The following is a 115343-nucleotide window of genomic DNA, read 5'->3' on the forward strand; positions in this document are numbered from 1 at the left end:
AGATGACCGCAATCATCCAGGCGTGAAAAAATTATTTGAACGCGGCGATACTTACATTGGCGGGAAAATTACACTGACGAAACGCAGTGAAAAACCATTCCCTCAATTTACGTATGAGCCAGAAGAAACAAGACGTCATTTTAAAGAAAACGGCTGGAAAACCATTGTTGGTTTCCAAACGAGAAACCCGGTTCACCGTGCTCATGAATATATTCAAAAAACAGCACTGGAAACAGTCGATGGTTTATTTTTAAATCCTCTTGTCGGTGAAACAAAATCTGACGACATCCCGGCAGATGTAAGAATGAAAAGCTATCAAGTGTTATTGGACGGTTATTATCCAAAAGACCGCGTCTTTTTAGGTGTTTTTCCTGCTGCAATGCGTTATGCTGGACCAAAGGAAGCCATTTTTCATGCGCTAGTACGGAAAAATTATGGCTGCACTCACTTTATTGTCGGAAGAGATCATGCAGGTGTTGGTGACTATTACGGCACATACGAGGCGCAGGAACTATTTGATCAATTTACAAGCGAAGAAATCGGCATTACTCCATTAAAATTTGAACACAGCTTCTACTGTAATACATGTGAAGCGATGGCCACTCCAAAAACGTGTCCTCACGACAAAAGCGAGCATGTCATTCTTTCAGGTACAAAGGTTCGAACAATGCTGAGAAACGGTGAATTACCACCAAGCACGTTCAGCCGAAAAGAAGTCATTGAAACATTAATCGAAGGATTAAAAACGACGGTATCTTAACGGGAGGGTATGACATGAGCAACGAACATATCGTGTGGCATGATTCATCTATTACAAAAAAAGAATATCAACAAAAAAACAATCATACGAGCGGCATTATCTGGCTTACAGGTCTAAGCGGTTCAGGTAAATCAACGATCGCGAATGCAGCTGCAAGAGAGCTGTTTGAACAAGGCTACCAAGTCACAGTTCTTGACGGCGATAACGTGCGGCACGGACTCAATAAAGATCTAGGGTTTTCAGATGATGACAGAAAAGAAAACATCCGCCGGATCGGAGAAGTGGCGAAATTATTTGTGGAGCAAGGAACGATTGTCATCACTGCTTTTATTTCTCCATTTCAGGAAGACCGCCACACTGTCAGACAGTTGGTCGAAGAGGGAGAATTTCACGAAGTGTTTGTCAAATGTGATCTGAACGTGTGTGAAGAGCGTGATCCAAAAGGGTTATATAAAAAGGCGAGAAACGGTGAAATTCCATTTTTCACTGGAATCGATTCACCGTATGAAGAGCCTGCTGCGCCTGAGCTCGTATTAGATACAGGAGAATTATCCCGTGAGGAATCTAAACAGCGTCTTGTTGATTATGTAAAAGGAACAACGAAATAATCGCCTGATGGCAGGGGGAGAAAAGCAAGATGGGGAAAGTATACATTGTGGGTGCTGGACCCGGTGACCCAGATTTAATCACATTAAAGGCCCATAAGGCGATACAGCAGGCAGATGTCATCTTATATGATCGTCTTGTCAATCAAGAAATTCTCGCCCATGCCAAACCGGAGGCGGAATTGATTTATTGCGGCAAGCTGCCAAATCATCATACAATGAGGCAGGAAGCCATCAATGAAGCGCTTGTGGCTCATGCAAAGGAAGGGAACGTTGTCGTTCGGCTGAAAGGCGGCGACCCCTTTGTCTTTGGCCGCGGCGGTGAAGAAATCGAATGCTTAGCTGAGCACGGAATTCCGTATGAGGTCGTCCCAGGAATTACTTCTGGGATTGCAGCGGCTGCTTATGCGGGCATCCCTGTGACACATCGTGAATTCAGCTCAAATGTTGCTTTTGTCACGGGCCACTATCAAAAGGATGAACATTTTGAAGAAAAGTGGGAGGCGCTGGCTACAGGGATTGATACTCTTGTGATTTACATGGGTGTCAAAAACGTGGAAAGAGTGCAGCGCCTGCTTTTAAAAAATGGACGGGACCCAGAAACACCCGCTGCATTTATACACTGGGGAACCACAACAAGGCAAAAGACAACTTGCTGTACGGTTGCGACACTGTCTGAAACTGTTGAAAAAGAAGGGATCGAGCATCCAAGTTTAATTGTTGTTGGAGATGTCGTTCATTTTCATCAAAAGCTGAACTGGTTTGAACCCGCATTAATCGAGAAATGAGAATGGTAGAGAAAAGACACGTGCATACATCGTGTCTTTTCGTCTGATGAAAACAAGTGAGAGGGAGGAGCCGCATGAAACAAGCTGTCCTTTATGTTGGGCATGGAAGCAGGGTGAAAGAAGCACAAGATAAGGCCATTTCTTTTATGAAAAGCTGTATGCCGTTAGTGAAAGCAGATATACAAGAAATTTGTTTTTTAGAGCTGACGGACCCTTCTATAGAAGAAGGATTTGAGGCCTGTGTGAAAAAAGGAGCGACACACATTGCAATCGTCCCGCTCCTCCTTTTGACTGCCATGCATGCCAAATCGGATATCCCGGTCGAAATTGAGAAAGTGCGTGCGCGTTTCCCGCAAGTGAAGGTCACATATGGAAAGCCGATCGGGGTGAATCAAGAAGTAACAAAAGCGGTTGCCGCAAGAATTAAAGAAGCAGGATATCAAGGCGAGCGCGCGCGGATTCTTTTAATTGGCCGCGGGAGTTCTGATCCGGATGTGAAGCGAGATGTGTTTGGCATTGCAGACGATGTCCGAAGCCTGCTTCCGCATGCAGAGGTTCTTCCGTGTTTTATTACAGCATGCGAGCCAAATTATCGAGATGTTCTCGCGCAGTTATCAGAAGATGACGATGGGCCTGCTTATATCGTTCCTTACTTACTGTTTACGGGGATTTTAATGAAAGAAATTGAAAGTGAAGCCGCTCAGGCGAGAAAGCGGCTGAATGATGTCCGGGTATGCCGGTATATTGGCTTTCATCCGCATGTCAAAGCGGCTTATATTGAACGAGTGCTAGAAACCATTTTAAACAAAGACGATGCGTTTCGTTTCCGAGGAGAAAGCCATGCTTCCAGTCCATCTTGATTTAACCAATAAACAAGTGGTCATCGCCGGCGGCGGATCTGTTGCATTAAGAAGAGCAAAGACATTGTGTACGGAGCCTTGCCATCTAACTGTTGTGAGTCCTGATCTTTCTGAAGAGATGGCGTGCCTCATTGATACATACGCATTGAATTGGAAGGAAAAGAAGGTGGGCGCTGAAGATTTGAAGGATGCGTTTTTCATTGTAGCTGCTACAAACGACCCTTCGGTAAATGAATGGATTGCACAAACAGCACAGCCTCACCAGCTCGTGAATTGTGTGAGCCAATCTGAGCTCGGCAATGTGATGGTGCCGAAGGTTGTCAAAGCAGGAAAAGTGACGATTTCAGTCTCTACAAGCGGTGCTAGCCCCGCCCGGACAAAACAGCTGGCTGCGGCAATTGAATCCTTGCTTGAAGAAGAGGATATTGACGCACTTGATGCCCTTTACATCGAAAGAAAAAAACGACAAAGAAAAAGCCGATAAAATCCTTACAGGAGATTTTATCGGCTTCTTTTATTTATTTTCTCAGCTTGAGCACAAGATCTTCGTCAGGTGTGACAAATAATGTTTGCTGCTGATCATACGTAACAAAGCCTGGCTTTGCTCCGTTTGGTTTTTTCACATGCCGGATTTTTGCATAGTCGACAGGTACGGAGCTGGACTCTTTTGCCTTTGAAAAATAGGCGGCAATTTGAGCCGCTTCAAGCAGCGTTTGTTCATCAGGTGCTTGGTGACGGATGACGACATGTGACCCAGGAATATCCTTTGTATGCAGCCAAATATCATCACGAGCAGCTGCCTTTGTAGTCAAATACTCGTTTTGTTTGTTGTTTTTTCCGACTAAAATTGGTATGCCTTGGGATGATTCATACGTTTCGAGCTGAATAGCAGCCGGTTTTTTCTTTTTGGCGAGACGCTTTTGTTTGGCGCGCAAATATTTTCCTTCAACAAGCTCTTCTCTCATTTCCTCTAAATCCTTCGGTGAAGCAGAGGACAGCTGCTGAATCAGCTCTTCAAAATAAGCAATTTCTTCATGTGTCCGCTTAATTTGTTCATTTACAGCTTCTACAGCATTTTTTGCCTTTTGATATTTTGTAAAATATGCCTGGGCATTTTCAGAAGGGGTTTTGTTTGTTTTGAGCGGAATCGTGATTTCTCCGCCGTCTTCATCGTAATAATTGATGACAGTCGCTTCTTTATCCCCTTTTTTAATCGCATATAAATTGGCTGTTAACAGCTCACCATAGAGCTGATATTTGTGTGCATCTTGAGATTCTTCAAGGGTTCTTTTTAGCTTTTTCAGCTTGTTTTCATTTTTCTTTTTTTCATTGACGACAAACCGTTCAAGGTCCGCTGCCTGCTGTTTGACTCTATCTCTCTCAGCTTTTCCAAAATAAAAGCGGTCAAGCAGCTGGCTGAGTGAGTCGAATGTCTTCATCTCGCCATGGACATGCTGAAGCTCTAATAAATAGAAATACTCTTTTCCGTCTTTTCTTGTGAGCTGCGGAGTAAAAGAATGCATGCGAATGAGCTGGAACATGTCGAGCAGTGTATTTGGAATCGTTTCTTGATTGGCAAGACCGGCCCGGTGTACAACTTCCTTTGCAAACAGCGGGGAAACCCCAGAGAAGGTATCGACAATTTGATTTGCGATCTTTCCTTCTTGAAAGCGTAAATGCTTCAAAATATCATCCTTTGTCACGTCAAAAGGATTCAATTTTTGCTGCGCAGGCGGCAGAAGGTATTCGTGACCAGGAAGCACCGTTCGATAGCTGTTCACAGATGGAGAAAGGTGTTTCAAACCATCAATGATCTGCTGCGTTCCATCCTCTACCAGAATGAAATTACTATGACGTCCCATGATTTCAATGTAAAGCTTACGCGTCTGCTCATCACCAATTTCATTTCGGCTTCTTACATGAAGCACGATCACCCGGTCAAATCCAATCTGTTCAAAACGTTCAATGAAGCCGCCCTCAAGATGCTTTCTGAGGAGCATACAAAACATTGGCGGCTCGCTTGGATTGTCGTATTGATGCTCAGTGAGCTGCACTCTCGCATAGCTCGGATGAGCCGATAAAAGGAGCTTATGATTTTTTCCGTTTGCCCGAATATGAAAAATCAGCTCGTGCTTATATGGCTGATGGATTTTAGAAATCCTCCCGCCAGTTAATGTCTCTTGCAATTCATTTGTCATACCATATGTAAAAATGCCGTCAAATGACATGTTGGATACACCCTCTTCTTTCACACAAATCTACTGAAAGAACTTCCGTTTTCTCGTTCTTTAGGCAGTCTTATTATTATAGCATGATTTAGGACGAGTCTGAATAAACTGGCTTATAGAACACTGCATATGAGAGAGAACAAAAGAGGAGTGGACGAGGTCAAATGAATTGGCATGAACTGAACCAAACCGATTTATTAAAAACAATGAATACATCGATAGGTGACGGACTGTCAGAAAAAGATGTACAAAAGCGGCTTGAAAAACACGGGCCAAATGAATTGCAGGAAGGAAAAAAGGCGTCGGCTCTGATCATTTTTTTAGCACAGTTTAAAGATTTCATGGTGTTAATCTTGCTTGCAGCAACAATCATTTCTGCCTTTTTAGGAGAATACATTGATGCTGTTGCGATTGTAGCCATTGTTTTGATTAATGGTGTACTCGGCTTTTATCAAGAGCGCCGGGCGGAAAAATCCCTTCAAGCGTTAAAAGAATTATCAACTCCGCATGTATATGCAAGGAGAAATAATGAATGGGTCAAGATCCCGTCTAAACATCTCGTGCCAGGGGATATTGTGAAATTTTCAAGCGGAGACCGGATTGGGGCAGATATTAGATTACTAGAAACAAAGAGCTTAGAAATTGAGGAGTCCGCTCTCACTGGCGAGTCTATCCCAGCGGTCAAACACGCAAGTCCTCTTTCAAGCAGCCATGTCTCACTTGGAGATTTGACGAACATGGCCTTTATGGGGACGCTTGTTACTAGAGGAAGCGGCGTAGGGGTTGTCATTGGTACAGGAATGAATACGGCAATGGGACAAATTGCCGGTATGCTGGATGCAGCAGGTAATATGGAAACGCCGCTGCAAAGGCGTCTCGAGCAGCTCGGGAAAATTCTGATTGTGGCTGCTTTATTTTTAACGGTGCTCGTTGTTGTTCTCGGTGTTGTGCAAGGACATGAATTGTATCATATGTTCCTAGCGGGAGTATCTCTTGCTGTTGCGGCAATTCCGGAAGGACTGCCGGCGATTGTCACTGTCGCACTTTCCCTAGGGGTGCAGCGGATGATCAAACAGAAATCGATCGTCAGAAAGCTCCCGGCTGTGGAAACACTCGGCTGCGCGTCAATCATTTGCTCAGATAAAACAGGAACGATGACGCAAAATAAAATGACCGTGACTCATGTATGGGCAGAGGGGAAAACGTGGAATATTTCTGGCACAGGCTACGAGCCATCCGGTGACTTTACCTTAAACGGAGAAATCGTCCATGCCGACAAGCACCCAAGCCTGCAAAAGGTGTTATTATACGGGGCGCTTTGTAATACATCGACCATTGTTGAAAAAGACGGGGAGATGAGGCTTGATGGCGATCCGACAGAGGGGGCGCTTCTTACCGCAGCACGTAAAGCGGGTTTTACAGAGCAATTCATTGAAGCTGGATTTCATGTCATTGAGGAGTTTCCTTTTGACTCAGAAAGAAAGATGATGTCAGTCGTCGTTGAAACGAATCAAAAAGAGCGGTATGTCATTGCAAAAGGTGCGCCGGATGTACTAATGAACCGTTCAAGTCATATCATGCACGGCGGACGCACAGCTTCTTTTTCAGCAACTCATAGGCAAGAAGCAGAAGCTGCGATTCAAGGGTTAGCAAGACAGGCGCTTAGAACCATTGCCATTGCGTATAAAAAAGTCGGTCTGACAGAAAAAATCACCTCTGTAAAGCAGGCTGAAACCGATTTAACATTTATCGGGTTAGAGGGCATGATCGATCCACCGCGTCCTGAAGTCAGACGAGCGATTAAAGAGTGCCGGGATGCCGGGATTAAAACGGTCATGATTACAGGCGACCACGTAGAAACGGCCAAAGCGATCGCCAAAGACTTGAGCCTTTTACCGAAGCAAGGACAGGTGCTCGACGGGAAAGCGCTTGATCAGATGAGCGACAAAGAGCTTGAGCAAACGGCTGAAAATGTATACGTCTTTGCCCGGGTTTCCCCTGAGCATAAACTGAGAATTGTCAAAGCCTATCAAAAAAATGGGCATGTTGTGGCGATGACAGGTGATGGGGTCAATGATGCACCTGCCATTAAACAAGCAGATATCGGCATCTCCATGGGCATCACTGGAACAGACGTAGCCAAAGAAGCATCTTCTCTTATTTTACTTGACGACAACTTTGCGACCATAAAATCCGCCATTAAAGAGGGCCGGAATATTTATGAAAACATTCGTAAGTTTGTCCGTTATTTGCTGGCATCAAATGTCGGAGAAATTTTGGTCATGCTGTTTGCGATGCTGCTCGCGCTGCCGCTGCCGCTCGTTCCTATACAAATCTTATGGGTAAACCTTGTCACAGATGGTCTGCCGGCTATGGCACTTGGCATGGATAAGCCAGAAGGCGATGTCATGAAGAGAAAGCCGCGGAATGTGAAAGAGGGCATTTTTGCTAGAGGGCTTGGCTGGAAGGTCATTTCAAGAGGCTTCCTCATCGGACTTGCGACCCTTTTGGCATTTATCTTTGTGTATCACCGCGATCCAAACAACCTGCAATATGCGCAGACTGTCGCATTTAGTACGCTTGTTTTGGCGCAGCTCATTCATGTATTTGACTGCCGCAGTGAACGGTCCATTTTTGAACGTAACCCATTTGGGAACCTTTATTTGATCGGTGCGGTTTTGTCATCACTTTTGCTCATGCTTGTGGTCATTTATTACCCGCCGCTTCAGCCGATTTTCAAAACGGTCGCGGTTGCACCAATTGATTGGCTGCTAATCATCGGGATGTCTGCACTGCCAACTTTTTTACTGGCAGGATCACTTTTGACAAGAAAAAAATAATTGATTATGGTATAATTTTGAGGTAATAGTGTCTGCTATTACCTTTTTCATTTTATTAATATGAAAGAATTGGGTGTTTTGACATGATACGCAGTATGACGGGATTCGGCCAAGCGAGTAAAACGGATGGAGAACTGACAGTGTCAGTTGAGCTAAAATCGGTCAATCACCGTTTTAAAGAGGTTCATGCCCGTTTGCCGAGGCCGCTTTTATATTTCGAAGATACATTAAAAAAGATCATTCTTCGTCACGTGCAGCGCGGTAGAATTGAGCTGTTTGTCACGATTGAAGGCGGTAAACTAGCAAGCCGGTCCTTACAGATCGACTGGCCGCTGCTTGATGAATACATGAAAGCCGCAAAAGACCTCGAGGAACGCTATCACATTTCAGGCATTCAGCATGCACATGACTTACTGGGGCTGGAGCTTGCCGTTCAGGTGGAAGAGTCAGCCAGCCGAAATGAACAGTTAGAGCAGCTGCTGATGGAAGCTTGCGAGGCTGCTGTCAAGGAGCTTTGCTTCATGAGAGAGCAAGAGGGGGCATCCCTTCAAAAAGACTGTGAACTGAGGCTTTCTGAACTAGAGGCCTATACAGAAGAAATCAAAGTCTTTGCACCAGAGGTTGTGAGTCAGTACAAAGAACGATTGAATCAGCGATTGCAAGAATGGATCGGAGAGGCGCTTGACGAGAGCAGACTAACAACTGAAGCTGCCATCTTTGCTGACCGGTGTGACATTACAGAAGAGATTACGAGATTAAAAAGTCATTTTCAGCAGTTTCAGCAAATCTTGCTGCAAGGCGGTGCTGCCGGCCGAAAACTTGACTTCCTTGTACAGGAGCTCAACCGTGAAGTGAACACCATTGGATCAAAAGCGAACCATCACCATTTAACAAAGCTGGTGGTTGAAATGAAAAGTGCTATTGAAAAAATAAAAGAACAAGTGCAAAATATAGAATAGTCATTGTGTATGCTGTTTACAGTGCGTCTCTTTCGGCGAGACTAGAGACGTTTATATTACAGGGGGACGAAAGAAGATGACCATAAAGTTGATCAATATCGGATTTGGAAACATCATTTCAGCGAATCGGATGATTTCGATCGTCAGTCCGGAATCAGCACCGATTAAACGAATGATACAAGACGCAAGAGATCGAGGCATGCTCATAGATGCTACATACGGAAGAAGAACCCGTGCTGTTGTCATTATGGACAGTGACCATGTCATCTTATCTGCCGTTCAGCCTGAGACTGTCGCGCAAAGACTTTCTGTAAAAGAAGAAATCATAGATGAAGGGCAGGGGTAATACGCCATTATGAAAGAAAGAGGACTTTTAATCGTTCTCTCTGGACCTTCGGGAGTTGGAAAAGGAACGGTCAGACAAGCCATTTTCTCCCAGGAAGATACGAAATTTGAATACTCTATTTCTGTGACGACACGCAAACCGCGTGAAGGTGAAAGAAATGGTGTCGATTATTTCTTTAAAACCAGGGAAGAATTTGAACATATGATTGAAAACAAAAAGCTGTTAGAATGGGCAGAGTACGTCGGGAATTACTACGGCACGCCTGTTGACTATGTAGAACAGACATTAAGCGAAGGAAAAGATGTTTTCCTTGAAATTGAAGTGCAAGGTGCACTTCAAGTAAGAGAAGCATTCCCGGAAGGTCTTTTTATTTTCCTTGCACCGCCTAGTCTTTCAGAACTTCAAAACCGCATCATTACACGCGGTACAGAGTCTGAGGAGCTCATTCGAAACCGAATGGCCGCTGCGAAAGAAGAAATTGAAATGATGGATGCTTACGACTATGTCGTTGAAAACGATGATGTCGAGCTTGCTTGTGAAAGAATCAAAGCGATCGTCCTTGCAGAACACCTGCGCAGAGACAGAGTCGCACCAAGATATAAAAAAATGCTGGGGGTAGAATAAACCATGTTAGATCCTTCAATTGACTCATTGATGAACAAACTTGATTCAAAATATACACTTGTAACAGTGTCGGCACGCCGTGCACGTGAAATGCAGATCCATCAAGATCAGCAGATTGAAAACACAAAGTCTTACAAATTCGTAGGCAAAGCACTAGAAGAAATCGACGCTGGTCTTTTGACATTTGAAAAAGAGGATCAAGAATAACACATCGCTTCTGCAATGCAGATACGATACGTTCAAAAAAGTCAAAACTATGATTGGTTTTGACTTTTTTGAATTGTAGACGAATTTGTGAAAAAGGCCGTTAAGGGGGACAAACAAATGTTACAGTCAAAAAATATTTTGCTCGGTGTCAGCGGAGGAATCGCCGTATATAAAGCAGCAGCACTTACTAGTAAACTCGTACAAGCAGGCGCAAATGTCAGAGTGATTATGACGGAATCTGCTCGTGAGTTTGTGTCTCCGCTAACCTTCCAAGCTCTGTCTAGGCATGAGGTATATGTAGATACATTCAAAGAAAACAATCCAAGAGTCATTGCGCATATTGACGTAGCTGACTGGGCCGATCTCATTCTTGTTGCCCCTGCAACAGCACATACGATTGGTAAAATGGCCGCTGGACTTGCAGATGATATGCTGACGACGACTTTGCTTGCTTCAACAGCGCCTGTATGGATCGCTCCAGCGATGAATGTGCATATGTACGATCACCCGGCTGTGAAACGGAACATTCGCACATTATATGAAGACGGCTACCGGTTTATTGAGCCAAGTGAAGGTTATTTAGCCTGCGGATACATTGGAAAAGGGCGATTAGAAGAGCCTGAAAAAATTGTGGAACACATCCGTGCTTTTTTTGATGAGCCAAAAAGCTTACCGCTCTCAGGAAAAAAAGTCGTGGTGACAGCTGGTCCTACACGTGAAGTCATCGATCCTGTCCGATTCTTTACAAATCGTTCTAGTGGAAAAATGGGCTATGCGATCGCAGAGGCTGCTCAGCAAATGGGGGCAGATGTTACGCTGATTTCTGGACCTGTTTCTTTAACTGAACCTGACCATGTACATGTAGTGCACGTTGAATCAGCTGAAGATATGTATCAAGCTGCGCTAGATGTATACGGAGAAGCAGATCTTGTCATTAAATCAGCAGCTGTCGCCGATTACACCCCTGTCACGACATATGCTCATAAAATGAAAAAACAGGACGGCGCTCTGGACATTGAATTCACCCGGACAAAAGATATTTTAAAAGAGCTGGGGAAAAGAAAAGAGCATCAAGTGCTGGTCGGTTTTGCAGCTGAAACGCAGGATGTAGAATATTATGCGAAAAAGAAAATTGAATCCAAGCATCTAGATATGATTGTCGCCAATAACGTTACAAAAGAAGGTGCAGGCTTTGGCACAGATACCAATGTGGCAGCGATCATCAAAGCAGATGGAACGAAAAAAGAGCTGCCGATGATGAGCAAAAAAGACCTCGCTTTTGAAATTTTAAAGGAGGCAATACAGCTGCTTCCAGAAGAGCGTGATCGCGCATGATTGCTGAAGTCATTGTAGATGTCACAACGAAAGCCATTGACCGGCCATTTGATTACCGTGTACCAGATCGATTCAAAGATCTCGTCAAAGCGGGAATGAGGGTGGTCGTTCCCTTTGGCCCGCGGAAGATTCAAGGGTTTGTGACAAAAGTCAAAGAGGAAACAGACATCAAGACAGGAAGCATCAAAGAGATAGTTGATTTATTTGATTTATCACCTGTTCTGACAGATGAGCTGCTGGAGCTTTCCCACTGGCTGACGGAAAAAACATTGTCCTATCATATTACGGCACTTCAATCGATGCTGCCCGCAGCCATGAAGGCAAAGTATGAAAAAGAAATACAGGTGCTATCAGAGGAAGAACTTCCGCAGTCATTGAAAGAGCTTTTCGGTCAGCGTGAGAGCATTCTTTATGCTGACATCCCGGCTGAACAATTAAAACAGATTCAAAAGCATGTCCAAAAAGGTCATCTAGAGGTGAGATATCATGTCTCGCAAAAATCTGGAAAGAAAAAGGTCCGCATGCTCCAGTTGGCTGTATCGAAAGAAAAACTTGAAGAAAAGCAGCAGCAGCTAAAAAAAAATGCGGTAAAACAAAAGGCACTGATCTCTTACTTGCTTCAAGCGGGAGAGACAACCTTTTTAGCGAAAGACTTGCAGCAGCAAACAGGCGCGAGTTCTCAAACGCTTAAAACCTTTATTCAAGAAGGGCTGTTAACAGAAAGCTATGAAGAGGTCTACCGGGATCCTTACCGTGACCGGGAGTTTACACCATCTGCATCACTTGATCTCACGCCTGAGCAAACAGAGGCGGCAAAACATATTCATCAAGCGGTCAGTGAGGATCAGCACGAAACCTTTTTGCTGCACGGAGTGACAGGAAGCGGCAAAACGGAGATTTACTTGCAGACAATTGATCATGTTCTTCAAAAAGGGAAAGAAGCGATCGTTTTAGTTCCTGAAATTTCATTAACCCCTCAAATGGTGCAGCGATTTAAAGAACGATTTGGCTCAAATGTGGCTGTTCTTCACAGCGGCTTATCGACAGGAGAAAAATATGATGAATGGCGGAAGATTCATCGCAAGGAAGTCAAGCTTGTCGTTGGCGCAAGATCTGCTGTTTTCGCTCCATTTGAAAATTTAGGCATGATTATTATAGATGAAGAGCACGAATCCTCTTATAAACAAGAAGAAATGCCTCGTTACCATGCCAAGGATGTCGCCATTGAACGAGCAGTGCGGCATCAATGTCCAGTCGTATTAGGCAGTGCAACACCTTCACTTGAAACCTATGCACGTGCGAAAAAAGGCGTTTATACATTGCTGTCGCTCAAGCACCGCGTCAACCAGCAGCAGCTGCCGCACGTTTCGTTAATTGATATGAGAGAAGAATTAAGAAATGGCAACCGCTCCATGTTCTCAGAAGAATTAATGATCAGGTTAAAGGAAGTGCTTGAAAGAAAAGAACAAGCCGTTTTATTTCTGAACAAAAGAGGCTATTCATCTTTTGTGATGTGCCGTGATTGCGGATATGTGGAGCAATGTCCTCATTGCGAAATTTCTCTCACCTATCACCGCTATCAAAAACGGCTGAAGTGCCATTATTGTGGTCACGAAGCTCCAGTACCTTCTGAATGTCCAGAATGTCACAGTGAGCATATTCGCTACTTTGGGACTGGCACGCAGCGAGTAGAAGAGGAACTGACAAAGGTGTTGCCTGAGGCGCGTGTGATCCGAATGGATGTGGATACAACGTCTCGTAAAGGTGCTCACGAAAAGCTTCTTACGTCTTTTGGCAATAAAGAAGCGGACATTTTGCTCGGGACGCAGATGATTGCAAAGGGGCTGGATTTCCCAGATGTCACACTTGTTGGTGTTCTCAGTGCGGATACATCCCTTCACATCCCTGATTTTCGTTCAAGTGAAAAAACATTTCAGCTTCTCACGCAGGTCAGCGGCAGGGCAGGGCGCCATGAAAAAGCGGGCTCGGTTATTATTCAATCGTATACACCTTCTCACTATAGTATTGAATTAACGAAGCAGCATGACTACGAAGCCTTTTATGAACAGGAGATGCTGCATCGCCGCCACCAGTCCTATCCGCCTTATTACTTTTTGGCGATGGTGACAGTGTCACACGAAGAAGTGACGAAGGCAGCGCATGTTACTGACCAAATTGTCCAGTTCCTAAAAATGAACTGTGCACCGAATACTCGAATCCTTGGTCCAGCGGCATCGCCAATCGCTAAGATCAAAGATAGATATCGGTATCAATGCGTGATAAAATACAAAAGGGAAAATGAACTGGCAAGTTTACTACGGAAAATACAAGACCATTATCAAAAGGAAATGGAACAAAAACAATTGATGATTTCAATAGATATGAATCCATATATGATGATGTAAAACGGAGGGCTGTAAGTGGCAGTAAAACCAATAGTCATACATCCGGCAGAAGTGCTTGAACAAAAGACAAAGCGCGTCGAGACGTTCGATAAAAAGCTTAAAAAACTGCTGGATGATATGTATGATACAATGCTTGAGCTGGATGGAGTTGGACTAGCAGCACCACAAATCGGTATTTCAAAAAGAATCGCTGTTGTAGATATCGGAGAAGAATCTGGCAGAATTGACTTAGTGAACCCCGAGGTGCTTGAAGTAGAAGGAAGCCAGACAGATATTGAAGGCTGCCTGAGCTTTCCATCTTTATACGGCACTGTAGAGAGACCGAACTATGTGAAGGTAAAAGCCTTTGATAAGAAAGGCAAACCATTTACAATAGAAGCAGACGGATTTTTAGCAAGAGCTTTATTGCACGAAATTGATCATTTAGACGGCATTTTATTTACGTCAAAAATCATTGAAACGTATACAGAAAAAGAACTTGCGGAAATGGAAGGGTGAAGAAAATGGCACGTATCGTATTTATGGGAACCCCTGATTTCTCAGTACCTGTGCTGCAAACACTGATAACAGAAGGATACGAAGTGGTAGGGGTTGTCACGCAGCCAGACCGCCCAAAAGGAAGAAAACGAGTGCTCACACCGCCTCCTGTAAAAGTGGAAGCCTTAAAGCACGGCATTCCTGTGTTGCAGCCTGAAAAGGTGCGCCTTGATGAAGAAATTGATAAGGTGCTTGCATTACAGCCGGATTTAATCGTCACAGCGGCATTTGGACAAATCTTACCAAAGCGATTACTCGATGAACCTAAGTTTGGCTGTATCAATGTTCATGCCTCGCTCCTGCCAGAACTAAGAGGCGGCGCGCCGATCCATTATGCGATCCTTCAAGGCAAAAAGAAAACAGGCGTTACCATCATGTACATGGTGGAAAGGCTTGATGCAGGTGACATGATCAGTAAAGTAGAAGTAGAAATCGATGAATTAGACAATGTCGGAACATTGCATGATAAATTAAGTGCAGCTGGTGCCACGCTGCTAAAAGATACGGTGCCAAATGTTCTAAGCGGGTCTATTTCTCCAATTCCGCAAAATGAAGAAGCGGCCACATACGCGCCAAATATTAAGCGGGAGCAAGAAAGATTAGACTGGACAAAAACCGGTGAAGAGCTTTACAACCAAGTTCGCGGGCTAAATCCTTGGCCAGTTGCCTATACTGAATGGAACGGCGCTCATCTAAAAGTATGGGAAGCGAAAAAGGTTCCGCTTCAAGCGCAAGAAGAACCCGGGAAAGTGATTGAGCTTCAAAAAGAAGGTCCGGTCATTGCAACTGGGAATGAGCAAGGCCTTTTATTAACAGGTGTGCAGCCAGCTGGTAAGAAGAAAATGAGCGGCGAAGACTTCTTAAGAGGCGCAAATATCGAAATTGGACAGAAATTAGGGCTAATGAATGAAGAAAAGTAATGTGAGAGAAGTAGCGCTGGACGCTTTAATCAAACTCGAACAAAATCAAGCTTACAGTAATTTGCTGTTGCAGTCAGTCATGAAAGATAAAGACTTAGCTGATCAGGACAAACCGCTGTTAACAGAGCTTGTATATGGTACACTGCAAAATAAGCTGGCATTAGATTATATGCTGATGCCCTTTGTGAAAAAACCGCAAAAGGTCGCTCCATGGGTGATGCAGCTTTTGCGGATGTCTCTTTATCAAATGGTGTATCTTGAAAAAATACCAGATCGTGCAGCCATTCATGAAGCTGTCGAGCTAACGAAAAAGCGCGGGCATAAAGGCATTTCTTCACTTGTGAACGGTGTTCTTCGTTCCGTGCAAAGAGAAGGCGTTCCGTCATTTGATGCGATCAAAGATCCCGTAAAGCGGCTGTCCATTGAGACAAGCCACCCATTATGGCTTGTGCAGGAGTGGGTTCAGGCGTACGGGTTTGAAGCGGCAGAAAGCATGTGCCGCATTCATTTAGTTCCGCCAAAGCAAACCCTTCGTGTCAATCGAATGAAAACTGACCGCATGGCACTGCAGCAAAAACTAATGGAAGCAGGCATTGAAACGGAGCTTGGCGACTTATCTGAAGATGCACTTAAGCTCATGAAAGGGTCCATCGTCTCAACCCCTTCTTTTCAAGAAGGCTATGTGACGATACAAGATGAAAGCTCGATGCTTGTCGCAAGAGCGCTCGACCCTCAGCCGGGAGAAACGGTGCTTGACGCCTGTGCGGCTCCTGGCGGAAAATCAACACATATTGCAGAACGTATGAACGATGAGGGCAAAATTGTTTCTCTTGATTTACATGAACACAAAGTGAAACTCATCAAACAAGCAGCAAAACGTCTGAACCTTACTCACATTGAGGCAAAAGCACTTGATGCAAGGAAAGCGGCAGACTATTACAGCGAAGCTTCGTTTGACCGTATTCTCATTGATGCACCGTGTTCCGGTTTTGGCGTCATTAGACGCAAACCAGATATGAAATATACAAAGTCACAAGAAGACTCAGCAAGGCTTGCAGCTATCCAGCAGGCCATTTTAAAGGAAGCGGCCCCGCTTTTAAAACCGGGCGGAACCCTTGTATACAGTACGTGTACAATGGACCCAACAGAAAATCAACAAGTGATTCATGCGTTTTTACAAGAACACCAAGACTTCGAACCCGATCTATCTCTTAATGAACGGCTGCCTGAGCAGGTTGCTCCGTTTGTTCAAAACGGAAGTGTACAAATCCTTCCTCATTATTTCGGAACAGATGGTTTCTTTATTTGCAGCATGAGAAAGAAGGGATAAAAAATGACAGAACAAAAAGTAAGAAAAGAACTGAAGACAGAAATGCCGTCGATCTACTCATTTGAGCTTCACGAAATGAAAGAATGGTTAAAAGAACAAGGCGAAAAGCCTTTCCGCGCAGCCCAAATTTTCGAGTGGCTTTATGAGAAACGTGTGACATCCTTTGACGATATGTCTAACCTTTCAAAGGATTTAAGAGAAAAATTAAAAAATCAATTTGCGATCACCACATTAAAAACTGTGATCAAACAAACGTCTCAAGACGGAACGATCAAGTTTTTATTTGAATTACATGATGGCTATACGATTGAAACAGTACTGATGCGCCACGAATACGGCAACTCTGTCTGTGTCACAACTCAGGTTGGCTGCCGAATCGGCTGTACATTCTGTGCATCTACACTTGGCGGGTTAAAACGAAACCTTGAAGCAGGAGAAATCGTTGCTCAAGTATTGAAAGTGCAGCAGGCACTTGACGAAACAGATGAGAGAGTCAGCTCGGTTGTCATCATGGGAATTGGCGAACCGTTTGATAACTTTGACGAAATGCTTGCCTTCCTTAAAATCATCAACCATGACAACGGCTTAAATATTGGCGCGCGTCATATTACAGTGTCGACAAGCGGAATCATTCCAAAGATCTATCAATTCGCTGATGAGCAAATGCAAATCAATTTTGCTGTCTCTCTGCATGCACCGAACACAGAGATCAGAAGCCGTCTGATGCCGATCAATAAAGCATATAAGCTGCCAAAATTAATGGAAGCCATTGAATACTACATTCAAAAAACGGGTAGACGTGTCAGCTTTGAATACGGCCTGTTTGGCGGAGTAAATGATCAAGTTCATCATGCAGAAGAGCTTGCAGACTTATTAAAAGGAATCAAATGCCACGTGAACCTCATTCCGGTGAACTATGTACCGGAAAGGGATTATGTAAGAACACCGAGAGAACAAATCTTCCTATTTGAAAAAACGCTGAAAGAACGCGGCGTAAACGTAACGATTAGACGAGAGCAAGGCCATGATATTGATGCTGCTTGCGGTCAGCTAAGAGCGAAGGAGCGTCAGGAAGAGACGAGGTGACGAATGTTGATAAGGGCAGCCTTTCAAACCGATACAGGAAAAGTCCGTCAGCATAATGAAGATGATGCAGGTATTTTTGAAGCAAAAGAAGATACCCTTCTAGCTGTTGTAGCAGATGGAATGGGAGGTCATCTTGCTGGTGATGTCGCCAGCAGGATGGCCGTCTCTTCTTTAAAAGAATACTGGGAAGAAACATCTTCAATCCCAGCAAAACCAGCAGAGCAAGAAAGCTGGTTAATCTCAAAAATTAGTGACATTAATGATCAAGTATATGAACATGCGAAAAACAATGAGGAGTGCCAAGGAATGGGGACAACCATTGTTTGTGCGCTCGTTCATTTGCAAACGGTCACAATTGCCCATATTGGCGACAGCCGCTGCTACTTGCTAAGAGAAGGAGCACTGACCCAGCTAACAGATGACCATTCACTTGTAAATGAGCTTGTGAAAACAGGTGAAATTTCTAAAGAGGATGCAGAATATCATCCAAGAAAAAATGTGCTTACGAAAGCATTAGGAACAGATAAACACGTTCAAATCGATGCACATACCTTTGAAGTGGACCCTGGAGATCAAATCCTGCTTTGCTCAGATGGTTTATCAAATAAAGTAGAAGAAGAGAATTTGATTCATATTTTAAACCAAACGACCGCACCAGATGAAAAAGTAACAGCATTAATCCAAACAGCGAATGACAACGGCGGTGAAGATAACATTACAGCAGTATTGTTAGAAATCTCCTCCCAGCCAGAGGAGGGTGACAGCAAGTGTTGATCGGAAAACGGATCAGCGGCCGTTATCAGATTCTTCGCGTCATAGGCGGAGGCGGAATGGCAAACGTTTATTTGGCGGAGGATATGATTTTAGATCGCGAAGTCGCGATTAAAATTTTGCGCTTTGACTTTGCAAGCGATGATGATTTTATTAGACGTTTCCGGCGCGAGGCGCAATCAGCCGCAAGTTTAGATCATTCAAATATTGTCAGCATCTACGATGTAGGGGAAGAAGATGACATTTATTATATTGTCATGGAATATGTCGAGGGGATGACGCTGAAAGAATACATACATGCCAATGGCCCGCTTCATCCGAAAGAAGCCGTTCGCATTATGGAGCAAGTGGTTGCGGCAATGGAAGAAGCCCATGCAAAGCAGCTCGTCCACCGGGACATTAAGCCTCACAATATATTAATAGACAACATGGGGAATATTAAAGTCACTGATTTTGGGATTGCCATTGCACTCAGCTCAGCGACCATCACCCACACAAATTCGGTTCTAGGATCCGTGCACTATTTGTCTCCAGAGCAAGCCCGCGGAGGTCTTGCGACGAAAAAGTCAGACATCTATTCACTTGGAATTGTGCTCTATGAACTCATTTCTGGACGCATGCCATTTGAAGGGGAATCAGCTGTCAGTGTTGCGCTGAAGCATTTGCAATCAGAGCCGCCATCTGTAAGAAGATGGAATCCTTCTGTTCCACAAAGCGTGGAAAACATCATTTTAAAGGCAATGGCCAAAGATCCATTTTATCGATATGAAGATGCATCTGAAATGCAAAAAGATCTGCAAACTGCTTTCGACCCTTCAAGACTAAAAGAAAAACGCTTTGTCATTGAAGAGGATCATGAAGCAACGAAAGCGATCCCAATCATTCAAGATCATCAAGTCGATCAAGACAATGAAAAAACAGCTGTCCATCCGGTGCAAAAACCGAAGAAAAAAGAGAAACAAAAGCCGAAAAAGAAACGAAAAAAATGGCCTTGGGTTGTGGCATCCATCCTGTTTATTCTAACTGCTGCGACCATTTTAGCCATCACTGTGTTTCCCGGACTGCTCTTTCCAAAAGATGTTGAGGTCTCTGATGTATCTGGCATGACGATTGAAAAAGCAGAGGACACCTTGAAGAAAGCCGGCTTTACCGTTGCCTCTGAACCAATTGAGATCGCTGATGAAAAAATTGAAAAAGGGCTTGTCGTCAAAACAGACCCGAAAATCGGCACAAAGGTAAAAGAAGGAACCGAGATTCAGCTTTACCAAAGTACTGGCAAAGAAAAGACCGAATTACCTGATGTAACAGGTGAAAAGGTCGATAAAGCAAAAGAATTATTAGAGAAAAAAGGGTTTAAGCAAGTTGTTGTGGAGGAAGTAAATGATAATGACACCGAATCTGGAATTGTCATGGAACAGAAACCTTCAGCGAGTACTGAGCTTGTGGCAGCAGATGAAGAAGTGACGTTGACGGTCAGCATAGGTCCTGCCGATATTACTTTGCGGGATTTAACGACATATAGTAAACAGGCTGCATCGAATTATTTAGAGGATAACGGATTAAAGCTTGATGAAAAAGAAGCGTATTCTGATGATGTACCAAAAGGTGAGGTCATGAAGCAGGAGCCAGGAGCAGGTACTGCTGTGAAACCAGGGGATACGGTTAAGATCACCTTCTCACTCGGACCGAAGAAAAAACCGGCTAAAACGGTAACTGAGAAGATTGCCATCCCGTATGAGCCAGTCACTGAAGGGCAAGAGATGACCGTTCAGATTTCCATTGACGATGCTGAGCATAGCATTTCTGATTCATATGAAACCTTTAACATCACTGCACCAACTGAACGGACCATTAAATTTAAGATTGAACCGGGTCAAAAAGGATACTATCAAGTGACGGTTGATGATAAAGTCGTAAGCTCTAAAACAATCGAATACCCTGACGATGAATAAAGGAGGGACTTTATGCCTGAGGGCAAAATTATTAAAGCATTAAGCGGATTTTATTATGTGCTCGATGAGTCTCTAGAAAGTGGAAAAGTGATTCAGTGCAGAGCGAGAGGCATTTTTCGAAAAAACAAAATCACACCTCTAGTTGGAGATTATGTCGTATATCAAGCGGATAACGATAAAGAAGGCTATTTATTAGAAGTAAAAGAGCGGACAAACGAACTTGTTCGTCCGCCTATTAGTAACGTCGATCAAGCGGTGCTCGTTTTCTCCGCGACAGAACCGACCTTTAGCACATCGCTTTTAGACAGATTTCTAGTGCTGGTGGAAGCAAATGATATTAAGCCGATTATCTGTATCACAAAAATGGACTTATTGAAAACAGATGAAGAGCGTGAAAGTATTCAAGGCTATGCAGAGGACTATCGGCAAATTGGATATGATGTTCATGTAACATCCACGATCGAGGGAGACGGAATTGAAAAGCTGACCCCGCATTTTCATAATAAAATCACTGTATTTGCCGGTCAGTCTGGTGTAGGTAAGTCCTCTCTTTTAAATGCGATGAGTCCTGATTTGGCGCTGAAAACCAATGATATTTCCTCTCATCTTGGAAGGGGAAAGCATACGACAAGACATGTCGAACTTATTCGTACAGCAGAAGGGCTCATTGCAGATACACCTGGCTTTAGCTCGCTCGAATTTACCGGCATTGAAACGGAAGATTTAGGCCTTTACTTTTTAGAAATCAAAGAGCGGAGTGCAGATTGTAAGTTTAGAGGCTGTCTGCACGTGAAAGAGCCTGGCTGTGCAGTAAAAGGCGCGGTCGAACAAGAGCAAATCAGAGCGTATCGCTATCAGCATTATTTAGAGTTTTTAACTGAAATCAAAGACAGAAAGCCGAGGTACTAACTCATGGTTTATATTGCCCCTTCCATTTTATCAGCAGATTTCGCCAATTTGGAGAAAGATATCCGTGATGTGGAACAAGGCGGAGCGGATTACATTCATATCGATGTGATGGACGGCCATTTTGTACCGAATATCACATTTGGACCGAATGTTGTGGAAGCGATCAGACCGCATACAAAGCTGCCGCTCGATGTTCACTTAATGATTGAGCAGCCAGACCGGTATATTCCTGCATTCGCAAAAGCAGGTGCTGACATTATATCTGTCCATGTAGAGGCTTGTCCGCACTTGCACCGCACGATACAGCACATAAAAGAACAAGGCGTAAAAGCAGGTGTCGTCTTGAACCCGCACACACCTGTTTCCCAGATTGAGCATGTATTAGAGGATGTAGACCTTGTCTTATTCATGACGGTGAATCCTGGTTTTGGCGGACAGGCGTTCATTCCATCTGTCCTCGAGAAGGTAAAAGAAGTGAAGACCCTTAGCGAACAAAAGGGCTTATCAGACTTACTCATAGAAATAGACGGCGGTGTCAATGTAGAGACTGCAAAGAGCTGTAAAGAGGCGGGCGCTAACTTACTTGTGGCCGGCTCAGCGGTATACGGTAAAAACAACCGTGCAGCCGCCATTCAGGCCATTCGAGAAGCGTAAAAAAAGGAACCAAAGTCACTCTGATCTTTGGTTCTTTTTACATGGAGAGGAGCGTATATCATGCACATACATATCGTAGCCGGCGGTCCTTTTGAATACATCCCGCCCCTTGAACAGGAAGCATCACAGGACGATATTCTCTGGGTCGGTGTAGACCGGGGGACGCTTTTTTTACTAGAACACGGCATCATGCCTGCCAAGGCTTTTGGTGATTTTGACAGTGTGACAGAAGAAGAGCTTTGTGAGCTGAAAAAGAAATTGCCTGCCTTGAATGTATTTCAGGCTGAAAAGGATGAAACCGATTTAGAGCTTGCGCTGAACTGGGCCATGCGCCAGCACCCAGCGCATATTCACATCTACGGCATTACAGGAGGAAGAGCTGATCACTTTCTAGGAAATATTCACCTTCTATATCAAGGCATTCAGCACAAGCAGAACATCACTCTTGTAGATAAGCAAAATATCATTCAAATGTTTGGACCTGGTACATACGATATAAAAGAAGACCCGGATAAAAAATATGTGTCGTTTCTGCCCTTTGGTACATCGATTGAAAAGCTGACATTAAAAGGTTTCAAATATCCTCTGAAAAATTGTCATATTGAGCCTGGTTCCACACTATGTATTAGTAACGAACTCATCCACTCAAATGGTACTTTTTCTTTTCATGAAGGCATATTAATAATGGTAAGAAGCAAAGATTGACCAACCTATCAATGTGGATGGCTGATTAAGCTCAATTGTGCTGCAAGCGGTACTTTTAGGAGGGGGACAAAATGAAATTTTATACAATCAAACTGCCTAGATTTCTTGGCGGCATTGTCCGTGCGATGCTTGGTTCATTTAAAAAAGATTAATGAGTAATCTCCTTTATTTCCACATAAAAACGCCTGCTACAGTTTATTGTAGCAGGCGTTTACTCTTGCTTATACACGCTCAACTTTACCAGATTTCAAAGCTCGAGCTGATACATATACTCTTTTAGGCTTACCGTCCACTAGAATACGAACTTTTTGAAGGTTCGCGCCCCATGTACGTTTTGTAGAGTTCATTGCGTGAGAACGGTTGTTCCCAGCTTTTGTTTTTCTGCCTGTAATAACGCATTTACGTGCCATTTGTTTCCCTCCTAACTGCGAAAACATCATCATATTCTTCATATACGTACTTAGAGATGCCTCAAGATACTTTAATAATTTACCACAGCTTCAAGGGGTTTGCAAGGATTGTTTACTCCTCTTTCAAGAAAAATACCTTGACATCTTGATAAAAAATCAAGGCTATAGTATAAGTAGGATTGGGTCGGATTGAATGATTTCTTTAAAAAAGAAGGGTCTTATAGTAAAATAGTGATAACTCAGGGCAATTTCTCAAAAAGGGGGAACCAATGTGTCCATTGAACTTAGAACGAAATACGGACAAATTGATATATCAAATGAAGTCATTGCAATGGTGGCAGGAGGCGCTGCGATCGATTGCTATGGTATTGTTGGCATGGCGTCCAAAAATCAAATCAAGGACGGCTTGACGGATATTCTCCGCAAAGAGAACTTCAGCCGGGGTGTTCTTGTGCGTCAAAAAGAAGACCGCATTCATATTGATATGTACATCATCGTCAGCTACGGTACAAAAATATCAGAAGTCGCACATAATGTTCAAACGAAAGTCAAATACACGATTCATCACACAATTGGACTTTCTGTTGACTCGGTCAACATTTATGTACAAGGAGTAAAAGTTACGAACCCGTAGTAAGGAGGAAATATATTGTCTATTAGAAATCTTGATGGCCGCTCATTTGCAAAAATGATTCTTGCAGGTGCTCACCATCTTTCTCAAAACGCACAAATTGTTGATGCGTTAAATGTTTTTCCAGTGCCAGATGGAGACACGGGGACAAATATGAATTTGTCGATGACTTCAGGGGCAAAAGCAGTTGAAGAAACAAATACCGATCATATTGGGAAGGTCGGCGTGGCCCTCTCGAAAGGCTTATTGATGGGCGCAAGAGGAAACTCTGGCGTGATCCTGTCACAGCTCTTTAGAGGTTTCAGTAAACATATTGAACAAAAAGAAACGATTGATGCAAAAGAATTTGCTCTTGCCTTACAGGCGGGTGTTGATACAGCATATAAAGCCGTGATGAAACCGATTGAAGGAACGATCTTAACAGTTGCAAAGGATGCAGCAAAGAAAGCGGTTGCTGTTTCGGCAGCAGAGGATCAAATTGACCGCGTTCTAGAGTTAACGATTGAGGAAGCAAGAGCATCACTTGATCGAACGCCAGATCTGCTTCCTGTCTTAAAAGAAGTGGGTGTTGTCGATAGTGGAGGTAAAGGACTTCTATGCGTATATGAAGGTTTCCTTGCTTCATTAAGAGGAGAAGAGCTTCCTCCTAAAGCGGCTTCTTTACCTACTCTAAAAGAACTCGTTAGTGCAGAGCATCATAAAAGTGCGCAAAGCCATATGAACACAGAAGATATCGAATTTGGCTACTGTACTGAATTTATGGTGAAATTTGAAGAAGACAAACAGTCCTTTGATGAGAATGCCTTCAGACAAGACTTAAGTGAATTCGGAGATTCACTTCTTGTGGTGTCTGACGATACACTGGCGAAAGTTCATATTCATGCAGAGCAGCCAGGAGATGTCTTATCCTATGCACAGCGCTACGGCAGCTTAATTAATATGAAAATAGAAAACATGAGAGAGCAGCATAGCTCAATCGTGAACGAAGAAAGAGAACACGCACCTGCTGCACCAAAAGCACCTGCTGCTGAAAAACAGCGCTTTGGCGTCGTCAGTGTCGCAATGGGAGAAGGAATTGCTGACTTGTTCAAAAGTATCGGAGCTTCCGTCGTCATTGAAGGCGGACAGACGATGAATCCGAGCACAGAAGACATTGTCACAGCAATAGAAAGCGTACATGCCGAAACCGTCTTTATCTTACCTAATAATTCTAATATTGTCATGGCAGCTAAACAGGCGGCAACTGTCTCAAACCGTGAGGTCGTTGTCATTCCGACGAAGACCGTTCCTCAAGGAATGTCGGCACTTCTTTCTCTCAATGAAGCAGCTTCAAATGAAGACAACGAAAGAGCGATGCTAGAAGCGATTGACCATGTGAAAAGCGGGCAAATTACCTTTGCAGTAAGAGATACTCAAATTGATGGAATCGACATTGCGAAAGGTGATTATATGGGTCTGTTCAACGGGAAAATTACGTTAACAGCGAAAAATCAATTAGATGCAGCAAAAGAACTTCTTACCAAAATGGTGACAGAAGATGATGAGATTGTCACCATCATTAAAGGGGAAGATGCATCATCTGATGAGCTGGATGCACTGCAAGCCTTTATTGAAGAAACATTTGAAGATGTAGAAGTTGAAGTCCACGATGGAAAACAGCCGCTTTATTCATATATTTTGGCGGTTGAATAACGAAAGAAGGGCAAATAAAGCCCTTCTTCTTCTTTTGCAATTTTTTACTAGCCATTCCACGGTGAAATGAGTTGCGGGAAACGAATGAATCCATTAGTCTAAAGAAAGAACCAAACCATACGCGAGTGGTGATGAGAGGGGAAGACCTATGAAATTTAGAAGTGTGTTTGATATTATTGGACCTGTCATGATTGGGCCATCAAGTTCGCACACAGCGGGTGCGGCTCGTATAGGGAGAGTAGCTCGCAGCTTATTTGGAAGAGAACCGAAACGAATTGTCGTTTCATTTTATGGTTCTTTTAAAGATACGTATAAAGGACACGGTACAGATGTCGCCATTATTGGCGGTGTTCTTGACTTTGATACATTTGATGAACGAATCAAAACAGCGATCGATATTGCAAAAAGCAAAGAGATCGACATTGAATTTAAAGAAGAAGAGGCGGTGCCGGCGCATCCGAATACAGCAAAAGTAGAGATTTCAGATGTGAACGGAAGCCTTGAACTAATCGGGATTTCCATCGGCGGAGGGAAAATTGAAATCACAGAATTAAATGGCTTTGAGCTCAGGCTTTCAGGGAATCATCCTGCCATTCTTGTGGTTCATAACGATCGCTACGGGACGATTGCGGCAGTTGCCAATGTCTTAGCGAAATTCGCCATCAACATCGGTCATATGGAAGTGGCGCGTAAAGATGTCGGGCAAGAGGCACTGATGACGATTGAAGTGGATCAAAATATTGACCCAGCTGTCCTATCAGAGCTTGAAACGCTGCCAAACATTATTCAAGTCACACAAATTGCAGAGTAACAACAAGGAGGTTATGAATGATGTTTAAAAACGTCAAAGAACTCGTGCAGCTAACAGAAGAACGGAATACCTCCATTTCAGAAATTATGATTGTGCAAGAAATGGAAGTGACAGGGAAGTCACGTGAAGAAATTTTCTCCCAGATGTACCGCAACCTAGAAGTGATGGAGCAGGCCGTTGAAAACGGGCTGAAGGGTGTGAAATCATTATCAGGTTTAACAGGCGGAGATGCAGTCAAACTTCAAGCCTATATCGCATCAGGCAAAACACTGTCTGGTCATACGATATTAGATGCTGTCAGTAAAGCAGTTGCAACAAATGAAGTCAATGCCGCAATGGGAACCATTTGTGCAACGCCTACAGCAGGCTCAGCAGGTGTTGTACCAGGTACGTTATTTGCAGTAAAAGAAACATTAAAGCCAACAAAGGAACAAATGGTCAGATTCCTATTTACTTCTGGCGCATTTGGTTTTGTTGTGGCGAATAACGCGAGCATTTCCGGTGCAGCAGGCGGCTGTCAGGCAGAGGTAGGTTCTGCATCAGGTATGGCGGCAGCAGCGATTGTCGAGATGGCAGGAGGTACACCGCAGCAATCTGCAGAAGCGATGGCGATTACACTGAAAAATATGCTTGGACTTGTTTGCGATCCAGTAGCGGGACTTGTCGAGGTACCTTGCGTGAAACGAAACGCAATGGGTGCATCTAACGCCATGATCGCAGCAGACATGGCTCTTGCTGGCATCACAAGCCGCATTCCTTGTGATGAAGTCATTGATGCGATGTACAAAATCGGTCAAACGATGCCAACAGCTCTTCGCGAAACTGCACAAGGCGGTCTCGCTGCGACACCGACAGCAAGAGAGCTTGAAAAGAAGATTTTCGGAGGTGTGACCTCATCTCGTGATACAGAAACTGCAAGATAATGTCTCTGTCCTGAAGGGGATTGGAGAGGAAACCGAAAAAACACTCAATGAACTTGGAATCTACACAGTAGCCGATTTACTCGGCTACTTTCCTTATCGATATGACGACTATGAGCTTCGTAACTTAGAAGAAGTCAAACATGACGAACGTGTCACAGTTGAAGGAAAAGTACATAGTGAGCCCGTTCTCACCTATTATGGAAAAAAACGAAGCAGGCTGACATTCAGGCTGCTTGTCGGGCGTTTTCTCATTACAGCGATTTGTTTCAATCGCCCATATTTAAAACGAAGCCTTGTGTTAGGTGATACAGTTTCCGTTACAGGAAAATGGGATAAAAACCGTCAATCTATCATGGTGCAGGAATTTAAAAAAGGGACGCACGAGCAAGATGGCAGTATAGAGCCCGTTTATTCAGTAAAAGAAAATGTGACCGTGAAAATGATGAGGCGCTTTGTAAAGCAGGCCTTGTCACTTTATGCAGACAAAGCGGAAGATCCATTGCCAAAGCAGCTTGTTTCTGCCTATAAACTCATGTCCTATCAGGAAGCATTAAAAGCCATTCATCTTCCAGAAACAAGAGACTCGCTCAAGCAAGCAAGACGCCGTTTTGTGTACGAGGAATTTCTCATTTTTCAGCTGAAGATGCAGGCGATTAGAAAAAAAGAACGAGAGAGAACATCAGGCATCCAGCATCCGTTTTCCAAAGAGGCTGTTTTTGAGTTTGTTAACAGCCTGCCATTTCCGCTGACGAAGGCACAATCAAGAGTACTTGATGAAATCATGTCGGACATGGCGTCTCCATATCGAATGAACCGGCTGCTTCAAGGAGATGTAGGTTCAGGGAAAACAGCTGTTGCAGCCATTGCGCTTTATGCCGCTCATTTATCAGGTTTTCAAGGTGCATTAATGGTCCCAACAGAAATTTTGGCAGAGCAGCATGCCGATTCACTTTACCAGCTGTTTGAAAAATGGGGGCTGAATATCGCCCTTTTGACAAGCTCTGTGAAAGGAAAGCGACGCAGAGAATTGCTTGAACGTTTAAAAGAAGGCGAGATTGACATATTAGTCGGCACGCACGCACTCATTCAAGACGAAGTCGAATTTCAGCAGCTCGGTCTTGTCATCACAGATGAGCAGCACCGGTTTGGCGTAGAGCAGCGGAAAAAACTGCGAAGTAAAGGACAGGACCCAGATGTCTTGTTTATGACGGCCACACCTATTCCGCGAACACTTGCGATCACTGTCTTTGGAGAAATGGACGTATCCGTCATTGATGAATTGCCAGCTGGCAGAAAACAAATCGAAACGTATTGGGTGAAGCATGACATGCTTGAGAGAATTCTTGCTTTTGTGGATAAAGAGCTGAGAAAAGGAAGACAGGCATATATCATTTGTCCGCTCATTGAAGAATCAGACAAGCTTGATGTCCAAAATGCGCTTGATGTCCATAGCATGCTCACTGAGGCATACCGCGGCAAGTGGTCGATCGGCTTAATGCATGGGAAGCTGGCGAGTGATGAAAAGGATCAGGTCATGAGAGCCTTTACCGCAAATGAAGTACAAATTCTCGTTTCAACCACAGTTGTTGAAGTCGGGGTCAACGTGCCGAATGCAACCATCATGGTCATTTATGATGCAGACCGCTTCGGACTGTCTCAGCTTCATCAGCTAAGAGGCCGGGTCGGACGAGGAGAGCATCAATCATTTTGTATTTTAATGGCTGATCCGAAGTCAGAAACGGGGAAAGAGCGGATGCGGATCATGTCCGAAACAACCGATGGCTTTGAGCTGTCTGAAAAAGACTTAGAACTAAGAGGACCCGGCGATTTCTTCGGTAAAAAACAAAGCGGGATGCCTGAATTTAAGGTAGCAGATATGGTTCATGACTATAGAGCACTGGAAACGGCTAGAAAAGATGCGGCAGACCTTGTCCAATCGGACGCCTTTTGGACTGATCCCGAATACAAAGAACTTCGGCAAACGCTGATAGACAGCGGTGTGCTGGGCGGAGATAAATTAAGCTGATCAAACGCTGGAGGAATTTTCTTGTCTTTTTGAAACAAGGATTGATTTATCATCTATGAGATTATATACTACTATTAGTACCTAGTCATAAATGTACGGATGGTGTCTGCATATGAAACTAAATAAAAAAGAACGTCAAAAGCTTCTCCAGCAAACGATCAGCTCGACTCCATTCATTACTGATGAAGAATTGGCAAGTAAATTCGGTGTCAGCATACAAACGGTTCGTCTTGATCGTTTAGAGCTGTCGATCCCTGAATTACGCGAAAGAATTAAGCATGTGGCCGAAAAGACATTAGAGGATGAAGTAAAGTCACTTCCACTGGATGAAGTGATTGGAGAAATGATTGATGTAGAGCTTGATGATCAAGCCATTTCCATTTTAGAAGTGAGAAAAGAGCATGTATTCAGCCGAAACCAAATTGCCAGGGGACATCATCTCTTCGCCCAGGCAAATTCGCTGGCAGTTGCCGTCATTGACGATGAACTGGCTTTGACAGCAAAAGCGAATATCAGGTTTACAAGGCAGGTGAAACAAGGCGAAAGAGTCGTCTCTAAAGCCAAAGTAGCCTCACATGATAAAGAAAAAGGAAGAACCGTAGTTGAAGTAAACAGCTATGTTGGTGAGGAAGTTGTCTTCTCAGGTGACTTCGTCATGTATCGCTCAAAACAAAAGTAAAAGGTGGCACGTAATATGAGAATTGCAGTCGATGCAATGGGGGGAGATCATGCCCCTAAAGCCATTATTGACGGTGTGCAAAAAAGCTTAACAGCATTTTCAGATATCGAGATTACACTTGTCGGCGATGAAAACAAAATTAAACCATACATAACAAACAACGACCGCATCACAATTTTAGATGCCAAAGAAGTCATTGAACCGACGGATGAACCAGTGCGTGCAGTCAGACGTAAAAAGGATTCATCTATGGTGAAAATGGCGCAGGAAGTATCTGAAGGACGAGCAGATGCCTGCATCTCAGCAGGAAATACTGGCGCCCTCATGACAGCGGGACTGTTTATCGTAGGCAGAATTGACGGTATTGACAGACCAGCCCTTGCCCCAACTTTGCCAACACTGGATGGCAGCGGCTTCTTATTACTAGATGTTGGTGCCAACGTTGATGCTAAACCAGAACATCTCGTGCAATATGCCATGATGGGATCCATCTACGCAGAGCGTGTTTTCCCAAAGAGCAATCCGCGTGTTGGACTGTTAAATGTAGGAACAGAAGATAAAAAAGGCAACGATTTAACGAAAAAAACCTTTGAATTATTAAAAGCTTCCGACTTGAATTTTGTAGGAAATGTAGAGTCCCGTGACTTATTAGAAGGTGTTGCTGACGTTGTTGTCACAGATGGTTTCACTGGAAATATTGCGCTTAAAACGATTGAGGGCACAGCCCTTTCTGTCTTTAAAATGCTGAAAGAAACCTTAACATCCAGCTTCACAGCAAAAATAGCAGCAGGCATGATGAAGCCGAAATTGATGCAGATGAAATCTAAAATGGATTACTCTGAATATGGCGGTGCTGCTTTATTTGGTTTAAAGGCACCTGTTATTAAAGCGCACGGCTCCTCTGATGAAAATGCCATTTTCCATGCAATTCGTCAGGCGCGTGATATCGTAGAAAAAGATGTTTCAGCTATCATTCATCAAGAAGTCCAAAAAGAAACGACGAAAGAGTCTTAATTGGAGGTAAAGCAGCATGACTAAAATTGCATTTTTATTCCCTGGCCAAGGCTCTCAAAAAATTGGCATGGGAAAAGATTTATTTGACCAAGAAGCAGTATCTAAAGCTGTTTTTGAAGAAGCAGACAATACCCTCGGGTTTGACTTATCTTCTATGATTTTTGAAGGGGATGCAGAAGAACTGACGCTCACCTTTAACGCGCAGCCAGCTCTTTTAACGACAAGTATTGCCATCTTAAAGAAATTTGAAGAGAGCGGAATCAAAGCAGATTATGCAGCAGGACACAGTCTTGGTGAATACACTGCCCTCGTTGCAGCAGGCGCACTTTCGTTTAAAGATGCTGTTTATGCAGTCAGAAAGCGCGGAGAATTAATGAATGAAGCTGTTCCAGCAGGAGAAGGCGCTATGGCAGCAATTCTTGGCTTAGACAAAGCGGCACTTGAAGAAGTGACAAAAGAAGTGACAGAGAGCGGTCACCTTGTAGAGCTCGCTAACTTAAACTGTCCTGGTCAAATCGTGATCTCTGGTACAGCAAAAGGAGTAGAACTTGCTTCAGAGAAAGCGAAAGAAAAAGGCGCAAAACGTGCAATTGCCCTTGAAGTAAGCGGACCTTTCCATTCTGCATTAATGAAACCAGCCGCTGAAAAATTTACAGATGTTTTGTCAAAGCTGGATATTGCGGATGCCAAAACTCCGGTCATCTCAAACGTAACAGCAGACATCGTGACTTCTCGTGATGAAATTGAGACAAAGCTCATTGAACAACTGTATTCTCCAGTTCGTTTTGAAGAAAGTGTGGAACGCCTTATTGATTTAGGCGTCACAACATTTATTGAAATTGGTCCTGGCAAAGTGCTTTCAGGTCTTGTGAAAAAAGTGAATCGCCGCCTGACGACGATTTCCGTTTCAGATCAAGAAACAATTGAAGCAGCCATTCAAACACTCAAGGGGGATTCTTGATGCTTACAAATAAAACAGCCGTTGTAACAGGAGCATCACGCGGGATTGGCCGTTCCATCGCGATCGATCTAGCGAAAAGTGGTGCAAATGTTGTCGTGAACTATTCTGGAAACGAAGCAAAAGCAAATGAAGTCGTAGATGAAATCAAAGCACTCGGCCAGCAGGCATTTGCTGTGAAAGCTGATGTCTCAAATGCTGAAGAAGTACAATCCATGATGAAACAAGCAATTGATACCTTTGGTTCAATTGACATTCTTGTGAATAATGCAGGGATCACAAAGGACAACCTGCTCATGAGAATGAAAGAGAATGAATGGGATGATGTCATTAACATAAACTTAAAAGGTGTCTTTAACTGTACAAAAGCCGTGACACGTCAAATGATGAAGCAAAGAAGCGGAAGAATCATCAATTTGGCTTCAGTCGTTGGTGTGTGTGGAAACCCTGGACAAGCAAACTATGTTGCAGCAAAAGCTGGTGTCATCGGATTAACGAAAACAACAGCAAAAGAGCTGGCAACCCGTCATATTACTGTTAATGCAGTAGCACCAGGCTTTATTTCAACAGATATGACAGACAAGCTTGATGAAAATGTACAGACGGAAATGCTCAAGCAAATTCCGCTCGCACGCTTTGGTGCACCTGAAGATATTAGCAACGTCGTTGTCTTTTTAGCTTCAGAAGGAGCAGGTTATATTACAGGCCAAACCATCCAAGTAGATGGCGGAATGGTCATGTCCTAAGAAATATCAAAATTTCATTAGGTTTTCTCTAGTTTTTTAAAAACAATTCAACTATAATACTTTGAGGGGAGGTGAAAGGCAATGGCAGACGTATTAGAGCGTGTATCAAAAATTATTGTAGACCGCCTTGGCGTTGATGAGGCTGACGTGAAAATGGAAGCTTCATTTAAAGAAGATTTAGGCGCTGATTCCCTTGATGTAGTTGAGCTAGTTATGGAACTTGAAGATGAGTTCGATATGGAAATTTCTGACGAAGATGCTGAAAAAATTGCAACAGTCGGTGACGCTGTGAACTACATAAATAGCCAGCAATAAGCGTAACAAAGTCCCGTCTACTTTCGACGGGACTTTGAAAATTTATGTTAGCTTCAACACATTCAGCTGATCAATTGTCAGCCTTTTTCAGATGCTGGGAGCACTGTTTCCCTGCATGTAGAAAGAGAGACTCCATATAATCAGTATCCTTAAAGGCGATTACGCCTACCTGGAGGTTGCTATGCCAAAACAATATAAAGACAAACAGAAACAGAGCAAAAAACTAGAGCAATTTAGAGAATTCCAGCAGCGCATTTCTGTACACTTCAAAAATGAGAAGCTTCTATATCAAGCCTTTACCCATTCCTCTTATGTGAATGAACACCGGAAAAAACCATACGAGGACAATGAAAGACTTGAATTTTTAGGAGATGCTGTTTTAGAATTGACCATCTCTCAATTCTTATTTGCAAAATATCCAGCGATGAGCGAGGGAGATTTAACGAAACTAAGAGCGGCGATCGTATGTGAACCGTCACTTGTATCACTAGCACATGAGCTGTCCTTTGGAGACCTTGTTCTTTTAGGAAAAGGCGAAGAAATGACAGGCGGCAGAAAACGCCCAGCACTCTTAGCGGACGTATTCGAGGCGTTTATCGGTGCACTTTATTTAGATCAAGGGCTGGAGCCGGTTGAACGGTTCCTAGAAGCGTACGTTTATCCGAAAATTAATGATGGAGCGTTCTCGCACGTCATGGACTTTAAAAGCCAGCTGCAAGAATTTGTGCAGCGCGATGGAAAAGGTGTGCTTGAATACCGTATCCTGCATGAAAAAGGCCCTGCACATAACCGGGAATTTGAAGCAAATGTATCCCTTCGAGGTGAAGTGCTCGGAATTGGAAATGGACGCTCTAAAAAAGAAGCAGAACAGCACGCTGCACAGGAAGCACTTGCTAAATTGCAGAAACATCATATGAACCAATAAAATCCCCCTCGTTATTCAGGGGGATTTCACTCTGTTTTCCATCATCTTTTTTCACTTCATATGGTAAGATGATAGTACTTTAAATACATAAGGAGGATCACTCTCATGTTCCTCAAACGTTTAGACGTGATAGGATTCAAATCATTTGCACAGCGAGTGACCGTGGACTTTGTTAAAGGGGTCACAGCTGTTGTTGGACCAAACGGAAGCGGCAAAAGTAATATTACCGATGCCATCCGCTGGGTACTTGGAGAACAATCAGCGAAAAGCCTCCGCGGAGGAAAAATGGAAGATATCATTTTTGCAGGAAGTGACTCAAGAAAAAGAGTCAATCTAGCAGAGGTGACTTTAACGTTAGATAACGAAGATCACTTTTTACCGATCGATTTTCATGAAGTCAGTGTGACAAGAAGGGTTTATCGTTCAGGCGAAAGTGAATTTCTCATAAACAATCAATCTGTCCGCTTAAAGGATATTATTGATCTTTTCATGGATTCAGGTCTTGGAAAAGAAGCTTTTTCAATCATCAGTCAAGGAAAGGTAGAAGAAATTCTATCAAGCAAGGCAGAAGAGAGAAGAAGCATCTTTGAAGAAGCGGCTGGTGTTTTGAAATATAAAACAAGAAAGAAAAAAGCCGAGAATAAACTGTTTGAAACGCAGGACAACTTAAACCGAGTAGAAGATATTCTGCATGAACTAGAAGATCAAGTAGAACCATTAAGAATGCAAGCATCCATTGCAAAGGATTATTTGCAAAAAAAAGAAGAGCTTGAAAATGTCGAAATTGCCCTAACTGTCCATGACATCGAAGCACTTCATGAAAAATGGACAACACTTGGTGAAGCAGTCGAGCGCTTCAAACAAGATGAAATGAAGCAGTCTACAGATATCCAAGCAAAAGAAGCCAAAATTGAAGAGTCGAGAGACCGCATTCAAGCGCTTGACGAATCAATTAATGACCTGCAAGAAGTTCTTCTTTTCACAAGTGAAGAATTAGAAAAGCTTGAAGGTAAAAAAGAAGTGCTAAAAGAACGGAAAAAAAATGCGGCCGCAAACCAAGGACAGCTTGAAGAAACGCTCGTTCGTTTAACTGAAAAACAGTCGCTGTTAACAGAAAAGATTGAGCAGCAGAAAATCACGCGGGACAGCCTGCAAAAAGAAGTGCGCCAGCTAAAAGATGAAGTGAAAACAAAGCAGCATCAACTGTCGCTTCATAGTGAAGATGTGGAAGGTCAAATTGAACAGCTGAAAAGCGATTATTTTGATCTGCTCAATGAACAGGCTTCCATCCGAAATGAACGTAAATTACTAGAAGAACAGCAGCGCCAGGCAGCGATGCAGCTAGAGCGGCTGACGCAAAATAACCAAAAACATATCGAAGAACGAGTGTCTGTCAAAGAAAAGAAAACAGAAGCTGAGCAGCAGCTTTCAGCACTGGAAGAAGACATTCTGGCTCAAGTTAAACGCTTTAGAGAAGCAGAACAAAAGCTTGAGCAAATGAGACGTCAATACGAGAAAAAAGAAACGGCTCTTTACCAAGCCTATCAATACGTACAGCAGGCAAAATCCAAAAAAGAAATGCTTGAATCCATGCAGGAAGACTTCTCAGGCTTTTTCCAAGGAGTGAAAGAGGTCTTAAAGGCAAAAGAACGGTTAGGCGGTATTCATGGTGCCATTGCAGAGCTGATTCAAACGGATCAGCAGTATGAGACAGCGATTGAAATTGCGCTGGGTGCAGCCACGCAGCACGTCGTTACAGAAAATGAAGCAGCTGCGAGACAAGCGATTGGATACTTAAAGCAGCACTCCTTTGGACGTGCAACCTTCCTGCCAATGAACGTGATCAAAGAAAGAACCATTCAGCTCAGAGATGTTCAAACAGCAGAGCAACATGCTGCATTTATCGGTGTAGCGAGTCACCTCGTTTCCTTTGACGAAAAGTATCAAAAGGTGATTCAGAACTTGCTTGGAACTGTGCTGATCGTTAGAGACTTAAAAGGTGCCAATGAACTGGCGAAAATGCTTGGACATCGTTACCGCATCGTGACCCTTGATGGAGATGTCGTAAACCCCGGCGGTTCAATGACTGGTGGCGGCGTAAAGAAAAAGAACAACTCTCTTCTTTCAAGAAACCGGGAGATCGAAACGTTAACAAAGCAGCTCGTTGAAATGGAAGAGAAAACAACGATCCTTGAAAAAGAAACAAAAGAAACGAAGCAACTAATCGGAGTAAACGAAAGCCAATTAAACGAACTGCGTCAGCGCGGCGAAACGCTTCGTGAAAAGCAGCAAGATCTCAAAGGAAAGCTATACGAACTGCAAGTTGCAGAAAAAAATATCAATGCTCATCTTGAACTCTATGATCAAGAAAAAGAAGAATTACAGCAGCGTTTTACTGAACTCGCGGATAAGGACAAAAAGCAGGTCGCTCTTGAAACCTCTATAGGTGAGAAACTGACGGCTCTTGATCAAGAGATCAATACATTAACAAAGCGTAAGCAGACGCAAAGCTCAACGAAGGAAACCATTTCAGCTGAATTAACAGAGCTGAAAATCTCGCTTGCCAAAAAAGAGCAGTCCTTAGCGAATGAACAAGAAAAGCTTTCGAGCTTAATGGCTGAATTAGAAGAAGCTGAACAGACGCTGATGGAAACAAAAGAAGATCTGTCACTCTTAACAAGTGAAATGTCATCTAGTTCAAGCGGAGCCGAACAGCTGGAAGAAGCGGCGAAAGAGAAGCTGGAAAACAAAAACAAAACAACCGCCCTCATTTCAGAGCGGCGTAAGCAGCGCCTCGCTCTTTCTGAAACATTAGAATTCGCTGAACGTGAGCTTAAAGAACAAAAACGTTTGTATAAGCAGCTCACCACAAGCTTAAAAGATGAAGAGATTAAGCTTGGCCGTATGGAAGTCGAGCTCGATAACCTGATCGCTTATTTGAACGATGAATATGCTCTTTCATTTGAAGGAGCAAAAGAGATGTATCAGTTGACGTTATCGCCAGATGAAGCAAGAAAACGAGTGAAGCTGATCAAACTAGCCATTGAAGAGCTTGGAACCGTAAACTTAGGCAGCATTGACGAGTATGAACGTGTGAATGAACGCTATCTCTTCTTAACAGAACAGCGAAATGATCTGACAGAAGCGAAAAATACATTATTCCAAGTCATCGAAGAAATGGATCAAGAGATGACAAAGCGTTTCTCTGAGACATTCTCTCAAATCCGCGGTCACTTTGAATCTGTTTTCCAAGCATTATTTGGCGGTGGAAGAGCAGATCTTAAGCTGACAGATCCAAATGATTTACTCAACTCTGGCGTTGATATTGTCGCGCAGCCGCCAGGGAAAAAACTGCAAAACTTAAGCCTTCTTTCAGGCGGAGAGAGAGCCTTAACAGCGATCGCTTTACTATTCTCTATTTTAAAAGTGAGACCTGTTCCATTCTGCGTGTTAGATGAGGTAGAAGCGGCACTTGATGAAGCAAATGTTTTCCGTTTTGCGCAATATTTAAAGAAATACAGCCAGGAAACACAGTTCATTGTCATTACGCACCGCAAGGGAACAATGGAAGAAGCCGATGTGCTCTACGGCGTGACCATGCAGGAATCAGGTGTTTCAAAGCTTGTATCTGTCAAACTAGAAGAAACGAAAGAGCTTGTCCAGTAATTAAAGGAGGTTTTTGAACCAATGAGCTTTTTTAAGAAATTAAAAGAAAAATTTACGCAGCAAACCGATTCAGTATCAGAAAAGTTTAAAGATGGACTCGAAAAAACGAGAAACTCCTTCCAAGGAAAAGTAAATGAACTGATTTCCCGCTACCGCAAAGTCGACGAAGACTTTTTTGAAGAGCTGGAAGAGGTTCTGATTGGAGCTGATGTCGGTTTCACAACTGTGATGGAACTGATTGATGAGCTGAAAAAAGAAGTGAAATTAAGAAACATTCAAGACCCAAGCGAAGTACAAGCGGTCATTTCTGAAAAACTGGTTGATATCTACAATAGCGGAGAGGAACAAATCTCTGCACTGAACATTGAAGACGGGCGTTTGAATATCATTTTATTTGTAGGCGTCAACGGTGTTGGGAAAACAACGACGATCGGCAAGCTTGCAAACAAGCTGAAAAATGAAGGGAAATCCGTCATTTTAGCAGCAGGTGATACGTTCCGTGCCGGTGCGATCGAGCAGCTTGAAGTGTGGGGAGAGCGTTCAGGTGTTCCTGTCGTCAAACAAACAGCAGGCTCTGATCCAGCAGCGGTGATCTATGATGCCGTTCAATCAGCAAAAGCGAAAAATGCGGATGTCCTCATCTGCGATACAGCAGGAAGACTTCAAAACAAAGTCAACTTGATGAAAGAGCTGGAGAAGGTCAAGAGAGTCATTGAGCGCGAGGTTCCAGATGCACCTCATGAAGTATTACTCGCTCTTGATGCGACAACGGGTCAAAACGCCATGGCACAAGCCAAGGAATTTTCTAAAGCGACAAATGTGACAGGGATTGCTTTAACAAAGCTTGACGGTACTGCAAAAGGCGGAATTGTTCTTGCGATTCGAAATGAGCTGAACATTCCCGTGAAGCTTGTTGGTTTAGGTGAAAAGGTGGACGATCTGCAAGAGTTTGATGCAGAATCGTATGTGTATGGATTATTCTCAAACGTGATTGATCAACAAGACTAACAAAAAAATGCCGGCGAAACTGCTGGCATTTTTATTTATACGCCGCTTCATGAAGTGACAAGATAAAAACTTGACACACAGAAGAGAACCGTGTAAACTTAGTTGATGTAAAGGGAATGAACTTAACAAAGGGGAGAGAGCCCATGACGCTTGAAAAAACAACGAGAATGAACTACTTGTTTGACTTCTATCAATCGTTGTTGACCGCAAAGCAAAAGAGCTACATGTCGCTTTACTACCTAGACGATTTTTCCCTCGGTGAAATTGCGGATGAATATGAAGTATCAAGGCAGGCTGTTTATGATAATATTAAACGGACTGAAGCGATGCTTGAACAATATGAAGAAAAGCTGCTCTTGTTTAAGAAATTTAAAGAGCGTAAAGAACTTCTCGAAAAAATGAGAGAGCTTGTAGCTGATTCTGCGCAAACAGAAGAAGCAGAAGCTTTAATTGAATCGCTTGAGAAATTAGATTAGGAGGCGGCACAGTATGGCATTTGAAGGATTAGCCGACCGACTGCAGCAGACGATTTCAAAAATCCGCGGCAAAGGAAAAGTGTCAGAACAAGATGTAAAAGAAATGATGCGCGAGGTACGCCTTGCCCTTCTTGAAGCTGACGTCAATTTTAAAGTAGTCAAAGACTTTGTGAAAAAAGTAAGTGAGCGGGCAGTTGGACAAGAGGTCATGAAAAGCCTTACCCCTGGACAGCAGGTCATTAAAGTTGTAAAAGAAGAACTCACTGAATTAATGGGCGGAGAAGAGAGTAAGATCGCTGTAGCGAAAAAATCTCCAACAGTCATTATGATGGTTGGTCTTCAAGGGGCAGGTAAAACAACCACAACTGGGAAGCTTGCCAATTTACTTCGCAAAAAACATAATCGCAAGCCGATGATGGTGGCTGCTGATATTTACAGACCAGCAGCAATCCAGCAGCTTCAAACGCTTGGGAAACAGCTTGATATGCCGGTGTTTTCATTAGGTGATCAAGTCAGCCCTGTCGAAATTGCCAAACAGGCAATTGAAAAAGCGAAAGAAGAACACCATGATTATGTCATTTTAGATACAGCAGGACGTCTTCATATCGATGAAGAATTAATGGATGAACTTCAGAAAGTAAAAGAAGTAGCGAATCCAGAAGAAATTTTCCTAGTTGTTGACTCTATGACAGGTCAAGATGCGGTCAATGTTGCAAAAAGCTTTAATGAACAGCTTGGTTTAACAGGTGTCGTTCTCACAAAACTAGATGGTGATACAAGAGGCGGTGCAGCACTTTCTATTCGAGCTGTCACCAATACGCCGATTAAATTCGCTGCACTAGGAGAAAAGCTTGATGCGATTGAACCATTCCATCCAGAGCGGATGGCATCAAGAATTCTTGGCATGGGAGATGTGCTCACGCTGATTGAAAAAGCACAGGCAAACGTCGACCAAGATAAAGCGAAAGAGCTTGAGCAAAAAATGCGGACAATGAGCTTCACGCTCGATGATTTCCTCGAGCAGCTTGGCCAAGTTCGGAATATGGGTCCACTTGATGAACTGATCCAAATGATGCCGGGAGCCGGTAAAATGAAAGGGCTCAAAAACGTCCAAGTAGACGAAAAGCAGCTCAATCATATTGAAGCGATCATTAAATCAATGACGACCAAGGAAAAAGAACAGCCAGAGGTCATCAATGCAAGCCGCAGAAAACGGATTGCAAAAGGAAGCGGAACATCTGTACAGGAAGTCAATCGCCTTTTAAAGCAATTTGATGAAATGAAAAAGATGATGAAGCAAATGACCAACATGTCCAAAGGAAAGAAAAAGGGCTTTAAATTACCATTTATGTAATTGGTTATACATGATAAAACCGTTGTTAAGAAAAAACACTTTACAAACCCTTTTATCATTGTTAATATACTATCTTGTTGAAATATTTTCGGAGGTGCTAGTAAAATGGCAGTAAAAATTCGTTTAAAACGTATGGGAGCAAAAAAATCTCCTTTCTATCGTATTGTTGTAGCAGATTCTCGTTCACCACGTGACGGTCGTTTCATCGAAACAGTTGGAACTTACAACCCAGTGGTATCACCAGCTGAGGTGAAAATCAACGAAGAATTAGCGCTTAAATGGCTTCAAAATGGTGCGAAACCATCTGATACAGTTCGCAACCTTTTCTCAAGCCAAGGAATTCTTGAAAAATTTCATAATGCGAAAAACAGCAAATAATGAATGAGCTGTCCTTGGAAGAATTGATTGTGTCCATCGTCGAGCCACTTGTTGATTTCCCTGAAGATATTCACGTATCTTCATTAGAAAAAGATGAGCAGGTGATTTACACACTGTCTGTCAATGCTGAAGATACCGGAAAAGTGATCGGAAAGCAGGGACGTACAGCAAAAGCGATACGAACAGTCATTTTTGCAGCAAGTGCAGAGTCTTCTAAGAAAGTTCAACTTGAGATTGCTGACTAAAAAGGGAGAGGGCTTAGGACCTCCCCTTTTTTTACACGTTTAAATCTATTTTTCGTTATACTGTAGAGGACAAATGCCTTCGGATAGGGGGACAAAAAGGAAGATGCAGATCATTCAACATGTCACCGTGATGCAAGTATTAACTGAAAGCAGTAAGGACAAACTGTTAACGACTTTTTTGGAGAAAAAAGAAAGACTAGAACGTGAATGCAATCAACTATATTTTCAACTAAAAAAACATGAAAAAGAACCACATCAGCAAGAAGCCATCCCTCAATTTCAAAAAGCGATCGATAAAAGGCAAGAGAAGATCCGGCAAATTGATTTTCAAGTAGAGCAGCTGCATATTTTGCCGCTTGGAAGTGAAATGAAAGAAACAGAAGTGGATGCATTGGTTGAAGTAAAAATAGGTGATAAATGGGATGACAAGATGCAAGATAATGTCATCGTCGTGAAAGACGGCACCATTGTGGAAATACGTCAGGGGTGATTGAGAACATGGAGCTAGAATGGTTGAATGTTGGAAAGATCGTCAATACACACGGAGTGCGCGGAGAAGTACGCGTCGTGTCAAAGACGGATTTCCCAGAAGAGCGCTACAAAAAGGGAAGCGTCCTCTATATTTTTAAGCAAGGTCAAAGCGAACCGCTGAAAGTGACTGTCGCATCACATCGCCAGCACAAACAGTTTGATTTGCTCACATTTGAAGAAATCAACTCATTAAATGAAGCAGAGCATTTGAAAGAATCAATCTTAAAGGTAGAAAAAGAACATCTTGGGTCATTAGACGAAGGAGAATTTTATTTCCACCAAATCATTGGCTGTGAAGTATACGATGAAGAGGACAAGCTGATCGGCCAAATCAAAGAAATCCTTACGCCAGGGGCAAATGATGTGTGGGTGGTTGGAAGAAAAGGCAAAAAAGATGCCCTCATTCCATATATACCATCTGTCGTCAAAAAGATCGATATCTCATCCAAAACCGTACACATTGAAGTGATGGAAGGACTTATTGACGAATGAAAATCGATTTCTTAACCCTTTTTCCTGAAATGTTCGAAGGTGTGCTTCACTCATCGATCTTAAAAAAAGCACAGGAGAAAGAAGCTGTCTCATTTCAAGTCGTCAATTTTAGAGAGTATTCGGATCATAAGCATAAAACAGTGGATGACTATCCGTATGGCGGCGGTGCTGGTATGGTACTGAAAGCGCAGCCCGTATTTGATGCGGTAGAAGATTTAACGAAAAAAGCAAGCACGAAACCCCGAATCATTCTTGTCTGTCCTCAAGGGGAAAGATATACACAAAAGAAAGCAGAAGAACTTGCAAAAGAAGAGCATCTTATGTTCATTTGCGGCCACTATGAAGGCTACGATGAGCGCATCAGGGAGCATCTTGTCACAGATGAGATCTCAATCGGAGATTTCGTCCTCACAGGCGGAGAGCTGCCAGCGATGATGATTGCAGACAGTGTGGTCAGGCTTTTGCCTCATGTGCTTGGAAAAGAAGCGTCTCACATCGAAGATTCATTCAGTACAGGTCTGCTTGAGCACCCGCACTATACAAGGCCAGCTGATTATAAAGGACTAAAAGTGCCGGACGTGCTTCTCTCTGGAAATCATGCCAAAATTGAAGAGTGGCGGCGCAAAGAATCCTTGAAGCGAACCTATACAAGAAGACCAGATTTGATCGATTCTTGCAAAACATTAACGGATGAAGAAAAAAGATGGCTTTGGCAGCTTCATAATGACTAGATTGTATTGCACACGGCATAGAGGTATGGTATGATACTACTTGTGACTTGGACGGCTTGCTGATCCAAGTTTGAAAACGATGTTCCGCTGCAATGAAGAAAGAGGACATGAGCATCTGTTGGAAGGAGTTGAAAACGATGCAACATTTGATTGAAGAAATCACAAAAGAACAATTACGCACTGATCTTCCTGCGTTCCGTCCTGGTGACACTTTACGTGTACACGTTAAAGTTGTCGAGGGTACTCGTGAGCGTATCCAGATCTTTGAAGGTGTTGTAATTAAGCGTCGTGGTGGTGGAATCAGCGAAACTTTCACAGTTCGTAAGATCTCTTACGGTGTAGGCGTTGAGCGTACATTCCCTGTACACACACCAAAAATCGCTAAGATCGAAGTTGTACGTCACGGTAAGGTACGTCGTGCGAAACTTTACTACCTACGTGAACTTCGCGGTAAAGCGGCTCGTATCAAAGAAATCAGACGATAATGATATCAAAGGAAAGAGCTTGTTACCTGTAACAGGCTCTTTTTTTGTACAATGTATAAAGATAATGGTAGAAGAAAGAAGGTGCACATATGACGATTCAATGGTTTCCAGGCCATATGGCAAAAGCAAGACGTGAAGTCACAGAAAAATTAAAGCTCATCGACATCGTATTTGAATTAACCGATGCAAGAATTCCGATGTCCTCTAGAAACCCAATGATCGAAGAAATCCTTCAAAACAAACCCAAAATCATGCTCTTAAACAAAGCAGATAAAGCAGATCCTCGTATGACAAAGGAGTGGCAGGCGCATTTTGAGCAGCAAGGCGTTCGGTCACTTGCCATTAACTCTGTTGATGGACAAGGGTTAAATCAGATCATCACGACTTCAAAAGAAATTTTAAAAGAAAAATTCGACCGCATGAAAGCAAAAGGTGTCAAACCACGTGCCATTCGAGCACTGATTATCGGGATTCCCAACGTCGGCAAATCGACCTTAATCAATCGTTTAGCAAAAAAGAACATTGCCAAAACAGGAGACCGGCCTGGTATTACGACATCACAGCAATGGGTAAAGGTAGGGAAAGAACTAGAACTGCTCGATACCCCTGGAATTCTCTGGCCGAAGTTTGAAGATGAGCAAGTAGGACTCAGACTTGCGGTGACTGGAGCGATCAAAGATTCGATCATCAATTTACAGGATGTCGCTGTGTATGCACTTCGTTTTCTAGAAGAGAACTACCCAGAGCGATTAAAAAAACGCTATGACCTAGCGGAGATACCTGAAGATACGGTTGAGCTGTTTGATGCAATTGGCACTAAGCGCGGCTGTCTAATGAGCGGGGGATTCATAAACTATGACAAAACCACCGAAATCATTATTCGGGATATTCGAACAGAAAAATTTGGTCCCCTCACTTTTGAGAAGCCTGAAAGCTAAAAGACACGCAGCTCATGCGGGTCTTTATTTTTTGCGAAAAACTGCCGATATAAAGAAGGAGGCTGCGAAAAAGCCTATGTACACGGTGAAACAAATAAAAGAACTTATAGAAAAGCATGCAGGAGACGAGTCCTACATTCGCGAGCTTGTGAAAGATGATACGAGAAAAAGTGTCCAAAAACTGATAGAAAAGTGGCACAAAGAGAGAGAAAAGCAGCAAGCACTTCGCGCGGCATGGGATGACATGCTGCAATTTGAAAACAAAGCAAAGGCGCAGGGATACACATGTATTGCTGGAATAGATGAAGCAGGAAGAGGACCGCTTGCCGGCCCAGTTGTGGCAGCAGCCGTTATATTAAAGGAAAATACCGTCCTGCTCGGTTTAAACGACTCAAAGCAATTATCTGAGAAAAAAAGATTGGCTTATTATGATTTAATTCAAAAAGAAGCACTTGATATCGGAATCGGCATTGTTGATGCGGCTACGATTGATGAAATCAATATTTATGAAGCATCAAGACTGGCGATGGTAAGAGCTGTAGAGCAGTTAACTCATACACCTGATTATCTACTCATAGATGCCATGACACTCCCGCTTTCTACTCACCAAGAGAAGATCATCAAAGGAGATGCAAAAAGTGCATCCATTGCAGCAGGTGCATGTATTGCGAAGGTGACAAGGGATCAGATGATGGAAGAGTACGGGCGTAAGTATCCTGAGTATCAATTTGAAAAACATAAAGGGTACGGAACGAAAGAGCACCTGGCTGCGATTCAAACACATGGTGCTACCCCCATCCACCGGTTATCGTTTGCGCCAGTGAAATCTGTTATATCATAAATTTTAATCTAAGGAGGCTGCCTGTGATGACAAGAGTTGAGGACATACATACAGCACTGAATAGCCGGCTGAATACGGCCGAATCGGTTCCATTAAACACCGAAGGGAAGGATAATGTTCATCGGCTGATTCTCGGTAAAGTACTAAAAATGCTTGGAGATGATACAGCCCTTGTTCAAATAGGTTCAACGAAAATAAAAGCACAGCTGGCGGCTCAGCTTAAAGCAGACGCATTTTATTGGTTCCAATTTGAACAAGAGGGTGGAGGCAGCCTCAATAAACTAAGACCCGTTCAGCAATTTGATCAAGATCCTAAGACATTAAAGGATGCAGCAGCCAAACTATTAGAAGGTCTCTCACTGAAAAATGGGCTTGAAAACATGCTGACAGCTACAGCTTTTTTAAAGGAAAAGTCCGTCATCAACGAAGGAGAGTTAAAAACGGCAGTGAAGTGGATCGAACAGCTTCAAGGAGCTGATGTGAAGAAAGGGCTCCAGGCCCTCCTCTTTGCTTTAAAGAAAGATTTACCGATCCAGCAAGGGGTGCTTCAATCTATTTTAGCCGTAAAATCACCCTCTGCCCTTCATCAGGATATAACAGCGCTATTAAATCAATTAACACAGCTTCCGAAGCACACAGATGCCACACGGACCCTTATACAAGCCGTTCGGTCAGTTGTAGATACAGAGACAGCCGTCCATGCAGAAAAGCTCTTATCGGTCCTTCTAGCAGCGAGAGAAGGCGAGGCGAAGCAAGGTGGCAATTCACCAGTAACGACTCAGCTCAATCCTTCTCAGCAAAAAGAAAATAGCCATGCCGCAATCGTTCAAGAGCGTCAGCCGTCCCAAGTTCCTCAGACAAACGTGCAGCAGTCAACAAGTCCAAAAGAAGAGCTGCAAATCCCGCCTCAGCAAATTGAGCGGATACTGGCAAGTTTGATGAAACAAGGTGCAGACGGGCAGCAAGAACCTAACTTAAAACAGCTCACAGCATTGCTGCACGGGCTCCAGCAGGCAGGATCTCAGCCTGACGCAAAAGCAGCTGTGCTTCAAAAAGAGTTTCCCTTCCTGTCAAAAGCAGAGGCAAAAGCTTTGGCCCAGGTAGTGCAGCAGACAGAACCAACATTAAGTAATAAAACCGATGTGCTCGATTTACTTATGACGATGAAAAAGGCAATAGGTGTACGTGATGAAATTGGTATGCTGAAACTGCTTGAAAAAGGCAGCCAGGATGTCAAAAGTCAGGAGCTGCACCAATTAAAGCTCACCTTAAATGATGTGAGACAGGCGGATTTACCAGAGCCCGTTAAAAAAGAAGTGGATCAATTGTTTCATAGATTGAATGGGCAGTTATTTGTGCAGCAGGAGAACCAAACCGTCAGTCAAATGATGATTTCCTATCCGCTTTTCTCAAAACATAGTGTTCAAGATTTAACCTTTATTCTAAAAGGACATAAGAAAAAGGATGGCTCTATTGATATTTCTCAGTGCCGCCTCATGTTTTATTTAAACATGGAAAACCTTGAAGAAACCTTGATAGACTGTACGATTCAGCAAAAGGTCATGTCCATTACAGTCGAGACAGCCCATGAACTGCAAGGCACCATTAATCCAATGATTCCGGCTGTTCGAGAGAATTTAAATGCGCTAGGATACAGTTTAACGGGAATTACAGCAAAAAAGAGACAAGAGCCAGTAGATCCGTCTTTATTTCTAGATGAACACTTTCATAAAATCAGCGAGAAAGGGCTGGACTTACGAGTATGAAGGATTCAAAACCGCTTAGAAGAGCGGTCGCTCTGCATTACGATGAAGAAAAACAAAAGGCGCCAAAAGTCGTTGCAACAGGCAGCGGCTATGTGGCAGATCATATTATTGAAGAAGCAAAAAAGTCGGGAGTCCCAATCCAGGAAGACCGTAATTTAGTCGAACTCATGCGCCACTTAACATTAGATGAGGAGATCCCTGAAGCGTTATACGATACTGTAGCAGAAATTTTTTCGTTTATCTACAGGTTAGATCAAAAAATGAAAAAATAAGGTAAAATAAGTGATTTGGCTGAAAAATTTATATTTTTAATAAAATAAAAGTTTGAATGTTTAGAAGGATTTTACGATTTTACATAGAACCCTAGACATTCTCTTTTTTATTCTTTAAAATGAAAGCGCAGTCTATTTTATAATTTTTGTTTCTACATATGTTGGGAGGATGGGAAATGAATATCCATGAGTACCAAGGAAAAGAAATCCTAAGAAAATATGGGGTTTCAGTTCCAAATGGTAAAGTAGCATTTACACCTGATGAAGCAGTGAAAGCATCAGAAGAGCTAGGGAGCTCTGTATCTGTCGTAAAAGCACAGATTCATGCAGGCGGCCGTGGTAAAGCAGGCGGGGTAAAAATTGCAAAAACGAAAGATGAAGTGAAAGGGTTTGCAGAGGAATTGCTCGGCAAGACACTTGTCACACATCAAACAGGGCCTGAAGGGCGCGAAATAAAACGCTTACTTATTGAAGAAGGCTGCGATATTCAAAAGGAATACTATGTTGGACTAGTTTTGGACAGAGCGACATCAAGAATTGTATTGATGGCATCTGAAGAAGGCGGTACTGAAATTGAAGAAGTAGCAGAAAAAACGCCAGAAAAAATCGTCAAAGTGGTCATCGATCCAGCGATTGGTCTGCAAGGCTATCAGGCGAGAGAAGTGGCATTTAAAATTAATATTCCAACAAAATTAGTTGGCCAAGCTGTTAAGTTTATGACAAGCCTTTACAATGCGTTTATTGAAAAAGATTGTTCAATTGCTGAGATTAATCCACTTGTTGTAACAGGCGATGGAAAAGTCATGGCACTTGATGCAAAATTAAACTTTGATAGTAATGCCTTATATAGACAAAAAGATATATTAGAATACCGTGACCTTGATGAAGAGGATCCAAAAGAAATTGAAGCATCTAAATATGACTTAAGCTACATTTCTTTAGATGGAAATATTGGCTGTATGGTCAATGGAGCAGGTCTTGCGATGTCTACAATGGATATCATCAAGCATTACGGCGGGGACCCTGCAAACTTCCTAGATGTTGGCGGCGGTGCAACAGCTGAAAAAGTAACGGAAGCATTTAAAATCATTTTATCTGATCAAAATGTCAAAGGGATTTTCGTGAATATTTTTGGCGGCATCATGAAATGTGATGTGATTGCAGAAGGTGTTGTTGAAGCGACGAAACAAGTCGGCTTAACATTACCACTTGTTGTACGTCTTGAAGGAACAAACGTTGAATTAGGGAAGAAAATCCTGAGTGATTCAGGCTTAAATATCACTTCTGCTGAGTCTATGGCTGACGGGGCAGAAAAGATTGTATCTTTAGTCAAGTAGAGCAGAAAGGCAGGGAACCTAAATGAGTGTATTTATTAATAAAAATACGAGAGTAATTGTTCAGGGGATTACCGGTTCAACCGCATTGTTCCATACAAAACAAATGATTGAGTACGGAACAAATATTGTTGGTGGTGTCACACCTGGAAAAGGTGGAACTGAAGTAGAAGGAGTTCCTGTATTTAATACTGTATCTGAAGCAGTTCAGACTACTGGAGCGAACGCTTCTGTTATCTATGTACCAGCACCATTTGCGGCAGATGCCATTTTAGAGGCTGTTGACGCAGAAGTCGATCTCGTCATTTGTATCACAGAACATATTCCAGTGCTTGACATGGTCAAAGTGAAACGGTATATGGAAGGGAAAAAGACAAGACTAGTTGGACCAAACTGCCCAGGTGTCATCACACCTGAAGAATGTAAAATTGGTATCATGCCTGGCTACATTCATAAAAAAGGTCATGTGGGTGTTGTTTCTCGTTCTGGAACGCTTACATATGAAGCGGTACATCAGCTTTCAGAAGCTGGCGTTGGTCAATCGACAGCTGTAGGAATCGGGGGGGACCCGGTAAATGGGACAAACTTTATTGATGTGTTAAAAGCATTCAATGAAGACCCTGAAACACATGCTGTAATAATGATCGGTGAAATCGGCGGTACAGCTGAAGAAGAAGCAGCTGAATGGGTAAAAGCAAATATGACAAAACCAGTCGTTGGCTTTATTGGCGGTAAAACGGCGCCTCCAGGAAAACGTATGGGACATGCTGGTGCCATTATTTCTGGTGGTAAAGGAACAGCTGATGAAAAAGTAAAAACAATGCGTGAATGTGGAATTGAAGTGGCAGAAACACCATCTGTCATGGGAGAAACATTGATTAAAGTATTAAAAGAGAAGAATCTCTTCGAAGCTTGTAAAACGCATTAATGACACAAGAAGACTTGTTCTTTGACAAGTCTTCTTCTTTCTATCTTAAACTGGAGGAATGGTATGTACAACGTGTCCGAAAGAATGATTTTTCACCGCTTAAAAGGCCTCATCTCACCCTCATTATTAACAAAATGGTGGAAAGTCGATCCTGAACTATATATAAATGAAGAAACACATCATTTTAAACAGGATCGAGCATTACAAACGATCGACTTTACCCGCTTAAAACAAGCTGAAGAAAATGAATTCCCCATGTTTCAACACATCGTTCAAGCCTATTTAAAGCAAAACATTCACATGATTCCCATCACATCACCCTTATATCCCAGCACACTAAAAAATATTTATGATCCTCCCCCTGTGTTATTCCTAAAAGGAAACGTATCATATTTAAATGTAGAAAAAAGTTTAGGTGTAGTCGGCACGCGAGTTCCATCGACTTATGGAGAAGCATGTGTGAAGAAAATTGTTGGTGAGCTTGTCAAGGAAGAGTGGATGATTGTCAGTGGTTTAGCTAAAGGAATCGATGGACTGGCACATAAAGAGTGCATCAGGAAAAAAGGGAAAACAATCGGCATTATAGCAGGCGGCTTTCAGCATGTATACCCAAAAGAACATGCGCAAATGGCTCAATACATGGGTGAACATCATTTGCTTTTGTCAGAGCACCCGCCTTATGTCAAACCAGAAAAGTGGCATTTTCCAATGAGAAATCGTTTAATTAGTGCATTGACGAAAGGGACCATCGTGATTCAGTGCAAAGAAAAGAGCGGTTCTCTTATTACAGCCTATCAAGCGCTTGAGCAAGGCAAAGAAGTATTTGCGATTGCCGGATCCATCTTTGATTCTAATTCCACAGGTCCGGCAAGACTCATTCAGCAGGGGGCAAAGCTTGTTCATTCCACAAAGGATATTTTAGAGGAATTCTCCTTCCACAGCGTTCAATATACTGAACTCTCATAAAAATATCGTTTGACAAAAGACATCGGAATATTTAATAATAGTGAGGATTTAAGTTTACACTTTGTTTTTCGTGTTTATAATGATGTTCATCATAAAGAATTTTTAGTGATTGCCTGTTAGATAGGTGCAATTAACATAAATATGAATTGTGAAATGTATAAAGAGAGAACACCTCTTAAGGGGGATTTTGAGTATGGCTGATTATTTAGTCATCGTTGAGTCGCCAGCAAAGGCGAAAACGATTGAGCGTTATTTAGGAAAAAAGTATAAAGTAAAAGCTTCAATGGGGCACGTAAGGGATTTACCGAAAAGTCAGCTCGGTGTTGACACTGAGCATGACTTTGAACCGAGATATATTACGATTCGCGGGAAAGGCCCAGTTTTAAAAGAATTAAAAACAGCAGCGAAAAAAGCAAAGAAAGTCTATCTCGCAGCTGACCCCGATAGAGAGGGAGAAGCGATTGCTTGGCATTTAGCACACAGCCTTGACCTTGACCTCTCTTCTGACTGCCGCGTTGTTTTTAACGAGATTACAAAGGATGCGATTAAAGATTCCTTTAAGCATCCACGTATGATCAATATGGACTTAGTTGATGCGCAGCAGGCAAGACGGATCTTAGATCGTCTCGTTGGGTATAAAATCAGTCCGATTTTATGGAAGAAAGTGAAGAAGGGCTTAAGTGCCGGACGTGTTCAATCAGTTGCACTCCGCCTGATTATTGATCGCGAGAATGAAATTAATGAATTTAAACCAGAAGAATACTGGACAATTGACGGTACATTCCTAAAAGGAAAAGAAAGCTTCGAAGCGAGTTTCTTTGGCCTCAATGGCAAAAAACATCCATTGAAAACAAAAGAAGATGTAAAAGAAATCCTTTCGAAATTAAAGGGAAGCAAATTCTCTGTAGAGAAAGTAACGAAAAAAGAGCGTAAACGTAATCCAGCTGTTCCGTTTACGACTTCTACTTTACAGCAGGAGGCTGCAAGAAAATTAAACTTCCGTGCGAAAAAGACAATGATGATTGCACAGCAATTATATGAAGGAATTGATCTTGGTAAAGAAGGTACAGTCGGTCTCATTACATATATGAGAACGGACTCAACACGTATTTCCAATACAGCGATTGAAGAAGTATCTGCCTTCATTGATCAGACGTACGGCAAGAATTTCTTAAACACAACAAAACGAACAGCTAAAAAGAATGAAAATGCACAAGATGCTCACGAAGCCATCCGTCCGACTTCGACGTTAAGAAAACCGGCAGATGTCAAGCACGTGCTAAGCCGCGATCAGCTTCGTCTGTACAAATTGATTTGGGAACGATTCGTGGCCAGCCAAATGGCTCCGGCTGTTCTTGATACAATGAGTGTGGACCTTGATCATAACGGTCTTACTTTCCGTGCGAATGGCAGTAAAGTAAAATTCCCTGGGTTTATGAAGGTTTATGTGGAAGGAAAGGACGACCAGCTAGAGGAAAAGGACAAAATGCTTCCTGATCTGAAAGAAGGGGACACAGTTCTTTCAAAAGACATCGAACCTGAGCAGCACTTCACACAGCCGCCTCCGCGTTACACTGAGGCAAGATTGGTCAAAACACTTGAAGAGCTCGGTATAGGCCGTCCATCTACGTATGCACCAACATTAGATACAATTCAAAAGCGCGGCTATGTCGCACTTGATAATAAACGATTTACTCCGACAGAGCTTGGAGAGATTGTACTCAACTTAATCATTGAATTCTTCCCTGAAATCATTAACGTTGAATTTACAGCGAAAATGGAAAAGGAACTTGATAGTGTTGAAGAAGGTACGATCGAATGGGTTCGTATTATCGACAGCTTCTATCAAGACTTTGCAAAACGGGTAGAAAAAGCTGAAGCAGAGATGCAAGAAGTTGAGATTGAGCCGGAATACGCAGGTGTTGATTGTGAAGAGTGCGGACATCCGATGGTGTACAAAATGGGTAGATACGGCAAGTTCATGGCGTGCTCTAACTTTCCTGACTGCCGCAACACAAAACCAATTGTCAAAGATATCGGTGTCAAATGCCCGTCATGTCATGAAGGAAACATTGTTGAACGAAAATCGAAAAAACGCCGCATTTTTTACGGCTGTGATCGTTTTCCAGAGTGTGAATTCGTCTCTTGGGACAAACCAATTGAAAGAAAGTGTCCAAAATGCGAAAATATGCTTGTAGAGAAAAAGCTGAAAAAAGGCGTTCAAGTTCAATGTGTCAACTGTGATTATAAAGAGGAACAACAAAAATAGCGGTGAGCAGCCTTGTTCACCTGCTTTTTTATGTCATCAAACAGACCTTACGAAATAGGAGAGTTGTACAATGAGTCAATTTGTAAATGTGATCGGAGCCGGTTTAGCTGGAAGTGAAGCTGCATGGCAAATCGCTAAACGAGGAATTAAAGTCAATTTATATGAAATGAGACCTGTGAAACAAACGCCGGCTCACCACACAGATAAATTTGCGGAGCTTGTATGCAGCAACTCACTGCGTGCGAATGCTTTGACGAATGCAGTAGGTGTATTAAAGGAAGAAATGCGTCATTTAGATTCAGCTATTATCGCAGCAGCAGATGAAAGCTCAGTTCCTGCTGGCGGTGCGCTTGCAGTAGACCGTCATGAATTTGCAGCAAACGTGACAGACCGCGTGAAAAATCATCCGAATGTTACTGTCTTTCAAGAAGAGGTGCAGAGCATTCCAGAAGGTCCGACAATTATCGCGACTGGTCCGCTGACATCAGAAGCACTTTCAAAAGAATTAAAATCGTTAACAGGAGAAGAATATCTCTATTTCTACGATGCAGCGGCACCTATTCTAGAGAAAGACAGCATTGATATGGATAAGGTGTACTTGAAATCACGCTATGACAAAGGAGAAGCCGCTTATTTAAACTGTCCAATGACAGAAGAAGAATTCGATCGTTTTTATGAGGCGCTCATTTCTGCTGAAACTGTGCCATTAAAAGAATTTGAAAAAGAAATCTTCTTTGAAGGCTGTATGCCAATTGAAGTCATGGCGAAAAGAGGAAAGAAAACGATGCTGTTTGGTCCGATGAAGCCAGTAGGACTGGAAGATCCGAAAACAGGAAAAAGACCTTACGCTGTTGTTCAATTAAGACAGGATGATGCAGCAGGTACTTTATATAACATCGTTGGCTTCCAGACACATCTGAAGTGGGGCGATCAAAAGGAAGTATTCCGTTTGATTCCAGGCCTTGAAGAAGCAGAGATTGTTCGTTACGGGGTGATGCACCGTAATACATTTATTAACTCGCCAAGTCTTTTAAGACCGACTTATCAGTTTAAAAATAGAGATGACCTATTTTTTGCCGGGCAAATGACAGGCGTTGAAGGGTATGTTGAGTCCGCAGCGTCCGGACTTGTGGCTGGCATTAACGCTGCTCGTTTTGTCAAAGGAGAAGAGCTTGTGACACTTCCTGAGGAAACGGCGATTGGCAGTATGGCTCACTACATCACATCGACAAACAAGAAAAGCTTCCAGCCGATGAATGCGAACTTTGGTTTGCTGAAAGATCTAGGAGTTCGAATTAAAAACAAACAAGAACGTTATGCAGAGTACGCTAAGCGCGCAATCGAAACTATTCAAACTATTTCGAAATCTCTGTAGTAAAACATTGCACGGAAAGCACGATATGTGATACCATTTAAAAGCCTTAAAGAGGTGTAAAAATGACGAATAAACAGCGTCTTGTCCACTTATTCATTGAATATCTGCAAATTGAAAAAAACTATTCAGCTTTAACGATCTCAGGATATACAGAAGCCATTGAAGAGTTTGTCAGATTTATGAACATTCAAGGAATAGACGGTTTTGAAGAGGTATCCTATCAAGATACGAGAATTTATTTAACAGAAGCTTATGAAAAAGGCCTGACAAGAAGAACGATTAGTAAGAAAGTCTCTGCGCTTCGCAGCTTTTATAAATTTTTATTAAGAGAACAGCTTGTGAAAGAAAATCCTTTTTTACTCGTTAGCTTACCAAAGCAGGATAAGCGGATTCCTTCATTTTTGTATGAAGAGGAACTAAAAGAGCTTTTTACAGTTTCTGATGTCAGCACACCGCTTGGGCAAAGAAATCAAGCTATTTTAGAACTTCTTTATGCAACAGGTATGAGGGTCAGTGAGTTATGTTCATTAAAAGAATCTGATCTTGATTTATCGATGGATACAGTGCTTGTTCATGGGAAAGGCAGTAAACAGCGGTATGTTCCTTTCGGGTCATATGCTCATGAAGCGCTCATTACTTATTTAGAGGATGGAAGGCAGAAGCTGAAATCTAAAGGGAAAGACCGCGCTGATACTCATGTGTTTTTGAATCAGCGCGGGACGCCTCTTACAGACCGAGGTGTACGATTCATTCTCACTGAATTAATGAAAAAGGCGTCAGGTACATTACATATCCATCCTCACATGTTAAGGCACACCTTTGCCACGCATCTCTTAAACGAGGGGGCGGATTTGAGAAGTGTTCAAGAACTTCTCGGTCATTCAAATTTATCATCTACACAGGTGTACACGCATGTATCAAAAGATTCTTTAAGAAACACGTACATGTCTCATCACCCAAGGGCTTTTAAACGATCCTAAAAGGAGGTTTTTTCATGTCATCATTTCATGCAACAACCATCTTTGCCGTTCAGCATAAAGGAAAAAGTGCAATGGCTGGCGACGGTCAAGTCACTTTCGGGCAGGCTGTCGTGATGAAACACACAGCAAAAAAAGTGCGCCGTCTTTTCGGAGGCAAGGTGCTTGCAGGTTTTGCAGGTTCAGTAGCCGATGCTTTTACACTCTTTGAAAAGTTTGAAACAAAGCTTGAAGAATATGGTGGTAATTTAAAGCGGGCAGCCGTAGAACTAGCGAAGGAATGGCGAAGTGACAAGATGCTCAGGCAGCTTGAGGCTATGCTCATCGTCATGAACAAAGAAAGCATCCTGCTTGTCTCTGGAACGGGAGAGGTCATCGAACCAGATGATGGGATTTTGGCCATTGGCTCAGGCGGCAACTATGCGCTTAGCGCCGGGAGAGCACTCAAAACCCATGCAGGTGATCATCTCTCAGCGAGAGAAATTGCAAAGGCCGCTCTTGAAACGGCCGGAGAAATCTGTGTCTACACGAACGATCAAATCACTTTAGAAGAGCTTGAATAGAAAGGACATGAGACGTATGGAGAAAAAGCCGTTCACCCCAAGAGAGATAGTTGAAAAGCTTGATCAATACATCATTGGTCAGCTTGATGCGAAAAAAGCAGTGGCGGTGGCTTTAAGAAACCGTTACAGAAGAAATCTTTTGCATGATAAGCTAAAGGATGAAGTCGTTCCTAAGAACATTTTAATGATCGGTCCAACAGGTGTGGGGAAAACAGAAATTGCCCGCAGAATTGCTCGAATTTCTGGTGCGCCTTTTATTAAAGTGGAAGCGACGAAATTTACTGAAGTGGGTTATGTCGGCCGTGACGTAGAGTCCATGGTGAGAGATTTAGTTGAAACAGCGATTAGACTCGTCAAAGAAGAAAAGATGAAAGATGTTCAAGAGGAAGCAGAAAAACAAGCAAATAAACGTCTTGTTCATTTACTTGTTCCTGGCAAGAAAAAAAGCCAGTCTGTGAAAAATCCGTTTGAGATGCTGTTTGGCGGTTCTGATGAAGATGACCGTGATCGAGATCATTCAAATGAAGAAGTGGAACTCGAATCGACAAGAAAGCGAATCGCTCATCAGCTGGCTATGGGAGAACTTGAAGATCATTACGTCACGATCGAAGTAGAAGAACAGCAGCCTTCCATGTTTGATATGCTTCAAGGCTCGGGTATGGAGCAAATGGGTATGAACATGCAGGATGCGCTTGGCAATCTCATGCCTAAAAAGAAAAAACGCAGAAAGCTGACTGTCAGAGAAGCTAGAAAGGCGTTAACGGCTGAGGAAGCTTCAAAACTGATTGATATGGATGAAGTCAGTCAGGAAGCGGTCTACAAAGCAGAGCAGCAAGGAATTATTTTTATCGATGAAATCGACAAAATCGCCAAAAGCGGTGGTGCATCATCTGCAGATGTTTCTCGTGAAGGGGTTCAGCGTGATATTTTACCGATTGTAGAAGGTTCAACTGTGATGACAAAATATGGTGCCGTTAAAACTGATCATGTGCTGTTTGTTGCAGCAGGTGCATTTCATATGGCAAAGCCATCAGATTTGATTCCAGAGCTTCAGGGACGCTTCCCAATCCGTGTAGAATTAGATAAATTAAGTATAGAAGACTTTGTGAAAATCTTAACGGAACCAGATAATGCATTATTAAAGCAATATAAAGCTTTACTTGAAACAGAAGGTATATCTCTTGAATTTTCTGACGATGCTATTCATAAGATTGCCGAAGTGGCTTATCATGTCAATCAGGAGACAGATAACATCGGTGCAAGAAGGCTTCATACCATACTTGAGAAGCTGCTTGAAGAGCTTTCATTTGAGGCGCCTGATATTACGATGGAGACAGTGACCATTACACCTCAGTATGTCGAAGAGAAGCTAGGAAAGATTGCAAATAACAAAGATTTAAGTCAATTTATACTTTAACAAATGAATAAAGTAATCTAGGAGGATCATTATTATGGCGTTACTACAAAAAACAAGGATTATTAACTCAATGCTGCAAGATGCAGCGGGGAAACCAGTTAATTTCAAAGAAATGGCAGAAACACTGAGAGATGTCATTGATTCAAACATTTTCGTATTAAGCAGAAGGGGAAAGCTTCTTGGCTACTCCATTAATCAACAGATCGAAAATGCACGTATGAAAAAAATGCTTGAAGATCGTCAGTTCCCTGAAGAATATACAAAGAGTCTATTCAATGTCCCTGAAACGTCTTCAAACCTTGATATTAACAGTGAATATACAGCTTTCCCGATTGAAAACCGGGACTTATTCCAATCAGGTTTAACAACAATTGTTCCAATTATCGGCGGAGGAGATCGTTTAGGTACGTTAATCCTGTCCCGCTTACAAGATACATTCACAGATGATGATTTAATTCTTGCTGAATACGGGGCAACAGTTGTTGGAATGGAGATTCTTCGCGAGAAAGCAGAGGAAATCGAAGAAGAAGCAAGAAGTAAAGCGGTTGTTCAAATGGCGATTAGCTCTCTTTCCTACAGTGAGCTTGAAGCGATTGAGCACATTTTTGAAGAGCTGGATGGAAACGAAGGTCTTCTCGTTGCAAGTAAAATTGCAGACCGTGTAGGGATCACGCGCTCAGTGATCGTAAACGCCTTACGTAAGTTAGAAAGTGCAGGCGTGATTGAATCTCGTTCTCTTGGAATGAAGGGAACGTACATCAAAGTGTTAAACAACAAATTTTTAATTGAACTCGAAAATTTAAAATCTCATTAATCAAAAACCCTTTTTGGCCGAAATAAATGCTGAAAAGGGTTTTTTTATGTGAAAAAATGAGGATTTGTCCGAAAAATGTCACTCTTTTTTCCAAGAAACCCCTTACAAATCTGTAGTGCTTTGAATCTAGGTCTTTATACCTATTCGTAAAATAGATATATATTACGAGTTTTTTTTACATATACATCATAGACTTTAATCCTATTATTTCTTACAATGAACATATGGTTTTACAAATCTCGACATGATTAAATGGAATGAAATACATATGATTGGAGGTATATGGTTTTGGATATATTTTCTGGAACGATAAGCAACCTTGAGAATGCCTTGGGCAGAGCGAATGTTAAGCAAAAAGTCATAAGCAATAATATCGCAAATATAGACACACCGAACTACAAGTCGAAAAACGTCACATTCCATGACATGCTAAATGATGCGTCAATCAAATTAGATGCTAAAAAAACATACCAAGGTCACATTGATTTTTCTAAAACAGGGTCTAATTATTCAGTTGTTTCGAGCAACCGTACTTCATATCAAGAAAACGGAAATAATGTCGATATTGATCAAGAGATGAGTGAACTCGCTAAAAACCAAATTCAGTATAATGCGCTGGTGGAAAGAATGAGCGGGAAATTCAATTCTCTTAAAACAGTTTTGACAGGAGGTAAGTGATGTCGATTTTTTCAGGAGTGAACGCTTCGGCCTCAGCATTAACGGCACAGAGGCTCAGAATGGACGTTGTATCCTCAAACCTTGCAAATATGGATACAACAAGAGCTAAACAGGTTGATGGCAACTGGGAGCCTTATAGACGTAAGCTTGTCACATTACAGCCGTCAGGTGAATCGTTTTCATCTATATTGAACTCAAGTATGAATTCGAGCGGCAAATTAGGAAACGGCGTCAAAGTAACAAAGATTACTGAAGACGAAACTCCATTCAACCTTCAATATGATCCTACAAATCCCGATGCCAATGAAAATGGATATGTTCAAACACCAAATGTCGATCCATTAAAAGAAATGGTCGACCTCATCAGCAGCTCAAGATCATATGAAGCAAACGTGACTGCTCTAAATGCGAATAAAAGCATGCTGATGAAAGCTTTAGAAATAGGAAAGTAAGGTGAAAATAATTGGTTAATGCAATATCTCCTTTCCAGCTTCAAACTGCTCAGCAAGCAAGTGAATTGACGAATGCAACGCCCGTTCAGGCGGCTGCACCTAAAAGTCAAACGAATTTCTCTGATGTGCTGAAGAATTCCATTGAGGCATTAAATCAATCACAGCTGAAATCAGACCAGTATACAAATGCGCTTGCACAAGGAAAAGATGTCAATCTCGATGAAGTCATGATTGCTTCACAAAAAGCGAGTGTTACACTCACAGCTGCAACAGAGTTTCGAAATAAAGCAGTCGAAGCGTACCAAGAGATTATGAGAATGCAGATGTAGGAGGTGCTGGTGGACAAAAAAAGACTGAATGGAATGACCGGGGGTTAAGATGAATCGTACTTTAATGCAATTAAGAACAAAAACAGTTGAGTTTTGGCGAAATCGATCAAAATTACAAAAAATACTCATGATTGGCGGCGTTGCTGCCCTAGCAATCATTATTACGGTTGTTAGCATCTTTGCTTCTTCTGAAAAAATGGTTCCGCTCTTTAGAGACTTGTCTGAGGCAGAAGCTGGACAAATCAAACAGGAACTAGATGGCAAAAACGTTAAATCGGAACTTGCAAACAATGGAACAACGATTCTCGTTCCAGAAAAGCAAGCAGATTCTTTAAAAGTAACACTCGCATCTGAAGGGCTCCCTAAGACAGGCAACATTGATTATTCCTTCTTTGCAAACAATTCAGGCTTCGGTTTAACAGATAATGAATTTGATGTTCTGAAAGTAGACGCAACTCAGACAGAACTATCCAATCTGATCAACACGATTGATGGGATTAAAGATTCAAAAGTGATGATTAACCTGCCAAAAGATTCCGTTTTTGTTGGAGAAGAGCAAAGTAATGCATCAGCATCCATTGTGCTGCAAGTTGAGCCAGGCTACACGCTCACACCGCAGCAAGTAAAAGGCCTTTATCATCTTATTTCAAAAAGTGTGCCGAATTTAAAAACAGAAAACATTGTCATTATGGACCAAGATTCCAACTACTACGACTTAAACACCAGCTCCGATTCCTATGCAAGTGGAATGGATGCACAGCAGCAGAAAAAAGAGGAAATCGAAAAGAATCTTCAAAGAAAAATTCAGCAGCTGCTTGGAACAATGATGGGTCAAGATAAAGTGGCTGTATCGGTCACAACAGACATTGATTTTACTGAAGAAAAAAGAAAAGAAGACCTTGTAGAACCTGTTGATAAAGAAAACATGCAGGGAATTGCTGTCAGCGCTGAAAAGATTGCTGAAACTTATTCAGGTAATGGCGCAGCAGCTGGAGGCACCGCTGGAACAGGTGACGATGATGTCACAAATTATCAAGGTGCCGATGGAGCGAATGGAAGCGGAGATTACGAAAAGAGCGAAGATCGTATCAATTATGAAGTCAACCGCATTCATAAAGATATCAAAGAAAGTCCTTATAAAATCAGAGATGTTGGCATTCAAGCATTGGTCGAACCACCAACTGCAAACGATGTAAACTCTTTAACGGCTGAAAGACAAGATGATATCAAAAAGATTCTTTCAACGATCATTAGCACATCGATTGATAAAGAATACACAAATGGTCAAGCGCTCACTCAAGCAGACTTAGATAACAAAATCGTTTTATCTGTATCAAAATTAGACGGTAAACAGCAAACTGCGGCAGATAACCCTTCAAACAATATTCCAATCTGGGTTTATATTGTAGGCGGTGTGCTCCTACTTGCAATTATCGCTCTTATCATTCTTCTTGTACGCAAGCGTAGAAGAGATGAAGAAGAAGAGTTTGAGTTTGATGAACGTACACCAATCGATGTTCCTGATATCGACACTGAACCAGAAACAGAAGAAATGGTGAGAAAAAATCAGCTTGAAAAAATGGCAAAAGAAAAACCAGAAGACTTTGCTAAATTGCTACGCAGCTGGCTGTCCGAGGATTAGGAGGAATACACATGTCGAGAAAAGATCCAAATCGACTAACAGGCAGACAAAAAGCAGCAATCCTAATGATTTCCTTAGGGCTAGACGTGTCAGCATCTGTATACAAACATCTGTCTGAAGACGAAATAGAAAAATTAACATTAGAAATTTCCAATGTACGAAGTGTAGATACTGCTAAAAAAGATGAAGTCATCGAAGAGTTTCACAGCATTGCCATCGCGCAGGACTACATATCGCAGGGCGGTCTTATGTACGCAAGACAAGTGCTTGAAAAAGCGCTTGGTGAGGATAAAGCGGACAGCATCTTAAACAGGCTGACATCCTCTCTTCAAGTGAAACCATTTGATTTTGCTCGAAAGGCTGAGCCAGAACAAATTTTAAACTTTATCCAGCATGAGCATCCACAAACGATTGCACTTATCCTTTCCTACCTGGATCCAGTGCAGGCTGGGCAAATTTTATCTGAGTTAGGCGAGGAAGTACAAACTGAGGTTGCGAGACGTATTGCCTTAATGGACCGCACATCTCCAGAGATCATCAATGAGGTGGAACGTATTCTTGAACAAAAGCTTTCTTCAACCTTTACGCAGGACTATACGCAAACGGGCGGAGTCGAAGCGGTTGTAGAAGTGCTAAATGGTGTAGACCGTGCTACTGAGAAGACCATTTTAGACACACTTGAAATTCAAGATCCAGAGCTTGCGGATGAAATTAAGAAACGTATGTTTGTCTTTGAAGATATTGTCACTCTTGACAGCAGAGCGATTCAGCGCGTCATCAGAGATGTTGAAAATGATGACTTATTGCTCGCACTCAAAGTGGCAAGCGAAGAGGTCAAAGAAATTGTCTTCCGCAACATGTCACAGCGGATGGTCGAAACATTCAAAGAAGAAATGGAGTTTATGGGGCCTGTCCGGCTTAGAGATGTCGAGGAAGCACAAACCCGTATTGTCAGCATCGTAAGACGACTTGAGGAAGCTGGAGAAATCGTCATAGCTCGAGGCGGAGGAGACGATATCATTGTCTAGGATTATCAAACATGAAACATCTGTTATTCCTGAACAAGGACGGCAAACGATTCCTTTACAGCAAGTAAACTTTAAAAGAGAACATCACGAAGAAGAGCTTGTCAATGAAACCGAAGCATCGCAGCTTGTACTCAGTGATGCAGAAGATCAAGCGAGCCGCATATTAGAACAAGCAAACAGTGAGCTGGAAAAAACAATGGCTGAAATCAATCAGCGCCGGACTGATTTTGAAGAAGAAAGAATGCAGCTCATTGAAGAAGCGAAACAAGCAGGTTATCAAGACGGCTTCCAAAAGGGCGAAGCAGATGCGAATTTGCAGTACCAAGCTACTCTTGATCAAGCAAATGACATCGTCAGTCTTGCAAGGCAGGACTACGAAGAAAAAATTGAAAGCTCTGCTGAGCAAATTGTGGAACTCGCTTTTGAACTCGCCAAACGCGTTTGGAATGCAGCTGAGGACACGAAAGATCAATTTTTGGCTCTTGTGAAGCAAGTCATTTCAGAAGTGAAAGAATATGATGATATTTCCATCTATGTTGACCCTGAACATTACGAGCATGTGATGGAATATAAAGACGAATTGATTAGAATCCTTCAAAAGGATACACACCTTGCCATTTACTCGGATGAAAAAGCGCCAAAAGGAACTTGTTACGTAGAAACAAGTTTTGGAAAAGTGGAAGCGAGTGTTGATATCCAAATGAATCAGTTGAAAGAAAAATTATTAGAAGTCATTGATTCAGGTGATCACAAATGAAAATGGATGTACTAAAAGAAACGATTGAAACCGCTGATCCTTATAAACGATTTGGTAAAGTCAATCGAGTGGTTGGGCTGATGATTGAATCGAAGGGACCGGAGAGTTCGATCGGTGATGTATGTCTCATTCATAAAAAAGGGAGCAAGCACCATCCGATAAAAGCAGAGGTCGTAGGGTTTAGAGATGAAAACATTCTGCTCATGCCTTATGTAGAAGCATCCAATATTTCACCAGGAAGTCTTGTTGAAGCGACGGGTGAGTCGCTGAAGGTCAAAGTAGGGACTGGATTAATTGGTGAAGTCGTTGATGCCTTCGGTGATCCGCTTGATGGCAGTATGCTTCCAAAAGGACTTGCACCTGTTTCGACAGATCAGTCACCCCCAAATCCAATGGACAGGCCACCTATTCGAGAAAAGATGGGTGTCGGTGTTAGAGTCATTGACAGTCTGCTCACAGTTGGCACTGGTCAAAGGATCGGGATTTTTGCCGGAAGCGGTGTTGGAAAAAGTACCTTAATGGGGATGATTGCAAAGCAGACAGAAGCAGACCTGAATGTCATTGCTCTTGTTGGAGAGCGTGGCCGTGAAGTTCGTGAGTTTATTGAAAAGGATTTAGGTGCTGAAGGACTGAAGCGATCCATTGTTGTCGTTGCAACTTCTGACCAGCCTGCACTGACGAGACTGAAAGCTGCGTATACAGCAACAGCTATTGCGGAGTATTTCAGGGACAGAGGCAAAAATGTCATGTTCATGATGGATTCTGTTACAAGGGTCGCCATGGCGCAAAGGGAAATAGGACTCGCAACTGGCGAGCCGCCAACAACAAAAGGATATACACCTTCAGTGTTCGCTATACTGCCAAAATTGCTCGAACGAACTGGGACAAATCAGCTTGGTTCGATCACAGCGTTTTACACAGTGCTTGTTGATGGGGACGATATGAACGAGCCCATCGCTGATACAGTGAGGGGGATCCTGGATGGTCACATTGTACTTGATCGTGCTTTAGCCAACAAAGGACAATTTCCCGCTGTTAATATTTTGAAAAGTATCAGCCGTGTCATGAGCAATATCGCAAGTCATGATCACAAGGAAGCGGCTAACCGGTTCCGCCAGCTTTTATCCACTTATCAAAACGCTGAAGACCTCATTAATATTGGAGCATATAAAAAAGGCTCCTCCAAAGATATTGATGAGGCCATGCAGGCTTACCCTCACCTGATTTCTTTTTTGAAGCAGGATGTAGAAGAGGCTGTATCTATTGAAGACAGTGTGAGTTTATTGCTCAGTTTGATGAATAGAGAGGATTGAGAAAAACAGTGAGATATCAATACAAATTTCAAAAGCTCTTAGAACTGAAAGAAAGTGAAAAAGACAAGTCACTCGCAGCATACCAACAATCCGTTTCGGCATTTGAGCAAGTTGCTGAAAAACTCTATGAAAATATGAGTAAAAAAGAACTAATGGAAAAAAGCAAAGAAGAAAAGCTGAGAAGTGGAATGAGTGTTCAAGAAATGCGTCATTACCAGCAATTTGTGACCAATTTAGATAACACCATTCAGCATTATCAGCAGCTTGTGATCATGAAACGCCATCAAATGAATGAAAAACAATCTGATTTAACTGAAAAAAACATTGAGTTTAAAAAGTTTGAAAAAATGAAAGAAAAGCAATTTGAAAAGTTCTCCCTTGAACATAAGGCAATTGAAATGAAAGAAATGGATGATATCTCTATCAGCCAATTCATGTTTCAAGGACATTAGGAGTCGAGATGAATGCCTAAGAAGGAAAAAACGAAGGAATCAGGTGGCGGGAAATTTCAATGGATCTTGTTTATTGTCATCATCCCATTGATTGTGCTTGTGATTGTCACTGGCACGATCCTTTATATGGCAGGTTTTAATCTAAAAAAACCGCTCCAAAACATTCCGGTGATTAGCAGCTTAGTTGGTTCAGATGACACCTCAAAAACGTCATCTTCACCTAATGATCAAAGCGATGCAGAGTTAAAAGAACTGAAAAAGACCATTAAAGAGCAAAAAAATGAACTCGAAATTGCACAAAAAGATTTGAAAACAAGTGATGAAGAGATTAAAAGACTGAATCAAAAAATCAACTCACTTGAAAAAACATCTGAAAATGATGTAAAGAATACGTCAGCCAATGACAGTTCATCCAATAACAGCTCATCAAATAACACGTCAGATAATAACTCGGCAGGGACGTCCTCTGATGCAGCGGCATCCTCTAATCAGCAGACAAAAGGAAAGGTCGCCAGCATTTATGAAAGCATGGACCCAGGAAAATCCGCCAAAATTTTATCAGAATTAAGTGATAAAGAGGCGTTAAAAATTCTTGAAGAGCTGAGCAAAAATAAACTGACAGACATATTAGCAAAACTGACACCTCAGAAGGCAGCAACGTTTACAAAAGAGCTTGCCAAAAAAGAAGAAAGTGAAAATGGGGGTGGACAATAAGTGAAGCTATTGGATATTGGAGCCTTACAGCAATCTTCTCAAGGTCTTTCAGGGCTAAAAGGAGACGGCGCGGCATCTGCACGAGGTTTGTTTAAACAATTACTTAGCGGAGCAGGCGCTCAAAGCGGTCCTGTTCATGCTGAGACAGCCGATGCAGCCTCTCTTTCTATCAATGATGCGATGCAAATTGTTGAAAAATGGATGCAATCACCTGAAGAAGGAATGAGCGCAGACCTACTAAGTGCGCTTCAAACACTACAAGGTCAAACGCTTGAATCATCCGATCTCAAATCACTTGAAGAATTATTTCAAAAAATGGAATCTTCCATTTACGGTGATCAAGCGGAAAAGCCAGGTTCTGAACATAGTGAACAGCTCATACAAGTCCACTTCTTCATCTATCAATTGCTCAATCAACAGCCGCTCAGCTTTGATGCGAAACTTGTGCAGGATATTGAAGGAAAAGGTCAAGACTTTATCCACTTTCTTTCGAAAAACGGGGTAGATGAAAAACTCATTCAGCAAGTAAAAGAGCAGTTCTTCTCGCAGGGATCAACGCCAAAGCTGAATTCGATGACTCAAAGTGAGCTAAAGCACTTTAATCAGTTAATCGACCATATGATGGCGAATGCGAAAGGGTCTGACAAAGAGTGGAAAATTTCACTTGGAGAGTTGAAAGAGCTAATCTCTCCAAAACAAGAATCTACACTCGCTTCTCCGGCAAAAGGGAATGCATCTCTTGAGTGGCTCATCAAAAAAGAAGTCGTGAAAGGACAAAGCGCTGCTGCACCAGCTTCTGAAAAAATAATGACCCATACACTTTTGCCAGGTCATAAGCAGTTTTTCCAACTGCAGTCAGCGGCTCCTGTTCAGCAGACACAAACGACTGATGAAAAGCCAGGAACGGTTGATCAGCAAATTCTAAACACGTGGAAGCAAATGAAATTCACGCCGTTTGGCAATTCAAGCGGACGCTTCACCGTTCGATTAAATCCAGAAAATCTTGGATTCATTACCATTCAGCTAACGAAGCAAAACGGTATGTATGCGAGTAAAATTACAGCCTCGACGCAAGCAGCGAAAGAGCTGTTAGAGCATCATCTGCCGCAGCTCAAGCAGGCACTTCCGAATATGTCGGTTCAAGTGGACCGTTTCCATATACCGCTTCAATCAAATGAGCAGCCGTTATTTGGACAACAATTTAACGAAGAAAACAAGCAGCAGCAGTCAAAAGGGCAGAATTCCCAGCAGACTGATGAACAGGAAGCAGAATTCCAAGATGTACTGGACGCTCTTGTTGGGTCAGATGAAGAAGAGGAGGAGATCTAATGGCAACAGTTGATGCTACGAATAGAACAGCCGCACAAGCAGACACTTCTTCAAAAGCAGAAAAGAAAACAGATACGCTTGGCAAAGATCAATTCTTGAAAATTTTGCTCACGCAGCTTCAAAACCAAGATCCGACAAACCCGCTTGATGACCGTGAGTTTGTCACGCAGCTTGCGACATTTTCATCTTTAGAACAGCAAACCAATATGAACGATTCGATCACCAAGCTGAATCAGCTCATGTCTACATTTGTTGCACACCAAGATCCATTTACGACATATGTAGGCTGGATTGGTAAAGAAGTATCGGGCAAATTGGATGATAAAGAGATATCGGGCACTGTGAAGTCTGTTAAAAACATAGACAATGAATACTTACTTGTTTTAGAAGATGGTACGAAAATCAGCCCTTGGGATGTTACAGCAGTTGGAGAAAAAACGAAGTAATTCGAGGAGGAAAATAAATGTTACGCTCACTTTACTCAGGAATTAGCGGAATGAAAAACTTCCAAACAAAATTAGATGTGGTAGCCAATAACGTAGCAAACGTCAATACACACGGATACAAAAAAAGCCGAATCACGTTTAAAGATATGGTCAGTCAAACCATTTCAAGCTCAGGTGGACCAACGAACAACTCTGGTTCAATTAACTCAAAACAAGTTGGTTTAGGATCATCTTTATCTTCTATTGATAAAATCATGAAATCAGGTTCTTCTCAAAATACAGACGAACCATTTGATTTCTATATTAATGGAGATGGATTTTTCCGTATTCAAAAGCAAGGTGAAATCCTATTTACAAGAACAGGGAATTTCAAACCTGATTCAAATGGGGATTTGGCAACACCTGATGGAAACTATCTACTTGGCATGGATGGGCAAAGAATCAACGTTCCACGAGACAATGTGTCAAGTGTTAGTGTAGGGCCAGATGGGACCGTTTCTGTTGTTGAGAACAACGTTTCTCGTACTGTTGGGCAAATATCACTTGTGTCATTCAGTAATGCAGGAGGATTAGATAAGATTGGGGATAACCTATACCGCCAAACGCTCAGTTCCGGTGCGCCAAGTAATGCCATCGCTCCTGGAACTCAAGGAACAGGTGAACTTCAAACAGGGAAACTTGAAATGTCAAACGTTGATTTAACAGACGAGTTTACCGAAATGATTATCGCGCAGCGTGGATTCCAATCGAATGCAAAAACGATCACAACATCTGATGAAATTCTGCAAGAGCTTGTGAATCTGAAACGATAGGAGGTAGGGGGAGCGGATGCTCGCTTCTCTGCTTAATATGATTGAAGTGACAAGATTAAATGGCAAAGGATTTATGCTGAACGCTCTCCATATCGAGCAAATCGAAAGTTTTCCAGACACGACCATTACTTTGGCCAATGGAAAGAAATTCGTTGTGAAAGAAGATGAAGAGCAGCTTCAAGAGAAAATCATTTCTTTCTACAGAAAAATCCAAGTCATTTCATTGAATCAAGGAATAGAGGAGTTTGAATGAAGAAGAAATTAGTCGTAGTAATGCTAATCATGATTATTGCCATCGTCGGAATTGGAGCAGGCATCTTTTTTCTGCTGAATGGGTCAGACGAAGCAAAAGCCGAAAAAGAGCCAACAGCAGATGAAGTTGTAAAAGCTTCTGTTGAAATTCCTGAGATTATCACCAATTTAAAATCTGAAGGAAATGCTGTCAAACTTGTCCTGAATATTGAAACGGACTCTGAAAAAGCAAAATCAGAGCTTGAGAAAAGAAGTTTCCAGGTAAAAGATGCTGTCATCGACATTTTATCAGACACGAATGCAGATGAACTTGATGGCAAAAAAGGCAGAGAACATTTTAAAACACAAGTCAAAAACAAAGTGAATAACTATTTGCAAGATGGCAAGGTGAAAGAAGTATACATAACCTCCTTTAATCTGCAATAGAGGCGATTAATTAACGCGATGGAGGTGAAGAAATGTCAGGAGAAGTGCTTTCCCAGAATGAGATCGACGCATTATTATCCGCCATCTCAACAGGCGAAATGGATGCAGAAGAGCTGAAAAAAGAGGAAACGACGAAAAAAGTGAAGGTGTATGACTTTAAACGTGCACTGCGCTTTTCAAAAGACCAGATTCGAAGTTTAACAAGGATTCATGATAACTTCGCTAGACTGCTCACCACGCATTTTTCAGCGCAGCTAAGATCATATATTCAAATTACTGTCAGCTCGGTTGACCAAGTACCATACGAAGAATTTATTCGTTCGATTCCTAATATGACATTATTAAACTTATTTTATGTCAGCCCGCTTGAAGGAAGAATCATGCTTGAAGTAAACCCAACAATCGGCTATGCGATGATGGACAGGCTGATGGGCGGGATTGGCATTAGTCATAATAAGACAGAATCACTTACAGAAATTGAAACAAAGATTATCTCAAACATGTTTGAGGGAGCTTTGGAAAATTACAGAGAAGCGTGGCAGTCCATAACCGACATCGAGCCTGAAATGGCAGATTTCGAGGTAAATCCCCAGTTTGTTCAAATGGTGTCACCAAACGAAACAGTTGTCGTCATTTCTCTTAATACACAAATTGGCGAGGTAAGCGGGGTTATTAACCTATGTATTCCTCACGTTGTATTAGAGCCTATTATTCCGAAGCTGTCTGTACACTACTGGATGCAGTCTGAACGAAATGAACCAAAACAGCAAGAAACAAAGGCCATTGAAAAACGGATTATGAAGGCAAAAATACCGGTAGTCGCAGAGCTGGGACAATCGGAAATGACGGTGGAAGAGTTTTTGAATTTGGAAATTGGTGATTGTATTGCCTTGGACAAACCAGTAAATGCGCCTCTTACTGTTATGGTCGGAAATAAACCGAAATTCTTGGGACAGGCCGGCCGCGTGAATCGGAAACAGGCGATTCAAATTCTAGATCACGACATAAGAGGTGAAGAAGATGGAGAATAACGGAAGTAAATTATCACAAGACGAAATCGATGCGCTCCTTAAAGGAGGCAGCAATGACGATATAGAGCCTGATACAATCCTTTCTGCAATGGAGCAAGATGCCATTGGAGAAATCGGAAATATTTCATTTGGCAGCTCTGCAACAGCACTTTCAACCCTATTAAATCAAAAAGTGGAGATTACAACTCCAACTGTTACAGTGATTCAAAAAAGTATGCTGAATGAGGAATTTCCTCATCCGTATGTCGCTATTGAAGTGAATTATACGGAAGGTTTCAGCGCAAGTAACCTGCTTGTCGTCCAGCAAACAGATGCAGCAGTTATTGCGGACTTAATGATGGGCGGAGACGGGACAAATGCTGACCCTTCTTTAAGTGAGATTCACTTAAGTGCAGTACAAGAAGCAATGAACCAAATGATGGGTTCTGCTGCGACATCCATGTCGACTGTCTTTAATAAAAAGATTGATATTTCTCCGCCGCGCGTCGAATTACTTGATGTGAAAGAAGGAGAAGGGACAGACCGCATTCCAGCTGAAGAAATGCTTGTCAAAGTATCCTTCAGATTAAAAATAGGTGAACTCATCGATTCAAATATTATGCAGCTTTATCCTATTACATTTGCGAAGGATTTAATTGCAGAATTAACAGATCCTGCCCAAGAAGAAGCGCCGGTTCAAGAAGAAGTGAGTGCACCTGAACCTCAGCCGGCAGCACCGCAAACGCAGTCTGCCCCAGCGCAGCAAGCAGCACCGCCGAAAAGACAGGCAAAGCCAAAGCCGGCAGCACCTGTAAATGTGGCGCCAGTTGAATTTGAATCGTTCAGTGAGCCTCAGCATACAACAAGCCAGCTAGGAAACCTTGATATGCTGATGGACATTCCGCTTTCCATTACGGTGGAACTTGGAAGAACTCAGCGCAGTGTGAAAGAAGTTCTTGAGCTTTCAGCTGGAAGTATCATTGAACTGGACAAACTTGCTGGTGAGCCAGTAGACATTCTAGTGAACAAACGAATCGTCGCCAAAGGGGAAGTCGTTGTCATTGATGAGAACTTTGGTGTTCGTGTGACTGATATTTTAAGTCAGTCAGAAAGACTTTCTAATTTAAAATAAACAAACATATAGGGAGAGAATAAGTAAATGGCTACTAAGGTATTAATCGTAGATGATGCAGCATTCATGAGAATGATGATCAAGGATATTCTTGTAAAAAACGGATTTGATGTAGTAGGAGAAGCAGAAAACGGCGCACAAGCAGTTGAAAAATACAAAGAAACATCTCCTGATCTTGTCACAATGGATATCACCATGCCAGAAATGGACGGAATCACTGCACTAAAAGAAATTAAACAAATCGATGCTTCAGCAAAAATCATCATGTGTTCTGCTATGGGACAGCAGTCAATGGTTATTGACGCAATCCAAGCAGGTGCAAAAGACTTTATCGTGAAGCCATTCCAGGCAGACCGCGTACTTGAAGCAATTAATAAAACGTTAGGCTAAAAAAGGGTGTAAGATTTGTTGAAAAAACGTTTGATATGTATAGCAATGATCAGTTTTATGCTTTTCTTGACGATGCAGCCTGCCTCACTGTTTGCCGAAACGAAAGATCCTGAGAATGGCACAGTGAATGACTGGCTCAAAGGTGAGAAAGAAAGCAAAAAGGATACAGAGAAGAAAACCACTGACAATCAAACGAATCCGGCAGAAGAAGTTCCCTCTTCTTCTGTCTCCATTATGGATTTTGTCAAAATGATTGGTGCCTTACTTTTTGTCATCCTGCTTATTTATGGATTGGTGAGATTTGTTGGAAAGCAAAACCGCTTACTCAAACCATTTCGATATGTTGAAAATATTGGCGGAACGACAGTCGGACAAAACCGTTCAGTCCAGCTGATCAAAGTGGGCAAAAGAGTATTAGTTGTCGGCGTAGCAGACTCAATCCAGCTGCTAAAAGAGATTGATGATGAACAAGAATGTGAAGCAATCGTGAAACAATATGAAGAAGCGATGGAAAGCAAAACCGATTTACCAAAAATGGTTCAAAAATTCACATCGCAGGTAAAGAAACATGATCAGCCGACCACTTCTTCTTTTTCAGCCAATTTAAAGGCGCAGCTAGCCGAATTGAAAAAGACCCAATCAGAAGTCAGAAAGAAAGGCCCGAAACAAAATGAATGAGTTTATCGATTTATTTAATTCCAGCGGTGCAGGAAATATCAGCACATCTGTTCGTCTTCTATTACTTTTAACTGTATTTTCGGTTGCACCAGGCATTCTCATTTTAATGACTTGTTTTACACGGATTGTGATTGTTCTTTCATTTGTCAGAACATCACTTGCAACCAACTCAATGCCGCCAAACCAAGTGCTTGTTGGACTTGCTTTGTTTCTCACATTTTTTATCATGGCTCCCACGTTCTCACAGATTAATAAAGAGGCGCTGACGCCGCTTTTAAATGATGACATCACGTTAAATCAGGCGTATGAAAAAGCCGAAGTGCCTATTAAAGAGTTTATGAGTAAACATACAAGACAGAAAGATTTGGCTTTATTTCTTAGCTACGCAAAAATGGATACACCTGAATCGATTAAAGATATTCCATTAACGGCGATGGTTCCCGCTTTTGCCATTTCAGAATTAAAGACGGCATTTCAAATTGGTTTTATGATCTTTATTCCATTTTTAATTATTGACATGGTGGTCGCAAGTGTTCTGATGTCAATGGGGATGATGATGCTTCCGCCGGTTATGATATCGCTCCCTTTCAAAATATTGTTATTTGTTTTAGTCGATGGATGGTATTTGATAGTTAAATCTTTGCTGCAAAGCTTTTAGAGTAGGTGCTTAAAACATGAGTTCAGAATTTGTCATTACGATGGCTGAAAGATCAGTGTATGTAGTATTGCTTGTGAGTGGGCCGCTTCTAGCGCTCGCACTTATTGTGGGACTGATTGTCAGTGTGTTTCAGGCGACAACCCAAATTCAAGAACAGACGCTTGCGTTTATTCCTAAGATTGTTGCTGTACTCATTGGGCTTGTTGTGTTTGGTCCATGGATGCTTTCAACAATCGTGTCCTTTACGACAGAGCTGTTCTCGAATTTAGATCGATTTGCAGGTTAACAAGCGATGTCAATCATAGAATTATTCCCTGCTTTTCTTTTAGTTTTTATTCGGATCACCGCTTTTTTTGTGACAGTACCGCTTTTAGCGCATAGAACGATCCCAGCTGTACACAGAGTTGGATTCTCACTGTTTTTAGCTGTCATTAGTTTTAGCACCATAAAAGAACCGCCAGCACTAGACATAGACGGTCTTTATATGATGCTTGCGGTGAAAGAAGCAATGGTCGGGCTTCTGCTTGGGCTGATTGCATACATCATGGTGTCCGCTGTTCAGATTGCCGGCTCATTCATTGATTTTCAAATGGGTTTTGCGATTGCCAATATTATTGACCCGCAAACAGGGGCGCAGACGCCGCTGATGGGACAGTTTTTTTATACGGTCACATTACTGTTGATGCTGGCAACAAACGCACATCACTTGCTGCTTGATGGAATCTATTACAGCTTTCAATACATTGCAGTTGATCAATACGCGCTGAATTTCGGCAGTGAATCCTTTGCTTACTTTATTGCAAAGAGCTTCAACCAAATGTTTATCATCGCCTTTCAAATCTCGGCACCTGTCGTGGCAAGTCTGTTTTTAGTCGATTTGGCGCTGGGGATTGTGGCACGTACAGTTCCGCAAATGAACGTATTTGTGGTCGGACTTCCTATTAAAATAGGTGTGAGTTTTATTATGATCATCATCTGTATGGGCGTCATCTTCGGTGTTGTCCAAAATACATTTGAAACGATTGTACTCACCATGAGGAATTTCTTAGCATTGGTCGGTGGTTCGTCATGATGACAAGGCTTAGACTAGACTTGCAATTTTTCGCAGGTGAAAAAACAGAAAAAGCAACGCCGAAAAAAAGGCGGGATTCACGTAAAAAAGGACAGGTTGCTAAAAGTACTGACGTCAATACAGCCATCTCATTTCTATTAATCTTTTTATCATTCTTTTTTATTGGGCCTTTTATGAAAGAGCGGATTATCGCGCTCATAGAACGTTTTTATTCAACAACCATGCTAATGAAGGTTAGCACATCTAATATTCATCAACTATTCTTGGAATTGCTTCAGGAAACAGGGCTCCTCCTCATGCCAATCCTTGGTGTTGGCATGCTGGCGGGGATTATCAGTAACTATTTACAAGTCGGCTTTCTCTTTTCAGCAGAAGTGATCAAACCGAAATTAGAAAAGCTTGACCCAATCAAAGGGTTTAAACGGATATACAGTATTCGAGCCCTCGTAGAGCTATTAAAATCCATTTTGAAAATTGGCTTTGTTGGCTTTGCGACATTTATTGCTCTTTGGATGCACTTTGACGAAATTCTGCGGCTTCCTTTATTAACAGCAGAGGAAACCCTTCATTTCGTTGCAAATATGACCTTAATTATGGGGCTGTATGCTGCTGGTGCTCTTTTGATTTTGGCAGGGCTTGATTATATGTATCAGAAATTTGATTATGAAAAAAACTTGAGGATGTCCAAACAAGACATCAAAGATGAGTATAAAAAATCAGAGGGTGACCCGCTCATCAAATCAAAGATTAAACAGCGTCAGCGGGAAATGGCCATGAGACGGATGATGCAGGAAGTCCCAAAAGCGGACGTCATCATTACAAACCCAACCCACTATGCCATTGCTTTAAAGTATGATGAAGAAAAAATGGACGCGCCCTATGTTGTGGCAAAAGGAACGGATATTTTGGCTTTGAAAATTAGAACGATTGCGAAAGAACATGATGTCATGACTGTAGAGAACCGCCCGCTTGCCCGTGCGCTCTATGATCAGGTCGACATCGACCAAGCGGTGCCGGAAGAATACTTTAAGGCCATCGCAGAAATTTTAGCTTACGTCTATAAAACGAAACAAAAGATTTTATGAATTTTTGGTTTTAAAAGGAGAGAACAGGCATGTCAGCAAGAGATTTATCTGTTATATTCAGTGTTATTTTAATTGTGGCGATGCTGGTCATACCGTTTCCGCCAATGCTATTAAGTATTTTAATCATTATTAATATTTCTCTTGCGCTTATCGTGCTTCTCACCACTATGAACATGCAAGAACCACTGGAATTTTCAATTTTTCCATCATTGCTTTTGCTCTTAACACTGTTTCGTTTAGGGCTTAACATCTCTACAACACGTTCTATTCTTTCAACAGGAGATGCTGGAAAGGTTGTCGAAACGTTCGGTTCATTTGTTGTTGGAGGAAATATCATCGTTGGTCTCGTTGTTTTCCTTATTCTGATCATCATTCAGTTTATTGTTATCACAAAAGGGGCAGAGCGTGTATCAGAGGTTGCGGCAAGATTTACACTCGATGCGATGCCAGGTAAACAAATGAGTATTGACGCTGATTTAAATGCAGGGATGCTGACAGAAAGTGAAGCAAGAAACCGTCGTGAAAAAGTAGCGAGGGAAGCAGACTTTTATGGAGCGATGGACGGTGCCAGTAAGTTCGTTAAAGGGGACGCCATCGCAGGTATTATCATCGTCATCATCAATATTATATTTGGAATCATTATCGGGATGCTTCAGCAAGGCATGTCGATTCAAGAATCAGCTTCTCACTTTACCCTATTAACGGTAGGGGACGGAATTGTTTCGCAAATTCCGGCACTCCTCATTTCAACGGCAACAGGGATTGTCGTGACGAGAGCCGCTTCTAACGGAAACCTTGGATCAGACATTACAGGGCAGCTCTTTGCCTTCCCAGCCATGCTTTATGTCACAGCAGGAACGATCTTCCTTCTTGGTTTGTTTACGCCAATCGGCGTACTTTTAACTGGGCCAATTGCAGGTTTAATAGCACTTGGCGCATACATGATGTCGAAAAACAAACAAGATCAAGAAGAAATCGAAGAGGTACTGGAAGAACAGGCAGAGGTAGAAGAGATGAAAAGTCCAGAAAGTGTTATTCATCTCCTGCAAATGGATGCAATTGAATTTGAATTTGGCTACGGCCTGATCCCGCTCGCTGATGCAAATCAGGGCGGTGACCTGTTAGACCGAATTGTGATGATCCGAAGGCAGCTTGCCCTCGAACTTGGTCTTGTCATTCCAGTCGTCCGGATCAGGGACAATATTGCACTGAACCCAAATGAATACCGGTTGAAAATTAAAGGGAACGAAGTAGCAAAAGGTGAGCTGCTGCTTGATCACTACTTAGCGATGTCCCCAACGCCTGATGATGATCCGATTGAAGGAATTGAAACAATCGAACCATCCTTTGGCCTGCCGGCTAAATGGATATCAGAAGCAGAAAAAGATCAGGCTGAGATGCTAGGCTATACGGTTGTGGACCCAGCGTCTGTTGTCTCTACTCACATCACAGAGAAGATTAGACAAAACACACACGAGCTGCTCGGACGCCAAGAAACGAAGCAATTAATCGATCATCTGAAAGAAAGTTATCCTGTCTTAGTGGATGAGGTAACACCAAATCCGCTGGCAGTCGGTGATATTCAAAAAGTGCTGGCGAAGCTGCTGAAAGAAAAGGTCTCTATCCGAAACCTTGTCACCATTTTTGAGACGCTTGCAGACTACGGAAAATTAACGACTGATACAGATTTATTAACAGAGTATGTTAGACAGGCGCTCGCAAGACAGATTACCGCACAGTATGCAAGAGAAAATGAATCACTTAAAGTTGTGACATGCTCAGGCCGAGTAGAAAAGGTGATTGCAGACAGCGTTCAGCAGACAGAGCATGGAAACTACTTATCGTTAGATCCAGAATCCTCTGAAAGTGTGATTCAATCAGTGGCGAGAGAAATTGAACAGCTTTCGCTTCGTCAGGAAACGCCGGTTCTATTATGCTCACCTCCTATAAGAATGTACGTTAAGCAGTTGTTAGAAAGATATTTCCCAGATTTACCGGTACTATCTTATAACGAACTAGAAGCGAATGTGGAAGTACAGAGCATCGGAGTGGTGGATATCTAATGAAAATGAAAAAAATCACAGCAAATTCTATGCAGGAGGCAACGATTCAAATCAGGCAGCAGCTTGGGAAAGATGCCGTTATTTTAAATTCTAAAACCGTTGTCAAACGCAAACTGTTCGGTTTGAAGAAACAGCAAATGGTCGAAGTGATTGCAGTGCTGGATCAAGATTTCGAGGAAAGAGCTGGTAAAGGGTTAACCCCTGCGCCGCCTCTTCCAGTATTACCAAAAAAGGAACAAGTTCAAAAGCTGCCCGAAGAGCCTTCATTTGCTCCCAAGGCGGCGAAACCAGCGCCTTCTCATACCCAGCCTTTAGAATATGTGAGGAATGAACGGCATGCGGGTATTCTGCCTGATCCTCTCATAGCAATCGATCAAAAGCTAAAGGATCAAGGACTTGATGATGCCATTCGAGACGAATGCCTGAAGGGTCTTTTAACAAAGGGTGCGGTTAAAGAAAATCACATAAAAAAAGAACTTGAACAACTGCTGACAGATATGCTTCCAGCTAAAACCTCTGATGAGCCGATGATTTCTTCAAAATACATTGTTTTGTTCGGTTCCACTGGAGCTGGTAAAACGACAACGATTGCAAAGCTGGCTGCTAAAACGGCCATTCAGCAGCAAAAGAAAATCGCTTTTATTACAACCGATACGTACCGGATTGCAGCGATCGAACAGCTGAAAACATATGCTGAACTGCTGAATGCACCGCTTGAGGTTTGTTATTCAAGAGAGGATTTTGTAAAAGCCCAAGAGACCTTTAAAGAGTATGATCATATCTTCATCGATACAGCAGGTCGTAACTTTAAAGAAGAAGCGTATATCAAAGAGCTGACCGACATTATTCCATTTGATGAGAGCATTCAAAGTTTTCTCGTGATGAGTGCTACATCGAAGTATCAAGACATGAAAGCCATGGTCAAACGCTTTGAACACGTTCCAATCAATCAGTTCATTTTTACAAAAGTAGATGAAACGGACACGATGGGAACCATTTTTCAAATCATTGCTGACTCTCAAATCAAACTTGGTTTTTTAACAAATGGTCAAAATGTGCCTGAGGATATTCTTGAAGGCTCGCCTCTTGAACTAACAAGGATGGTTTTACAATCATGAAGCCCGACCAAGCAGAAGGGTTAAGAAAACTAGTTCAGCAGAGTCAAATGATCACACCGGCTCCTCTTAACGTCAGCGGACAGGCAAAAACCATTGCCGTCATGAGCGGTAAAGGCGGGGTAGGTAAATCGAATTTGACCCTGAATATGGCACTGTCTATCGCAAGTACAGAGAGAAGAGTGTTAGTGATTGATCTTGATTTTGGGATGGGGAATATTGATATTTTACTAGGGAAAACATCGACTAGTTCTATATTAGATGTTCTCGTTAGAAAAAAATCCTTCCAAGCAGCCATGACAAAAGGAACGGATAACCTATATTACATTTCTGGCGGAAGCGGGCTTGAACAGCTGTTTTCTTTAGATAAAGATCAATGGTCGTTCTTTTTGGAAGAGATGGAAAGAATGATGCAGGACTTCGATTGTATTTTCTTCGATATGGGAGCCGGCTTGTCAAAAGATCAGCTGCCTTTTGTCTTATCGGCAGGAGAAGTGGTCGTTGTGACTACGCCAGAGCCAACATCCATCATGGATGCCTACAGCGCGATTAAACACTTAGCCATTCATCAGTTTGAACGGTCTGTGCAAATCATTGTTAACCGGTGCAAAACCCCGTCAGAAGGGTCTGAAACCTACCGGAAATTAGCAGGAGTGGTCACATCTTTTCTTCACAGAAAACTTGTATTTGCTGGCGCTGTGCCTGATGATCCTGCGGTTCCTAAAGCAGTATCAGAACAAATTCCATTTTATATGAAGCAGCCTCATTCAAGGCTGAGTAAAACCATCAAGATGCTGGCAGAAACACTATATCATCAGCAGATAAGAGAGGCACGGAGAGAACAGCATACGTTTATAGATAAGTTGTCCTCTTTTTTTAAAAGGAGGAAGGTGGACTCATGATTAGAGTGCTAGTAGTAGATGACTCGGCCTTTATGAGAAAGCTCATTAGTGATTTTCTAAGTGCCGAGCAAGAAATAGAAGTCGTCGGAACGGCGCGAAATGGGGAAGATGCCTTAAAACGGATCAAGGAACTGAATCCAGATGTTGTCACATTAGATGTGGAAATGCCTGTTTTAAATGGAACAGAAGCATTAAAACAAATTCTGGCTGAACACGACCTTGCCGTGATTATGGTGTCAAGCCAGACAAAGCAAGGAAAAGATTTAACCATCCATTGCTTAGAACTCGGTGCTTTTGACTTTGTGACAAAGCCTTCGGGAAGTATTTCGCTCGATTTGCACAAAGTGAGGGGGCAAATTGTAGAGCGGGTACTTGCGGCAGGACTGTCAAGGAAACGCACTGAAGAGAAGGTGTCTCCTAAGCCGGTGATAAAGCCGCCAAGTCCAGTGGCTTCACCCCGGCTGCCATCTGTAAAAGGCAGCTCACTCCGAAAGATTATTACTATAGGAACATCTACAGGAGGGCCAAGGGCACTTCAACGAGTCGTAACGAAACTGCCTAAGGACATCGAGGCACCTATATTGATTGTGCAGCATATGCCAGCAGGATTCACGGCATCACTTGCTACTAGATTAGATCATTTATCACAAATTACGATTAAAGAAGCGCAAGATGGAGACATCGCGAAAAATGGAGTGGCTTACATAGCTCCTGGTGGAATGAATATGTCACTTCATGACCAAGGGGGGTCACTTGTTATCAGGCTGTCCCCTGAAGACACGGAAAGCCGGCACAAGCCATCTGTTAACTATTTATTTGAATCCATCAGCAGCATAAAGGGTTACGAGAAAATCGCTGTCATTATGACAGGTATGGGCAGTGACGGTACTGAAGGTGTCAAAAAAATGGTCGCAAGCGGTCATACGAAAGTCATTGCAGAAAAAGAAGAATCATGTGTTGTTTTCGGAATGCCTAAATCAGTCATTAAAGCAGGCCTTGCACATGAAACAAGGCATGTGGATGACATCGCACATGCAATTATAAGCTCCATGAAAAAAGAGAGGGCGTGAACACGTTGGATGTAAACCAATACTTAGATATCTTTTTAGATGAAAGCAGAGAACACTTACAAACTTGTAATGAAAAACTTCTTGATTTAGAAAAGAACCCAACCGACTTGCAGCTAGTGAATGATATATTCAGAGCGGCTCATACATTGAAAGGCATGAGTGCAACGATGGGCTTTGATGATATGGCTCACTTAACGCATCATTTAGAAAACATGTTTGATGCTATCCGTAATGAACAAATGATTGTCACTCCTGAGTCAATGGATACGATGTTCGAAGCACTCGATCATCTTGAAGCAATGGTTCAATCGATTGCAGAAGGAGGAGACGGGAAACGTGATGTCACAGAGATTAGTAAAAAGCTAGATGTGACAGGAAGCCATGCTGAGGCAGCTTCAAGCGTTGAAACAGCAGATGCATCAGCTGCTGCTAATGACTTAGATTATAACGAGTTTGAACGAACAGTTCTTGATGAAGCGAGAGAGCAAGGCTTCAAATGCTATGAACTCAACGTGACATTAAGTGAAGCGTGCTTACTAAAAGCCGTTCGTGTCTATATGATTTTTGAAAGATTAAATGAAGCAGGCGAGGTTGTCAAAACCGTTCCGAATGCAGAGCTGTTAGAATCAGAAGATTTCGAATCAGAATTCAGCATTTCTTATCTTTCTAAACTGCCGATGGACGAAGTGCAGAAAATCGTCACGGCGATCTCAGAGGTTGAGAAGGTTGAGATCTCTGAAGTCTCCGCATTTGAAGAAGCAGCTCCAGCTGAAAAGCAAGAGGCGCAGCCTGAACAGAAAAAAGAAGAAGTATCCGTTCCTGCTGCGAAAGCGCCAGCAAATGATGCGCCAAAAGCAAATGGCAATAACGGTGCAGCTGCCGGCGGAACGAAAACAATTCGTGTCAACATCGACCGTCTTGATTCTCTTATGAATCTATTTGAAGAACTTGTGATTGATAGAGGCCGATTAGAGCAGATTGCGAAAGAACTAGAAAATAACGAACTCACAGACACAGTCGAAAGAATGACTCGTATTTCTGGAGACCTGCAATCAATCATCCTGAACATGAGAATGGTACCTGTGGAAACTGTCTTTAACAGATTCCCGCGTATGATTCGTCAATTGACGAAAGAGCTTAATAAGAAAATTGAGCTTATTATTGAGGGTGCTGAGACAGAGCTTGATCGAACAGTGATCGACGAGATTGGTGATCCGCTCTTGCACTTACTCAGAAACAGTCTAGATCACGGGATTGAATCACCAGAAGAACGTGTGAAAAAAGGCAAGCCGGAAAAAGGTACGGTTCTATTAAAAGCGTACCATAGCGGAAACCATGTCTTCATTGAAGTAGAAGATGATGGCGGCGGAATTAACCGTAAAAAGGTGCTTGAAAAAGCATTAGAGCGCGGGGTTATCACAGAAAGAGAAGCAGAAACACTTGAAGATCATCAAATTGATTCATTGATCTTTGCAGCAGGATTCTCTACAGCTGATACGATTTCTGACATCTCAGGCCGCGGTGTAGGTCTTGACGTTGTGAAAAACAAGCTGGAATCACTTGGCGGATCTGTAAGCATTAACTCAACAGAAGGACAGGGTTCACTATTTTCGATCCAGCTTCCGCTTACATTATCGATTATTTCCGTTCTTCTTGTAAAACTAGAAGAGGAAACATTTGCGATTCCGATTTCTTCTATTATTGAAACGGCTGTCATTAAGAAAAGTGACATCCTGCAAACGCATGATCGTGAAGTGATTGATTTCCGCGGATTTATCGTACCGGTCGTGTACTTGAAGAAACAATTCCACGTACCAAATGCGAATGAATTAGAGGAAGAACTGCACATCATTGTTGTTCGTAAAGGAGACAAGCTGACAGCATTTGTGGTCGATTCATTTATTGGTCAGCAAGAGGTTGTATTGAAATCACTAGGAGATTATCTGCCAAACGTATTTGCGATATCCGGCGCAACGATCCTAGGTGACGGTCAAGTTGCACTCATCGTTGACTGTAATGCACTGATCAAGTAAAAAACAATAGAGGAGCGGTCTGAAATGAGTACAGATATCAAAACTGGCGAAAAGATGATTGTGTTTATCGTAAACAAAAAAGAATACGCCATTTCAGTATCAGAAGTAAAGTCCATTGAAAAATGGCAGCAGCCGACAAGAGTTCCTGGCGTTGCCCCTTATATATGCGGTGTTATTAATTTACGCGGTGTCGTGACACCTGTCATTGACCTGAGAGTCAGACTTGGTTCTACTGACAACGAAATTACAGATGAAACAAGAATGATCATTGTACAAGTTGGTGACATTGAAGTCGGCTGGATTGTTGATGAAGCAAATGATGTCATAACCGTCCATCAGGAAGAAGTAGAATCTTCTCCTGAATCAGCTGAAAAAGAAGGACAGTCATGGGTGACAGGTATCATTAAGCATGATCAGCGTCTTTTCAATATCATTCATGCCGGTGCTGTCCTCGACAAGAGCGTTCAAGGTGCACCTGTTCATTAAGGGGGATGTGAAATGAGCATTTTCAACGAAATTAAAGATGAACAGCTAGATATTTTAGGAGAGGTTGGGAATATCGGGGCAGGCCACGCAGCGTCTGCTCTTGCCAACCTATTGGATCGCAAAATCGATATGGCTGTTCCTTTTGTCAAGGTTCTCTCGTTTGAAGATTTAATGGATTTCTTTGGCGGTGCAGACCTTCCTGTTGCAAGCATTTTCCTGCGAATGGAAGGGGATTTAACCGGCTCAATCTTTTTCATTATGCCGTTTGAGCAAGCAGAGCAATTTGTAAGAGAGCTTGTCCAGGATCCGGCATTTGATATTGATACGATTCATGAACATGAGATGGGGACGTCAGCACTTCATGAACTTGGAAATATTTTAGCGGGCTCTTATTTATCAGCCCTTGCCGATTTAACCAAATTGCAGCTTTACCCAAGTGTTCCAGATGTCACGCTCGATATGTTCGGGGCTGTCATTAGTGAAGGGTTGATGCAATTCAGTCCTCTTGGGGATCAGGCGATTGTGATTGATACATCTATTTTTGATGATCAAAATAAGCAAGAGCTGAAAGGAAATATGTTTCTATTACCAGACTTTGAATCATTCGAAAAACTATTCAAAGCATTAGGTAACCTATAATGAACGTGCAAATTCCGGCAGTTGTAAAGGTTGGTATTGCGGATGTTCAGCTTGTTAAATCACCGGACCGCATTCGGACATCCGGTCTTGGTTCCTGCGTAGGGCTTGTCTTGTTTGATCAAGACAAAAAGCTGGCAGGCCTTGTCCATGTTATGCTTCCAGATTCCTCTCTTTCAAAAGGGGCGGTGGAGAACTTGGCTAAATATGCAGATACAGGTGTCAAGCATACAATTGATCTGCTCTTAAAAGCAGGCGCACGCAAACATGCGCTAAAGGCAAAACTTGCTGGCGGGGCGGAAATGTTTAAGTTTAAGTCAACCAATGATCTAATGAGAATTGGACCTAGAAACGTTTCAGCTGTAAAAGAACATCTGTCTCTTCATCATATCCCAATTATTAGTGAGGATACAGGCGGAAACAGTGGCCGTACAATCGAATTCGATCCGCTTACGGCAGAGCTTGAGATCCGTACTGTGAAGCAAGGCATTATGAAGATATAACTAAGGAAGTATAGGGGGATAAAGATGCAATCCTTAAATTACGAAGATCAGGCGCTATGGGCTAGATGGAAAGAGTGGAAAGACCCAGCTGCTGGAGATGATCTTATGCGCCGCTATATGCCGCTCGTCACATATCATGTTGGAAGAATTTCCATCGGTCTCCCGAAGTCAGTGCATAAAGAAGACTTGATCAGTCTAGGGATGCTCGGTTTATATGATGCCCTTGAAAAATTTGACCCCGGAAGAGATCTGAAGTTTGATACATATGCATCCTTCAGAATCCGCGGGGCCATTATCGACGGTCTTCGTAAAGAGGACTGGCTGCCTCGTACATCAAGAGAAAAAACAAAAAAAGTAGAAGCGGCTATTGAAAAGCTTGAACAGCGTTATTTGCGTAATGTGACGCCGACAGAGGTGGCTGAAGAACTCGGCATGAGTGAACAGGATGTCGTCACAACGATGAATGAAGGATTCTTTGCAAATCTGCTCTCAATCGATGAGAAGCTGCATGATCAAGAAGACGGAGAGAACGTCCAAGTCATGATTCGCGACGAGAAGTCTGTGACTCCAGAAGAGAAAATGCTGAAGGATGAATTAATTGAACAGCTTTCTGAAAAAATCACAGAGCTTTCAGAAAAAGAAAAGCTTGTGATCAGTCTTTTCTATAAAGAAGAACTGACATTAACGGAAATCGGTCAAGTGCTCAATTTATCTACCTCGCGCATTTCGCAAATTCATTCAAAGGCCTTGTTCAAGCTTAAGCATCTGCTTGATAAAGCCATTCAATCTTAAAGAGTTAGTGAGTGAAAAAATATGTTATGGCTGATTAGCTTCATGCTTCATGCTGCACTTATTTATTTTGTGATTATTTTATATACGAGAATGAATTCGCTGAAGGCAACAGAACAAAAGCAGCGAGAACTTCTAGAAGAAACGGAAAATACCCTGGCTGCATTTTTGATGGAGGTCAAAGAAGAGAATGACAAACTATCAAAAGTGGCAGCCGCTTCCCCTGATTTTTCTGCTGAAGAGCTGAAATCGGATCTTCAGACACCAAAGCAGCCACAACCACCAATTGAATCCCAGCAATCGGTCGAAAGTGAAGATCCCGTACCAGAGCACCTGTCGGCTCTCCTTAGCGAAGTTGAGGTGCAGGAAGAGAAGGTAAACGAACCCGTTCCACAACTTGAAACAGAGGCTTCTCTGCCTTCTAAAAGTGAAATAGAAGAAACATTCGAGGACCAAGTGAAGACTCTATATGATGAAGGGCGGTCACTAGAAGAAATAGCGAAAGAAATGAAAACTGGCAAGACAGAAATCGAGCTTTTATTAAAATTTAGCGGAAAGCTGTAAAGGATTCTTGATTGTCAGTCCATCATGTGTTATATTATTTCTTGGTGTTAAATACACACGCTTAATGATTCGTATAAAGGTGCTGCCGTGGCGCAGTTTTATGTGAACATGACTTAAGCGGAGGAAAAAAAACCATTATATTAGGAGGCAACAAAATGTCAGTTATTTCTATGAAACAATTGCTAGAAGCTGGTGTTCACTTCGGTCACCAAACTCGCCGTTGGAACCCAAAAATGAAGCGTTACATCTTTACAGAGCGTAACGGTATCTACATCATCGACCTTCAAAAAACGGTGAAAAAAGTAGAGGAAGCTTACAACTTCACGAAAAACCTTGCTGCTGACGGAGGAAAAATCCTTTTCGTTGGTACGAAAAAGCAAGCACAAGATTCAGTGAAAGAAGAAGCAATCCGTTCTGGTATGTTCTATGTGAACCAACGCTGGCTTGGTGGAACTTTAACAAACTTTGAAACAATCCAAAAACGTATTAAACGTTTAAAAGATATTGAAAAAATGCAAGAAAACGGTACATTCGAAGTTCTTCCTAAGAAAGAAGTCGTTCAACTGAAAAAAGAATTAGAGCGTCTTGAAAAATTCCTAGGCGGAATCAAAGACATGAAGAGTCTTCCGGATGCACTTTTCATTATCGACCCTCGTAAAGAGCGTATTGCAGTTGCAGAAGCTCGTAAATTGAATATCCCAATCATCGGTATCGTTGACACAAACTGTGATCCAGACGAAATTGATGTTGTGATCCCTGCAAACGATGATGCAATCCGTGCTGTAAAACTTCTAACTGCTAAAATGGCAGATGCGATTCTTGAGTCTAAACAAGGCGAAGAAGAAGCTGTTGTAGAAGAAACGACAGAAACTGAAACAACAACTGCGTAACCTATTCAAAAGGTGATAAGAGGGAAATGCCTTTTATCACCTTTTTTTCACCTAGTAATCCGTGTTTTAACATAGAAGGAGGAAATGTAAAATGGCAATTACTGCTCAATTAGTTAAAGAACTGCGTCAAAAAACTGGTGCAGGTATGATGGACTGTAAAAAAGCGTTAACAGAAACTGATGGTGACATCGAGAAAGCAATCGACCTTCTAAGAGAAAAAGGAATCGCAAAAGCTGCGAAAAAAGCAGACCGTATTGCGGCAGAAGGATTAACTCTTATCAAAACTGACGGCAACACAGGCGTGATCCTAGAAGTGAACTCTGAGACTGATTTCGTTGCGAAAAACGAAGGATTCCAAGCACTTCTTAACGAACTTGCTGATCATTTGCTTGCTGCTAAACCTGCAACACTTGAAGAAGCTCATGCTTCTAAAATGGAAAACGGTTCAACAGTTGAAGAGCATATCACATCTGCAATTGCGAAAATCGGAGAGAAAATCACTCTACGCCGTTTCTCTGTCATCACAAAAGAAGATAATGCTGCATTCGGTTCTTACCTGCACATGGGCGGACGTATCGGTGTGTTAGCTGTTCTTAACGGAACAACTGACGAAGAGCTTGCAAGAGACATCGCAATGCACGTTGCAGCTGTAAACCCTAAATACATTTCTCGTGACCAAGTGTCAGAAGAAGAAGCAAACCGTGAGCGTGAAGTACTAACACAGCAAGCGCTTCAAGAAGGAAAGCCTGAAAACATCGTAGCTAAAATGGTAGAAGGCCGTCTAAACAAATTCTTCGAAGAAATTTGCTTACTTGATCAAGCATTCGTTAAAAACCCAGATGAAAAAGTGAAACAAGTTGTAGCTGCGAAAAACGCAACTGTTCAAACTTATGTTCGCTATGAAGTGGGCGAAGGTATCGAAAAACGTCAAGACAACTTTGCTGAAGAAGTTATGAGCCAAGTGAAAAAATAATGTTTGAAAAGCTCTCTGGGGCTTTTTTAGGGAGCACAAGCACTGTGTTCCCTATTTTTTAGAGGATATTGATTTACAAAAGGCAGTTTCTTACGCATAATAAGAGACGGTATAGTATACACTTGGAGGTTATCATGAGCAAACCGAAATATAATCGCATTGTACTGAAGCTAAGTGGCGAAGCACTAGCGGGTGATGCTGGAAATGGAATTAACCCAACTGTCATTCAATCAATTGCAAAGCAAGTAAAAGAAATTGCAGAGCTTGATGTTGAAGTTGCAGTCGTTGTAGGCGGAGGAAACCTTTGGCGCGGGAAGACAGGCAGTGATCTAGGAATGGACCGTGCAACAGCAGACTACATGGGGATGCTGGCAACAGTGATGAACTCACTGGCGTTACAGGACAGCCTAGAAACGCTTGGCATTCAGTCTAGAGTGCAAACCTCTATTGAAATGAGACAGGTTGCAGAACCATACATAAGAAGAAAAGCGATCCGTCATCTTGAGAAGAAACGTGTCGTCATTTTTGCTGCTGGAACAGGGAATCCTTATTTCTCTACAGATACTACAGCAGCACTTCGAGCAGCAGAAATTGAAGCAGATGTCATTTTAATGGCGAAAAATAATGTAGATGGTGTCTACAGTGCTGATCCTCGTACAGATGCGGATGCAGTAAAATATGATAAGCTTTCATATCTTGATGTACTTAAAGAAGGGCTTGCTGTAATGGATTCTACTGCGTCCTCATTATGTATGGACAATGACATTCCATTAATCGTCTTCTCCATTATGGAAGAAGGAAATATTAAACGTGCCGTAAACGGCGAATCAATCGGAACGATCGTGAGGGGGAAATAACGTGTCAAAAGAAGTGTTGAACCAAACGAAAGAAAAAATGGAAAAAGCCGTACAAGCGTACGGACGTGAGCTTGCAACTGTTCGTGCAGGCCGTGCAAATGCTTCACTGCTTGATAAAGTGACAGTGGATTATTACGGTGCACAAACACCGCTTAACCAAATTGCGTCGATCACAGTGCCAGAAGCACGTATGCTGATTATCACACCTTACGATAAAACAGCAATCGGTGATATCGAAAAAGCGATCCAAAAGTCTGATCTTGGCATCACGCCAACAAGTGACGGAAATGTGATCCGTATTGCGATTCCTGCGCTGACAGAAGAAAGACGTAAAGAGCTTGTGAAAGTCGTAAAAAAATACTCAGAAGAAGCAAAAGTAGCTGTTCGTAACGTGCGTCGTGATGCAAACGATGATTTGAAAAAGCTTGAGAAAAATGGGGAGATCACTGAAGATGAATTAAGATCATCGACAGAGGATGTTCAAAAATTGACAGATGAATATGTCGCTAAAATTGATGACGTGACGAAAGATAAAGAAAAAGAAATCATGGAAGTTTAAGAAAAAACTATGTACAATAGATAATAGTGAAAAGACCCTCTTCATGTTTACAGGGGGTTTTTTTGTTAATACTGTTGATGACTATATTATTTAGCGGGAACGCAACCTTTTTGGGTGATGGAGGAATCTCATGCTCAATATACTCAAAAATTGGAAGAATCAGCAAACAGCAGCTTCCAACTTAGAAAGCCTGACAAAAGAAGACATATTAAATGGAGAAATTCCTGAACATATCGCCATTATCATGGATGGGAACGGAAGATGGGCGAAAAAACGTGCTCTTCCACGGGTAGCAGGTCATCATGAAGGAATGAAAGTCGTCAAGCGCATGACAAAGCTTGCAAATGAGCTAAATGTCAAAGTGCTGACTTTGTATGCTTTCTCTACGGAAAATTGGAAACGTCCAAAACTAGAAGTAGACTTTTTAATGAAACTTCCTGAAGAATTTTTAAACATCTACCTGCCTGAACTCATCGAGGAGAATGTCCGTGTGCGTTTAACAGGTGATCCAGACGGCCTCCCGCAGCATACGAAAAAAGCGGTAGAGAACGCAGTAAAGAGTACGGCGAATAACGACGGGCTCGTTTTGAACTTTGCGCTCAACTATGGAGGGCGCACAGAAATCGTCTCCGCATGCAGACAAATTTCTGAAAAGGTCAAAGAAGGTAAGCTTCGAGCAGAAGACATCACAGAAGAGATGTTTTCAGCTTATTTAATGACAGAATCTCTTCAAGATCCGGATTTGCTCATTCGCACGAGTGGAGAAATTAGATTAAGCAACTTTATGCTTTGGCAAATTGCGTACAGCGAGTTTGTCTTTACGGATGTGCTTTGGCCTGACTTTTCTGATGAGCACCTTATAGGCGCTATCGGAGAGTACCAGCGCCGCGGCCGGAGGTTCGGTGGAATTTAGAGGGTGGTGCAGATGAAACAAAGAATTTTGACGGGTGTTTTGGCAGCTGCAGTCTTTTTGCTTGCAGTTATATATGGACAGATGCCATTTACCCTGCTGATTTATTTAATGGGAAGTGTCGCTCTCTTTGAGCTTTTAAGAATGAAAAAGATCTCGATTTTCAGCTTTCCTGGTATTGTCAGCTTAATATTGCTTTGGCTTTTAATGGGCGGAGACAACAGCTTCTTCCCAAACGTGGACGCATCAAAAATGCAGATTGCTTTATTTGCAGTCTTAATACTTTTAACTTATACAGTTTTGAGCAAAAACTCTTTCACATTCGATGAGGTTGCTTTTGTTGTATTAGCCACATTATATATTGGCGTAAGTTTCTATTATTTTATCCAAATTAGAGGCTTATATGGCATGAGTGCGATCTTCTTCGCAGCAGTGATTATTTGGTCTACTGACTCAGGAGCCTATTTTATTGGAAAATCTATGGGGAAACGAAAGCTTTGGCCAGAAATCAGCCCAAACAAAACAGTAGAAGGATTTATCGGCGGAATCGTCACAGCGGTCGTGTTGTCACTTGTGTTTCAGGCGGTTACAGGATTTTTGCCATCATATCTGCTTGTGATGTTTATTACTCTTTTACTCAGTATCTTTGGACAGCTAGGCGACCTTGTGGAATCTGCTTTAAAGCGTCATTATCACGTGAAGGATTCAGGGACAATTCTCCCTGGCCATGGCGGGATTTTGGACAGGTTTGACAGCTTTTTATTCGTTCTGCCGTTTTTATACTTACTGCTCGCAACGTTTGCCAGCTAACCTCATAGAAACTTATTGAACGAGAGAAGGAGTGGCAATTTGAAATATATTTCGCTATTAGGCGCAACAGGATCAATTGGAGAACAAACGTTAGATGTGATCAGTCAGCACCCGGACAAGTTTAAGCTGAAAGCCATGACATTTGGCAGAAATATAGCAAAGGCGATTCCGATCATTGAGCGCTTTCAGCCTGAATTCGTCGGCTGTGTAGACGAAGAAACCTATCACATGCTAAAAAATCATTCATTTGCATACGATGTGAAGCTGGCTGCTGGTGATGAAGCCAACATCGAGGCAGCGACCTATGATGCAGTGGACGTAGTGGTCAATGCACTTGTAGGAAGTGTTGGACTTGTTCCAACATTAAAGGCCATTGAACAAAAAAAGACGATTGCTCTCGCAAATAAGGAAACACTTGTGACAGCTGGTCATATAGTAAAAGAGTACGCTAAAACATATGATGTACCTTTACTCCCTGTCGATAGTGAGCATTCCGCTATTTTTCAATGCCTGCAAGGTGAACAAGCTAAAAATATTGAACGTTTAATCGTGACAGCTTCAGGTGGTAGTTTCCGAGATAAAAAACGAACTGAACTTGAAGGTGTTACGGTTGAAGAAGCGCTGAACCACCCGAACTGGTCGATGGGAGCGAAAATCACCATTGATTCAGCGACGATGATGAATAAAGGGCTCGAGGTGATCGAGGCACATTGGTTGTTTGATATCCCTTATGAACAAATTGATGTGCTGCTACATAAAGAGAGCATTATCCATTCGATGGTGGAATTTCACGACAAAAGCGTCATGGCTCAGTTAGGGACACCTGACATGAGAGTGCCTATTCAATATGCACTCACATACCCTGACAGGGCGCCGTTACAAGAAGCGAAATCATTGAACCTTTGGGAGATTGGACAATTGAATTTCCAAAAAGCGGATTTTGACAGGTATCGCTGCTTACATTTTGCTTATGAATCAGGTAAAATAGGAGGGACAATGCCTGCTGTACTTAATGCAGCAAATGAAATGGCAGTCGATGCATTTCTGAAAGGCAAAGTAACGTTCCTGCAAATTGAAGAATTGATTGAAAAGGCACTAATCAGACATCATGTGATTTCAACGCCTAGTTTGCAAGATATCCATGAAGTGGACAAAGATACACGAGACTTTGTTCAATCAATCCTCACATAAGGTGGTATGTTCGTGAATACAGTGATTGCGTTTATTATTATTTTTGGAACGCTCGTTTTTTTCCACGAGCTTGGCCATTTAATTATGGCGCAGCGCGCGGGGATTTTATGCCGCGAGTTCGCAATTGGTTTTGGGCCGAAGATTTTCTCCTTTAAACGAAAAGAAACCGTTTATACCATTAGACTTCTCCCTATTGGCGGATTTGTTAAAATGGCTGGAGAGGACCCTGAAGTTATCGAAATTAAACCAGGTCATACAGTGGGGCTCTTATTCAATGAGCAAAATGAAGTAGAAAAGATCATTTTAAATGATAAAGAAAAATATCCTGATGCACTTGTCATCGAAGTTGAGCAGATTGATTTAGATCATGCTATGAGAATCTCGGGATATGAAGCTGGAAATGAAGATATTCTGACTGGCTACAATGTCAGTCAAACAAGCTTCTATATTGCAGATGGTGAAGAAATTCAAATCGCACCATACAATCGTCAATTTGGTTCAAAAACAGTTTGGCAGCGAATTAAAGCCATCGCAGCTGGACCGATTATGAACTTTATCCTGGCGTATGTGATTTTGGTTGCTTTAGGTTTTATTCAAGGGGTTACCGTTGATGATCCTGTACTCGGTAAGCTGACGAAAGACGGCCGAGCGGCTGAGGCTGGACTCATGCAGGGAGATCACATCGTGTCCATTAACGGCGAGAAAATGAATTCTTGGACAGACGTCGTTCAAACAGTTCAAAAGAACCCTGAGAAAAAAATGAATGTCGTCATTGACCGAGACGGCAAAGAAAGCACTGTGCAGGTTGTACCAGAAGCTGTAAAAGCAGATGGGAAAAGCATTGGCCGTTTCGGATCATATCCGCCAACGGAAAATGGATTTTTGAAAGTTATTTCATCTTCTGGAACAACTGTCATTTCAACGGCAGGTCTGATCTTAACGAATTTGCAAAAAATTGTCACAGGACAATTTTCACTAGACATGTTAGCAGGTCCTGTTGGAATTTATGACATGACAGGAGAAGTAGCCAAACAAGGTGTTTTAACATTAATGCAGTTTGCGGCGTTCCTCAGTATCAACCTAGGCATCGTGAATTTGTTACCGATTCCTGCATTAGACGGAGGACGTTTACTATTCTTATTTGTTGAAGCCATTCGCGGTAAACCAATTAATCGTGAGAAGGAAGCACTTGTTGTCTTTATCGGTGTTGCTTTCCTCATGCTGTTAATGTTAGTGGTAACGTGGAATGACATTCAGCGGTTATTTTTATAAAAACCATTCTCTCTTGTTTCTCACTCCGGGAAACAAGTGTTTTTGTGAGAAGTCCTATTTCATAAATGAGGTGTAACGACATGAGACAATCCCTGACTTTCATTCCAACTCTTCGAGAGGTGCCGGCAGATGCTGAGGCAAAAAGTCATCAACTCTTAGTAAGAGCTGGGTTTATTAGACAAAATACAAGTGGAATCTATCATTATCTGCCGCTTGCGCATAAAGTCATTCAGCATATTCAATCGATCGTCCGCAAGGAAATGGAAAAGGCAGGCGCAGCTGAGCTGTTAATGCCAGTGCTGCAGCAGGCAGAAATGTGGCAAGAGTCAGGAAGATGGTATACATACGGTCCAGAACTGATGCGTATGAAGGATCGCCATGGCCGCGAATTTGCGCTTGGCCCAACCCACGAAGAAGTGATCACATCACTAGTACGCAGCGAAGTGAAATCGTATAAGAAGCTTCCTTTAACTTTATATCAAATTCAATCAAAATTCCGTGATGAACAGAGACCACGCTTTGGACTGCTGCGCGGACGTGAATTTATCATGAAGGATGCATACTCATTCCATTCTTCACCAGAAAGCCTTGATGAGACATACAACAAAATGTTTACGGCTTACTCTAATGTGTTCTCAAAAGTGGGTCTCAATTTTAGACCAGTCATTGCAGATTCTGGGGCAATGGGAGGAAAAGATACGCATGAGTTCATGGCGCTTTCAGAAGTCGGAGAGGATACCATCGCTTATTCTGATACTTCCTCATATGCTGCAAACATTGAAATGGCTGAGGCTGTATATCACGGAGAAGAAGCAAATCCTGCGGACTTCAAAGAACTTGAAAAAGTCCACACACCGCAAGTGAAAACCATTCAAGATGTGGCTGGATTTTTAGAAGTTGACCCTTCTGCTTGCATTAAATCTGTTTTGTTTAAAGCAGATGATGCGTATGTTCTGATCCTTACTAGAGGCGATCATGAAGTAAATGATGTGAAAGTGAAGAACTTGGTAGGAGCACAGCTTGTCGAGCTTGCTTCACGTGAAGAAGTGCTAGAAGTCATTGGAACTGAGCCTGGATTTGTTGGACCTGTTAAACTGGAAGCAGAAGTCGATATTTATGCGGACCTTGCTGTGAAAGGAATGACAAATGCAGTCGCTGGTGCAAACGAAGCGGATTATCATTATGTCAATGTCAATCCTGCACGTGACGTGTCAGTAAAAGAATTCACAGATCTTCGCTTGATTCAAGAAGGAGATGTTTCTCCAGATGGGGAAGGCACAATCCAATTTGCAAAAGGGATTGAAGTAGGACAAGTCTTTAAACTAGGCACTCGTTATTCTGAGTCGATGGATGCAACGTACCTCGATGAGAATGGTCGTGCGCAGCCAATGATTATGGGCTGCTATGGCATCGGCATCTCTAGAACGCTGTCAGCGATTGTTGAACAGCATCACGATGAGAAAGGAATCATTTGGCCGGAAACAGTGGCACCATATGACCTTCACCTCCTTGCATTAAATATGAAAAACGATGCGCAGAAAGAACTGGCTGAAACGTTGTACGAGCGATTAGAAGATGAAGGTTTCGACGTACTTTTCGATGACCGCCAGGAGCGTGCAGGAGTAAAATTTGCAGACAGTGATTTAATTGGACTGCCAATTCGTATTAGCTGCGGAAAACGTTCAGAAGAAGGTATAGTAGAAGTGAAGTTTAGAAAATCAGGTGAATCACATGAAGTATCTGTTGATGATCTGATTTCATTTATACGCCAAGCATAAAACGAACAAAAAAATGAAGGTACCTCCTGTAGAAAAGAGGTACCTTTCTGATTGACAAAAGGAGGGTCCTGTCTTGGATGAACAATTACCGATCACACGGCGGCAATTTCATATATTACTCAATCAGATTCAAATGACAGATGATGACCTCAGTCGTTACTTTGAAGAAGGGGAAATCGTCAAATTGACGGTGCATAAGGCGACGAAAACATGGCATTTCCTTTTTAAATTTAAGGCGCTTTTGCCTTACAAAGTATACGCCATGTTTCTCAGCAGGCTGACAAATGCATTTTCACATATTGCACAAATCACTTGTACGATTGAAGTGAGTGATCCGCACATATCTGAAGAACTCGTGCAATCGTACTGGTCACATTGTGTGGAAGAACTTCAAGGAATTTCTCCCCCAATCGTCAGCTTGCTTCAGCAGCAAAAACCATCGCTGTCTGGACATAAAATCATCATTAAAACGAAAAGCGAAACAGAGGCACTCGCTATTAAGAAGAAGTACAGCCCGATGCTCCAGGCCGCATTTAAACAAGTGGGCTTTCCAGAGCTGCAATTCGATACAGAAATTTTTGTATCAGATCAAGAGATTCAGAAGTTCAGAGAACAAAAGCTTGCTGAAGATCAAGAAAGAGCCATGCAAGCCCTCACTGAGATGGAGAAGAAAGAAAGTGAGGAGCAGAATGAAGCTCCGTCAGGCCCTCTGATGATTGGCTATCAAATCAAAGACAATGAAGAAATTCGTACGCTTGACAGTATCATGGACGAGGAAAGAAGAATTACCGTTCAAGGCTACGTATTCGATGCAGAAACGCGTGAGCTGAAAAGCGGGAGAACGCTTTGTATCTTTAAGATCACAGATTATACAAACAGTATTTTGATCAAAATGTTTGCAAGAGAAAAAGAAGATGCTCAGCTGATGAAATCATTGAAAAAAGGCATGTGGGTGAAAGCAAGAGGAAGCATTCAAAATGATACGTTTGTCAGAGATCTTGTCATGATCGCTAATGATGTCAATGAAATGAAACCGCAGCTGAAAGAAGATACAGCACCTGAGGGTGAAAAGCGTGTGGAGCTTCATTTACATTCCCCTATGAGCCAAATGGATGCTGTCACTGGCATTGGCAGACTTGTTGAACAAGCAAAAAAATGGGGACATGAAGCAATTGCCCTGACAGATCATGCCGTTGTACAATCCTTCCCAGATGCGTATGCAGCAAGTAAAAAACATGGCATCAAAATGATGTACGGTGTGGAAATCAACTTAGTAGACGACGGGGTACCGATTGCATATAACCCAGAGCACCGCTTGTTAGAGGATGCGACGTATGTCGTATTCGACATAGAGACAACTGGACTTTCAGCTGTTTATGACACGATCATTGAGCTTGCAGCAGTGAAAATAAAAGGCGGGGAAATTATTGACCGCTTTGAGGCATTTGCAAATCCCCATCACCCGTTATCAGCGACCACCATCGAATTAACAGGTATCACCGATGATATGGTGAGAGATGCACCAGATGTCGTCGACGTCGTACGGGATTTCAAAGAATGGATTGGACAAGATATCCTTGTTGCGCACAATGCGAGCTTTGATATGGGCTTTTTAAATGCAGCGTATAAACGCCTGTTAAAAACAGATAAAGCGTCAAACCCTGTCATTGATACACTTGAACTTGGCCGGTTCCTTTACCCTGAATTTAAAAATCACCGGCTGAACACCCTTTGTAAAAAGTTCGATATTGAACTGACGCAGCATCACCGGGCGATTTATGATGCAGAGGCGACAGGCTATCTCATGCTGAAGATGCTAAAAGATGCGGCTGAAAAAGAAATTGCCTATCACGATCAATTGAATGAAAACATGGGGCAGTCGAATGCTTACCAGCGCTCACGTCCTTACCATGCGACTTTGATTGCTCAAAATGAGACAGGTCTTAAGAATTTATTTAAGCTTGTTTCACTTTCTCATATTCATTATTTTTACCGGGTCCCGCGTATTCCGCGCTCTCAGCTTGAGAAATATCGAGAAGGTTTAATTGTTGGGTCTGCTTGTGATAAGGGTGAGGTATTTGAAGGAATGATGCAAAAGTCCCCTGATGAGGTGGAAGACATTGCAGCATTTTATGACTATTTAGAAGTACATCCGCCAGAAGTGTATCAGCACCTGCTGCAGCTTGAGCTTGTTCGAGATGAACGTGCGTTAAAAGAAATCATCACAAATATTGTCAAGCTTGGCGAAAAGCTGAATAAACCAGTTGTGGCGACTGGAAATGTACATTACCTGCATCCAGAGGACAAAATTTATCGTAAAATCTTAATTTCATCACAGGGTGGAGCGAATCCGCTGAACCGCCATGAACTGCCAAAAGTTCATTTTAGAACGACAGATGAAATGCTCGAAGCCTTCTCCTTCCTAGGAGACGAAAAAGCGAAAGAGATCGTCGTAACAAATACGCAAAAAGTATCTGAGATGGTCGAAAGCATTAAACCTATCAAAGATGATCTTTACACACCAAAAATTGAAGGTGCAGATGAAGAAATACGGGAAATGAGCTATCAAATGGCGCGCAGCATCTACGGAGATGATTTGCCGAAAATCGTAGAAGACCGCATCGAGAAAGAATTAAAAAGTATTATCGGTCATGGCTTCGCCGTTATTTACTTAATCTCTCATAAGCTCGTAAAAAAATCACTTGATGATGGATATCTCGTTGGTTCAAGGGGATCTGTCGGCTCATCTCTTGTTGCGACATTAACAGAGATTACTGAAGTGAATCCACTTGCACCTCATTATGTATGCCCAAGCTGTAAGCACTCTGAGTTCTTTAATGACGGATCTGTTGGTTCAGGCTTTGACCTTCCTGATAAGGACTGTCCAGAATGTGGAGCGCCGTATAAAAAAGATGGCCATGATATTCCGTTTGAAACGTTCTTAGGTTTTAAAGGAGACAAAGTCCCTGATATTGACTTGAACTTCTCAGGCGAATATCAGCCGATCGCACATAACTATACGAAAGAGTTGTTCGGTGAAGATTATGTATACCGAGCAGGTACGATTGGTACCGTTGCAGAAAAAACAGCATATGGTTACGTAAAAGGCTATGCAGGGGATCATAACCTTCATATGAGAGGCGCTGAAATCGACCGGCTTGTACAAGGCTGTACAGGAGTAAAACGGACAACAGGCCAGCATCCAGGCGGGATTATCGTAGTGCCTGATTATATGGACATTTACGATTTCTCACCTATTCAATACCCAGCAGATGCGACAGGTTCCGATTGGAAGACAACACATTTTGATTTCCATTCGATCCACGATAACTTGTTGAAGCTGGATATTCTTGGGCACGATGATCCAACGGTCATTCGTATGCTTCAAGATTTAAGCGGAATCGATCCAAAAACGATTCCAACAGATGACCCTGAAGTCATGAAGATTTTCCAAGGGACAGAGCCTCTAGGTGTAACAGAAGAGCAAATTGGCTGTAAAACAGGTACACTCGGTATCCCGGAATTTGGGACAAGATTTGTTCGGCAAATGCTAGAGGATACAAAACCAACGACCTTCTCAGAGCTTGTTCAGATTTCTGGACTATCACACGGTACGGATGTTTGGCTCGGAAATGCGCAAGAGCTCATTCACAATAAAACGTGTGAACTAAGTGAAGTAATTGGGTGCCGTGATGATATTATGGTCTATCTCATCTATCAAGGCTTAGAGCCGTCACTTGCCTTTAAAATCATGGAATCTGTTCGTAAAGGAAAAGGACTTCCTCCTGAATGGGAAGAAGAAATGAAGAATAATAATGTACCAAACTGGTATATTGATTCTTGTAAAAAAATCAAATACATGTTCCCTAAAGCCCACGCGGCTGCTTATGTGTTAATGGCTGTTCGTATTGCTTATTTCAAGGTGCATCATGCACTCCTGTACTATGCGGCTTACTTTACCGTTCGAGCGGATGACTTTGATATTGAAACGATGACAAAAGGATCGAATGCGATTCGAGCCGTAATGGACGATATTAATTCAAAAGGTTTAGATGCATCACCGAAAGAAAAGAACCTATTAACTGTACTAGAGCTTGCCCTTGAAATGTGTGAAAGAGGCTACCACTTCAAAAAAGTTGACCTTTACCGCTCAAGTGCAACAGAGTTTATCATTGATGGAGACGGATTAATACCGCCATTCAACTCCATCCCCGGCCTCGGTACAAACGTTGCGTTAAATATTGTCCGCGCGCGGCAAGATGGGGAATTCCTCTCAAAAGAAGATTTACAAAAACGCGGAAAAGTGTCGAAGACCATCCTTGAATATTTAGATCGTCAAGGCTGTTTAGAAGCACTTCCTGATCAAAACCAGCTTTCTTTATTTTAATGTGATAAATAAGAGCGCCCTAAAAGGGCGTTCTTTTCTCTATATACAATAATTTTATTATGTTAACTAATAAAGATTTCTTATCAATTGGAATTATTTTCTTATTCCTTCATATATCTTGATTTAGTGTGATGTTTTAAGAGAAGAGATTGTATGTCATTCTTTCTACCCAAATAGAGCTCAAAAGAGAATTTCGCCGTCTGAAATGTTCTCAAGCGACATATGATCATTCTGGGTACAGTCAGAAGGAGAATCAAGAGAAAACCTTCGATGAGCGTAAAGCTGATTGCTGTTTACTATGCTTATTTTTGAAACCTATTTGATTCTTTTCAACTGTACAGATCACGAAACGAAGGATAGAAAGGAGGCGGTTGCGTCTATTGATCAATGTTTCACTAAAAAGAAGGGGTGAGCAATAGAGAAATGGCATCTTACAACTATGTAGAGGTTTTACAAAAATCCATGCTGTTTTATGAAGCGCAGCGGTCAGGCCGGCTTCCGGAAAGCAATCGTCTTAACTGGCGGGGAGATTCTGGACTAGAGGACGGGAAGGATGTTGGGCATGACTTAACTGGCGGCTGGTATGATGCAGGAGATCATGTGAAATTTGGACTTCCGATGGCTTACTCAGCAGCCGTGCTTGCATGGACAGTATATGAATACCGGGAAGCTTATGAAGAAGCAGAATTGCTTGATGAGATCTTAGATCAAATCAAGTGGGCAACAGATTATTTTTTGAAAGCACATACAGGACCGAATGAATTTTGGGCGCAAGTAGGTGATGGAAACGCCGATCATGCTTGGTGGGGGCCAGCAGAAGTGATGCCGATGAACCGGCCGGCTTTTAAAATTGATGAACATTGTCCTGGCACAGAAGTAGCTGCACAAACTGCGGCGGCTTTAGCAGCAGGTTCTATCATTTTTAAAGAAACAGATGCGTCCTATGCAGCAAAGCTTTTAACACACGCCAAACAGCTATATGCATTTGCTGACAAGTATCGCGGCAAATATACTGATTGTGTCACCAATGCGCAGCCATTTTACAACTCCTGGAGCGGCTATGTTGACGAACTTATTTGGGGTGGAATCTGGCTGTACTTGGCGACAAATGAAGAAACCTATTTAAACAAAGCATTAAAAGCGGTAGAAGAATGGCCGAAGGATTGGGATTATACGTTTACCATGTCATGGGACAATACTTTTTTTGCTTCACAAATCTTACTAGCAAGAATCACGAAAGAAAACAGATTTATAGAATCGACAGAGCGCAATCTTGATTACTGGACCACAGGTCTTGTTCAAAATGGAAAAGTAGAAAGAATCACCTATACGCCTGGCGGCTTGGCATGGCTGGATCAATGGGGTTCACTTCGTTATGCCGCCAATGCAGCATTTTTAGCCTTTGTCTATGCTGATTGGGTATCTGATCAAGAAAAGAAAAATCGATACCAATCGTTTGCGATTAAGCAAACTCACTATATGTTAGGTGATAATCCGCTGAATAGAAGCTACGTCGTTGGGTTTGGCCAGAATCCGCCGAAGCACCCGCACCACCGTACTGCACATGGCTCATGGTCTAACCAGCTGACAAATCCTCCATCTCACCGGCACACTCTTTATGGAGCGCTTGTAGGGGGTCCTAATGCACAGGATCAATATGATGATGACATCTCTGATTATATATCTAACGAGGTGGCGACCGATTATAATGCCGCCTTTACTGGAAATATCGCCAAAATAGTGCAGCTGTTTGGTGAAGGGCAATCAAAGCTGCCAAATTTCCCGCCTAAAGAACAAGTGGAGGATGAGTTTTTTGTAGAGGCAGCTGTAATGCATAACGATACAACATCTACTCAAGTGAAAGCAGTGCTGTACAACAGGTCCGGCTGGCCGGCAAGAAGCAGTCAAACACTATCTTTTAGATATTACGTCAATCTGAGCGAGGTTTTTGCAAAGGGATTCACTGAAAAGGATATTCAAGTGACAGCAGCCTACAATGAAGGCGCTTCCTTATCGCCTTTAAAAGTATATGACGCATCAAGCCGCGTCTATTTTGCAGAAATCGATTTTACGGGCGTAGCCATTTCTCCTAGAGGAGAATCTGAGCATAAGAAGGAAATACAATTTCGATTATCTGCTCCAAATGGATCGAATATATGGGATGCCTCAAATGATTATTCCTATCAAGGATTAACATCCAATATGCAAAAAACAACAAAGATTCCTGTCTTTGAAGATGGTGTTTTAGTATTTGGCACACTTCCAGACAAATAAAAATCAACGATTTTATTGAAAGGGTGAAGGACTTGTCAAACAAAGAACGGTTTTTAACGCTTTATCATCAAATCAAAAGCGATGCGAATGGATATTTTTCACCAGAAGGAATTCCGTATCATTCAATCGAGACACTCATTTGCGAAGCACCTGATTATGGGCATATGACAACTTCAGAAGCATATAGCTATTGGCTGTGGCTTGAGGTGCTGTACGGACATTACACAGGGGACTGGAGCAAATTAGAGGCAGCTTGGGACAATATGGAGAAGTACATCATCCCAGTCAATGAAGATGGAAATGATGAGCAGCCGCATATGAACGCTTACAATCAGTCCAGCCCAGCCACATACGCAGCAGAGAAACCATTTCCGGATCAATACCCAAGCCAGTTGACCGGTGCTCGTCCTGCTGGTCAAGATCCAATTGATAGTGAATTGAAATCAACCTATGGGACGAATGAAACGTATTTAATGCACTGGCTCCTTGACGTAGATAACTGGTATGGCTATGGCAACTTGCTCAACCCATCACATACAGCCGCCTATGTGAACACATTCCAGCGTGGTCCGCAAGAATCTGTATGGGAGTCCATCCCTCATCCATCACAGGACGATAAATCTTTTGGTAAGCCGAATGAAGGCTTTATGAGTTTGTTCACAAAAGAAAATCAAGCTCCAGCTGCCCAGTGGCGCTATACGAATGCGACGGATGCTGATGCGCGCGCGATACAAGCGATGTATTGGGCAAAGGAGCTCGGCTATAATCGGTCAGCTTATCTTGATAAAGCGAAAAAAATGGGGGATTTCCTCCGTTACGGTATGTACGATAAATATTTTCAAACGATTGGAAGCGGGAAGCAGGGGAATCCGTATCCTGGAAACGGAAAGGGTGCCTGTCATTACTTAATGGCATGGTATACCTCTTGGGGCGGAGGACTTGGGGAGTATGCAAACTGGTCATGGCGTATCGGAGCGAGCCATTGTCATCAGGGATATCAAAATCCTGTCGCTGCTTATGCTTTATCCTCAGATAAAGGAGGCTTAAAGCCATCTTCAGCAACAGGGGCAAGCGATTGGGAAAAAACACTAAAGAGACAGCTTGAATTTTACGTATGGCTTCAATCGAAAGAAGGAGCCATAGCAGGAGGCGCAACCAATAGCTGGAATGGAGACTATAGCGCTTATCCAGCAGGAAGAAGTACTTTTTATGATATGGCATATGAAGATGCACCTGTTTACCTTGACCCGCCTTCAAATAACTGGTTTGGAATGCAGGCGTGGCCAATGGAGCGCGTAGCAGAGCTTTATTATATTTTTGTAAAAGATGGCGACAAAACATCTGAAAATGTCCAAATGGCCAAATCTGTCATAACAAAATGGGTCAGCTATGCTTTAGATTACATTTTTATTGGCAGCCGTCCTGTGTCAGATGAAGAGGGTTATTTCTTAGATGAACAAGGACAGAGAATTCTAGGAGGAACGAATGTTTCGGTTGCTACAACAAGTGCGCCTGGAGAGTTTTGGCTTCCTGGAAATATTGCTTGGAGCGGACAGCCTGATACTTGGAATGGGTTCCAGTCTGCAACAGGAAATCCAAATTTAACAGCTGTAACTAAAGATCCGACTCAGGATACGGGCGTATTAGGAAGTCTAGCCAAAGCTTTGATATTCTTTGCTGCAGCCACAAAGCAGGAAACAGGTGATTATACAGCGCTTGGTGCAAGAGCGAAAGATGCAGCCGCGCAGCTCCTAGAGGTTGCATGGAATTACAATGATGGCGTCGGCATAGTGACAGAGGAAGATAGAGAAGACTATGACCGTTTCTTTAGAAAAGAAGTGTATTTCCCAAATGGATGGAACGGGACATTTGGTCAAGGAAATCAGATTCCTGGAGCCAGCACCATTCCTTCTGACCCGCAACGAGGAGGGAATGGGGTCTATACGAGTTTTGCTGATCTTCGTCCGAAGATTAAACAAGATCCAGCATGGTCTTCACTCGAAAGTAAATATCAGTCTTCATTTAATGAAGCTACAGGCAAATGGGAGAATGGCGCACCAGTTTTCACTTATCACCGCTTCTGGTCTCAAGTGGATATGGCCACTGCCTATGCTGAATACCATCGTCTGATCAACTAAGAGGTTAAAAGCAAGCTGCCGGCTTCTAGCCGGCAGTTTGAATAGGTAATATGAATCCAATGAAGATAAGGGTGATTTCACATGGTCAAAGAAAGAAGCTTTCTTCATCATTCATTCAATAGAGGCGAAAATGGGCAGGAAAATCTGATGTGGAAAAAAGAGGCGGATGATCGAATCTCAGAGCATAGACAAAGAGATCTTGTGATCAACGTGACAAACGGCGAAAAAAAGCCAATAGCAGGTGTAGAGGTTGAAATAAAGCAAATCAGACATGAATTCGCCTTTGGTTCAGCGATGAATGATCAAGTGTTATTTAATCAACAATATGCTGATTTTTTCGTGAAGCATTTTAATTGGGCTGTTTTTGAAAATGAAGCAAAATGGTATGCGAATGAGCCAGAAAGAGGGAAAATCACCTACGAAAAAGCAGATGCGATGCTGAATTTTGCAGATCGACATCAGCTTCCAGTGAGGGGGCACGCTTTATTTTGGGAGGTAGAGGATGCGAATCCAAGCTGGCTAAGGTCACTGCCGAATCACGAAGTATATGAAGCCATGAAAAACCGGCTTGAGCATGCGGGCAATCACTTTAAGGGAAGGTTCCGGCATTGGGATGTAAACAATGAAATGATGCATGGTTCATTTTTTAAAGATCGCTTTGGGAAAAATATTTGGAAGTGGATGTATGAAGAAACGAAAAAAATTGACCCTCAAGCACTATTGTTTGTGAATGATTATAATGTGATCTCTTATGGTGAACACCATGCCTATAAAGCGCATATCAATGAACTGCGTCAGTTAGGCGCACCTATTGAGGCGATTGGGGTTCAAGGCCATTTTGAAGAACGGGTCGATCCAGTCATTGTCAAAGAGAGGCTCGATGTGCTGGCTGAGCTTGGTCTTCCAATATGGGTCACAGAGTACGACTCTGTTCACCCTGACCCTAATAGAAGAGCGGATAACCTGGAAGCTTTATATCGCGTCGCATTTAGTCATCCAGCCGTAAAAGGAGTGCTGATGTGGGGATTTTGGGCAGGTGCCCATTGGAGAGGTGAACATGCAGCCATCGTGAATTATGATTGGTCTTTAAATGAAGCAGGACGACGTTATGAAAAGCTTCTAAATGAGTGGACGACCCAAAGAGTTGAAAAAACCGATGCTAATGGCCATGTGAAATGTCCAGCATTTCACGGAACATATGAGATTCGAATCGGTAAAAAAAATAAAATGCTCAAACAGCAGACGATTGAACTTGATTCAAATGAACAAACACCGTTTCAACTAGACGTAATCCTGCCTCAAGAAGGATAGAGATAGATTGTGAGGAGAATGTAAATGAAAAAGTGGGCTCAAAGAGTGTCTTGCTTCATACTTATAGCCGCTATATGGTCTGGCTGGTTTTCGCTTACGATGAAGGCAGCCGCTTATGTGCAGACGTCTGGTACACAATTTACGCTGAACAATCAACCATTTTACTTCGCCGGCACAAATAATTACTATTTCCATTACAAATCTAAAAAAATGGTAGATGCTGTGTTCGATGATATGAAAGCAATGAATTTAAAGGTCATACGGATTTGGGGCTTTCACGACGGGGCTCCTCAAGAAAACTCAGTCTTACAATCTAGTCCAGGCGTCTATGAAGAATCTGGTTTTCAAAAACTAGATTATGCGATTTATAAAGCAGGACAGGAAGGAATAAAGCTTGTGATCCCACTAGTGAACAATTGGGATGACTTTGGCGGTATGAATCAATATGTGAAGTGGTTCGGGGCAGGATCGCATGATGCCTTCTATACAGATCCTCGTATTCAAAAAGCTTACAAAAATTATGTGCGCTATGTATTAGAAAGAACCAATACGTATACAGGTGTTCAATATAAAGACGATCCAGCTATTATGACTTGGGAATTAGCCAACGAGCCGCGGATGCAGTCAGATCCAACGGGAAATGTACTAGTCAAATGGGCAGATGAAATGAGTACATGGATCAAATCGCTGGATCGTCACCATCTTGTTGCAGTAGGAGATGAAGGATTCTTTCGCATACCAGGACATGAAGATTGGTTTTACGGAGGAGGAGAAGGCGTCGATTGGGACCGTTTAACATCTCTTCCTAATATCGATTATGGAACCTATCATCTGTACCCAGATCACTGGAGCAAGTCTGCTGCCTGGGGAGTGAAATGGATCGAAGACCATATCACCCGCGGGAAGTCAATCGGAAAGCCAGTTGTGCTAGAAGAGTTTGGCTATCAAAATCAATCAGCTCGTCCTGACGTATATCAGAGCTGGCTGTCAGCGGTAGAGCGGCTCGGAGGGGCTGGCAGTCAATTTTGGATTTTAACAAGCATTCAGGACGATGACTCGCTCTATCCGGATTATGACGGTTTCCGCATTATAAAAGGAAGCAGGGAGGCAGCACTTATTAGTGAACATGCGAAAAAAATGAATGAAAAGAATCGATGACAAATGCCTGCTGAATAAGGAACTGTTTATATAGCTCACTCCAATTAGTAGTTCTTACTTTCCAAATAGAAAATTTAAAATGCTTGTTTATCACTTTTTCTATATTTTAAAATATGAAGCGGTTTGAGACCAACCATTGAATAAGGTTTTCAGAAACGATCAAGAAGCAGAAGGTATTTGGAGATTCGTTAGGAAGGAGGTGGTTATATCTAGTTTTTATTTTAATTCATAAAAAAGGTATTTCCAATAACTTGACTAAATGGAAATTTAATTCTATACTCTGTAGTACAGAGTTCTTTGTGGAAGAGGAGTTTATTTATGCCTAATGAAAAATTCAATAATTCAGAAATATTAGAGAATTTATCTCATATCAAGACGATTACAAACTATAAAACAGAGTATTGCAAACAAACCAGTATTTATTTTATCATTTGGGGCCTCATTTGGATAATGGGATATTCAATACCTTTACTTTTTGCTAATTCAATAACTGCAGGTGTCTTTTGGCTTATTTTAGGCATTGCGGGCTGGGTTATCACTTTAACTACATATTTTAAACAAAAGAAAATGATACCAATGCCCTTGTTTTTAAGAACTCAATTACAATACACATGGCTTGGTCTTGGAATTATTTTAGGTATCTTTATTTTTTTAATATGTGTTGGTTTATTACCATATACATTAAGTAATTTACCCTTTTATGTTGTTTTATTGGTTTCTATCATGTATTTACTCTTAGGTATTGTTCTGGCTAAAGAGATCTTTATTATGGGGTTCTGGCTAAGTGTTTTAGGTGTAACTACATTTTTATTATTTCCTAGTTTAATGAACATTATCTTCGCTTTTATTGGTGGAGGAAGTTTGTTATTAACTGGTGTGATTTTAAAAAGAAAAGGACAAGGAAATGAGTAATGTCAATAGTTTAAATGATTTAATCCATCCAAAAGTTCGGTTAGGGATTATGAGTTTACTAATGATTTATGAAAAATGTGATTTTAGCTTCTTAAAAGCCTCTTTATCTGTAACAGACGGTAATTTGGGCTCGCATTTAAAAAAATTAGAGGATGCAGGCTATGTGCTAATTACAAAGACATTTGTGGATAAAAAACCAAAAACAATCGTTAGTATAACAAATTTAGGAGAGCACGCCTACAAAGAATATTTGAGTGTTATTGAAGCCATTTTAAAAAATAAATGACATGGAAGGAAAGAGTGCCGAATGTTGAAAATAGAAAACGTCAGTAAAAAATACGGGACTACCCAAGCGTTAAAAAGTATTACATTAACAATTCCTGAAGGAGTTTGTTATGGATTAATAGGTCCAAATGGTTCTGGTAAATCAACCTTGATGAAAATTATATCTCACATCATTAAATCTTATGAAGGCAGAGTTGAGCATGTTGGTGAGTCTAAGAGTGCGCTCGGCTACATCCCGCAAGACATCAGCTTAGAGGAAAAATTAACAGCTAAAGTAAATATGGAGTTTTTTGGACAAATTTATGGTTTGAAAGGGAAAACATTAGAAGAAAGAGTAGAAAAAACACTAAAAGATGTAGGATTGTGGGAAAGAGCAAATGATATAGTTGAAAGCTTTTCAGGAGGAATGAAACGTCGTTTGAATATTGGCTGCGCTCTAATGCATGCTCCTAAGTTAATTCTTTTAGATGAACCGACAGTGGGGGTAGATCCTCAATCAAGACGCTATATTTTCGACATCATTAACAAATTGAAGGAAGAGGGAAGAACTATTATCTATGTTAGTCATTATATGGAGGAAATAGAGAGTTTATGTGATTATGTGGCTTTCATTGATAAAGGGAACATTGTTGAAGAAGGCAAAATAGATGAGCTTTTGAATCGCTACGCAGAAACATCTGTCTTTTTTGAATCTATGATTCCTAATAAAACATTAACTAGTCTCGGGTATGATTTTGTTACTCATCAAGGTGGAGTGTTAGTTAAAACTACAAAACCATTAGATACTTTAGAAGATTTGGCTAAACTGAGTAAAAAGGAATCACTCGTTCCCCAACAATTATCTTTGTACAGACCGAGACTTGAAGATGTCTTTTTTCAATTAACAGGAACAGATTTACGGGATCAATTACAATAAAATGTCTTTATGAATGAAAAGCACTCTCGTATTTTTTTCAATTAAAATAACTTAAAAGAGTAACTGATGTAGAAAGAGCATAAATCTAACGAACAGAATTAATTTGTGTGTACCGTGATTTAAAATCATACGTAATTAGTCAACATTATGTGACTAATTCTAATTCGTCACATCCACAAATGGTAAAATAAATAAAAAATGTGATTATTTAAGATTTATATAGAAGGGAATCAAATGAATATAACGGGAGTGATTTTTATGTGGCCATTAGTCCGCATCGAATCTATAAAACAGGTGAAAGATCGATCATTGTTGTTCTGGACCATTTTATTACCAGTTGCTTCAATTATTCTTTTAATAGAATTATTTACATCAGGTAGTTCTCAAGCACAAAAAACATTAGTTGCTTCTCAATCAGTGACAGGGATGAGCGTGTTTTTCTCCACATTTGTCATTATTTCAATTGTCATTAGTTTTGTAAAAGATCGTGAGAAAGGAATTGTGGCAAGGCTAGCAAGTACTCCTTTACAGCCGCATCATTTTTTTCTTGGAAAGTGCGTTCCATTTTTTATCATTATCTTATTTCAAGTTTTGTTGTTAACCATTTTAGGGGTTTATTTATATGGTATTGAAATAACACAATACAGCTCGTATTTCTTAGTAGTTGTCCTATTATCAATGCAAGTGACTTCATGGGGAGTTGCCATCGCCGCATTTGCTAAAACTGAGAATACAGGCTTAGTAATGACGAACATGATTGCTTTAGGGACAGCAGTTGCTTGTGGCTTATGGACTCCATTTGATCAATTACCTAGTTATCTCAAAATAATTGGTATGCTCTTCCCGCAGTATTGGGCACATCAAGGCTTAGTGCAATCAGTATCAACACTACCAGGGGGAGAGAATTTGATCTTAGTAACAGCAGTCCTTATAGGCTATACACTGTTAGGGTTTATTCTTTCGTTGGTTGGCTATAAAAAATATATAAAGCGAGCAAGAGGCTAGTCTCTAAAAATTTCAGCTAAATGTTATGCACCGCAAAATCAATGCTTGTATGCTGTCTGAAAAAAAGGAGTGAGTCAATGTTAAGTGAAGAGTTAGAACTGTATGTTGAAAGTTGTTTTCGGCCATATAAAAAAGACAAAACATATGAAGAAAAGAAAAAAGAATTATTAGAGCTGCTTGGAAATGTTAAATTAAAACTCGAAAATGATGGATTAAAAGATGCAGAGGTTCAGGATATGCTTATTGAAAAGCTGAAATCAGGCGAAATAAGCATTGATAATCATACATTAGTAATTGATGATCATAACCGCGTAGAGCATGTGAAAAAAATATTTGTTAATGCTGATTTAGATTGGTTAACGTTTATAAATGTTAAATATAAGTTATGCGATTTTAAGGGGCTATCGATTGTACAAAAAGTAATGAGCCATTCAGATTTTAATGGGTGCTATCTGAGAAAAGTTAATATTAGCCATTCTAAAATTTCCTCATCTACCTTTGAAAAGAGTGATTTGACTCAATCTCATTTTGAACATTGTGAGATAACGAATTCATCCTTATATGGCTGTCATTTACCCAACATTAGTATTGATGAATCATCTTTAATAAATGTTTTATTTGAAAATTGTTATTTTAAAAACATTTCTTTTGAGAATTCTAAATTAATCAATATTAATTTTAAATCATGTACGATTAAAAAATTAAACTTTATTGGAGTGACAATGGATAAAATGACTTATCATATTTTAGAAGGAGAAGGGGCAGATTTAAGCGGTGTGGAAGTAATCGATATTTAATACATTGGGGGCTATTGAGAAAAATCTCAATAGCCTTTTTTTGTTTTATTCACTATCTCTTGCTGTCCCATTAACATGATATGGATGCAAGGTTTTCGTTAAGCAAAATAAATGTGGAAACTTCTATTTTCAAATGAAAAATGCCCACCCACCTAGCTAAGTCTGCTTCGCTAGGTAGGTGGGCGAGCGATCTTTTCAATGATATGTCGAAAAAACTAAAGTTGATTAGAAAGTTGAAGAACTTGAGATGATTGTTGTGCAAGTGCAGCGCGCAGCCATTGGTTCGAATAAATGTTGACCTTCCCCATGTACCTTAGCAGCCAAAGCAGTTGGGATTGTAATTTTAGTCATCTTTAGACCTCCTTAGTTAAAATTTATCAACATAGATATGTAGTTGATATATTACATATGATGGTTCATAAGTCTTTATTTGTCAATATCTCAGTGTGAAAGTTTTATATTTTCTGAAAAGTCCGTTGATACCACTGAAAAAATGTGGTTTAATATGACTATGGAAAATAATACTATATTTAAAATTTAATGTATTTTGAGGTTTTATATGGTCTTTATGTTATTTTTGGATTAAAGGTTGGTGTTAATTTGAATCAAATGTTTTGGGTATTTAGATATTAAGTTAATTAAATGTATGAAAAAAGTTGAGGTTACTATGTTATGAAGAACTCAAATAGAAGATTACTATTTCTATTATAAGTTTGATTAATTTAGATTTTCACCATTCACTGATAATCAGGAAAGAGAAAAGAGGGAGGGGATCTTTATGAGTATTCATTATGTCGGGATTAGAGAACCAATAAAAGCCTATTTAGAGAAGATGAAAGTTGAGTATGAAGACTATCCTGTTCAAATAATTGATTTGGGCGGGGCTGTTAGTTATGACAAAGAATTCTTTATAAATAATACTGATTTTCAAACGGAAACGATTATTTTATCTAATAGAAGGCATACTGTCGAGGATGAACTAGGTTCTCTTGAAAGTGAATTATTGAAAATCTATCAGAATAGCATACTTTATAGGACTTCACCGCTTGATATTAATATAGAACTTTATAGAGGATGGGCAGGTGCTACTGGTAAATTAATAACTGCATTTTCTCCCGAGGGAGTTAATTGGATCAATACAAAAGATGTTGTAAAGGCATGTTTGATCCCTAAACAGGATGTTAGGAATCGCGCTGGAAAGGCATATGATTTAACAGGACCAGAGTTAGTAAGTATGAGTAGGCTGAAGGATATTTTTGAAGAGGATTTAAACATGAAAATTGAATTGTATTGTAAAAGTAAAGAAGAGGTCATATCAATTTTGTCCCAGAACAATATGCCTTTAGACGTATTAGAATGGTTAGCCGAATTTCAAGAAGCTTCTTCTTCAAAACATTTACAGCCATTTACGAACACGCTGGAACAAATAATTGGTCACCCCCCAAATCGGGCACAATTATCTAAAATACAAATTAATTATTCTTAAGGAGGAATAATATATGTTTGTCAAAGACCAAGAAATGACGAGGTATAAATTAGCACCACACATTACGCTAGGTATACTAGAAGACAGTTTGATTGGTTTAAAAGCGCAAACTGTCACCAAAATTGAAGGTGACGGAATTATTGAATTTATTCAAGAAATTTCTGATTATCTTACGGAAGATAATGGGGTTTCCATTAAAGAGCTGGAGGAGAATTTCGAAGTAGAGAGTGATCAATTAAAACATGTCCTCGAATTTTTAGTTGCGAACGGAATGTGTGTTAAGACGGATATGACCTTTGATTTAACTGCGCTTTTGTCTTATGAAAGAGCCGGTGGACAAGTATTGGTTGAAGATATACTAGATCGTTTAAAAACAGGGATTGTTGAAGTTATTACGCGAGATCATAACCCAGTTGCTGCTGAATTTATTCGTCATTTGCAAGAGGCAGGGCTACATGTAGTGCTTAAAGGAGAATTAAATAAGCAGCCAGATATCAGGGTTGCTATCGGCAACTCTCATTTAGATCCGATTTTTGAAGAAATAAATGATCTGGCATTAGAAGACCATATCCCTTGGTTAAGCATTGTGCCATATGATGGACAGACATCTTGGGTAGGTCCATTTTTCTTGCCACATCAATCAGCTTGTTTACATTGCTATAACCTTCGAAAATCAGCAAATTTTTCTGACGAAGTATTGCGATCAGACTTAATGAAAATAAAACCTATAAATCCTGAAAAGAAACCGGTTTATCATATGCCGATTAATTTAGTTCAAATCGGAATTGCAAGTAATTTAATTTTAGAATGGCTCACACTAAAAGATTACGCACCAAGTGCAACACCAGGTGGATTTACAACAATTAATTTAGATGATAAAGGTGTCTCATGTAATCATCATCGTGTTTATCGAGTTCCTAGATGCCCAAAGTGTTCCCCAGCTGCAGATACAGGTTTTCCTCAAGTTTGGTTTCATGGTGAGGTGAATAATTAATTATGGCTAATAAATGGACAACGTTAGAAGAGTCATGGGAAATACTCGACCAATTGGCAGATCCTTATGTTGGGATAGTCCGTAGAGAGTATAGAAAACTCAGAGACGTTGATGATATATGGGGTCATTCATATGGAGCGCATGGTACAGACAGCAATATTTTATTTGGAGTACCATCTAATTCATATAATGGGGGAGGATCTGCTAATCCAGCTGCAGCCAGATTAGCAGCTATAGGTGAAACGGTGGAAAGATATAGTGCCGCTTATTTACCTTTAAACTCTGATGTTGTATGTTTTGGTACTCAAAAGGACTTAATCAATGAAGGCAAATCAGTAATTGGCTTTGATAAGTGGGAGATGTATGCTGTCACTCAATATGAAGACCCGAATTTTCCTCATGATAGATGGAATGAAGATACAAAATTATGGTGGAGAAAAGGTCATATTGCTGAAAATAATGAAGAAGTTTGGACGCCTGCTCAATTAATTTATATTGCAAACTATACTGAGTGGCCAGGAGACCCCAATATTGGTCATGCAACTAGTAATGGACTAGCTTGTGGTATTACATATCAAGAAGCTGCAATCTCAGGTTTATTTGAAACAATTGAAAGAGATGCATTTATGCTTACTTGGTACAATAAGTTAAGTTTACCGCAGATCGATATTAATACCTCACCTAGATTAAAACACTTCTATGAAAGATATATTAAACCTACTTCTCTTGATTTGCATTTAGTAGACATGAGCATTTTTTCTGGTGTTCCTACTATTTTGGCAGTGATAAGAAATCCTCATACAGATTTAGCTCCATTTGCTATTGGCGCGGCCTCTGCTCATTCAATTGAAAGAGCATGTGAGAAAGCTGCAATAGAGGGAATGTATACAAGAACTTGGGTAAAAACAGAACAACGATTAGGGAACGCCTTAGTGGATGTAGATTATCATCGAGATATTAACAGTTTTGAAGATCATATTAAACTCTATGCGGGAACAGCTATTGTGAAAGAAGCTGATTTTTTAACAGCGAGTGAGAAATTAGTGGACGTTAAAGACTATGCACCGTTTGATGATCGTTCTCCAGACATTTTATGGACTAACCTTGTCAGTCATTTATCAAAACAAGGATATCATGTAGCAACTTTTGATTTAACCAGCCCTGATATAAAAGATGCTGGTGCCTATGTTGTAAAATCAATTATTCCTGGATATAAACCGATTGACGTTCTTTATAGAGGTAGAATGTTGGGCGGAGAACGTATTTTAAAACATTCTTATCATTTAGGTTTAGTAGATAAACCTTTTAAGTTAGAAGAACTGAATCCAATTCCGCATCCATTTCCTTAATATCGTAGAAAGGTGATTAAATATATGAATAGTATTGAAAGACATGCTACTAATTTGGCTGATGTTGTGTATGGAAACGAAGCATTACGGTTTGATGATCCTTCTGAAAATTGGTTTGAGGCAACAAAAATCTATAGGGGTTCAATGGCATGGGACGCACCTGGTGTTGCAGGGCTGCTACGATCTCAAACTTTGCAAAAGATTGCTACACATGCAAGTAAAAGATTTGATGACCTACCTTTAATTTTACTGCCTAAACCATTAAATACAAATATAACTTTAGATGATGTCATTAAGGAACGAAGAAGTGCAGATTATTTTAGCGGGGGGAGTGTTTCATTAGAACAACTCTCAACAGTTTTACAGAAGAGTTATGGATTGGTAGAGCGTAAAGAAGGACCTAGACGCCCTATACCATCTGGCGGGGCACTTTATCCTCTAGATCTATTTATTGTAGCCAACAAAGTGGATTCTTTAGACAAAGGTATTTATCATTTCGATCCGTATAGAAAAGGATTGACCAAAATGGGTGATTACTCTGAAAAAGAATTTGAGAAAATAATGTTACAAGAAGAATCCGTTCAAGATTTTGCATTTGCTGTAGTCATTTCAGCTAATTTTTGGCGTTCTCGATTTAAGTATGGACATCGTTCTTATCGCTTCGTTTTTATGGAGGCAGGACATGTCATGCAAAATATGATTTTGCTATCTACTGCACAGAAGATTAATAGCCGACCATTCGGAGGGTTTATCGATGATGAGTTAATGGAACTGATCGGTGGATTTAATGGAGTAGATGATGCCCCAATTTATACATTGATTGCGGGTACTTAAATAGATGATTTCAACGGTAGCAGCTTTAGGGATCCTCATTCACTTTTTGGGTCCCTTAAGCTCTAAAATGGTGATCAAAATCAAGAGAGATAAACCAATATCCGATCGAAAGTTAATAACATATATCACTCCTCAGAGGAGCTATGATGGATTCACGATTATCGGAGCTTCTATATGCTGTGGAGCATTTTCTCAAGAGCTCTTAGTTGAAATTTCTAATAATAAAAATGTGTATGGTGTTTTATTCTTCTTTTTATTAGGTGTCCTATTACCGTCAGTTCTATGGAAATTAAAAAACAAAGTTGTTGCATTTAGAGGCAGATATGTTGTCAATGTTGATTCAATCTTTTTTCTTCCATTAACGGCTCTATCAGAAGAATTGATTTGGCGGTTCTTTCTTCCGTTATTATTACTAACGAATTCTGTGGAGTCTGTAGCTGTATCGATCTGTATTAGTTCAATAGGATTTATCTTGCTGCATATACCAATAGGCGGTGTTAAGTCTATTGCTTATATGTCGCTTTTTACATTAATCACAGTTATTTCATACTTAACATTTGGTATTCTAGCAGCGATAGCATTTCATATTTCACATAATCTGTTCATTCATTTTTTTCAACCTCGCAAAATAAAGAACTTCAAAACGAAACCTCCCGTATTATCTGAAACTGATTGGTGAGACTTTTTATAAAGGTGGTAAACCCTGTGATAATACAAGAAAAGATGAAAGAGCTTAAAGGGAAAAGAGCTCTGGCGCAGTCATGGTTTTTGGATTCAGAAAAAAGAAAAATAAGTTCAAATTATGATAATCGAGAAACGCCATTTACTCGATGTCTATCAGCTGAAACTTTCATTTCTTATTATCAACTAACATTCAAAAAAACCCTGCCTCTATTTTAGATATAGGATGTGGACAAGGGCAGATGCTTGAGTATTTATCTAAGCAATTACCTCAAGCTGATTTGACTGGAATTGATTCATCTGAAGAAGCCATACATTGTGCAAATCAATTGAATTTAAAAGCTAATTTTATTTGTACAGATATCAAAAATTTTTCATCACATGCGAAAAGTTATGATGCGATTTTAATACATCTGTGTTTTGGGCTATTTGAAGATCCTTTAGCATTATTAGAACAGTTACTTCCTTATTTATCAAATGAATCTATTATTTATATAGTTGATTTAAATCGAGATAGTATAGAAAGTGGATTGAGTTCAGTTGAGAACAAAGAAGAAGAACTGTATTTATATGATCAATATCACGCCTCATTGACATTATCTGAGTTCGAGCAGTTACTCACCTATATGACCAAAACTAGAAAAGATATGATGTATAAGATTGGTACTTCTATAATTGGAGGGTTTAGCCCATTTAGTATGGAATTTTTATCGTTAATAGGAAATGAAAATTTACAACAAACGTTAAGGCAGGTTCCAGATGAATATAGCAATTCAGCACAGAAGACACCTTTACTTTTACATGCATGGCTGATTAAACAGTCTGGATAAATTCATTCCATATAAACATGGTTCTTTCTCATGTATAATATGAAGGTTATCCGTTCAGTCTCCGCCTGCTCTTCGGGGAGTTCAATATGAATGATCTTTACATTGCTATTCCCTAAAAATTAGAACGCGGTTATCTGAAGTGAGTGACAAAGG

117 protein-coding genes (1 of these 117 cut by a window edge) are annotated in these 115343 nt (G+C 41.6%); 114 read left to right on the top strand and 3 right to left on the bottom strand.

The features are described from left to right. The 5 genes from sat to NSQ76_RS08145 all read left to right on the top strand — a co-directional run. Positions 1-760, top strand: partial view of a sulfate adenylyltransferase gene (sat, locus tag NSQ76_RS08125; RefSeq protein WP_024424222.1) — the 3' portion only. Its footprint begins 377 nt before the window's first position; only the last 760 of its 1137 coding nucleotides appear in the window; the start codon falls outside the window, past its left edge; its stop codon occupies positions 758-760. 14 nt (positions 761-774) lie between these two features. Next, positions 775-1368, top strand: a complete 594-nt coding sequence (gene cysC, locus NSQ76_RS08130) for an adenylyl-sulfate kinase (protein ID WP_024424221.1) — start codon at positions 775-777, stop codon at positions 1366-1368. 29 nt (positions 1369-1397) lie between these two features. Further along, positions 1398-2153: a uroporphyrinogen-III C-methyltransferase gene (gene cobA / locus NSQ76_RS08135; protein ID WP_041108928.1), complete on the top strand. Its 756-nt coding sequence runs from the start codon at positions 1398-1400 to the stop codon at positions 2151-2153. Positions 2154-2227: 74 nt separating this feature from the next. Beyond that, the gene (locus NSQ76_RS08140) at positions 2228-3013 is read left to right on the top strand and encodes a sirohydrochlorin chelatase (protein ID WP_034623670.1); all 786 of its coding nucleotides are present in this window, start codon (positions 2228-2230) and stop codon (positions 3011-3013) included. Then, positions 2994-3497 (top strand): precorrin-2 dehydrogenase/sirohydrochlorin ferrochelatase family protein, encoded by a 504-nt coding sequence (locus NSQ76_RS08145; protein WP_149126678.1) that lies wholly within the window; start codon positions 2994-2996, stop codon positions 3495-3497. Before NSQ76_RS08140 ends, NSQ76_RS08145 begins: the two co-directional genes overlap by 20 nt. Before the next feature lie 34 nt (positions 3498-3531). Here NSQ76_RS08145 and NSQ76_RS08150 read toward each other — a convergent pair whose 3' ends face one another. After that, positions 3532-5241, bottom strand: coding sequence for an Rqc2 family fibronectin-binding protein (locus tag NSQ76_RS08150; protein ID WP_341053311.1), 1710 nt, complete (start codon positions 5239-5241; stop codon positions 3532-3534). A 164-nt stretch (positions 5242-5405) separates the two neighbouring features. Here NSQ76_RS08150 and NSQ76_RS08155 point away from each other — a divergent pair, with 164 nt between their 5' ends. The 17 genes from NSQ76_RS08155 to spoVM all read left to right on the top strand — a co-directional run bounded on the left by NSQ76_RS08155 (position 5406) and on the right by spoVM (position 22973). After that, a complete protein-coding gene (locus NSQ76_RS08155; protein ID WP_087978867.1) occupies positions 5406-8081 on the top strand; it encodes a calcium-translocating P-type ATPase, SERCA-type in 2676 nt (891 codons plus the stop codon). 83 nt (positions 8082-8164) lie between these two features. Continuing rightward, the gene (locus NSQ76_RS08160) at positions 8165-9040 is read left to right on the top strand and encodes a YicC/YloC family endoribonuclease (protein WP_034281735.1); all 876 of its coding nucleotides are present in this window, start codon (positions 8165-8167) and stop codon (positions 9038-9040) included. Between the two features lie 76 nt (positions 9041-9116). Further along, the gene (gene remA, locus NSQ76_RS08165) at positions 9117-9386 is read left to right on the top strand and encodes an extracellular matrix/biofilm regulator RemA (RefSeq protein WP_008344898.1); all 270 of its coding nucleotides are present in this window, start codon (positions 9117-9119) and stop codon (positions 9384-9386) included. Positions 9387-9395: 9 nt separating this feature from the next. Then, entirely contained in the window at positions 9396-10010 is a 615-nt protein-coding gene (gene gmk / locus NSQ76_RS08170) for a guanylate kinase (protein WP_024424214.1), read from the top strand. Positions 10011-10013: 3 nt separating this feature from the next. Next, positions 10014-10217 carry a DNA-directed RNA polymerase subunit omega gene (gene rpoZ / locus NSQ76_RS08175; RefSeq protein ID WP_003211647.1) on the top strand — a complete coding sequence of 68 codons (204 nt, stop codon included), beginning with the start codon at positions 10014-10016 and terminating at the stop codon, positions 10215-10217. Positions 10218-10334: 117 nt separating this feature from the next. After that, positions 10335-11552, top strand: coding sequence for a bifunctional phosphopantothenoylcysteine decarboxylase/phosphopantothenate--cysteine ligase CoaBC (gene coaBC / locus NSQ76_RS08180; RefSeq protein ID WP_277721999.1), 1218 nt, complete (start codon positions 10335-10337; stop codon positions 11550-11552). After that, entirely contained in the window at positions 11549-13957 is a 2409-nt protein-coding gene (priA, locus tag NSQ76_RS08185) for a primosomal protein N' (protein ID WP_034623664.1), read from the top strand. Before coaBC ends, priA begins: the two co-directional genes overlap by 4 nt. A gap of 15 nt (positions 13958-13972) precedes the next feature. Beyond that, positions 13973-14455: a peptide deformylase gene (gene def, locus NSQ76_RS08190; protein ID WP_341053315.1), complete on the top strand. Its 483-nt coding sequence runs from the start codon at positions 13973-13975 to the stop codon at positions 14453-14455. Between the two features lie 5 nt (positions 14456-14460). Beyond that, positions 14461-15414 carry a methionyl-tRNA formyltransferase gene (gene fmt, locus NSQ76_RS08195; protein WP_024426956.1) on the top strand — a complete coding sequence of 318 codons (954 nt, stop codon included), beginning with the start codon at positions 14461-14463 and terminating at the stop codon, positions 15412-15414. Further along, entirely contained in the window at positions 15401-16744 is a 1344-nt protein-coding gene (rsmB, locus tag NSQ76_RS08200; RefSeq protein WP_034623663.1) for a 16S rRNA (cytosine(967)-C(5))-methyltransferase RsmB, read from the top strand. Before fmt ends, rsmB begins: the two co-directional genes overlap by 14 nt. 3 nt (positions 16745-16747) lie before the next feature. Next, positions 16748-17830, top strand: a complete 1083-nt coding sequence (gene rlmN, locus NSQ76_RS08205; RefSeq protein ID WP_024424208.1) for a 23S rRNA (adenine(2503)-C(2))-methyltransferase RlmN — start codon at positions 16748-16750, stop codon at positions 17828-17830. Between the two features lie 3 nt (positions 17831-17833). Further along, the gene (locus NSQ76_RS08210; RefSeq protein ID WP_029706534.1) at positions 17834-18604 is read left to right on the top strand and encodes a Stp1/IreP family PP2C-type Ser/Thr phosphatase; all 771 of its coding nucleotides are present in this window, start codon (positions 17834-17836) and stop codon (positions 18602-18604) included. After that, complete coding sequence (pknB, locus tag NSQ76_RS08215; protein ID WP_024426959.1) at positions 18598-20553, top strand: Stk1 family PASTA domain-containing Ser/Thr kinase; 1956 nt, start codon at positions 18598-18600, stop codon at positions 20551-20553. Before NSQ76_RS08210 ends, pknB begins: the two co-directional genes overlap by 7 nt. Before the next feature lie 12 nt (positions 20554-20565). Further along, a complete protein-coding gene (gene rsgA / locus NSQ76_RS08220) occupies positions 20566-21462 on the top strand; it encodes a ribosome small subunit-dependent GTPase A (RefSeq protein WP_034623662.1) in 897 nt (298 codons plus the stop codon). Between the two features lie 3 nt (positions 21463-21465). Beyond that, complete coding sequence (rpe, locus tag NSQ76_RS08225; protein ID WP_024426961.1) at positions 21466-22116, top strand: ribulose-phosphate 3-epimerase; 651 nt, start codon at positions 21466-21468, stop codon at positions 22114-22116. A gap of 60 nt (positions 22117-22176) precedes the next feature. Continuing rightward, positions 22177-22821, top strand: a complete 645-nt coding sequence (locus tag NSQ76_RS08230) for a thiamine diphosphokinase (RefSeq protein ID WP_341053319.1) — start codon at positions 22177-22179, stop codon at positions 22819-22821. Between the two features lie 71 nt (positions 22822-22892). Then, positions 22893-22973 carry a stage V sporulation protein SpoVM gene (spoVM, locus tag NSQ76_RS08235; protein WP_008354550.1) on the top strand — a complete coding sequence of 27 codons (81 nt, stop codon included), beginning with the start codon at positions 22893-22895 and terminating at the stop codon, positions 22971-22973. A 69-nt stretch (positions 22974-23042) separates the two neighbouring features. Here spoVM and rpmB read toward each other — a convergent pair whose 3' ends face one another. Then, positions 23043-23231, bottom strand: coding sequence for a 50S ribosomal protein L28 (rpmB, locus tag NSQ76_RS08240; protein WP_003212514.1), 189 nt, complete (start codon positions 23229-23231; stop codon positions 23043-23045). Positions 23232-23502: 271 nt separating this feature from the next. Between rpmB and NSQ76_RS08245 the strand changes: the two genes are divergently transcribed. From NSQ76_RS08245 to NSQ76_RS08665, 85 genes are all read left to right on the top strand, one after another. Next, complete coding sequence (locus tag NSQ76_RS08245) at positions 23503-23865, top strand: Asp23/Gls24 family envelope stress response protein (RefSeq protein WP_008344871.1); 363 nt, start codon at positions 23503-23505, stop codon at positions 23863-23865. A gap of 15 nt (positions 23866-23880) precedes the next feature. Further along, a complete protein-coding gene (locus NSQ76_RS08250) occupies positions 23881-25554 on the top strand; it encodes a DAK2 domain-containing protein (RefSeq protein WP_024426963.1) in 1674 nt (557 codons plus the stop codon). 148 nt (positions 25555-25702) lie between these two features. Continuing rightward, entirely contained in the window at positions 25703-26365 is a 663-nt protein-coding gene (sdaAB, locus tag NSQ76_RS08255; protein ID WP_327822843.1) for an L-serine ammonia-lyase, iron-sulfur-dependent subunit beta, read from the top strand. Between the two features lie 20 nt (positions 26366-26385). After that, positions 26386-27288 carry an L-serine ammonia-lyase, iron-sulfur-dependent, subunit alpha gene (gene sdaAA, locus NSQ76_RS08260; protein ID WP_024424200.1) on the top strand — a complete coding sequence of 301 codons (903 nt, stop codon included), beginning with the start codon at positions 26386-26388 and terminating at the stop codon, positions 27286-27288. Beyond that, the gene (recG, locus tag NSQ76_RS08265) at positions 27266-29314 is read left to right on the top strand and encodes an ATP-dependent DNA helicase RecG (protein WP_024426964.1); all 2049 of its coding nucleotides are present in this window, start codon (positions 27266-27268) and stop codon (positions 29312-29314) included. Before sdaAA ends, recG begins: the two co-directional genes overlap by 23 nt. A gap of 112 nt (positions 29315-29426) precedes the next feature. Next, on the top strand, positions 29427-29993 hold the full coding sequence (fapR, locus tag NSQ76_RS08270; RefSeq protein WP_024424199.1) for a transcription factor FapR: 567 nt from the start codon (positions 29427-29429) through the stop codon (positions 29991-29993). A gap of 15 nt (positions 29994-30008) precedes the next feature. Then, positions 30009-31007 carry a phosphate acyltransferase PlsX gene (plsX, locus tag NSQ76_RS08275; RefSeq protein WP_024426965.1) on the top strand — a complete coding sequence of 333 codons (999 nt, stop codon included), beginning with the start codon at positions 30009-30011 and terminating at the stop codon, positions 31005-31007. A gap of 16 nt (positions 31008-31023) precedes the next feature. Further along, complete coding sequence (gene fabD, locus NSQ76_RS08280; RefSeq protein ID WP_024424197.1) at positions 31024-31968, top strand: ACP S-malonyltransferase; 945 nt, start codon at positions 31024-31026, stop codon at positions 31966-31968. Next, entirely contained in the window at positions 31968-32711 is a 744-nt protein-coding gene (fabG, locus tag NSQ76_RS08285; RefSeq protein ID WP_025092570.1) for a 3-oxoacyl-[acyl-carrier-protein] reductase, read from the top strand. Before fabD ends, fabG begins: the two co-directional genes overlap by 1 nt. An 81-nt stretch (positions 32712-32792) precedes the next feature. Then, the gene (gene acpP / locus NSQ76_RS08290) at positions 32793-33026 is read left to right on the top strand and encodes an acyl carrier protein (RefSeq protein ID WP_003212028.1); all 234 of its coding nucleotides are present in this window, start codon (positions 32793-32795) and stop codon (positions 33024-33026) included. A 181-nt stretch (positions 33027-33207) separates the two neighbouring features. Further along, positions 33208-33951 carry a ribonuclease III gene (gene rnc / locus NSQ76_RS08295; protein ID WP_008344850.1) on the top strand — a complete coding sequence of 248 codons (744 nt, stop codon included), beginning with the start codon at positions 33208-33210 and terminating at the stop codon, positions 33949-33951. A gap of 105 nt (positions 33952-34056) precedes the next feature. Then, positions 34057-37617: a chromosome segregation protein SMC gene (gene smc / locus NSQ76_RS08300; protein ID WP_341053324.1), complete on the top strand. Its 3561-nt coding sequence runs from the start codon at positions 34057-34059 to the stop codon at positions 37615-37617. A 21-nt stretch (positions 37618-37638) separates the two neighbouring features. Next, the gene (ftsY, locus tag NSQ76_RS08305) at positions 37639-38625 is read left to right on the top strand and encodes a signal recognition particle-docking protein FtsY (RefSeq protein ID WP_341053326.1); all 987 of its coding nucleotides are present in this window, start codon (positions 37639-37641) and stop codon (positions 38623-38625) included. Positions 38626-38768: 143 nt separating this feature from the next. Next, positions 38769-39101: a putative DNA-binding protein gene (locus NSQ76_RS08310; RefSeq protein WP_142944772.1), complete on the top strand. Its 333-nt coding sequence runs from the start codon at positions 38769-38771 to the stop codon at positions 39099-39101. A gap of 13 nt (positions 39102-39114) precedes the next feature. Continuing rightward, positions 39115-40455, top strand: coding sequence for a signal recognition particle protein (ffh, locus tag NSQ76_RS08315; protein ID WP_024424193.1), 1341 nt, complete (start codon positions 39115-39117; stop codon positions 40453-40455). A gap of 105 nt (positions 40456-40560) precedes the next feature. Further along, positions 40561-40833, top strand: coding sequence for a 30S ribosomal protein S16 (gene rpsP, locus NSQ76_RS08320; protein WP_008344841.1), 273 nt, complete (start codon positions 40561-40563; stop codon positions 40831-40833). After that, positions 40833-41078, top strand: a complete 246-nt coding sequence (locus NSQ76_RS08325) for a KH domain-containing protein (RefSeq protein ID WP_024424192.1) — start codon at positions 40833-40835, stop codon at positions 41076-41078. Before rpsP ends, NSQ76_RS08325 begins: the two co-directional genes overlap by 1 nt. Before the next feature lie 103 nt (positions 41079-41181). Next, a complete protein-coding gene (locus tag NSQ76_RS08330; protein WP_024424191.1) occupies positions 41182-41568 on the top strand; it encodes a YlqD family protein in 387 nt (128 codons plus the stop codon). 8 nt (positions 41569-41576) lie between these two features. Then, on the top strand, positions 41577-42101 hold the full coding sequence (rimM, locus tag NSQ76_RS08335) for a ribosome maturation factor RimM (RefSeq protein ID WP_024424190.1): 525 nt from the start codon (positions 41577-41579) through the stop codon (positions 42099-42101). Beyond that, positions 42098-42832: a tRNA (guanosine(37)-N1)-methyltransferase TrmD gene (gene trmD, locus NSQ76_RS08340; protein WP_024424189.1), complete on the top strand. Its 735-nt coding sequence runs from the start codon at positions 42098-42100 to the stop codon at positions 42830-42832. The genes rimM and trmD overlap by 4 nt, the downstream gene beginning before the upstream one ends. Positions 42833-42969: 137 nt before the next feature. Continuing rightward, the gene (gene rplS / locus NSQ76_RS08345) at positions 42970-43317 is read left to right on the top strand and encodes a 50S ribosomal protein L19 (protein ID WP_008354510.1); all 348 of its coding nucleotides are present in this window, start codon (positions 42970-42972) and stop codon (positions 43315-43317) included. 89 nt (positions 43318-43406) lie between these two features. Then, the gene (ylqF, locus tag NSQ76_RS08350) at positions 43407-44255 is read left to right on the top strand and encodes a ribosome biogenesis GTPase YlqF (protein ID WP_024424188.1); all 849 of its coding nucleotides are present in this window, start codon (positions 43407-43409) and stop codon (positions 44253-44255) included. A 76-nt stretch (positions 44256-44331) separates the two neighbouring features. Beyond that, positions 44332-45096 carry a ribonuclease HII gene (locus tag NSQ76_RS08355; protein WP_024426970.1) on the top strand — a complete coding sequence of 255 codons (765 nt, stop codon included), beginning with the start codon at positions 44332-44334 and terminating at the stop codon, positions 45094-45096. A 26-nt stretch (positions 45097-45122) separates the two neighbouring features. Next, positions 45123-46862, top strand: coding sequence for a glycosyltransferase (locus tag NSQ76_RS08360; protein WP_341053327.1), 1740 nt, complete (start codon positions 45123-45125; stop codon positions 46860-46862). Next, a complete protein-coding gene (locus NSQ76_RS08365; protein ID WP_003211418.1) occupies positions 46859-47134 on the top strand; it encodes a FlhB-like flagellar biosynthesis protein in 276 nt (91 codons plus the stop codon). Before NSQ76_RS08360 ends, NSQ76_RS08365 begins: the two co-directional genes overlap by 4 nt. A gap of 176 nt (positions 47135-47310) precedes the next feature. Next, positions 47311-48471, top strand: a complete 1161-nt coding sequence (gene sucC, locus NSQ76_RS08370) for an ADP-forming succinate--CoA ligase subunit beta (RefSeq protein ID WP_341053329.1) — start codon at positions 47311-47313, stop codon at positions 48469-48471. A 22-nt stretch (positions 48472-48493) separates the two neighbouring features. Next, entirely contained in the window at positions 48494-49396 is a 903-nt protein-coding gene (gene sucD, locus NSQ76_RS08375) for a succinate--CoA ligase subunit alpha (RefSeq protein ID WP_007499624.1), read from the top strand. 63 nt (positions 49397-49459) lie between these two features. Next, positions 49460-50362 carry a DNA-processing protein DprA gene (dprA, locus tag NSQ76_RS08380; RefSeq protein ID WP_056766431.1) on the top strand — a complete coding sequence of 301 codons (903 nt, stop codon included), beginning with the start codon at positions 49460-49462 and terminating at the stop codon, positions 50360-50362. Positions 50363-50555: 193 nt separating this feature from the next. Continuing rightward, the gene (gene topA / locus NSQ76_RS08385; RefSeq protein WP_024424184.1) at positions 50556-52631 is read left to right on the top strand and encodes a type I DNA topoisomerase; all 2076 of its coding nucleotides are present in this window, start codon (positions 50556-50558) and stop codon (positions 52629-52631) included. 70 nt (positions 52632-52701) lie between these two features. Then, complete coding sequence (gene trmFO / locus NSQ76_RS08390) at positions 52702-54006, top strand: FADH(2)-oxidizing methylenetetrahydrofolate--tRNA-(uracil(54)-C(5))-methyltransferase TrmFO (RefSeq protein ID WP_024424183.1); 1305 nt, start codon at positions 52702-52704, stop codon at positions 54004-54006. 62 nt (positions 54007-54068) lie between these two features. After that, complete coding sequence (gene xerC / locus NSQ76_RS08395; RefSeq protein ID WP_024424182.1) at positions 54069-54986, top strand: tyrosine recombinase XerC; 918 nt, start codon at positions 54069-54071, stop codon at positions 54984-54986. Between the two features lie 14 nt (positions 54987-55000). Continuing rightward, entirely contained in the window at positions 55001-55546 is a 546-nt protein-coding gene (gene hslV / locus NSQ76_RS08400) for an ATP-dependent protease subunit HslV (protein WP_024424181.1), read from the top strand. A 16-nt stretch (positions 55547-55562) separates the two neighbouring features. After that, complete coding sequence (gene hslU, locus NSQ76_RS08405) at positions 55563-56963, top strand: HslU--HslV peptidase ATPase subunit (RefSeq protein WP_034623643.1); 1401 nt, start codon at positions 55563-55565, stop codon at positions 56961-56963. A gap of 34 nt (positions 56964-56997) precedes the next feature. After that, a complete protein-coding gene (gene codY, locus NSQ76_RS08410; protein ID WP_007499612.1) occupies positions 56998-57777 on the top strand; it encodes a GTP-sensing pleiotropic transcriptional regulator CodY in 780 nt (259 codons plus the stop codon). A 288-nt stretch (positions 57778-58065) separates the two neighbouring features. Next, positions 58066-58455: a flagellar basal body rod protein FlgB gene (gene flgB / locus NSQ76_RS08415; protein ID WP_034623641.1), complete on the top strand. Its 390-nt coding sequence runs from the start codon at positions 58066-58068 to the stop codon at positions 58453-58455. Then, on the top strand, positions 58455-58907 hold the full coding sequence (gene flgC, locus NSQ76_RS08420; RefSeq protein WP_024424179.1) for a flagellar basal body rod protein FlgC: 453 nt from the start codon (positions 58455-58457) through the stop codon (positions 58905-58907). The genes flgB and flgC overlap by 1 nt, the downstream gene beginning before the upstream one ends. An 11-nt stretch (positions 58908-58918) precedes the next feature. Then, positions 58919-59236, top strand: coding sequence for a flagellar hook-basal body complex protein FliE (gene fliE, locus NSQ76_RS08425; RefSeq protein WP_024424178.1), 318 nt, complete (start codon positions 58919-58921; stop codon positions 59234-59236). 49 nt (positions 59237-59285) lie between these two features. Further along, on the top strand, positions 59286-60878 hold the full coding sequence (gene fliF / locus NSQ76_RS08430) for a flagellar basal-body MS-ring/collar protein FliF (protein WP_024424177.1): 1593 nt from the start codon (positions 59286-59288) through the stop codon (positions 60876-60878). Positions 60879-60889: 11 nt separating this feature from the next. After that, positions 60890-61906, top strand: a complete 1017-nt coding sequence (gene fliG, locus NSQ76_RS08435) for a flagellar motor switch protein FliG (RefSeq protein ID WP_024424176.1) — start codon at positions 60890-60892, stop codon at positions 61904-61906. Further along, on the top strand, positions 61899-62663 hold the full coding sequence (fliH, locus tag NSQ76_RS08440) for a flagellar assembly protein FliH (RefSeq protein WP_034623639.1): 765 nt from the start codon (positions 61899-61901) through the stop codon (positions 62661-62663). The genes fliG and fliH overlap by 8 nt, the downstream gene beginning before the upstream one ends. Continuing rightward, positions 62660-63976 carry a flagellar protein export ATPase FliI gene (fliI, locus tag NSQ76_RS08445; protein WP_024424174.1) on the top strand — a complete coding sequence of 439 codons (1317 nt, stop codon included), beginning with the start codon at positions 62660-62662 and terminating at the stop codon, positions 63974-63976. The genes fliH and fliI overlap by 4 nt, the downstream gene beginning before the upstream one ends. 8 nt (positions 63977-63984) lie before the next feature. After that, complete coding sequence (gene fliJ, locus NSQ76_RS08450) at positions 63985-64428, top strand: flagellar export protein FliJ (protein WP_024424173.1); 444 nt, start codon at positions 63985-63987, stop codon at positions 64426-64428. Between the two features lie 12 nt (positions 64429-64440). Next, entirely contained in the window at positions 64441-65142 is a 702-nt protein-coding gene (locus tag NSQ76_RS08455; protein WP_341053335.1) for a MotE family protein, read from the top strand. Next, positions 65143-66471, top strand: a complete 1329-nt coding sequence (locus NSQ76_RS08460; protein WP_024424171.1) for a flagellar hook-length control protein FliK — start codon at positions 65143-65145, stop codon at positions 66469-66471. Then, on the top strand, positions 66471-66917 hold the full coding sequence (flgD, locus tag NSQ76_RS08465; RefSeq protein WP_024426978.1) for a flagellar hook assembly protein FlgD: 447 nt from the start codon (positions 66471-66473) through the stop codon (positions 66915-66917). The genes NSQ76_RS08460 and flgD overlap by 1 nt, the downstream gene beginning before the upstream one ends. Before the next feature lie 17 nt (positions 66918-66934). Further along, the gene (gene flgG, locus NSQ76_RS08470; protein WP_135031780.1) at positions 66935-67729 is read left to right on the top strand and encodes a flagellar basal body rod protein FlgG; all 795 of its coding nucleotides are present in this window, start codon (positions 66935-66937) and stop codon (positions 67727-67729) included. Positions 67730-67766: 37 nt separating this feature from the next. Next, positions 67767-67982, top strand: a complete 216-nt coding sequence (locus NSQ76_RS08475) for a flagellar FlbD family protein (protein ID WP_008344794.1) — start codon at positions 67767-67769, stop codon at positions 67980-67982. Further along, positions 67979-68407: a flagellar basal body-associated protein FliL gene (gene fliL / locus NSQ76_RS08480; protein ID WP_024424168.1), complete on the top strand. Its 429-nt coding sequence runs from the start codon at positions 67979-67981 to the stop codon at positions 68405-68407. Before NSQ76_RS08475 ends, fliL begins: the two co-directional genes overlap by 4 nt. Before the next feature lie 32 nt (positions 68408-68439). Next, positions 68440-69438 carry a flagellar motor switch protein FliM gene (gene fliM / locus NSQ76_RS08485; protein ID WP_024424167.1) on the top strand — a complete coding sequence of 333 codons (999 nt, stop codon included), beginning with the start codon at positions 68440-68442 and terminating at the stop codon, positions 69436-69438. Next, positions 69428-70549 (top strand): flagellar motor switch phosphatase FliY, encoded by a 1122-nt coding sequence (gene fliY, locus NSQ76_RS08490; protein WP_025092583.1) that lies wholly within the window; start codon positions 69428-69430, stop codon positions 70547-70549. The genes fliM and fliY overlap by 11 nt, the downstream gene beginning before the upstream one ends. Before the next feature lie 27 nt (positions 70550-70576). Beyond that, on the top strand, positions 70577-70939 hold the full coding sequence (locus NSQ76_RS08495) for a response regulator (RefSeq protein ID WP_007499584.1): 363 nt from the start codon (positions 70577-70579) through the stop codon (positions 70937-70939). 18 nt (positions 70940-70957) lie between these two features. Further along, positions 70958-71617 carry a flagella biosynthesis regulatory protein FliZ gene (gene fliZ / locus NSQ76_RS08500; RefSeq protein ID WP_025092584.1) on the top strand — a complete coding sequence of 220 codons (660 nt, stop codon included), beginning with the start codon at positions 70958-70960 and terminating at the stop codon, positions 71615-71617. Next, positions 71610-72275 carry a flagellar type III secretion system pore protein FliP gene (gene fliP / locus NSQ76_RS08505; RefSeq protein WP_008354479.1) on the top strand — a complete coding sequence of 222 codons (666 nt, stop codon included), beginning with the start codon at positions 71610-71612 and terminating at the stop codon, positions 72273-72275. Before fliZ ends, fliP begins: the two co-directional genes overlap by 8 nt. A gap of 16 nt (positions 72276-72291) precedes the next feature. Next, positions 72292-72561, top strand: coding sequence for a flagellar biosynthesis protein FliQ (gene fliQ / locus NSQ76_RS08510; RefSeq protein WP_003211206.1), 270 nt, complete (start codon positions 72292-72294; stop codon positions 72559-72561). 6 nt (positions 72562-72567) lie between these two features. Beyond that, on the top strand, positions 72568-73347 hold the full coding sequence (gene fliR / locus NSQ76_RS08515) for a flagellar biosynthetic protein FliR (RefSeq protein ID WP_025092585.1): 780 nt from the start codon (positions 72568-72570) through the stop codon (positions 73345-73347). Further along, positions 73344-74432 carry a flagellar biosynthesis protein FlhB gene (flhB, locus tag NSQ76_RS08520; protein WP_034623630.1) on the top strand — a complete coding sequence of 363 codons (1089 nt, stop codon included), beginning with the start codon at positions 73344-73346 and terminating at the stop codon, positions 74430-74432. The genes fliR and flhB overlap by 4 nt, the downstream gene beginning before the upstream one ends. 29 nt (positions 74433-74461) lie before the next feature. Beyond that, positions 74462-76495 (top strand): flagellar biosynthesis protein FlhA, encoded by a 2034-nt coding sequence (gene flhA, locus NSQ76_RS08525; protein WP_025092587.1) that lies wholly within the window; start codon positions 74462-74464, stop codon positions 76493-76495. Further along, a complete protein-coding gene (gene flhF, locus NSQ76_RS08530; RefSeq protein ID WP_025092588.1) occupies positions 76495-77613 on the top strand; it encodes a flagellar biosynthesis protein FlhF in 1119 nt (372 codons plus the stop codon). Before flhA ends, flhF begins: the two co-directional genes overlap by 1 nt. Continuing rightward, positions 77607-78512 (top strand): MinD/ParA family protein, encoded by a 906-nt coding sequence (locus NSQ76_RS08535; protein ID WP_034623627.1) that lies wholly within the window; start codon positions 77607-77609, stop codon positions 78510-78512. The genes flhF and NSQ76_RS08535 overlap by 7 nt, the downstream gene beginning before the upstream one ends. Next, a complete protein-coding gene (locus NSQ76_RS08540; RefSeq protein WP_034623626.1) occupies positions 78509-79582 on the top strand; it encodes a protein-glutamate methylesterase/protein-glutamine glutaminase in 1074 nt (357 codons plus the stop codon). Before NSQ76_RS08535 ends, NSQ76_RS08540 begins: the two co-directional genes overlap by 4 nt. A 5-nt stretch (positions 79583-79587) precedes the next feature. Beyond that, a complete protein-coding gene (locus NSQ76_RS08545; protein ID WP_034623624.1) occupies positions 79588-81615 on the top strand; it encodes a chemotaxis protein CheA in 2028 nt (675 codons plus the stop codon). 24 nt (positions 81616-81639) lie between these two features. Then, positions 81640-82101 (top strand): chemotaxis protein CheW, encoded by a 462-nt coding sequence (locus NSQ76_RS08550; RefSeq protein WP_024424157.1) that lies wholly within the window; start codon positions 81640-81642, stop codon positions 82099-82101. A 12-nt stretch (positions 82102-82113) separates the two neighbouring features. Continuing rightward, positions 82114-82740: a chemotaxis protein CheC gene (locus NSQ76_RS08555; protein WP_024424156.1), complete on the top strand. Its 627-nt coding sequence runs from the start codon at positions 82114-82116 to the stop codon at positions 82738-82740. After that, positions 82740-83240 (top strand): chemotaxis protein CheD, encoded by a 501-nt coding sequence (locus NSQ76_RS08560; RefSeq protein WP_024424155.1) that lies wholly within the window; start codon positions 82740-82742, stop codon positions 83238-83240. Before NSQ76_RS08555 ends, NSQ76_RS08560 begins: the two co-directional genes overlap by 1 nt. A 24-nt stretch (positions 83241-83264) precedes the next feature. Beyond that, the gene (locus tag NSQ76_RS08565; protein ID WP_024424154.1) at positions 83265-84032 is read left to right on the top strand and encodes a FliA/WhiG family RNA polymerase sigma factor; all 768 of its coding nucleotides are present in this window, start codon (positions 83265-83267) and stop codon (positions 84030-84032) included. Positions 84033-84053: 21 nt separating this feature from the next. Then, positions 84054-84593 (top strand): hypothetical protein, encoded by a 540-nt coding sequence (locus NSQ76_RS08570; protein ID WP_024424153.1) that lies wholly within the window; start codon positions 84054-84056, stop codon positions 84591-84593. A gap of 155 nt (positions 84594-84748) precedes the next feature. Next, on the top strand, positions 84749-85483 hold the full coding sequence (gene rpsB / locus NSQ76_RS08575) for a 30S ribosomal protein S2 (protein ID WP_024426991.1): 735 nt from the start codon (positions 84749-84751) through the stop codon (positions 85481-85483). Between the two features lie 91 nt (positions 85484-85574). Next, positions 85575-86456, top strand: coding sequence for a translation elongation factor Ts (tsf, locus tag NSQ76_RS08580; RefSeq protein ID WP_024424151.1), 882 nt, complete (start codon positions 85575-85577; stop codon positions 86454-86456). 134 nt (positions 86457-86590) lie between these two features. Then, on the top strand, positions 86591-87313 hold the full coding sequence (gene pyrH / locus NSQ76_RS08585) for a UMP kinase (protein ID WP_008344767.1): 723 nt from the start codon (positions 86591-86593) through the stop codon (positions 87311-87313). A 1-nt stretch (position 87314) separates the two neighbouring features. Then, entirely contained in the window at positions 87315-87872 is a 558-nt protein-coding gene (frr, locus tag NSQ76_RS08590) for a ribosome recycling factor (protein WP_024424150.1), read from the top strand. Between the two features lie 130 nt (positions 87873-88002). After that, positions 88003-88785 carry an isoprenyl transferase gene (locus NSQ76_RS08595; RefSeq protein ID WP_024424149.1) on the top strand — a complete coding sequence of 261 codons (783 nt, stop codon included), beginning with the start codon at positions 88003-88005 and terminating at the stop codon, positions 88783-88785. A gap of 12 nt (positions 88786-88797) precedes the next feature. Next, positions 88798-89592 (top strand): phosphatidate cytidylyltransferase, encoded by a 795-nt coding sequence (locus NSQ76_RS08600; RefSeq protein WP_024424148.1) that lies wholly within the window; start codon positions 88798-88800, stop codon positions 89590-89592. Positions 89593-89631: 39 nt separating this feature from the next. Further along, complete coding sequence (dxr, locus tag NSQ76_RS08605; protein ID WP_024424147.1) at positions 89632-90783, top strand: 1-deoxy-D-xylulose-5-phosphate reductoisomerase; 1152 nt, start codon at positions 89632-89634, stop codon at positions 90781-90783. A gap of 6 nt (positions 90784-90789) precedes the next feature. After that, the gene (gene rseP / locus NSQ76_RS08610; RefSeq protein WP_087975441.1) at positions 90790-92055 is read left to right on the top strand and encodes an RIP metalloprotease RseP; all 1266 of its coding nucleotides are present in this window, start codon (positions 90790-90792) and stop codon (positions 92053-92055) included. 80 nt (positions 92056-92135) lie between these two features. Beyond that, positions 92136-93833 (top strand): proline--tRNA ligase, encoded by a 1698-nt coding sequence (locus tag NSQ76_RS08615; protein ID WP_044330593.1) that lies wholly within the window; start codon positions 92136-92138, stop codon positions 93831-93833. 73 nt (positions 93834-93906) lie between these two features. Beyond that, a complete protein-coding gene (locus tag NSQ76_RS08620; RefSeq protein ID WP_445661661.1) occupies positions 93907-98220 on the top strand; it encodes a PolC-type DNA polymerase III in 4314 nt (1437 codons plus the stop codon). Positions 98221-98643: 423 nt separating this feature from the next. Then, on the top strand, positions 98644-100494 hold the full coding sequence (locus NSQ76_RS08625) for a glycoside hydrolase family 9 protein (protein ID WP_341053347.1): 1851 nt from the start codon (positions 98644-98646) through the stop codon (positions 100492-100494). A gap of 32 nt (positions 100495-100526) precedes the next feature. After that, complete coding sequence (locus NSQ76_RS08630; protein WP_341053349.1) at positions 100527-102632, top strand: glycoside hydrolase family 48 protein; 2106 nt, start codon at positions 100527-100529, stop codon at positions 102630-102632. Positions 102633-102713: 81 nt separating this feature from the next. Then, positions 102714-103943 (top strand): endo-1,4-beta-xylanase, encoded by a 1230-nt coding sequence (locus NSQ76_RS08635; protein ID WP_341053351.1) that lies wholly within the window; start codon positions 102714-102716, stop codon positions 103941-103943. 24 nt (positions 103944-103967) lie between these two features. Continuing rightward, positions 103968-105101 carry a glycoside hydrolase 5 family protein gene (locus NSQ76_RS08640; protein ID WP_135031768.1) on the top strand — a complete coding sequence of 378 codons (1134 nt, stop codon included), beginning with the start codon at positions 103968-103970 and terminating at the stop codon, positions 105099-105101. 318 nt (positions 105102-105419) lie between these two features. After that, positions 105420-106013, top strand: coding sequence for a hypothetical protein (locus NSQ76_RS08645; RefSeq protein ID WP_135031766.1), 594 nt, complete (start codon positions 105420-105422; stop codon positions 106011-106013). Next, entirely contained in the window at positions 106006-106299 is a 294-nt protein-coding gene (locus NSQ76_RS08650) for a winged helix-turn-helix domain-containing protein (RefSeq protein WP_135031763.1), read from the top strand. The genes NSQ76_RS08645 and NSQ76_RS08650 overlap by 8 nt, the downstream gene beginning before the upstream one ends. A 21-nt stretch (positions 106300-106320) precedes the next feature. Next, positions 106321-107214, top strand: coding sequence for an ABC transporter ATP-binding protein (locus tag NSQ76_RS08655; protein ID WP_133743808.1), 894 nt, complete (start codon positions 106321-106323; stop codon positions 107212-107214). A 234-nt stretch (positions 107215-107448) separates the two neighbouring features. After that, positions 107449-108219, top strand: coding sequence for an ABC transporter permease (locus tag NSQ76_RS08660; RefSeq protein WP_227001718.1), 771 nt, complete (start codon positions 107449-107451; stop codon positions 108217-108219). A gap of 77 nt (positions 108220-108296) precedes the next feature. After that, complete coding sequence (locus tag NSQ76_RS08665; protein ID WP_034623599.1) at positions 108297-109016, top strand: pentapeptide repeat-containing protein; 720 nt, start codon at positions 108297-108299, stop codon at positions 109014-109016. A gap of 225 nt (positions 109017-109241) precedes the next feature. Here NSQ76_RS08665 and NSQ76_RS08670 read toward each other — a convergent pair whose 3' ends face one another. Beyond that, positions 109242-109367, bottom strand: a complete 126-nt coding sequence (locus NSQ76_RS08670) for a plantazolicin family TOMM peptide (protein ID WP_080701195.1) — start codon at positions 109365-109367, stop codon at positions 109242-109244. Between the two features lie 427 nt (positions 109368-109794). Here NSQ76_RS08670 and NSQ76_RS08675 point away from each other — a divergent pair, with 427 nt between their 5' ends. The 7 genes from NSQ76_RS08675 to NSQ76_RS08705 are packed head-to-tail and all read left to right on the top strand — an operon-like array spanning position 109795 to position 115190. Continuing rightward, a complete protein-coding gene (locus tag NSQ76_RS08675) occupies positions 109795-110502 on the top strand; it encodes a protein involved in maturation (protein WP_034623597.1) in 708 nt (235 codons plus the stop codon). Positions 110503-110515: 13 nt separating this feature from the next. Beyond that, a complete protein-coding gene (locus NSQ76_RS08680; RefSeq protein WP_341053359.1) occupies positions 110516-111496 on the top strand; it encodes a TOMM precursor leader peptide-binding protein in 981 nt (326 codons plus the stop codon). Positions 111497-111498: 2 nt separating this feature from the next. Then, the gene (locus NSQ76_RS08685; protein ID WP_285708332.1) at positions 111499-112845 is read left to right on the top strand and encodes a YcaO-like family protein; all 1347 of its coding nucleotides are present in this window, start codon (positions 111499-111501) and stop codon (positions 112843-112845) included. 24 nt (positions 112846-112869) lie between these two features. Then, the gene (locus NSQ76_RS08690) at positions 112870-113679 is read left to right on the top strand and encodes a SagB/ThcOx family dehydrogenase (RefSeq protein WP_111927386.1); all 810 of its coding nucleotides are present in this window, start codon (positions 112870-112872) and stop codon (positions 113677-113679) included. 4 nt (positions 113680-113683) lie between these two features. Further along, positions 113684-114358, top strand: a complete 675-nt coding sequence (locus NSQ76_RS08695) for a CPBP family intramembrane glutamic endopeptidase (RefSeq protein WP_341053365.1) — start codon at positions 113684-113686, stop codon at positions 114356-114358. A 26-nt stretch (positions 114359-114384) separates the two neighbouring features. Continuing rightward, complete coding sequence (locus NSQ76_RS08700) at positions 114385-114579, top strand: hypothetical protein (protein ID WP_341053367.1); 195 nt, start codon at positions 114385-114387, stop codon at positions 114577-114579. 2 nt (positions 114580-114581) lie between these two features. Next, positions 114582-115190, top strand: a complete 609-nt coding sequence (locus NSQ76_RS08705; protein ID WP_341055771.1) for a class I SAM-dependent methyltransferase — start codon at positions 114582-114584, stop codon at positions 115188-115190. The last annotated feature ends 153 nt before the right edge of the window (positions 115191-115343 follow it).

Source organism: Bacillus sp. FSL M8-0256 (assembly GCF_038005765.1).
In the GTDB taxonomy this organism is placed as follows: Bacteria; Bacillota; Bacilli; order Bacillales; family Bacillaceae; genus Bacillus; species Bacillus safensis.

Coding starts and splice junctions, on each gene's coding strand:
- cobA (WP_041108928.1), top strand. CDS start 1,398: ATGGGGAAAGTATACATTGTGGGTGCTGGACCCGGTGACCCAGATTTA.
- NSQ76_RS08595 (WP_024424149.1), top strand. CDS start 88,003: ATGCTCAATATACTCAAAAATTGGAAGAATCAGCAAACAGCAGCTTCC.
- fliQ (WP_003211206.1), top strand. CDS start 72,292: ATGAGTTCAGAATTTGTCATTACGATGGCTGAAAGATCAGTGTATGTA.
- gmk (WP_024424214.1), top strand. CDS start 9,396: ATGAAAGAAAGAGGACTTTTAATCGTTCTCTCTGGACCTTCGGGAGTT.
- NSQ76_RS08625 (WP_341053347.1), top strand. CDS start 98,644: ATGGCATCTTACAACTATGTAGAGGTTTTACAAAAATCCATGCTGTTT.
- remA (WP_008344898.1), top strand. CDS start 9,117: ATGACCATAAAGTTGATCAATATCGGATTTGGAAACATCATTTCAGCG.
- NSQ76_RS08685 (WP_285708332.1), top strand. CDS start 111,499: ATGGCTAATAAATGGACAACGTTAGAAGAGTCATGGGAAATACTCGAC.
- NSQ76_RS08325 (WP_024424192.1), top strand. CDS start 40,833: ATGAATGAGCTGTCCTTGGAAGAATTGATTGTGTCCATCGTCGAGCCA.
- NSQ76_RS08615 (WP_044330593.1), top strand. CDS start 92,136: ATGAGACAATCCCTGACTTTCATTCCAACTCTTCGAGAGGTGCCGGCA.
- acpP (WP_003212028.1), top strand. CDS start 32,793: ATGGCAGACGTATTAGAGCGTGTATCAAAAATTATTGTAGACCGCCTT.
- sucD (WP_007499624.1), top strand. CDS start 48,494: ATGAGTGTATTTATTAATAAAAATACGAGAGTAATTGTTCAGGGGATT.
- rnc (WP_008344850.1), top strand. CDS start 33,208: ATGCCAAAACAATATAAAGACAAACAGAAACAGAGCAAAAAACTAGAG.
- NSQ76_RS08330 (WP_024424191.1), top strand. CDS start 41,182: ATGCAGATCATTCAACATGTCACCGTGATGCAAGTATTAACTGAAAGC.
- flhB (WP_034623630.1), top strand. CDS start 73,344: ATGATGACAAGGCTTAGACTAGACTTGCAATTTTTCGCAGGTGAAAAA.
- plsX (WP_024426965.1), top strand. CDS start 30,009: ATGAGAATTGCAGTCGATGCAATGGGGGGAGATCATGCCCCTAAAGCC.
- fliY (WP_025092583.1), top strand. CDS start 69,428: ATGGAGAATAACGGAAGTAAATTATCACAAGACGAAATCGATGCGCTC.
- ftsY (WP_341053326.1), top strand. CDS start 37,639: ATGAGCTTTTTTAAGAAATTAAAAGAAAAATTTACGCAGCAAACCGAT.
- fabG (WP_025092570.1), top strand. CDS start 31,968: ATGCTTACAAATAAAACAGCCGTTGTAACAGGAGCATCACGCGGGATT.
- NSQ76_RS08495 (WP_007499584.1), top strand. CDS start 70,577: ATGGCTACTAAGGTATTAATCGTAGATGATGCAGCATTCATGAGAATG.
- NSQ76_RS08560 (WP_024424155.1), top strand. CDS start 82,740: ATGAACGTGCAAATTCCGGCAGTTGTAAAGGTTGGTATTGCGGATGTT.
- NSQ76_RS08145 (WP_149126678.1), top strand. CDS start 2,994: ATGCTTCCAGTCCATCTTGATTTAACCAATAAACAAGTGGTCATCGCC.
- coaBC (WP_277721999.1), top strand. CDS start 10,335: ATGTTACAGTCAAAAAATATTTTGCTCGGTGTCAGCGGAGGAATCGCC.
- flgD (WP_024426978.1), top strand. CDS start 66,471: ATGGCAACAGTTGATGCTACGAATAGAACAGCCGCACAAGCAGACACT.
- rpsB (WP_024426991.1), top strand. CDS start 84,749: ATGTCAGTTATTTCTATGAAACAATTGCTAGAAGCTGGTGTTCACTTC.
- topA (WP_024424184.1), top strand. CDS start 50,556: ATGGCTGATTATTTAGTCATCGTTGAGTCGCCAGCAAAGGCGAAAACG.
- smc (WP_341053324.1), top strand. CDS start 34,057: ATGTTCCTCAAACGTTTAGACGTGATAGGATTCAAATCATTTGCACAG.
- pyrH (WP_008344767.1), top strand. CDS start 86,591: ATGAGCAAACCGAAATATAATCGCATTGTACTGAAGCTAAGTGGCGAA.
- NSQ76_RS08650 (WP_135031763.1), top strand. CDS start 106,006: ATGAGTAATGTCAATAGTTTAAATGATTTAATCCATCCAAAAGTTCGG.
- hslV (WP_024424181.1), top strand. CDS start 55,001: ATGTCATCATTTCATGCAACAACCATCTTTGCCGTTCAGCATAAAGGA.
- NSQ76_RS08455 (WP_341053335.1), top strand. CDS start 64,441: ATGCCTAAGAAGGAAAAAACGAAGGAATCAGGTGGCGGGAAATTTCAA.
- rplS (WP_008354510.1), top strand. CDS start 42,970: ATGCAACATTTGATTGAAGAAATCACAAAAGAACAATTACGCACTGAT.
- NSQ76_RS08565 (WP_024424154.1), top strand. CDS start 83,265: ATGCAATCCTTAAATTACGAAGATCAGGCGCTATGGGCTAGATGGAAA.
- NSQ76_RS08600 (WP_024424148.1), top strand. CDS start 88,798: ATGAAACAAAGAATTTTGACGGGTGTTTTGGCAGCTGCAGTCTTTTTG.
- trmFO (WP_024424183.1), top strand. CDS start 52,702: ATGAGTCAATTTGTAAATGTGATCGGAGCCGGTTTAGCTGGAAGTGAA.
- hslU (WP_034623643.1), top strand. CDS start 55,563: ATGGAGAAAAAGCCGTTCACCCCAAGAGAGATAGTTGAAAAGCTTGAT.
- NSQ76_RS08360 (WP_341053327.1), top strand. CDS start 45,123: ATGACAAGAGTTGAGGACATACATACAGCACTGAATAGCCGGCTGAAT.
- fliI (WP_024424174.1), top strand. CDS start 62,660: ATGAAAATGGATGTACTAAAAGAAACGATTGAAACCGCTGATCCTTAT.
- fmt (WP_024426956.1), top strand. CDS start 14,461: ATGGCACGTATCGTATTTATGGGAACCCCTGATTTCTCAGTACCTGTG.
- flhF (WP_025092588.1), top strand. CDS start 76,495: ATGAAAATGAAAAAAATCACAGCAAATTCTATGCAGGAGGCAACGATT.
- ylqF (WP_024424188.1), top strand. CDS start 43,407: ATGACGATTCAATGGTTTCCAGGCCATATGGCAAAAGCAAGACGTGAA.
- NSQ76_RS08150 (WP_341053311.1), bottom strand. CDS start 5,241: ATGTCATTTGACGGCATTTTTACATATGGTATGACAAATGAATTGCAA.
- trmD (WP_024424189.1), top strand. CDS start 42,098: ATGAAAATCGATTTCTTAACCCTTTTTCCTGAAATGTTCGAAGGTGTG.
- NSQ76_RS08640 (WP_135031768.1), top strand. CDS start 103,968: ATGAAAAAGTGGGCTCAAAGAGTGTCTTGCTTCATACTTATAGCCGCT.
- NSQ76_RS08555 (WP_024424156.1), top strand. CDS start 82,114: ATGAGCATTTTCAACGAAATTAAAGATGAACAGCTAGATATTTTAGGA.
- flhA (WP_025092587.1), top strand. CDS start 74,462: ATGTCAGCAAGAGATTTATCTGTTATATTCAGTGTTATTTTAATTGTG.
- NSQ76_RS08475 (WP_008344794.1), top strand. CDS start 67,767: ATGATTGAAGTGACAAGATTAAATGGCAAAGGATTTATGCTGAACGCT.
- NSQ76_RS08540 (WP_034623626.1), top strand. CDS start 78,509: ATGATTAGAGTGCTAGTAGTAGATGACTCGGCCTTTATGAGAAAGCTC.
- rsgA (WP_034623662.1), top strand. CDS start 20,566: ATGCCTGAGGGCAAAATTATTAAAGCATTAAGCGGATTTTATTATGTG.
- NSQ76_RS08310 (WP_142944772.1), top strand. CDS start 38,769: ATGACGCTTGAAAAAACAACGAGAATGAACTACTTGTTTGACTTCTAT.
- xerC (WP_024424182.1), top strand. CDS start 54,069: ATGACGAATAAACAGCGTCTTGTCCACTTATTCATTGAATATCTGCAA.
- NSQ76_RS08690 (WP_111927386.1), top strand. CDS start 112,870: ATGAATAGTATTGAAAGACATGCTACTAATTTGGCTGATGTTGTGTAT.
- cysC (WP_024424221.1), top strand. CDS start 775: ATGAGCAACGAACATATCGTGTGGCATGATTCATCTATTACAAAAAAA.
- fapR (WP_024424199.1), top strand. CDS start 29,427: ATGAAACTAAATAAAAAAGAACGTCAAAAGCTTCTCCAGCAAACGATC.
- NSQ76_RS08645 (WP_135031766.1), top strand. CDS start 105,420: ATGCCTAATGAAAAATTCAATAATTCAGAAATATTAGAGAATTTATCT.
- fliR (WP_025092585.1), top strand. CDS start 72,568: ATGTCAATCATAGAATTATTCCCTGCTTTTCTTTTAGTTTTTATTCGG.
- dprA (WP_056766431.1), top strand. CDS start 49,460: ATGTACAACGTGTCCGAAAGAATGATTTTTCACCGCTTAAAAGGCCTC.
- tsf (WP_024424151.1), top strand. CDS start 85,575: ATGGCAATTACTGCTCAATTAGTTAAAGAACTGCGTCAAAAAACTGGT.
- fliP (WP_008354479.1), top strand. CDS start 71,610: ATGAATGAGTTTATCGATTTATTTAATTCCAGCGGTGCAGGAAATATC.
- NSQ76_RS08160 (WP_034281735.1), top strand. CDS start 8,165: ATGATACGCAGTATGACGGGATTCGGCCAAGCGAGTAAAACGGATGGA.
- rseP (WP_087975441.1), top strand. CDS start 90,790: ATGTTCGTGAATACAGTGATTGCGTTTATTATTATTTTTGGAACGCTC.
- NSQ76_RS08155 (WP_087978867.1), top strand. CDS start 5,406: ATGAATTGGCATGAACTGAACCAAACCGATTTATTAAAAACAATGAAT.
- priA (WP_034623664.1), top strand. CDS start 11,549: ATGATTGCTGAAGTCATTGTAGATGTCACAACGAAAGCCATTGACCGG.
- NSQ76_RS08550 (WP_024424157.1), top strand. CDS start 81,640: ATGAGTACAGATATCAAAACTGGCGAAAAGATGATTGTGTTTATCGTA.
- rpmB (WP_003212514.1), bottom strand. CDS start 23,231: ATGGCACGTAAATGCGTTATTACAGGCAGAAAAACAAAAGCTGGGAAC.
- NSQ76_RS08660 (WP_227001718.1), top strand. CDS start 107,449: ATGAATATAACGGGAGTGATTTTTATGTGGCCATTAGTCCGCATCGAA.
- NSQ76_RS08670 (WP_080701195.1), bottom strand. CDS start 109,367: ATGACTAAAATTACAATCCCAACTGCTTTGGCTGCTAAGGTACATGGG.
- rsmB (WP_034623663.1), top strand. CDS start 15,401: ATGAAGAAAAGTAATGTGAGAGAAGTAGCGCTGGACGCTTTAATCAAA.
- spoVM (WP_008354550.1), top strand. CDS start 22,893: ATGAAATTTTATACAATCAAACTGCCTAGATTTCTTGGCGGCATTGTC.
- rpsP (WP_008344841.1), top strand. CDS start 40,561: ATGGCAGTAAAAATTCGTTTAAAACGTATGGGAGCAAAAAAATCTCCT.
- NSQ76_RS08365 (WP_003211418.1), top strand. CDS start 46,859: ATGAAGGATTCAAAACCGCTTAGAAGAGCGGTCGCTCTGCATTACGAT.
- NSQ76_RS08695 (WP_341053365.1), top strand. CDS start 113,684: ATGATTTCAACGGTAGCAGCTTTAGGGATCCTCATTCACTTTTTGGGT.
- NSQ76_RS08680 (WP_341053359.1), top strand. CDS start 110,516: ATGTTTGTCAAAGACCAAGAAATGACGAGGTATAAATTAGCACCACAC.
- fliL (WP_024424168.1), top strand. CDS start 67,979: ATGAAGAAGAAATTAGTCGTAGTAATGCTAATCATGATTATTGCCATC.
- NSQ76_RS08355 (WP_024426970.1), top strand. CDS start 44,332: ATGTACACGGTGAAACAAATAAAAGAACTTATAGAAAAGCATGCAGGA.
- rlmN (WP_024424208.1), top strand. CDS start 16,748: ATGACAGAACAAAAAGTAAGAAAAGAACTGAAGACAGAAATGCCGTCG.
- sdaAA (WP_024424200.1), top strand. CDS start 26,386: ATGTTTAAAAACGTCAAAGAACTCGTGCAGCTAACAGAAGAACGGAAT.
- ffh (WP_024424193.1), top strand. CDS start 39,115: ATGGCATTTGAAGGATTAGCCGACCGACTGCAGCAGACGATTTCAAAA.
- sucC (WP_341053329.1), top strand. CDS start 47,311: ATGAATATCCATGAGTACCAAGGAAAAGAAATCCTAAGAAAATATGGG.
- NSQ76_RS08210 (WP_029706534.1), top strand. CDS start 17,834: ATGTTGATAAGGGCAGCCTTTCAAACCGATACAGGAAAAGTCCGTCAG.
- NSQ76_RS08655 (WP_133743808.1), top strand. CDS start 106,321: ATGTTGAAAATAGAAAACGTCAGTAAAAAATACGGGACTACCCAAGCG.
- NSQ76_RS08570 (WP_024424153.1), top strand. CDS start 84,054: ATGTTATGGCTGATTAGCTTCATGCTTCATGCTGCACTTATTTATTTT.
- NSQ76_RS08230 (WP_341053319.1), top strand. CDS start 22,177: ATGCACATACATATCGTAGCCGGCGGTCCTTTTGAATACATCCCGCCC.
- flgC (WP_024424179.1), top strand. CDS start 58,455: ATGTCGATTTTTTCAGGAGTGAACGCTTCGGCCTCAGCATTAACGGCA.
- NSQ76_RS08665 (WP_034623599.1), top strand. CDS start 108,297: ATGTTAAGTGAAGAGTTAGAACTGTATGTTGAAAGTTGTTTTCGGCCA.
- NSQ76_RS08635 (WP_341053351.1), top strand. CDS start 102,714: ATGGTCAAAGAAAGAAGCTTTCTTCATCATTCATTCAATAGAGGCGAA.
- NSQ76_RS08675 (WP_034623597.1), top strand. CDS start 109,795: ATGAGTATTCATTATGTCGGGATTAGAGAACCAATAAAAGCCTATTTA.
- rpe (WP_024426961.1), top strand. CDS start 21,466: ATGGTTTATATTGCCCCTTCCATTTTATCAGCAGATTTCGCCAATTTG.
- fliG (WP_024424176.1), top strand. CDS start 60,890: ATGTCGAGAAAAGATCCAAATCGACTAACAGGCAGACAAAAAGCAGCA.
- fliM (WP_024424167.1), top strand. CDS start 68,440: ATGTCAGGAGAAGTGCTTTCCCAGAATGAGATCGACGCATTATTATCC.
- codY (WP_007499612.1), top strand. CDS start 56,998: ATGGCGTTACTACAAAAAACAAGGATTATTAACTCAATGCTGCAAGAT.
- flgG (WP_135031780.1), top strand. CDS start 66,935: ATGTTACGCTCACTTTACTCAGGAATTAGCGGAATGAAAAACTTCCAA.
- rimM (WP_024424190.1), top strand. CDS start 41,577: ATGGAGCTAGAATGGTTGAATGTTGGAAAGATCGTCAATACACACGGA.
- sdaAB (WP_327822843.1), top strand. CDS start 25,703: ATGAAATTTAGAAGTGTGTTTGATATTATTGGACCTGTCATGATTGGG.
- rpoZ (WP_003211647.1), top strand. CDS start 10,014: ATGTTAGATCCTTCAATTGACTCATTGATGAACAAACTTGATTCAAAA.
- fliF (WP_024424177.1), top strand. CDS start 59,286: ATGAATCGTACTTTAATGCAATTAAGAACAAAAACAGTTGAGTTTTGG.
- fabD (WP_024424197.1), top strand. CDS start 31,024: ATGACTAAAATTGCATTTTTATTCCCTGGCCAAGGCTCTCAAAAAATT.
- NSQ76_RS08140 (WP_034623670.1), top strand. CDS start 2,228: ATGAAACAAGCTGTCCTTTATGTTGGGCATGGAAGCAGGGTGAAAGAA.